Annotated in this window: 100 protein-coding genes (2 of these 100 running past the window's edge); 35 read left to right on the top strand and 65 right to left on the bottom strand. The window is 67.4% G+C overall.

What is annotated here, in order from left to right; all coding sequences use genetic code 11:
* Positions 1 to 476: the start of a type II secretion system minor pseudopilin GspK gene (gspK, locus tag DN824_RS00975; protein ID WP_138406563.1), read on the bottom strand. Its footprint begins 535 nt before the window's first position; 476 of the gene's 1,011 nt are visible here — the first part of the coding sequence; it begins with the start codon at positions 474 to 476; its stop codon lies off the left edge, out of view.
* Between the two features lie 145 nt (positions 477 to 621).
* Here gspK and tatA point away from each other — a divergent pair, with 145 nt between their 5' ends.
* The 3 genes from tatA to DN824_RS00960 all read left to right on the top strand — a co-directional run bounded on the left by tatA (position 622) and on the right by DN824_RS00960 (position 1,758).
* Positions 622 to 840, top strand: a complete 219-nt coding sequence (gene tatA, locus DN824_RS00970) for a twin-arginine translocase TatA/TatE family subunit (protein ID WP_138406521.1) — start codon at positions 622 to 624, stop codon at positions 838 to 840.
* Positions 841 to 920: 80 nt separating this feature from the next.
* A complete protein-coding gene (locus DN824_RS00965; protein ID WP_138406520.1) occupies positions 921 to 1,349 on the top strand; it encodes a UPF0158 family protein in 429 nt (142 codons plus the stop codon).
* Between the two features lie 61 nt (positions 1,350 to 1,410).
* Positions 1,411 to 1,758 (top strand): MmcQ/YjbR family DNA-binding protein, encoded by a 348-nt coding sequence (locus DN824_RS00960; RefSeq protein ID WP_138406519.1) that lies wholly within the window; start codon positions 1,411 to 1,413, stop codon positions 1,756 to 1,758.
* Positions 1,759 to 1,761: 3 nt separating this feature from the next.
* Here DN824_RS00960 and dtd read toward each other — a convergent pair whose 3' ends face one another.
* Positions 1,762 to 2,199 carry a D-aminoacyl-tRNA deacylase gene (dtd, locus tag DN824_RS00955; RefSeq protein ID WP_138406518.1) on the bottom strand — a complete coding sequence of 146 codons (438 nt, stop codon included), beginning with the start codon at positions 2,197 to 2,199 and terminating at the stop codon, positions 1,762 to 1,764.
* Entirely contained in the window at positions 2,199 to 3,170 is a 972-nt protein-coding gene (pip, locus tag DN824_RS00950) for a prolyl aminopeptidase (RefSeq protein ID WP_138406517.1), read from the bottom strand. Before pip ends, dtd begins: the two co-directional genes overlap by 1 nt.
* Before the next feature lie 133 nt (positions 3,171 to 3,303).
* Here pip and DN824_RS00945 point away from each other — a divergent pair, with 133 nt between their 5' ends.
* Positions 3,304 to 3,735 carry a hypothetical protein gene (locus DN824_RS00945; protein ID WP_138406516.1) on the top strand — a complete coding sequence of 144 codons (432 nt, stop codon included), beginning with the start codon at positions 3,304 to 3,306 and terminating at the stop codon, positions 3,733 to 3,735.
* 7 nt (positions 3,736 to 3,742) lie between these two features.
* Here DN824_RS00945 and DN824_RS00940 read toward each other — a convergent pair whose 3' ends face one another.
* From DN824_RS00940 to DN824_RS00920, 5 genes are all read right to left on the bottom strand, one after another.
* Positions 3,743 to 4,306 carry a lipocalin family protein gene (locus DN824_RS00940; protein ID WP_138406515.1) on the bottom strand — a complete coding sequence of 188 codons (564 nt, stop codon included), beginning with the start codon at positions 4,304 to 4,306 and terminating at the stop codon, positions 3,743 to 3,745.
* Between the two features lie 39 nt (positions 4,307 to 4,345).
* Positions 4,346 to 4,600: an outer membrane protein assembly factor BamE domain-containing protein gene (locus DN824_RS00935; RefSeq protein WP_138406514.1), complete on the bottom strand. Its 255-nt coding sequence runs from the start codon at positions 4,598 to 4,600 to the stop codon at positions 4,346 to 4,348.
* Positions 4,601 to 4,738: 138 nt separating this feature from the next.
* Positions 4,739 to 5,344 (bottom strand): DUF924 family protein, encoded by a 606-nt coding sequence (locus tag DN824_RS00930; RefSeq protein ID WP_138406513.1) that lies wholly within the window; start codon positions 5,342 to 5,344, stop codon positions 4,739 to 4,741.
* Entirely contained in the window at positions 5,344 to 6,354 is a 1,011-nt protein-coding gene (locus tag DN824_RS00925; protein WP_138406512.1) for a class 1 fructose-bisphosphatase, read from the bottom strand. The genes DN824_RS00930 and DN824_RS00925 overlap by 1 nt, the downstream gene beginning before the upstream one ends.
* A gap of 163 nt (positions 6,355 to 6,517) precedes the next feature.
* Entirely contained in the window at positions 6,518 to 8,971 is a 2,454-nt protein-coding gene (locus DN824_RS00920; protein WP_138406511.1) for a glycogen/starch/alpha-glucan phosphorylase, read from the bottom strand.
* Between the two features lie 201 nt (positions 8,972 to 9,172).
* Between DN824_RS00920 and DN824_RS00915 the strand changes: the two genes are divergently transcribed.
* Positions 9,173 to 9,574 (top strand): YkgJ family cysteine cluster protein, encoded by a 402-nt coding sequence (locus tag DN824_RS00915; RefSeq protein ID WP_138406510.1) that lies wholly within the window; start codon positions 9,173 to 9,175, stop codon positions 9,572 to 9,574.
* Positions 9,575 to 9,756: 182 nt separating this feature from the next.
* Positions 9,757 to 10,209, top strand: a complete 453-nt coding sequence (locus DN824_RS00910) for a thioesterase domain-containing protein (RefSeq protein WP_138406509.1) — start codon at positions 9,757 to 9,759, stop codon at positions 10,207 to 10,209.
* Between the two features lie 20 nt (positions 10,210 to 10,229).
* On the opposite strand, the gene cysQ is transcribed toward DN824_RS00910, so the two are convergent.
* Positions 10,230 to 11,048 (bottom strand): 3'(2'),5'-bisphosphate nucleotidase CysQ, encoded by an 819-nt coding sequence (cysQ, locus tag DN824_RS00905; protein WP_138406508.1) that lies wholly within the window; start codon positions 11,046 to 11,048, stop codon positions 10,230 to 10,232.
* The gene (gene nudE, locus DN824_RS00900; RefSeq protein WP_138406507.1) at positions 11,045 to 11,611 is read right to left on the bottom strand and encodes an ADP compounds hydrolase NudE; all 567 of its coding nucleotides are present in this window, start codon (positions 11,609 to 11,611) and stop codon (positions 11,045 to 11,047) included. The genes cysQ and nudE overlap by 4 nt, the downstream gene beginning before the upstream one ends.
* Positions 11,612 to 11,712: 101 nt before the next feature.
* On the opposite strand from nudE, the gene yrfG reads away from it, so the two are divergent.
* The 4 genes from yrfG to DN824_RS00880 all read left to right on the top strand — a co-directional run bounded on the left by yrfG (position 11,713) and on the right by DN824_RS00880 (position 17,007).
* Entirely contained in the window at positions 11,713 to 12,393 is a 681-nt protein-coding gene (gene yrfG, locus DN824_RS00895) for a GMP/IMP nucleotidase (RefSeq protein ID WP_138406506.1), read from the top strand.
* Between the two features lie 88 nt (positions 12,394 to 12,481).
* Positions 12,482 to 15,412 (top strand): PAS domain-containing protein, encoded by a 2,931-nt coding sequence (locus DN824_RS00890; protein WP_241666476.1) that lies wholly within the window; start codon positions 12,482 to 12,484, stop codon positions 15,410 to 15,412.
* Between the two features lie 109 nt (positions 15,413 to 15,521).
* Complete coding sequence (fdhD, locus tag DN824_RS00885; RefSeq protein ID WP_138406505.1) at positions 15,522 to 16,358, top strand: formate dehydrogenase accessory sulfurtransferase FdhD; 837 nt, start codon at positions 15,522 to 15,524, stop codon at positions 16,356 to 16,358.
* Positions 16,359 to 16,545: 187 nt separating this feature from the next.
* Positions 16,546 to 17,007, top strand: a complete 462-nt coding sequence (locus DN824_RS00880) for a hypothetical protein (RefSeq protein WP_138406504.1) — start codon at positions 16,546 to 16,548, stop codon at positions 17,005 to 17,007.
* Positions 17,008 to 17,078: 71 nt separating this feature from the next.
* Here DN824_RS00880 and DN824_RS00875 read toward each other — a convergent pair whose 3' ends face one another.
* From DN824_RS00875 to DN824_RS00850, 6 genes are all read right to left on the bottom strand, one after another.
* Positions 17,079 to 17,570: a GNAT family N-acetyltransferase gene (locus DN824_RS00875; RefSeq protein WP_138406503.1), complete on the bottom strand. Its 492-nt coding sequence runs from the start codon at positions 17,568 to 17,570 to the stop codon at positions 17,079 to 17,081.
* A 70-nt stretch (positions 17,571 to 17,640) separates the two neighbouring features.
* Complete coding sequence (gene cls, locus DN824_RS00870; protein ID WP_138406502.1) at positions 17,641 to 19,080, bottom strand: cardiolipin synthase; 1,440 nt, start codon at positions 19,078 to 19,080, stop codon at positions 17,641 to 17,643.
* A 55-nt stretch (positions 19,081 to 19,135) separates the two neighbouring features.
* A complete protein-coding gene (locus tag DN824_RS00865) occupies positions 19,136 to 19,567 on the bottom strand; it encodes an acyl-CoA thioesterase (protein ID WP_138406501.1) in 432 nt (143 codons plus the stop codon).
* A 56-nt stretch (positions 19,568 to 19,623) separates the two neighbouring features.
* Positions 19,624 to 20,787 carry an iron-containing alcohol dehydrogenase gene (locus tag DN824_RS00860; RefSeq protein ID WP_138406500.1) on the bottom strand — a complete coding sequence of 388 codons (1,164 nt, stop codon included), beginning with the start codon at positions 20,785 to 20,787 and terminating at the stop codon, positions 19,624 to 19,626.
* 60 nt (positions 20,788 to 20,847) lie between these two features.
* Positions 20,848 to 22,638: an acyl-CoA dehydrogenase C-terminal domain-containing protein gene (locus DN824_RS00855; RefSeq protein ID WP_138406499.1), complete on the bottom strand. Its 1,791-nt coding sequence runs from the start codon at positions 22,636 to 22,638 to the stop codon at positions 20,848 to 20,850.
* Positions 22,639 to 22,640: 2 nt separating this feature from the next.
* The gene (locus tag DN824_RS00850; RefSeq protein ID WP_138406498.1) at positions 22,641 to 23,882 is read right to left on the bottom strand and encodes a 3-hydroxyacyl-CoA dehydrogenase; all 1,242 of its coding nucleotides are present in this window, start codon (positions 23,880 to 23,882) and stop codon (positions 22,641 to 22,643) included.
* A gap of 102 nt (positions 23,883 to 23,984) precedes the next feature.
* On the opposite strand from DN824_RS00850, the gene DN824_RS00845 reads away from it, so the two are divergent.
* The gene (locus DN824_RS00845; RefSeq protein ID WP_138406497.1) at positions 23,985 to 24,893 is read left to right on the top strand and encodes a LysR family transcriptional regulator; all 909 of its coding nucleotides are present in this window, start codon (positions 23,985 to 23,987) and stop codon (positions 24,891 to 24,893) included.
* 61 nt (positions 24,894 to 24,954) lie between these two features.
* Here DN824_RS00845 and DN824_RS22445 read toward each other — a convergent pair whose 3' ends face one another.
* Both DN824_RS22445 and DN824_RS00840 read right to left on the bottom strand, forming a co-directional pair.
* Positions 24,955 to 25,116, bottom strand: coding sequence for a hypothetical protein (locus DN824_RS22445; protein WP_158295324.1), 162 nt, complete (start codon positions 25,114 to 25,116; stop codon positions 24,955 to 24,957).
* Positions 25,117 to 25,245: 129 nt separating this feature from the next.
* Complete coding sequence (locus DN824_RS00840) at positions 25,246 to 25,803, bottom strand: TetR/AcrR family transcriptional regulator (protein ID WP_138406496.1); 558 nt, start codon at positions 25,801 to 25,803, stop codon at positions 25,246 to 25,248.
* A gap of 47 nt (positions 25,804 to 25,850) precedes the next feature.
* Here DN824_RS00840 and DN824_RS00835 point away from each other — a divergent pair, with 47 nt between their 5' ends.
* Positions 25,851 to 27,326: an MFS transporter gene (locus tag DN824_RS00835; RefSeq protein WP_138406495.1), complete on the top strand. Its 1,476-nt coding sequence runs from the start codon at positions 25,851 to 25,853 to the stop codon at positions 27,324 to 27,326.
* A gap of 322 nt (positions 27,327 to 27,648) precedes the next feature.
* Positions 27,649 to 27,954 (top strand): DUF2845 domain-containing protein, encoded by a 306-nt coding sequence (locus DN824_RS00830; RefSeq protein ID WP_138406494.1) that lies wholly within the window; start codon positions 27,649 to 27,651, stop codon positions 27,952 to 27,954.
* 243 nt (positions 27,955 to 28,197) lie between these two features.
* Here the strand turns inward: DN824_RS00830 and DN824_RS00825 are convergent, their stop codons facing one another.
* The 8 genes from DN824_RS00825 to hslO all read right to left on the bottom strand — a co-directional run bounded on the left by DN824_RS00825 (position 28,198) and on the right by hslO (position 37,978).
* A complete protein-coding gene (locus tag DN824_RS00825; protein ID WP_241666475.1) occupies positions 28,198 to 29,547 on the bottom strand; it encodes an NTP/NDP exchange transporter in 1,350 nt (449 codons plus the stop codon).
* Positions 29,548 to 29,599: 52 nt separating this feature from the next.
* Positions 29,600 to 30,511, bottom strand: a complete 912-nt coding sequence (locus tag DN824_RS00820; protein WP_138406493.1) for an aldo/keto reductase — start codon at positions 30,509 to 30,511, stop codon at positions 29,600 to 29,602.
* A 253-nt stretch (positions 30,512 to 30,764) separates the two neighbouring features.
* Positions 30,765 to 31,895, bottom strand: coding sequence for a M14 family metallopeptidase (locus DN824_RS00815; RefSeq protein ID WP_138406492.1), 1,131 nt, complete (start codon positions 31,893 to 31,895; stop codon positions 30,765 to 30,767).
* An 82-nt stretch (positions 31,896 to 31,977) separates the two neighbouring features.
* On the bottom strand, positions 31,978 to 32,655 hold the full coding sequence (locus DN824_RS00810; protein ID WP_138406491.1) for a DUF1028 domain-containing protein: 678 nt from the start codon (positions 32,653 to 32,655) through the stop codon (positions 31,978 to 31,980).
* A 179-nt stretch (positions 32,656 to 32,834) separates the two neighbouring features.
* Positions 32,835 to 33,260, bottom strand: coding sequence for an HPF/RaiA family ribosome-associated protein (locus DN824_RS00805; protein ID WP_138406490.1), 426 nt, complete (start codon positions 33,258 to 33,260; stop codon positions 32,835 to 32,837).
* A 93-nt stretch (positions 33,261 to 33,353) separates the two neighbouring features.
* Positions 33,354 to 35,273, bottom strand: coding sequence for a RecQ family ATP-dependent DNA helicase (locus DN824_RS00800; RefSeq protein ID WP_138406489.1), 1,920 nt, complete (start codon positions 35,271 to 35,273; stop codon positions 33,354 to 33,356).
* Between the two features lie 117 nt (positions 35,274 to 35,390).
* Entirely contained in the window at positions 35,391 to 36,932 is a 1,542-nt protein-coding gene (locus DN824_RS00795; RefSeq protein WP_138406488.1) for a phosphoenolpyruvate carboxykinase, read from the bottom strand.
* Between the two features lie 158 nt (positions 36,933 to 37,090).
* On the bottom strand, positions 37,091 to 37,978 hold the full coding sequence (hslO, locus tag DN824_RS00790) for an Hsp33 family molecular chaperone HslO (protein ID WP_138406487.1): 888 nt from the start codon (positions 37,976 to 37,978) through the stop codon (positions 37,091 to 37,093).
* Positions 37,979 to 38,171: 193 nt separating this feature from the next.
* Here hslO and DN824_RS00785 point away from each other — a divergent pair, with 193 nt between their 5' ends.
* Positions 38,172 to 38,969, top strand: a complete 798-nt coding sequence (locus DN824_RS00785) for a phosphatase PAP2 family protein (protein ID WP_138406486.1) — start codon at positions 38,172 to 38,174, stop codon at positions 38,967 to 38,969.
* On the opposite strand, the gene DN824_RS00780 is transcribed toward DN824_RS00785, so the two are convergent.
* Positions 38,970 to 39,365: an RNA-binding S4 domain-containing protein gene (locus DN824_RS00780; protein ID WP_138406485.1), complete on the bottom strand. Its 396-nt coding sequence runs from the start codon at positions 39,363 to 39,365 to the stop codon at positions 38,970 to 38,972.
* 101 nt (positions 39,366 to 39,466) lie between these two features.
* On the opposite strand from DN824_RS00780, the gene rimB reads away from it, so the two are divergent.
* Positions 39,467 to 39,934, top strand: a complete 468-nt coding sequence (gene rimB / locus DN824_RS00775) for a retropepsin-like aspartic endopeptidase RimB (RefSeq protein WP_282096985.1) — start codon at positions 39,467 to 39,469, stop codon at positions 39,932 to 39,934.
* Positions 39,931 to 40,836, top strand: coding sequence for a 30S ribosomal protein S6--L-glutamate ligase (gene rimK / locus DN824_RS00770; protein ID WP_138406483.1), 906 nt, complete (start codon positions 39,931 to 39,933; stop codon positions 40,834 to 40,836). Before rimB ends, rimK begins: the two co-directional genes overlap by 4 nt.
* Positions 40,837 to 40,881: 45 nt before the next feature.
* Here the strand turns inward: rimK and DN824_RS00765 are convergent, their stop codons facing one another.
* Together DN824_RS00765 and ompR are read right to left on the bottom strand one after the other, a co-directional pair.
* Positions 40,882 to 42,201, bottom strand: coding sequence for an ATP-binding protein (locus tag DN824_RS00765; protein WP_138406482.1), 1,320 nt, complete (start codon positions 42,199 to 42,201; stop codon positions 40,882 to 40,884).
* A 104-nt stretch (positions 42,202 to 42,305) separates the two neighbouring features.
* Positions 42,306 to 43,037 carry an osmolarity response regulator transcription factor OmpR gene (gene ompR / locus DN824_RS00760; RefSeq protein WP_138406481.1) on the bottom strand — a complete coding sequence of 244 codons (732 nt, stop codon included), beginning with the start codon at positions 43,035 to 43,037 and terminating at the stop codon, positions 42,306 to 42,308.
* Between the two features lie 225 nt (positions 43,038 to 43,262).
* Here ompR and DN824_RS00755 point away from each other — a divergent pair, with 225 nt between their 5' ends.
* The 3 genes from DN824_RS00755 to gshA all read left to right on the top strand — a co-directional run bounded on the left by DN824_RS00755 (position 43,263) and on the right by gshA (position 47,747).
* Positions 43,263 to 45,590, top strand: a complete 2,328-nt coding sequence (locus DN824_RS00755; protein ID WP_138406480.1) for a Tex family protein — start codon at positions 43,263 to 43,265, stop codon at positions 45,588 to 45,590.
* A 76-nt stretch (positions 45,591 to 45,666) separates the two neighbouring features.
* Entirely contained in the window at positions 45,667 to 46,050 is a 384-nt protein-coding gene (locus tag DN824_RS00750) for a PaaI family thioesterase (protein ID WP_138406479.1), read from the top strand.
* Positions 46,051 to 46,160: 110 nt separating this feature from the next.
* Positions 46,161 to 47,747 (top strand): glutamate--cysteine ligase, encoded by a 1,587-nt coding sequence (gene gshA, locus DN824_RS00745; RefSeq protein ID WP_138406478.1) that lies wholly within the window; start codon positions 46,161 to 46,163, stop codon positions 47,745 to 47,747.
* 17 nt (positions 47,748 to 47,764) lie between these two features.
* Here gshA and argA read toward each other — a convergent pair whose 3' ends face one another.
* From argA to DN824_RS00725, 4 genes are all read right to left on the bottom strand, one after another.
* Complete coding sequence (gene argA, locus DN824_RS00740) at positions 47,765 to 49,063, bottom strand: amino-acid N-acetyltransferase (RefSeq protein ID WP_138406477.1); 1,299 nt, start codon at positions 49,061 to 49,063, stop codon at positions 47,765 to 47,767.
* Positions 49,064 to 49,110: 47 nt separating this feature from the next.
* Positions 49,111 to 50,262 (bottom strand): acetylornithine deacetylase, encoded by a 1,152-nt coding sequence (gene argE / locus DN824_RS00735; RefSeq protein WP_138406476.1) that lies wholly within the window; start codon positions 50,260 to 50,262, stop codon positions 49,111 to 49,113.
* 146 nt (positions 50,263 to 50,408) lie between these two features.
* Positions 50,409 to 51,668: an inorganic phosphate transporter gene (locus tag DN824_RS00730; RefSeq protein WP_138406475.1), complete on the bottom strand. Its 1,260-nt coding sequence runs from the start codon at positions 51,666 to 51,668 to the stop codon at positions 50,409 to 50,411.
* A 35-nt stretch (positions 51,669 to 51,703) separates the two neighbouring features.
* Positions 51,704 to 52,381 (bottom strand): TIGR00153 family protein, encoded by a 678-nt coding sequence (locus tag DN824_RS00725; RefSeq protein ID WP_138406474.1) that lies wholly within the window; start codon positions 52,379 to 52,381, stop codon positions 51,704 to 51,706.
* Between the two features lie 109 nt (positions 52,382 to 52,490).
* On the opposite strand from DN824_RS00725, the gene DN824_RS00720 reads away from it, so the two are divergent.
* Together DN824_RS00720 and tfpB are read left to right on the top strand one after the other, a co-directional pair.
* Positions 52,491 to 53,855, top strand: coding sequence for a CYTH domain-containing protein (locus tag DN824_RS00720; protein ID WP_138406473.1), 1,365 nt, complete (start codon positions 52,491 to 52,493; stop codon positions 53,853 to 53,855).
* 66 nt (positions 53,856 to 53,921) lie between these two features.
* Positions 53,922 to 55,706, top strand: coding sequence for a type IV pilus assembly ATPase TfpB (gene tfpB / locus DN824_RS00715; RefSeq protein ID WP_138406472.1), 1,785 nt, complete (start codon positions 53,922 to 53,924; stop codon positions 55,704 to 55,706).
* A gap of 3 nt (positions 55,707 to 55,709) precedes the next feature.
* On the opposite strand, the gene DN824_RS00710 is transcribed toward tfpB, so the two are convergent.
* From DN824_RS00710 to DN824_RS00690, 5 genes are all read right to left on the bottom strand, one after another.
* A complete protein-coding gene (locus DN824_RS00710; protein WP_138406471.1) occupies positions 55,710 to 56,327 on the bottom strand; it encodes a TPM domain-containing protein in 618 nt (205 codons plus the stop codon).
* A gap of 16 nt (positions 56,328 to 56,343) precedes the next feature.
* Positions 56,344 to 57,105: a TPM domain-containing protein gene (locus tag DN824_RS00705; protein WP_138406470.1), complete on the bottom strand. Its 762-nt coding sequence runs from the start codon at positions 57,103 to 57,105 to the stop codon at positions 56,344 to 56,346.
* Positions 57,105 to 57,710 (bottom strand): LemA family protein, encoded by a 606-nt coding sequence (locus tag DN824_RS00700; RefSeq protein WP_138406469.1) that lies wholly within the window; start codon positions 57,708 to 57,710, stop codon positions 57,105 to 57,107. Before DN824_RS00700 ends, DN824_RS00705 begins: the two co-directional genes overlap by 1 nt.
* Positions 57,711 to 57,830: 120 nt before the next feature.
* Positions 57,831 to 59,054, bottom strand: coding sequence for a CaiB/BaiF CoA transferase family protein (locus DN824_RS00695; RefSeq protein ID WP_138406468.1), 1,224 nt, complete (start codon positions 59,052 to 59,054; stop codon positions 57,831 to 57,833).
* 128 nt (positions 59,055 to 59,182) lie between these two features.
* A complete protein-coding gene (locus DN824_RS00690; RefSeq protein WP_138406467.1) occupies positions 59,183 to 60,364 on the bottom strand; it encodes an acyl-CoA dehydrogenase in 1,182 nt (393 codons plus the stop codon).
* Positions 60,365 to 60,517: 153 nt separating this feature from the next.
* On the opposite strand from DN824_RS00690, the gene DN824_RS00685 reads away from it, so the two are divergent.
* Positions 60,518 to 61,444 (top strand): LysR family transcriptional regulator, encoded by a 927-nt coding sequence (locus DN824_RS00685; RefSeq protein WP_138406466.1) that lies wholly within the window; start codon positions 60,518 to 60,520, stop codon positions 61,442 to 61,444.
* 139 nt (positions 61,445 to 61,583) lie between these two features.
* On the opposite strand, the gene DN824_RS00680 is transcribed toward DN824_RS00685, so the two are convergent.
* The 10 genes from DN824_RS00680 to glcD all read right to left on the bottom strand — a co-directional run bounded on the left by DN824_RS00680 (position 61,584) and on the right by glcD (position 72,442).
* On the bottom strand, positions 61,584 to 61,982 hold the full coding sequence (locus DN824_RS00680) for an SCP2 sterol-binding domain-containing protein (RefSeq protein WP_138406465.1): 399 nt from the start codon (positions 61,980 to 61,982) through the stop codon (positions 61,584 to 61,586).
* 118 nt (positions 61,983 to 62,100) lie between these two features.
* Positions 62,101 to 62,373, bottom strand: a complete 273-nt coding sequence (locus DN824_RS00675) for an HU family DNA-binding protein (RefSeq protein ID WP_138406464.1) — start codon at positions 62,371 to 62,373, stop codon at positions 62,101 to 62,103.
* 144 nt (positions 62,374 to 62,517) lie between these two features.
* Entirely contained in the window at positions 62,518 to 63,702 is a 1,185-nt protein-coding gene (locus tag DN824_RS00670; RefSeq protein ID WP_138406463.1) for an FAD-dependent oxidoreductase, read from the bottom strand.
* 28 nt (positions 63,703 to 63,730) lie between these two features.
* Positions 63,731 to 63,898 (bottom strand): rubredoxin, encoded by a 168-nt coding sequence (locus DN824_RS00665; protein WP_138406462.1) that lies wholly within the window; start codon positions 63,896 to 63,898, stop codon positions 63,731 to 63,733.
* Positions 63,899 to 64,014: 116 nt separating this feature from the next.
* Entirely contained in the window at positions 64,015 to 65,718 is a 1,704-nt protein-coding gene (locus DN824_RS00660; RefSeq protein ID WP_138406461.1) for an L-lactate permease, read from the bottom strand.
* A gap of 197 nt (positions 65,719 to 65,915) precedes the next feature.
* On the bottom strand, positions 65,916 to 68,090 hold the full coding sequence (locus tag DN824_RS00655) for a malate synthase G (RefSeq protein ID WP_138406460.1): 2,175 nt from the start codon (positions 68,088 to 68,090) through the stop codon (positions 65,916 to 65,918).
* 82 nt (positions 68,091 to 68,172) lie between these two features.
* Positions 68,173 to 68,571, bottom strand: a complete 399-nt coding sequence (locus DN824_RS00650; RefSeq protein WP_138406459.1) for a heme-binding protein — start codon at positions 68,569 to 68,571, stop codon at positions 68,173 to 68,175.
* A 92-nt stretch (positions 68,572 to 68,663) separates the two neighbouring features.
* A complete protein-coding gene (glcF, locus tag DN824_RS00645) occupies positions 68,664 to 69,881 on the bottom strand; it encodes a glycolate oxidase subunit GlcF (RefSeq protein ID WP_138406458.1) in 1,218 nt (405 codons plus the stop codon).
* 3 nt (positions 69,882 to 69,884) lie between these two features.
* Entirely contained in the window at positions 69,885 to 70,943 is a 1,059-nt protein-coding gene (gene glcE / locus DN824_RS00640) for a glycolate oxidase subunit GlcE (protein ID WP_138406457.1), read from the bottom strand.
* Complete coding sequence (glcD, locus tag DN824_RS00635; RefSeq protein WP_138406456.1) at positions 70,943 to 72,442, bottom strand: glycolate oxidase subunit GlcD; 1,500 nt, start codon at positions 72,440 to 72,442, stop codon at positions 70,943 to 70,945. The genes glcE and glcD overlap by 1 nt, the downstream gene beginning before the upstream one ends.
* A 239-nt stretch (positions 72,443 to 72,681) precedes the next feature.
* Between glcD and glcC the strand changes: the two genes are divergently transcribed.
* From glcC to DN824_RS00605, 6 genes are all read left to right on the top strand, one after another.
* Complete coding sequence (glcC, locus tag DN824_RS00630) at positions 72,682 to 73,458, top strand: transcriptional regulator GlcC (protein ID WP_138406455.1); 777 nt, start codon at positions 72,682 to 72,684, stop codon at positions 73,456 to 73,458.
* Positions 73,459 to 73,528: 70 nt separating this feature from the next.
* On the top strand, positions 73,529 to 74,065 hold the full coding sequence (locus tag DN824_RS00625) for a chorismate--pyruvate lyase family protein (RefSeq protein WP_414718390.1): 537 nt from the start codon (positions 73,529 to 73,531) through the stop codon (positions 74,063 to 74,065).
* A gap of 74 nt (positions 74,066 to 74,139) precedes the next feature.
* The gene (gene ubiA, locus DN824_RS00620; RefSeq protein ID WP_138406453.1) at positions 74,140 to 75,033 is read left to right on the top strand and encodes a 4-hydroxybenzoate octaprenyltransferase; all 894 of its coding nucleotides are present in this window, start codon (positions 74,140 to 74,142) and stop codon (positions 75,031 to 75,033) included.
* 158 nt (positions 75,034 to 75,191) lie between these two features.
* Positions 75,192 to 75,881: a phosphate regulon transcriptional regulator PhoB gene (gene phoB, locus DN824_RS00615; RefSeq protein WP_138406452.1), complete on the top strand. Its 690-nt coding sequence runs from the start codon at positions 75,192 to 75,194 to the stop codon at positions 75,879 to 75,881.
* A gap of 129 nt (positions 75,882 to 76,010) precedes the next feature.
* The gene (gene phoR, locus DN824_RS00610) at positions 76,011 to 77,267 is read left to right on the top strand and encodes a phosphate regulon sensor histidine kinase PhoR (RefSeq protein WP_414718333.1); all 1,257 of its coding nucleotides are present in this window, start codon (positions 76,011 to 76,013) and stop codon (positions 77,265 to 77,267) included.
* A 77-nt stretch (positions 77,268 to 77,344) separates the two neighbouring features.
* A complete protein-coding gene (locus DN824_RS00605; RefSeq protein WP_138406450.1) occupies positions 77,345 to 78,685 on the top strand; it encodes a hemolysin family protein in 1,341 nt (446 codons plus the stop codon).
* Between the two features lie 51 nt (positions 78,686 to 78,736).
* On the opposite strand, the gene DN824_RS00600 is transcribed toward DN824_RS00605, so the two are convergent.
* The 8 genes from DN824_RS00600 to DN824_RS00565 form a co-directional block, all read right to left on the bottom strand.
* Positions 78,737 to 80,569 (bottom strand): sensor domain-containing diguanylate cyclase, encoded by a 1,833-nt coding sequence (locus DN824_RS00600; RefSeq protein ID WP_138406449.1) that lies wholly within the window; start codon positions 80,567 to 80,569, stop codon positions 78,737 to 78,739.
* A gap of 68 nt (positions 80,570 to 80,637) precedes the next feature.
* Positions 80,638 to 81,534: a peptidoglycan DD-metalloendopeptidase family protein gene (locus DN824_RS00595; RefSeq protein ID WP_138406448.1), complete on the bottom strand. Its 897-nt coding sequence runs from the start codon at positions 81,532 to 81,534 to the stop codon at positions 80,638 to 80,640.
* Between the two features lie 150 nt (positions 81,535 to 81,684).
* Positions 81,685 to 82,587 carry a response regulator gene (locus DN824_RS00590; protein WP_138406447.1) on the bottom strand — a complete coding sequence of 301 codons (903 nt, stop codon included), beginning with the start codon at positions 82,585 to 82,587 and terminating at the stop codon, positions 81,685 to 81,687.
* A 125-nt stretch (positions 82,588 to 82,712) separates the two neighbouring features.
* On the bottom strand, positions 82,713 to 83,441 hold the full coding sequence (phoU, locus tag DN824_RS00585; protein ID WP_138406446.1) for a phosphate signaling complex protein PhoU: 729 nt from the start codon (positions 83,439 to 83,441) through the stop codon (positions 82,713 to 82,715).
* A gap of 113 nt (positions 83,442 to 83,554) precedes the next feature.
* Complete coding sequence (gene pstB, locus DN824_RS00580) at positions 83,555 to 84,385, bottom strand: phosphate ABC transporter ATP-binding protein PstB (RefSeq protein ID WP_138406445.1); 831 nt, start codon at positions 84,383 to 84,385, stop codon at positions 83,555 to 83,557.
* A 97-nt stretch (positions 84,386 to 84,482) separates the two neighbouring features.
* Positions 84,483 to 86,153 (bottom strand): phosphate ABC transporter permease PstA, encoded by a 1,671-nt coding sequence (pstA, locus tag DN824_RS00575; RefSeq protein WP_138406444.1) that lies wholly within the window; start codon positions 86,151 to 86,153, stop codon positions 84,483 to 84,485.
* Between the two features lie 82 nt (positions 86,154 to 86,235).
* Positions 86,236 to 88,512, bottom strand: coding sequence for an ABC transporter permease subunit (locus DN824_RS00570; protein WP_138406443.1), 2,277 nt, complete (start codon positions 88,510 to 88,512; stop codon positions 86,236 to 86,238).
* 163 nt (positions 88,513 to 88,675) lie between these two features.
* Positions 88,676 to 89,644 (bottom strand): PstS family phosphate ABC transporter substrate-binding protein, encoded by a 969-nt coding sequence (locus DN824_RS00565; protein ID WP_138406442.1) that lies wholly within the window; start codon positions 89,642 to 89,644, stop codon positions 88,676 to 88,678.
* Between the two features lie 218 nt (positions 89,645 to 89,862).
* On the opposite strand from DN824_RS00565, the gene DN824_RS00560 reads away from it, so the two are divergent.
* On the top strand, positions 89,863 to 90,264 hold the full coding sequence (locus DN824_RS00560) for an acyl-CoA thioesterase (RefSeq protein WP_138406441.1): 402 nt from the start codon (positions 89,863 to 89,865) through the stop codon (positions 90,262 to 90,264).
* A 10-nt stretch (positions 90,265 to 90,274) separates the two neighbouring features.
* Here the strand turns inward: DN824_RS00560 and DN824_RS00555 are convergent, their stop codons facing one another.
* Complete coding sequence (locus tag DN824_RS00555) at positions 90,275 to 91,477, bottom strand: GGDEF domain-containing protein (protein WP_138406440.1); 1,203 nt, start codon at positions 91,475 to 91,477, stop codon at positions 90,275 to 90,277.
* 166 nt (positions 91,478 to 91,643) lie between these two features.
* On the opposite strand from DN824_RS00555, the gene DN824_RS00550 reads away from it, so the two are divergent.
* Complete coding sequence (locus DN824_RS00550) at positions 91,644 to 92,552, top strand: AEC family transporter (protein ID WP_138406439.1); 909 nt, start codon at positions 91,644 to 91,646, stop codon at positions 92,550 to 92,552.
* 22 nt (positions 92,553 to 92,574) lie between these two features.
* Here the strand turns inward: DN824_RS00550 and recD are convergent, their stop codons facing one another.
* The 3 genes from recD to recC all read right to left on the bottom strand — a co-directional run bounded on the left by recD (position 92,575) and on the right by recC (position 101,355).
* The gene (gene recD / locus DN824_RS00545) at positions 92,575 to 94,422 is read right to left on the bottom strand and encodes an exodeoxyribonuclease V subunit alpha (RefSeq protein ID WP_138406438.1); all 1,848 of its coding nucleotides are present in this window, start codon (positions 94,420 to 94,422) and stop codon (positions 92,575 to 92,577) included.
* Between the two features lie 118 nt (positions 94,423 to 94,540).
* The gene (recB, locus tag DN824_RS00540; RefSeq protein WP_138406437.1) at positions 94,541 to 98,089 is read right to left on the bottom strand and encodes an exodeoxyribonuclease V subunit beta; all 3,549 of its coding nucleotides are present in this window, start codon (positions 98,087 to 98,089) and stop codon (positions 94,541 to 94,543) included.
* Complete coding sequence (gene recC / locus DN824_RS00535) at positions 98,086 to 101,355, bottom strand: exodeoxyribonuclease V subunit gamma (protein ID WP_138406436.1); 3,270 nt, start codon at positions 101,353 to 101,355, stop codon at positions 98,086 to 98,088. Before recC ends, recB begins: the two co-directional genes overlap by 4 nt.
* Positions 101,356 to 101,570: 215 nt before the next feature.
* On the opposite strand from recC, the gene DN824_RS00530 reads away from it, so the two are divergent.
* Positions 101,571 to 103,283, top strand: coding sequence for a Na/Pi cotransporter family protein (locus tag DN824_RS00530; RefSeq protein WP_138406435.1), 1,713 nt, complete (start codon positions 101,571 to 101,573; stop codon positions 103,281 to 103,283).
* Here DN824_RS00530 and DN824_RS00525 read toward each other — a convergent pair.
* The 4 genes from DN824_RS00525 to DN824_RS00510 form a co-directional block, all read right to left on the bottom strand.
* A complete protein-coding gene (locus DN824_RS00525) occupies positions 103,231 to 105,783 on the bottom strand; it encodes a TRAP transporter permease (RefSeq protein WP_138406434.1) in 2,553 nt (850 codons plus the stop codon). The two genes, DN824_RS00530 and DN824_RS00525, sit on opposite strands and share 53 nt — an antisense overlap.
* Positions 105,784 to 105,955: 172 nt before the next feature.
* A complete protein-coding gene (locus tag DN824_RS00520) occupies positions 105,956 to 106,921 on the bottom strand; it encodes a TAXI family TRAP transporter solute-binding subunit (RefSeq protein ID WP_138406433.1) in 966 nt (321 codons plus the stop codon).
* 160 nt (positions 106,922 to 107,081) lie between these two features.
* Positions 107,082 to 108,479 (bottom strand): sensor histidine kinase, encoded by a 1,398-nt coding sequence (locus tag DN824_RS00515; RefSeq protein WP_138406432.1) that lies wholly within the window; start codon positions 108,477 to 108,479, stop codon positions 107,082 to 107,084.
* Positions 108,472 to 109,143: a response regulator gene (locus DN824_RS00510; RefSeq protein WP_138406431.1), complete on the bottom strand. Its 672-nt coding sequence runs from the start codon at positions 109,141 to 109,143 to the stop codon at positions 108,472 to 108,474. The genes DN824_RS00515 and DN824_RS00510 overlap by 8 nt, the downstream gene beginning before the upstream one ends.
* A 407-nt stretch (positions 109,144 to 109,550) precedes the next feature.
* On the opposite strand from DN824_RS00510, the gene DN824_RS00505 reads away from it, so the two are divergent.
* From DN824_RS00505 to DN824_RS00490, 4 genes are all read left to right on the top strand, one after another.
* Complete coding sequence (locus DN824_RS00505; protein WP_138406430.1) at positions 109,551 to 110,525, top strand: Bug family tripartite tricarboxylate transporter substrate binding protein; 975 nt, start codon at positions 109,551 to 109,553, stop codon at positions 110,523 to 110,525.
* Between the two features lie 90 nt (positions 110,526 to 110,615).
* Positions 110,616 to 111,059 (top strand): tripartite tricarboxylate transporter TctB family protein, encoded by a 444-nt coding sequence (locus DN824_RS00500; RefSeq protein WP_138406429.1) that lies wholly within the window; start codon positions 110,616 to 110,618, stop codon positions 111,057 to 111,059.
* Position 111,060: 1 nt separating this feature from the next.
* Positions 111,061 to 112,572 carry a tripartite tricarboxylate transporter permease gene (locus DN824_RS00495; protein WP_138406428.1) on the top strand — a complete coding sequence of 504 codons (1,512 nt, stop codon included), beginning with the start codon at positions 111,061 to 111,063 and terminating at the stop codon, positions 112,570 to 112,572.
* A 1-nt stretch (position 112,573) separates the two neighbouring features.
* On the top strand, positions 112,574 to 113,596 hold the full coding sequence (locus DN824_RS00490) for an AbrB family transcriptional regulator (protein ID WP_138406427.1): 1,023 nt from the start codon (positions 112,574 to 112,576) through the stop codon (positions 113,594 to 113,596).
* 37 nt (positions 113,597 to 113,633) lie between these two features.
* Here the strand turns inward: DN824_RS00490 and DN824_RS00485 are convergent, their stop codons facing one another.
* On the bottom strand, positions 113,634 to 113,820 hold the 3' end of the coding sequence (locus DN824_RS00485) for a nucleoside recognition domain-containing protein (RefSeq protein ID WP_138406426.1). Its footprint extends 1,043 nt past the window's final position; only the last 187 of its 1,230 coding nucleotides appear in the window; the start codon falls outside the window, past its right edge; the stop codon is at positions 113,634 to 113,636.

Raw genomic sequence — 113,820 nt, 5'->3', positions numbered from 1 at the left:
TGGTCGGTTTCCGCGCCCAGCACCTGCGCCTGGTGATCGGCGTCCATCCAGTCGATCAGCCCATCGATCAGGCGGTCGTCGTCGAACGAGGGCCGTCCGCCGCCGAGCAGATGGGCCAGTTGCCGCCGTGCACGGGCCTGATCCTCGCCAACCAGCGCATTGAGGTTGAAGCAGGTACGCAGGTCGCGCAGCAGCAGGCGCGCCTGGCCGCCCTCGAAACGGTACGGCAGCGGCATGCCGCGCAGTGCCTGCCAGAACAGGGGGCTCTCGCGCCAGGCCGGATCGCGCATCGCCTGCACGGCGAAGGCCCGCGCCGCGGTGTCGACCGCCCGTGCCTGGATCCGCGTCTGCAGTTGCCGCGTGCGCTCGATCTCCTCACGGCCCTGCTGGACCAGCCAGGTCAGCCCGCCCGCCAGCATCGCCAGCGCCATCAACACCATGAGCAGGGCCACGCCCCGCTGCCGCCCGTAATTCATCACTGCCATCCACCAATCCTGGCGCCCTAGTAAACGCGGGCAAGGTTGCAGAAGCGTGGCAGGCCGGCCTCGGCGTCATCGCCCGGTCACACCCGTGCGGCAGGCTATGCCGAACCCATTTTTTCGACAGACAGGGAGACACCTCATGGGCTTCGGCGGTATCAGCATCTGGCAACTGGTCATCATCCTGCTCATCGTCCTCATGCTCTTCGGCAGCCGGCGCCTGCGCAGCCTGGGCAGCGACCTGGGCGAAGCGGTGGGCGGCTTCCGCCGCACCATGGCCGGCGGCGAGGCGCCGTCACCACAGCTGGAGCAAACCACCCAGCCAAGCCGGACCACCCAGGAGTCCGTCGAGCGGGCCTGAACCACGGCCCGATGAACGTCGCGCACCCCTTCGGGACGCCAGGGTCAGAAATGCTGAACCCCTTTTTTCGAAAGGCTCTCATGCGCCCCCTGACCATCGATCTCGACCGCCTCGAATACGCGCTCGACAGCCGCGACGCCGCCGAGTACTACCTCGACCAGGAAACCGGGGAGATTCGCGCGGTGTTCCCCGGCGACCCCGCGCCCGGAGCCGAGGAGAAGTACGACGTCCAGCACGACCGTTACCTGCACATCGAGCGCCTGGACCTGGCCCAGTCGCTGGCGATGCGCGAGGCCTTCCTCTTCACCATCCACGATCCGGACGCGCACGTGGCCCACGCCGTGCTGAGCGATGCACTGTCCGGGCGCCGGCCGCTGCGCACCTTCGATTTCAAGCTGGAAGACTTCCCGCGTATCCGCGAACGCTGGCTGCACTACCAGGCCACCCAACTGCGCGAATACGCCATCACCTGGCTGCACGACAAGGGCCTCGAACCGTCGCGCCGCTGAGCGGCAAACGGCGTCGCGAAGCGGCTAGACTGCCGGCTCTCAGGGCTACGGAAATACAGCGATGAGCATCGACGACATCGAACGTTTCTGCCTGCAGCTGCCCGGCACGCACAAGCGCGTGCAATGGGGCGGCGTGCATGTCTTCTCGGTGGGCGAGCGCAAGATGTTCGCCACCCTGCACCTGTCCGGCGCTGGCGCGCTGGCGTTCAAGGTCGACGACGACCATTTTCTCGGCTTCTGCGATCGCCCCGGCTTTCGTCCGGCGCCCTATCTCGCGCGGGCCCGCTGGGTCAGCCTGGACCGTCCCGGCGTCGTCGCTGCGGCGGAGCTGAAGGACCTGCTGACGCGCTCGCACCAGCTGGTGGTGGCCCGCCTGCCGAAGCGGCAACGGGTCGGGTTGCTGCTCTGAGCCTCAGGTTTCCAGCAGAAGGGTCACCGGCCCGTCGTTGACGAGATGGACCTGCATGTCGGCGCCGAAACGCCCGCAGGCCACCTGCGGGTGGCTGGCGCGTGCCCGCTCGAGCAGGTAGTCGTACAGGCGCTCGCCCTCGTCCGGCGGCGCGGCGGAGGAAAAGCTCGGGCGCATGCCGCTGCGGGTATCGGCCGCCAGGGTGAACTGGGACACCAGTAACAGCCCGCCCTCGACGTCCCTGAGCGAGCGATTCATCCTGCCCGCCTCGTCGCTGAAGACGCGGTAGTTGAGCAACCGGTGCAACAGCTTGTCGGCTCGCGCCGGATCATCGCCCCGCTCCACGCCGATCAGGACCAGCAGGCCCTGGTCGATCGAGCCGACCACCTCGCCCGCGACCTCCACCCGCGCCTGGCGGACCCGTTGCAGCAGGCCTTTCATCAGGCGTCCGCGGGCGGCAGGTCGAGCAGCCGGTGGGCGATGTCCGCCGCGGCGCGCACCAGTGCATCGGTGATGCAGGGTTCGGATGCCGAGTGACCGGCTTCGCGGATGATATGCAGCTTGCTGTTGGGCCAGGCCTTGTGCAGCGCCCAGGCATTGTCCAGCGGGCAGATCAGGTCATAGCGGCCATGCACGATGATCCCCGGCAGGTGGGCGATCTTCGGCATGTCGCGCAGCAGCTGGTCAGGCTCGAGAAACGCCTGGTTGACGAAGTAATGGCACTCGATACGCGCCAGCGAAAGGGCCCGGTGGGCATCGGTGAAACGCTCCACCACTTGGTGGTTGGGACGCAGCGTGGCGGTCCGACCCTCCCAGCAGGACCAGGCCTTGGCGGCATGCATCTGGGCGATCTGGTCGTTGCCGGTCAGGCGCCGGTAGAACGCCTGCATCAGGTCGCCACGTTCCTCCAGGGGAATCGGCGCGAGGAAGTCTTCCCAGTAATCGGGGAACAGCCGGCTCGCGCCCTCCTGGTAGAACCAGTGCAGATCCTGCGGACGGCAGAGAAAGATGCCGCGCAGGATCAGCGCCTGCACCCGCTCCGGATGCGCCTGGGCATAGGCCAGCGCCAGCGTCGAGCCCCAGGAGCCGCCGAACAGCACCCAGCCGTCGATGCCGAGAAATTCACGGATGCGCTCGATATCGGCGATCAGGTGTCCGGTGGTGTTGTTCTCGAGGCTGGCGTGGGGCGTCGAGCGACCGCTGCCGCGCTGATCGAAGGTGACGATGCGGTACAGCGTGGGATCGAAGAAGCGTCTGCTCAACCCATCGCAGCCGGCACCCGGGCCACCGTGTATAAAGAGCACCGGCAGGCCGTCGGGAGTGCCGCTTTCATCCAGATAAAGCACATGACCATCACCGACCGGCAGCTCGTGCCGGGCGTAGGGTTTGATTTCTGGAAACAGGTTCTGCATGAAGCTCTCCCGAGTCTGCGGCGCGCTGCGCCGGTTAGGTCATCCTATGGCCGGCGCCGCTGCGACTGCCCTCCCGCCCTTCTATAGCCAGGCTTGGCCTGTGGGCATCATAACCACGAATCAGGAGTAGAGCATGCCCCCGCGAAAGCTCATGTTGCCGCTGTTCTTCATTATGGCACTGCTGCACGGCTGCGCCCGCGAGGACGCGCTGGCCGAACTGGAAGCCGCCACCCGCAGGCTGCAGGAAAACATCGAGGCGCACCGTACCTCGGCGGTGATGGAACAGCTGGCAGACGATTTTCACGCGGGGGACGACCGCGACCGCGCCTGGGCGCAGCGCACGATGACGCTGCTGTTCATGCGCCACCGGTCGATCAACGTCATAGCCCTGAGCCAGTCGAGCCGACTCGACCCGACCTACAGCAACAAGGGCTACACCGACGCCCAGGTCACCCTGACCGGTGCCGAAGGCCTGATCCCCGACAGCGTCCGTCACTACAGCGTTCGGCTCGAATGGTGGCGCGAGGACGGGGACTGGCGCCTGGCGCGGCTGCACTGGGACTGAAGCGGTCTCAGGGCAGCGGCCGCTCGAGGGTCTCGTCGTCCAGCCGCCAGATCAGCTGGCTGGTGTCGTAGCCACGCCTGTGCGCCTCGGCCAGCAGGTGCGCCTGGGTCTGCGTCGAGACGGTCGGCGTACGCGACAGCAACCACAGGTATTTGCGATCGGGGTGCCCGACCACTGCCGTGTTGTACCCCTCGTCGAGGTAGAGGACCCAGTAGTCGCCTTTGGTGAACCAGGGCAGCAGCTTGCTGGCCCAGTTGTCGAAGCGCACCCACAGCTTGTCGGTCTCGCCCTCGACCTGCGGCCAGGCCTCGCCCGTGGCCTGCTGCCAGTCGCCGTTCAGCGTGCGGCAGCGATTGGTCACCGCGAGACGACCGTCGTCCCGGCGCTGGTAGTGCGCCTCGGACTGCACGCACTTGCGCTGGAAGAACATCGGCAGCCTGGCCAGCTCGTACCAGGTGCCCTGGTAACGGTCCAGGTCGACGTTGCCGACGGTGAGTGGAGGCGTCTGTGACGTGGAACTGGCGCAGCCGGCGACCAGGGCGGCGAACAGCACGGCGAACAGATAACGCATGGCGGCTCCCTGCAGGAACCGCCCAGGGTCGGTCCCGCTTTACTTCAGTCCCTTGCCGGAAAACATCATCACGTCGTCGCCGGCATACTGGATGCTGATGAATCGATTCTTGTCGCCCCAGGTGCAGCTGGACACGCCCAGCGCACCGGCGCATTCGGAGGGTTTGCCGAGCAGCGCCTCGACCTCGGAGCGATGCATGCCGGCATGGAGCTTGGCGTAGTTGTCCTGGGTGATCGGGTTGCAGGCCCCGAGAAACAACGCGCAGCCCAGCAGGGCGAGATGACGCAGCGACATGAACACCATCCTCTGATTCGCAAAGCGTCTAGCTTCTCACAGCCGTACGGCCATCTCACGCCTCTGGTTAGGAGGCCGGCGCGGCCTGGAGGTTCCGCGGGCTGTGCCACTCGAGGGGGAAGGAGCGTGCCGCCGCGTTCAGAAGCGCGAGCCGGGCTCGCGCAGAAACTGCGCTTCGGCCTCGCTGGAGACGCGGCCCAGCACCTCGTTTCGATGGGGGAAGCGGCCGAAGCGTGCGATCACGTCGCGATGGCGCACGGCAAAGATCAGGAAGTCGTCGAACAGCGGGCGCTCTTCGGGCGCGGCGATGTCGCGCAGGAGGGTGAACTGGGTGACGGCGATGTCCTGCACCGCGAGGTTTTCGGCGTGTTCGCAGACCAGGTAGATGAAGACCCGCTGGATCGGCGACAGCAGCACGTCGCCGCCCTGGGCCATGCCGTCGTGGACCAGATGCTGGGCGCGTTCGTCGCCGGCGAAGGCACGGGGCGTGCCACGGTGGATCATGCGGGGCAGCTGGTCGAGCAGCAGGATCAGCGCCAGCCAACCCTGCGGCGTGCTCGCCCAGCCATCCAGCTCACCGGCCAGCGCCTGCTCGACCTGGAGGCCGAAACGCTGGCGGGCGTCGTCGTCCTGAATCGCCTTGTAGCCGAACCAGAGGCCCTGCTTCTCGGCGGCGATCTCGATCGACGTGGTGCCCTGGCCGAACCACCAGTCCAGCAAGTCCTGCCAGGGCGCGGCCTGCATCAGGCCTGGTGGTAGCCGGTGATGCGCTCGACTTCCTCCTTGGAGCCCAGGAACACCGCGACACGCTCGTGCAGCGACTTGGGTTCCACCTCGAGGATGCGTTGCTGGCCATTGGTCGCCATGCCACCGGCCTGCTCGATGATGAAGGACATCGGGTTGGCCTCGTACATCAGGCGCAGCTTGCCGGGCTTGTCCGGCTCACGCGCATCGCGCGGGTACATGAAGATGCCGCCGCGGGTCAGGATGCGGTGCACGTCGGCCACCATCGAGGCGATCCAGCGCATGTTGTAGTTCTTGCCCAGCGGGCCTTCCTCGCCGGCCTGGAGCTCGGCGACGTAGCGCTGCACCGGCGGTTCCCAGTGGCGCTGGTTGGACATGTTGATGGCGAATTCGGCGGTGCTCTGCGGCACCTGCATGTTCTCGTGGGTGAGCACGAAGCTGCCCAGCTCGCGGTCGAGGGTGAAGCCCTTGACGCCGTCGCCCAGGGTCAGGATGAGCATGGTCTGCGGGCCGTACACCGCGTAGCCGGCGGCCACCTGCTTGGTGCCCGGCTGGAGGAAGGCTTCTTCGCCGAGTACGTCGTTCTGGCTGAAGCAGTCGCCCGGGCAGCGCAGCACCGAGAAGATGGTGCCGACCGAGACGTTGACGTCGATGTTGGAGGAGCCGTCGAGCGGATCGAACAGCAGCAGGTAGGCGCCTTTGGGGTAGCGGCCGGGAATCTGGTACGGCTTGTCCATTTCCTCGGACGCCATGCCGGCCAGCGTGCCGCCCCACTCGTTGGCTTCGAGCAGGATCTCGTTGGACATCACGTCCAGCTTCTTCTGCACCTCGCCCTGGACGTTCTCGGTGTCCATGCTGCCGAGTACGCCACCCAACGCGCCTTTGGACACGGCATGGCTGATCGCCTTGCATGCGCGCGCCACCACCTCGACGAGGAAGCGCAGATCCGCCGGTGTGTTGTGACTTCGGGTCTGCTCGATCAGGTAGCGGCTGAGGGTCGTACGTGACATGGAAGGCTCCAGGGTGAGGGATCGGCGCAGTTTAGCGCGGCGGCAGTGCGGTGGCACGGCAATATCTCCCCTGAGACCGGAGCCGCCCGCGCGAGTTCAGCGCGGCGTGCGCCGCGCTGATCGCCCGGCACCGCCTTCCCCTTCACCCTCCAGACGGCGCGCCCTACATCACCTTCCAGATCTCCGTGGCGTACTCGCGGATCGTCCGGTCCGAGGAGAACCAGCCCATCCGCGCGGAGTTGAGCACGGCCGACCGCCACCACAGGTTGGAATCGCGCCAGCGCTCCTCGACCTGGAGCTGCGCCTGCCAGTAGGCCTCGAAGTCGGCGCAGACGTGGAAGGTGTCGTGCCAGGTGATGCCATCGATCAGGCCGGTGTAGCGCGCCAGGTCGTCCGGCGAGAAGGCGCCGTTGCGGATCGCCATCATCACCTCCCGCAGGCGCGGCGATTCGGCGAGCGTGGCCTCGGCGCTGAACTCCCCGGCCTGCTTGCGTGCCGCCACCTGCTGGGCGGTAAGGCCGAAGATGAACATGTGCTCGCCGCCGATCTGCTCGCACATCTCCACGTTGGCGCCGTCCAGCGTACCGATGGTGAGCGCGCCGTTGAGGGCGAACTTCATGTTGCTGGTGCCCGAGGCTTCCAGCCCGGCGGTGGAAATCTGCTCCGACAGGTCGGCCGCCGGGATGATGTCCTCGGCCAGGCTGACGTTGTAGTTGGGCAGGAACACCACCTTGAGCAGGCCGCGCACGGTGGGATCGTCGTTGATGGTGCGCGCGATGTCGTTGGCCAGCTTGATGATCAGCTTGGCCTGGTGATAGCTGGCGGCGGCCTTGCCGGCGAAGATCTTCACCCGCGGCACCCAGGGATACCCCGGATCGGAGCGGATCGCCTGGTACAGCGCCACGGTGTGCAACAGGTTGAGCAGCTGGCGCTTGTATTCGTGGATGCGCTTGACCTGCACGTCGAACATGGCCGTCGGGTCGAGGCTGATGCCCAGCCGCCGATGGATCAGCGCCGCCAGGTCGCGCTTGTTCTCCAGCCGCTGCTCGGCGAAGCGACGGCGGAACTCCGCGTTGTCGGCGAAGGGTTCGAGCCCGCGCAGCGCGGTCTCCGGCGAGTCGAGGATGGACTCGCCCACCGCCTCGACCATCAGCGCGGTGAGCCGCGGGTTGGACTGGTAGAGCCAGCGGCGGAAAGTGATGCCGTTGGTCTTGTTGGTGATGCGCTGCGGGTAGAGCCCATGCAGGTCGGTGAAGACCGTCTTGCGCATCAGCTGGGTATGCAGGGCCGACACCCCGTTGACCCGGTGCGAGCCGAGGAAGGCGAGGTTGCCCATGCGCACGCGGCGACCGTGCTCCTCCTCGATCAGCGAGACCGAGCGCAGCAGCTCGAAATCATGGATCTCCTTGGCCCGCAGCGAATCGATGTGGTACGCGTTGATCAGGTAGATGATCTGCATGTGGCGCGGCAGCAACCGCTCCATCAGCCCGACCGGCCAGGTCTCCAGCGCCTCGGGCAACAAGGTGTGGTTGGTGTAGGACAGGGTCCCCACGGTGATCTTCCAGGCCTTGTCCCAGGGCATGGCATGCACGTCGACCAGCAGGCGCATCAGCTCGGCCACGGCGATCGCCGGGTGAGTGTCGTTGAGCTGGATCGCGGCGAACTCCGGCAGGCTGTCGAGCGAATCGCGCTGCTTGAGGTGCCGACGCAACAGGTCCTGCAGCGAGGCGGCGACGAAGAAGTATTCCTGGCGCAGGCGTAGCTCCTGGCCGGCCTCGGTGCTGTCGGCCGGATAGAGCACCCGCGAGATGGCCTCGGCACGCGCCTCCTCGGCGACCGCACCGATGTGGTCGCCGGCATTGAAGCGCTCGAGATGGAAGTCCGCCTCGGCCCGGGCGCGCCAGAGGCGCAGGGTGTTCACGCCGCCGCCCTTCCAGCCGACGATGGGTGTGTCGTAGGCGATCGCCCGTACCCCCTCGGCCCAGTGCCAGAAGTGCTTGGGCTCGCCGCCGTTCTCGCTGGGCATGGCCGATACGCTGCCGCCGAAGCCGATCAGGTAGCTGGTTTCCGGCCGTTCGAATTCCCAGGGGTTGCCGAAGTCGAGCCAGGTTTCGGTCTGCTCGTGCTGCCAGCCGTCGACGATCGCCTGGCGAAACAGGCCGTGGTCGTAGCGGATGCCGTAGCCATGGGCGGCGATGCCCAGGGTCGACATGCTCTCCATGAAGCACGCCGCCAACCGGCCGAGGCCGCCGTTGCCGAGCGCCGCGTCCGGCTCGAGCAGGCGAATCCGCTCGATGTCGACGTCAAGACCGGCCAGCGCCTCGCGCGCGGTGTCGAGGATGCCGAGGTTGCTCAGGCTGTCGATCAAAAGCCGTCCGATGAGGAATTCCAGCGAGAGGTAGTAGACCCGCTTCTTGCCTTCGCTATAGGCCTTGCGCGTGTGGTTCATCCACTGGTCGACGATCTGGTCGCGAGCGGCCAGGGCGATCGCCTCGAACCAGTCATGGTCGAAGGCGTGCTCCGGGTCCTTGCCGACCGAATAGGTCAGTTTGGACAGAACCGCTTCTCGGAAGGCGGCGACTTCGTCGGATTTCGGGACGTTGGGCTCCTGCGTCATGGGCTGACCTCGGGACATTGGAAAACACATGAGGGGTGGCCACGGCGGCTGCGCGGCCACTCTTGCGATAGATTCCCCAAAGGGTTGCAGGTTTCATGCGGCTCTGCGTGACCGTCCGTCAGGGTTTCGCCTCGTCGGACGGAGTGGATATTTTTCCCGCGCCGGCTATGATCGCGCGCCTCCCTGCCCTGGCCATGCCCCGTGAAGCCCAAAGTCATCCCCGCCGCCGACCTCGATCGCCTGGAAACCTGGCCGCGCTACAGCAACGGCATGTGCCGCAGCTGCGACGCCACCTGCTGCACCCTGCCGGTGGAAACGCGCATCGACGACCTGATCCGCATCGGCGTGGTCGATGCCTTCGAGCGCGACGAGCCGGGCAAGTCGATCGCCAAGCGATTGATCAAGATGGGCGTGGTCGAGCGCTTCAACCAGAAGACCGAGGTCTACACCCTGGTGCGCCTGGCCAACAACGACTGCCTCTATCTGGATCGCGTCAGTCGCCTGTGCACCATCTACGACAAGCGTCCCGAGACCTGTCGCAACCACCCGCGCATCGGCCCGCGCCCCGGCCACTGCGCGTACCGGCCCAAAGCCGCGCGCTGAGATCGGGTGGCGACCAGGCCGCCTTGTTCTCCTGCTATCACACCCGCGAACATGCCGCGCCGGCCCCTGGCGCCAGGGGTCGATGAGCGCAACTGAATGGGCGCCGAGGGTGGCAAAAGCGTGACTCAGCAGTCATGCTTGGCGTCTGCCTTGTCTTCGAAACATTTAGGAACCTCCTCGGCATGAGCCGCGATAGTCGCTACCTGGAAGCCATCCTCCATCACGACATTCCGCTGACGCGCGCCATGGGGCTGCGTGTACTGCAATGGGAAGGTCACGAGCTTCGCCTCAACGTCCCGTTGGAGGCCAACGTCAACCACAAGAGCAGCATGTTCGGCGGCAGCCTCTACTGCGCCTCGGTGCTGGCCGGCTGGGGCTGGCTGCACCTGCGGCTGCGCGAGGCGGGCATCGAGGATGGGCATATCGTCATCCACGAAGGCAAGATCGAATACCCGCTGCCGGTGGTCGACGACGCCGTGGCGATCTGCTCGGCGCCGGCCGACGACGCCTGGGAGCGCTTCGAGACCATCTACCGCCGCCGAGGACGTTCGCGCCTGACCCTGCAGAGCCGCATCCTCGCGGCCGATGGCCGTGACGCGGTGCGTTTCACCGGCCAGTTCGTCCTGCACAAGTAACTGCCGCGCGCGCGGCAGGCTCAGCCGCGATTGGCCAGTTCGACCAGCCGATCGCGCCAGGGCGCGCCCTGCGGCAGGGCGAGAAACGACGGGTTGAGGAAGTCGTGTCGCGCGGCGTAATCGAGTGGCGCGCCCGTCACGTCCAGTACCTGCCCCCCGGCACCTTCGAGCACGCCCTGGGCCGCCGCCGTGTCCCACTGCGAGGTCGGCGCCAGCCGCGGATAGCAGTCGGCTTCGCCCTCGGCCAGCAGGCAGAACTTGAGCGAACTGCCGACGTTGACCAGCTCCAGCGCACCGAACGCCTGCTTCAGCCCGTCGATCAGCTGCTCCTGGGCGGCGCTGGAGTGGCGCCGGCTGGCCACCACGCGAAAGGCGCCCGACTGCTCGGTGCTCACCCGCAGCGGCCGGGCGTCGCCGCTGCTCTCCGAGGCCCAGGCGCCGATGTCGCTGCCGCCGTAGTAGCAGCGGCCCGTGGCGGGAATGCCGACCACGCCGAAGACCACGCGCCCCTCTTCGATCAGCGCCACGTTGACGGTGAACTCTTCGGTGCCGGCGATGAACTCCTTGGTGCCGTCCAGCGGGTCGACCAGCCACCAGCGCGTCCAGCGCGAACGCGTGTCGAACGGCAGGTCGCAGGCCTCCTCCGAGAGCACCGGAATCGACGCATCCAGCGCCGAGAGCTTGTCGCTGAGCAGATGGTGCGCCGCCAGGTCGGCCGCGGTGACCGGCGAGGCGTCGGCCTTTTCCTCGACGGAGAGTTCGCTGCGCCAGTAAGGCAGGATCACCTCGCCGGCCTCGCGGACCAGGTCGATCACCGTCGGCAGATACGGATGGCTCATAGGGTCAGCTCCCCTCGTTGCTGAAGCAGATCGCGCGCCAGGTAGAGTGCGGCCAGCGCGCGCCCTTCGCTGAACTGCGGATGCTGGATGAGACTCGACAGCTCGCGCAGGTTGACCCGATCCACCCGCAGGGGTTCGGGTTCGTCACCGGGCAGCTGCTCCGGATAGAGGTCCTGGGCGAGCACGACCTGGATCTTCTGACTCATGTAGCCGGGCGAAAGTGACAGCTCGGTCAGATGTTCCAGACGGCGGGCACCGAAGCCGGCCTCCTCCTTGAGTTCACGATTGGCGGCATCCAGGACATCCTCGCCGGGCTCGATCAGCCCCTTGGGCAGCGACAGCTCGTATTCGTCGGTGCCTGCGCAGTATTCCTCCACCAGCAGCACGTGCTCGGCGTCCTCCATCGCCACGATCATCACCGCGCCGTAGCCGCTCCCCTTGCCGACCAGCCGTTCGTAGGTTCGCTCCACGCCGTTGGCGAAGCGCAGCTGCAACTCCTCGACGCGGAACAGCCGGCTGGTGGCGACGATCTCGCGGGCGAGCACGGTGGGTTTCTGGCGCATGGCATCACTCCTGGAAACGCGAGGGGCTATCATACCCCGGCTAATGACAACGACCGCGACCGGTTTACGACCGAGGCCTTCCTTCCCGCTACGAGCCCGCCATGACCGCATCCCTGCCCTGGTCCGAGATCGACACCGTCCTGCTCGACATGGACGGCACCCTGCTGGATCTGCACTTCGACAACCATTTCTGGCTCCAGTACCTGCCGCAACGCTACGCCGAACGCCACGGCATCAGCCCGGCCATGGCCGAACTGGAACTGGCGCCGCTGTTCAAGGAGCATCAGGGCCGGTTGACCTGGTACTGCATCGACTTCTGGACCCGCGAACTCGACCTGCCGATCCGCCAGATGAAGCGCGAGATCGCCGACCTGATCGCCCTGCGCCCGGCCGCCGACCTCTTCCTCGGCGCCCTGCGCCAGGCCGGCAAGCACGTCGCCCTGATCACCAACGCCCACCGCGACTCGCTGTCGCTCAAGCTCGAGCGCATCGAGCTGGCGCCCTGGTTCGACCGCATGATCAGCTCCCACGACTACGGGTTTCCCAAGGAAGACCAGCAGTTCTGGTTCGCCCTGCGGCAGGACTTCCCCTTCGACCCCTCCCGCACGCTGTTCATCGACGACAGCCTGGCGGTGCTGCGCAGCGCCGCGCGCTTCGGTGTCGCCCACCTGCTGGCGGTGCGTGAACCCGACAGCCGGGGCGGCCCTCGCGATACCGAGGAATTCGCCGCCGTGGAGGACTACCTCGCGCTGGTACGCAACCTGGCCGGTCTCGTCAATTGATCGTCTGGCGGCTTTACCGAAGCCATTTGACCAACCACACTCAGAGAAAGGTGAAGATCCCTCCACCACGTGTTCAATCGGACGATTTATGACCTCCAAAGGAGCCGCGCCCTGGCCGCGCAGCACGAGCAAGATGGGCGAACGGATTCGCCGTCATGACTGGGCAGCAACACCACTCGGCGCACCGGCCAACTGGCCGCCCTCGCTACGCATCCTGCTCGACACCATCCTCGATGCACCCCTGCCGATGTGCATCCTCTGGGGTGCCGACGGCATCCAGCTCTACAACGACGCCCACGCCCGGCTCATCGGCAACCGCGACCGGCAGGACCTGGGCACGCCCGCCTGCCAGGGCTGGGGCGATACCTGGTCAGTGCTGGAGCCTGCCTGCGACAGGGCCCGTCGCGGCGAGCCGCGGCTGATCAGGAACCAGTACCTGCAGATCGAGCGCGGCGAAGACAGGCACGACGCCTGGTTCGACCTGTCGCTGAGCCCGATCCGCGGCGAGCCCGACGACGCCGTCGACGGCCTGCTGCTGTGCATCATCGAAACGACCGACCAGATGCGCACCGAAGCCCGCCTGGCGGAAGCCGCGTTCGGCTACAAGCTCAGCGCCGAAGCGCACCGCCAGAACGAGCAGCGCCTGCAGACCGCCCTCGAGGCGAGCGACCTGGTCGGCATCTGGGACTGGACCCTCGGGGCCGATGCGTCCGTCGCCGACATGACGCTGTCGCGCTTCCTGCCGCCGCACATGAGCGACGCCGAGCGCAACCTGCCGCTCGAGGACTTCTTCCTGCACGTCCATCCCGAGGAGCGCGCCCGCGTCCAGGCGGCGCTGGAGCAGAGCATCCGCGAGACCGGCAGTTTCGCCGAGTACTACCGGCTCGCCGCCGACGGCGGAAAGACGCGCTGGGCCTTCGCCCGCGGGCGCGTCCACTATGACGAGCAGAACCGCCCGGTACGCTTCCCCGGCGCGGTGATGGACATCACCCGCCAGCAGGCCAGCGAAGAGGCGCTGCGCAAGAGCGAGGCGGAGCTGAAGCTGATCACCGACGCGCTGCCGATCCTGATCGGCTACATCGACGAGAACGAGCGCTACCGCTTCAACAACCGCGCCTACCAGGAGTGGTACGGCCACACCCCCGAATGGCTGGCCGGCAAGACCGTGCGCCAGGTGCTCGGAGACCGCGACTACGAAAGTCGCCGCCAGCACATCCGCACCGCGCTGTCCGGCTCGCCGGTCACCTTCGAGGCCTACACCCCGCACCAGGACGGCCAGCAGCGTCGCGCGCTGGTGCAGTACCTGCCCCGTCGCGATGCCGGCGGCGCGGTGCACGGTTTCTACGTGCTGGCGCTGGACGTCACCGAACGCTGGAACACCGAGCGGGCGCTGCGCGAGAGCGAACAGCACCTGCGCGCCACCATCGACCTGTCGCCGGCGATGCACTGGAGCCTGGATGCCGAGGGCCGCTTCATCTTCCTCTCCGAGCGCTGGCTGCAGCAGCTCAGCGTCCCCGAGGACGAGGCGCTCGGGCGGTTCTGGGTCGACCTGGTCCGCGCGCGGCACCCGCAGGCGCTGCGCAACATCTGGCAGGACGCCCAGCGCAGCGGGCTGCCGTTCGACATCGAGCACTGCCTGCAGGTGGTCGGCGGCGACTTCCACTGGATGCGCCTGCGCGCGCTGCCGCTGCACGATGCCGACGGCCAGGTGATCCGCTGGCACGGCACCGCCGAGGACATCCACGACCGGCGCACCGCCGAGCAGTCGCTGCGCGAGCTGAACGAGAACCTGGAAAGCCGCATCCAGGAGCGCACCCGCGCACTGGCGGAGGTCTACGAGCGCCTGCTGGCCGAAATGTCCAAGCGCGAGCAGGCCCAGGAAGCGCTGCGCCAGGCGCAGAAGATGGAGGCGGTCGGCCAGCTCACCGGCGGCATCGCCCACGACTTCAACAACATGCTCACCGGCATCATCGGCGGGCTGGACCTGGTGCAGCACTACATCGCGACCGGCCGCCATGGCGAAACCCGCCGTTTCATCGACGCGGCGATCACCTCGGCCAACCGCGCCTCGGCGCTGACCCACCGCCTGCTGGCGTTTTCCCGTCGCCAACCACTGAACCTCAAGCAGGTCGAGCTCAACGGCCTGATCCTCTCGATCCGCGACTTGCTCAGCCGCACCCTCGGCGCGCACATCCAGATCGTCAGCGACCTGCAGGAAGGGCTGTGGCGGGTCGACAGCGACGAGAACCAGCTGGAAAGCGCGCTGCTGAACCTGGTCATCAACGCCCGCGACGCGATGCCCGACGGCGGCATCCTGCGCATCGCCACGCGCAACGTCGAGGTCACCGAAGACAGGCCGCTGGCCGAACTGCTGCCCGGCCAGTACGTGACCCTGACCGTCAGCGACACCGGCTGCGGCATGCCGCCCAAGGTACTGGCCAGCGCCTTCGAGCCCTTCTTCACCACCAAGCCCATCGGCCAGGGGACCGGCCTCGGCCTGTCGATGATCTACGGTTTCGTCCGCCAGTCCGGCGGCAGCGTCCAGCTGACCAGCGAGGTCGGCTCGGGCACCCAGGTATGCATCTATCTGCCGGCCAGCCTGAAGCCGGACGAGGCCGTCGAGCCGGAGCGCTCCTGGCAGGACGCCCTGCCGGCCAGCGAAGGCGAGACCGTGCTGGTCGTCGAAGACGACGCCGCGGTGCGGATGCTGGTCATCGATGCGCTCGGCGAAATGGGCTACGCCACCCTCGAGGCGGCCGAAGGCAACACCGCGATCGAGCTGCTGAGCTCCCCGGCGCGCATCGACCTTTTGCTCACCGACGTCGGCCTGCCGGGCATGAACGGTCGCCAGCTCGCCGACATCGCCCGCCAGCACCGGCCTCAGTTGCGCGTGCTGTTCATGACCGGCTACGCCGAGCAGGCGGCCAGCAGCGGCTTCCTCGAACCGGGCATGGACCTGATCACCAAGCCCTTCACCATCGACAAGCTGATCCTGCGGATCCAGGAGGCGCTGCATTAGGGCGCGCTTGCCGGGCGACCGCTCGGCAAGCGGGGTTTACCGGCAAGGCTATTGGTCATACCCTCGCGCTCCTGACCCCGCACCACCGCCCAGCGGTAACGAGACGCCGATGACCCGCACCAGCGCCGATACCCCGATTCCCGCCGCCATCGCCCACGCCCAGGACCAGGCCCGCTACAGCAGCCTGGAAAACCCCGGGCAGAGCGTCGGCATCAGCGCGCTGGCGGCGGAAGTCGCGCTGTCGATCGCCTACAACGGGCTCAGCCACAGCGTGATGATGGTCTCGCCGCTGGACCTGGAAGACTTCGTGGTCGGGTTCACCCTGACCGCGGGGCTGGCCGAGTCGCCGGACGATCTCTACGACGTGCAGATCGAAGGCGAAGGCGAGGCCCGCCGGGCCGAGGTGAACCTGAGCAACCGCGCTTTCTGGCAGCTCAAGCAGCAACGCCGGCAGCTGGCGGGCAACAGCGGCTGCGGGCTGTGCGGCGTCGAGGCGCTGGAGCAGGCGTTGCCGGAGCTCGAGTCCCTGCCGGCCGGCAGCCTGCCGCGCGCCGAGTGGTTCGAGGGGCTGCGGCAGAAGATCGGTGATTTCCAGGTCCTGGGGCGCCACTGCGGTGCGGTCCATGCCGCGCTGTTCATGGATGGCGACGGCACGCTGCGGCTGGGGCGCGAGGACATCGGTCGGCATAACGCGCTGGACAAGCTGATCGGTGCGCTGGTGCGGCAGAAGATCGACGCCAGCGCCGGTGTCGCCATCGTCACCAGCCGGTGCAGCCTGGAGCTGATCCACAAGGTGGTCCGCGCCGGGATTCCCACCCTGGCGTCGCTGTCGGCACCCACGGCCCTGGCGGTACAGTGGGCCCAGCGCCACGCGCTGAACCTGATCCACCTGCCCCAGCATTCGCCGCCGCGGGTCTACAGCGCCGCCGGACTGGCGCGCCGCTAGAACCTCGCAGCCAGCAGCTTTCGCCCTCCGAAGCGGCATCGGACCCGCCGTTTCGCTGCTGGTTCCCCCTGAAAAAACAAAAACTTAGCGAACGTGCGGTGATTCACACCGCCCCGCCGAAATCGCTTGCGCCGGCCCTGCAAGCGAAGCGAGGATCGCGCCGTCATCCCGTGGAGGCGCAGCCCCTATGAAGTATTCCTCGATGCTCCTGTTGTCCCTTGGCCTTTGCGCCAGCAGCGCCATGGCCGGCAGCTCGGTCGAAGCCGGCGTGGGCGGCGCCCTCGGTGGCGCCCTGGGCACAGTGGTAGGCGAACACCTGGGCGGATCGACCGGCGCGGCGATCGGTGCGGGCCTCGGCGGCGCCGCCGGCAGCGCCGTCGGTGCCGACAAGCGCAGCCGTACGGAAGCGGCGATCGGCGGCGGTCTCGGCGCGGCGGGCGGCAACGTGATCGGCCAGCAGGTCGGCGGCAGCACCGGCGGGCTGATCGGCGCCGCGGTGGGTGGCGGCGCCGGCGGCGCGCTCGGCAATGCCTACGGCGCCGACGACGACAGCGACAGGCACCGTCACGACAAGCGATACGCCAAGCATCACCGCAAGCACCCGGGCAAGGGCCACCACAAGCACGAGTGGCACAAGAAACATCGTTGAACAGAAGGCCTGCGAAACCCGCAGGCCTTTTTCTTTGGCCACGCAACGGGAGCTTGCGCGGCGTCCGCGGTTCAGGACGGTTCGAGCAGGGCCGTGGCGTCGCGATCCGCCTCGCGCTGCGCCTGGTCACTGAGTTCCCGCATGTGCAGCATCACCAGCTCGACGTGGCCGGAGCGCATGTCGGTGCGCAGGTCGATCTGCACGAAGCCATGGCGCTGATAGAAGGCGACGGCGTCGCTGTTGCGCTCGTAGACACAGACTTCGAGCCTGCCACCGGAGCATTCCATGGCCTTGTCCAGCAGTGCCGAGCCCACGCCCTGGTTGTGGTTTTCCGGATCGACGAACAGGGCGGCGAGAATATCCCCCTGCAACGCGCAGAAGCCTTCGATCGCGCCGGATTGCTCGTAAACCCAGATCTCCGCGCTGGGCAGGTAGCGATTGCGCATGTCCTCCATCTTGCTCTGCCAGAAGGTCGGCTCGATGAAGTCATGCGCCTGCAGCGAAGCGGCCAGCCAGATCGCCAGCAGGGCTTCCAGATCCTCGGGATTGCCTTTCCTGATCATGCCCGACTCCGTTGGGATTCCTCGTCCATTGGAGTCGTCCGGCGCGGCCGTCGTTCCTTCAGCCCCCGTGTTAGAGCACCGGAGAGACCAGGCGGGCGATGCGCATGCCGAATCGCCGCAAGCGGTGAGTGCTGCGCTGGCTCTGCCGGCTGAGCTCGATCGAGCGGTCAAAATCATCCATCAGCATGGCCTCGACCTCGCTGGCGAACACCTCGTCGACGGTGAACACGGTGAGCTCGAAATTCAGCCGGAACGACCGGTTGTCGAGGTTCGCGCTGCCCACCGCCGCGCAGATGTCATCGATCAGCAGGACCTTCTGGTGCATGAACCCCGGCTGGTAGCGGAACACCCGGATGCCTATCTTCAACGCCTCGCCCGCATACAGGCTCGAGGCGGCATAGACTACCCGGTGATCGGGACGGGACGGCAGCAGCAGGCGCACCTCGACACCCCGCAGCACCGCCAGGCGCAACGCCCCGAGCACGGACTCGTCGGGCACGAAATACGGGCTGGTCAGCCAGATTCGCTGGCGCGCCGCGTTGATCGCCGCGACGAACTGCAGCGACCCGGTTTCCTGGCTGTCGGCCGGGCCGGCGGCGACCATCTGGCAGATCACCCCGTTCTCCGGATACGTCTCGGGCAGCAGCAGCGGCGGCAGCTTGTGGGTGACCCAGTACCAGTCCTGGGCGAAGGACTCCTGCAGGCAGGCCAGCACCGGTCCTTCGAGCTCCAGGTGGGTGTCGCGCCAGGGCGCCAGCGGCGGCTTGAGGCCGAGGTACTCGTCGCCCACGTTGAGCCCGCCGATGAAGCCGACCCGGCCATCGACCACCACCACTTTGCGGTGGTTGCGGAAATTGAGCTGGAAGCGGGTGATCATGCCGCGCCGCGCGGAAAAGCCCTTCACCTTCACACCGCCCTCGCGCAGGGCCCTCACGTAACCCTGCGACAGCGCATGGCTGCCGATGCTGTCGAACAGCAGGTAGACCTTCACGCCCTCGGCGGCCTTGCGCAGCAGCAAGGCCTGCAGACGGCGGCCGAGCCTGTCGTCGCGCACGATGAAGAACTGGACGAGCACCACCTTTCGGGCCGTCTCGATGGCCTCGAAGATCGCCTCGAAGGCCGCCTCGCCGTCGATCAGCAGGCGCACCCGGTTGTTGGCCAGCACCGGCTGCCCGGCGAGCCCGGCCAGCACCTTCAGCTCGCCATAGGCGGGCGACTCGCGCGCCGCCTGCGCCTCCTCGACCCAGGGCCGCCAGTCCAGGTCGCGTATCGCCTCGCGCATTTCGTCGTCGGCGGCGCGTCGGGCGCGGATGTAGGCATCGAAACGGCTGCGGCCGAAGACCAGGTAAGGCAGCAGCGTGAGGTAGGGCATGAACACCAGCGAGATCGCCCAGGCGATCGCCCCCTGCGCCGTGCGCACGGTGTACACGGCATGCAGGGCCGCGGCGATGCCCAGCATCTGGATCAGGCCGAGCAGGAAGCCCAGCAGATAGAAATCATCGGTCGTCATGATCGCCGAGCATAACGGAACCCTTGCCGCTGCGTTGGGTGGCCGGTACGGACGGTCAGCCCAGCGCTACCAGCGCCTCGCGCAACCTGGCGGGAATCGGCACCGGCCGGTTGCTGGCGCGGTCGACGAAGACGTGGACGAAACGCCCCGCCGCGCACGCCTGCTCTTCGCCCGCCTTGAAGATCGCCAGCTCGTACTGCACCGAGCTGTTGCCCAGCTTGCCGACCCGCAGGCCGACGTCCAGGGCGTCCGGAAAGGCGATGGAGGCGAAGTAGTCGCAGGACGAACTCACCACGAATCCGACCACCTCGCCCTCATGGATATCCAGCCCGCCGCGCTCGATCAGGTAGGCGTTCACCGCGCTGTCGAAATAGCTGTAGTAGACGACGTTGTTCACGTGGCCGTAGAGGTCGTTGTCGTGCCAGCGCGTGGTGATCGGTCGGAAGTGGCGGTAGTCGGCGCGCAGATGCTGCGGTTGTTCGGCCATTCGAAAATTCCTTGAAGGCGGGCCGGCGCGCGACGGAGGCCGCGCGCCGCAGAGGATCAATAAGCGGCGCGGTAGATCGCCAGCGCGTCGGCCTCGGTGACCTCTCGCGGGTTGTTGACCAGCAAACGCTGTTGCAGCATCGCCTCTTTGGCCAGTTGCGGCAGCATGTCTTCCGGTACGCCGGCGTCGCGCAGGCGGGTCGGCAGCCCGACGCGGGCGCTCATCCGCTCGAATTCCTCGATCAATTGCTCGGCATAGGTGGATGGATCGCCCGAGCGCAGCCGGTCACCGAGGACGATCGGCGCCAGTTCACCGTAATGGGTAGTCGCCGCGCTGACGTTGAAGCGCAGCACCTGCGGCAGCACCAGCGCATTCGACAGCCCGTGCGGAATATGGAAGTTGCCACCCAGCGGATAGGCCAGCGCATGCACCGCCGCCACTGGCGCATTGGCGAACGCCTGGCCGGCCAGGCAGGCGCCGAGCAGCATGGCCTGGCGCGCCTCGCGGTTCTGCCCGTTGTGCACCGCCTCGTCGAGGTTGGCCGCCAGCAGGCGCAGCGCCTCCCGCGCCAGCAGGTCGGACATGGGATTCTTCTTCAACGCGCTGGTATAGGCCTCGATGGCATGCACCATGGCGTCGATCCCCGTCGCCGCGGTGACCGCCGGAGGCAGGCCGAGGGTGAGATCGGCATCGAGGAGCGCCAGGTCCGGCAACAGCATCGGCGAGACCACGCCCATCTTCGTCGTCTCTCCGGTGGTGATGATGGCGATCTGCGTGACTTCCGAGCCGGTGCCGGCGGTGGTCGGCACCTGAATCAGCGGCAGGCGCTTGCCCTTGGCGTTGCCGACGCCGTAGATGTCCTGCAGCGACTGGGTGTTGTCAGGATGCGCCAGCAACGCGACCAGCTTGGCAACGTCCATCGAGCTGCCGCCGCCGAAGCCGACGATCAGGTCGGCCTTGCTCGCCTTCGCCTGCTCCACCGCAGCGAGCACGATCGCCTCCGGCGGGTCGGCGATCACCTGGTCGTAGATGCCCACCTCCAGCCCTTCGCTCTGGAAGCCAGGCATAACCTCGCTCAACAGCCCAAGGCGGGTGATGCCCGGATCGGTGACGATCAGCACCGAGCGCGCCTCGCGGTCGCGGCACAGGCTGGCAAGACGCTTGGCTGAGCCCGGCTCGCAAATCAGCTGGGCGGTGGTGGCAAAACTGAACGGGTGCATGGTGCCTCCTGATTTTTATTGGATTGGGCTTCGGCGAACACCGCCCAAAGCGCTCGGCGCTCAAAACGCGAACTGCGCCTCCGGCATCGCCATGAGGCATTCGGCACCCCCGAGCAAGGCCTCGCGGTGGCCGCTGGCGCGCGGCAGTACGCGTCGCATGTAGAAGCGGGCGCTATGCAGCTTGGCCTCATAGAAGGCCGCCTCGCCGCTGCCAGCATCCAGCGCCTGCTGTGCAGTGCCGGCCGCCTTCAGCCAGAGCCCGGCCAGCAGGGCGTACGATGAGTAGTGCAGGAAATCCACCGACACCGCACCGATTTCCTGCGGGTCCTGGACGACACGGGTCAGCACTTCGTCGGTGAGTTCACGCCACTGGATCAGGCGCGCGCGCACCGGTCCGATGAGGTCGGCTAGCGCCTTGAGGGTTTCCAGCTCGTCGCACAGTGACAGGAATTCGGCCTGAATCGCCTGCAGCTCGGCACCACCGTCCCCCATCAGCTTGCGGCGGATGTAATCCAGCGCCTGGATGCCGTTAGTACCTTCGTACAGCTGGGTGATGCGGCTGTCGCGCATCAACTGCTCCATGCCCCATTCGCGGATGTAGCCATGGCCGCCATAGACCTGCACGCCCAGGCTCGCCACTTCCTGGCCCATGTCGGTGAAGAACGCCTTGACGATCGGGATCAACAACGCCGCGCGCTTGCCGGCGGCCTTGCGCGCGGCGGTATCCGGATGGCCGTGCTCCAGGTCCAGCTCACGGGCGCAGTAGGCTGCCAGCATGCGGCAGCCCTCGACCAAGGTCTTCTGGATCAGCAGCATGCGGCGCACATCCGGATGAACGATGATCGGGTCGGCGGGCTTGTCCGGGTGCGCCACGCCCGACAGCGCACGCGACTGCAACCGCTCGCGGGCATAGGCGAGCGAACCCTGGTAGGCCTGCTCGGCGATCCCGAGGCCCTGCAACCCGACCTGGAAGCGCGCATCGTTCATCATGGTGAACATGCAGGCCAGGCCCTGGTTCGGCTCACCGACGACCCAGCCCGTGGCGCCGTCGAAATTCATCACGCAGGTGGCCGCGCCCTTGATACCCATCTTGTGCTCGATGGCGCCACAGGACAGCGCATTGCGCTCGCCGGGCGTGCCGTCGACGTTGGCGAGAAACTTGGGCACCAGCAGCAGGCTGATGCCCTTCACCCCGGCCGGCGCATCGGGCAGGCGCGCCAGCACCAGATGAACGATGTTCTCGCTCATGTCGTGCTCGCCGCCGGAGATGAAGATCTTGCTGCCGGTGACCCGGTAGCTGCCGTCGGCCTGCGGTTCGGCGCGGGTGCGCAGCAGCGCGAGATCGGTACCGGCCTGGGGCTCGGTCAGGCACATGGTGCCGCTCCAGCTACCGCTGACCAGTTTGGCCAGGTAGGCATTCTTCAGCGCCTCGCTGCCGTGCTTGTACAGCGCCAGCACCGCGCCTTCGGTCAGCCCCGAATAGATGCGAAAGGACAGCGACGCCGCCATCAGCATCTCGTGGAAGTTGCAGGCCACCAGTTGGGGAAATCCCTGGCCGCCGTACTCGGTCGGGCCGGTCATGCTCGCCCAGCCGTTATCGACATACTGCTTGTAAGCCTCGACGAAGCCCTTGGGCGTCCTCACCTCACCGTTCTCAAGGGTCACGCCTTCCTCATCGCTGTTGCGATTGAGCGGCGCGATCTCGCCGCCGGTGTAGCGCGCGGCTTCCTCCAGCACGCCATCGATCAGCTCGCGGTCCAGGCCGTTACCCAGCTGCTCGCAGTGCGCGGTGGCGTCGAACAACTCGTGCAGGACGAAGCGCATGTCGCGCAGCGGTGCCTTGTAGTCCATGGTCAGGCCTCCTTCTTCTTGTAGTCGACGAAGCGGCCGCCGAGGGTGGCCAGGCTGTCGATCAGTTCGGCTGGTTGCCAATGCGGTCCGTGGCGCTCGGCCAGTGCGCTGAGCCGGTCGCGAATGGCCGGCAGGCCCTGGCGGTCCGCCCAGGTCATCGGCCCGCCGACCTCGGCCGGGAAGCCGTAGCCGTAGAGGTAAACGGTGTCGATGTCGGTGCTGGACTCGGCCATGCCTTCCTCGAGGATCTTGGCGCCTTCGTTGACCAGGGCCAGCAGGCAGCGCTCGCGAATTTCCTCTTCGCCGATCTCGCGGCGCTGGAAGCCCAACCGTTCGGATTCGCGCTGCACCAGCGCATCCACGTCCGGGTCGTGCTCGGCCTGGCGGCTGCCCTCGGCGTAGCGGTAGTACCCCATGCGCGACTTCTGGCCGAAGCGGCCCAGTTCGCAGAGGCGGTTGTCGACCTGTACCTCGGCTTCGTCCTGCCCCTTGCCGGCCAGCTCGCGGGCGCGCCACTCCAGGTCGATGCCGACCACGTCGTACATGCGGAACGGCCCCATGGCGAAGCCGAAGCCCTGCAGCGCGGCGTCCACCTGATGTGGGTAGGCGCCTTCGAGCAGCATCATCCGCGCCTCGCGCACGTAGGTCTTGAGCATGCGGTTGCCAATGAAACCCGGGCAGTTGCCGGCGATCACGCTGACCTTGCCCATGCGCTTGCCGAGTTCGCTGGAGGCGTCGAGCACCGCTTGCGAGGTTTTCGCACCACGGACGATTTCAAGCAGCTTCATGATGTGCGCCGGGCTGAAGAAGTGCAGGCCCACCACCTGTTCCGGGCGCCTGGTGACCGCCGCGATGGCGTCGATGTCCAGCGCCGAGGTGTTGCTGGCGAGGATCGCCTCGGGCTTAAGGATGCCGTCCAGCTCGCGGAAGAGGGTCTGCTTGAGTTCGAGGTTCTCGTAGACCGCCTCGATCACCAGGTCCACGTCCGCCAATGCCCGATAATCTGCCGCCTGGCTGATGCAGGCGCGACGGGCCTGGGCCTGGGCGTCGTCGATCCGCCCCTGGCGCACGTTGTGCGCATAGGTATCGGCCACCACGCCCAGTGCCTGTTCGAGCATCTGCGGGTTGTTGTCCAGCCAGCGCACCTGCACCCCGGCATTGGCCAGGCTCATGACGATACCGCGGCCCATGGTGCCCGCCCCGATCACGGCGGCGGTCTGGATATCGAAGCGGGTTTGGCTCATTGCAGCTGTCCTCGTCGCAAGGCGGAAAAATCAGAAGACCTACCTTAGATGAAACGAGTACTATTTTTGAAATTTAGTCTTGTGATGTTTGCAATTCATTAGATGAATATCTACAACTTCGACCTCAACCTGCTGCGCGTGCTGGACGCCCTGCTGCGCGAACGCAACGTCTCCCGTGCGGCCGAGCGCCTGTCGCTCAGCCAGCCGGCCGTCAGCAATGCGCTCAACCGCCTGCGTGAACTGCTCGACGATCCGCTGCTGGTGCGCGTCGGCCGCGTGATGCAGCCCACCCCACGGGCGCTGGGCCTGGAGGCGCCGATCCGCGACGCCTTGCAGCAGATCGAACACACGCTCAATGCCGGCGACTTCTTCGACCCGGCCACCAGCCGCCAGCGCTTCGTCATCGCGGTGACCGACTACGTCGAGCTGATCTGCATGCCCGCGCTGATGGCGCACCTGGCCCAGGCCGCGCCGGGCATCCAGCTGGCGATCGAGCATCTCACCCCGAGCCTGCCCGCCGACGCGCTGGACGACGGCGAGCTGGACCTCGTCCTCGGGCGCTTCGTCGACGTGCCGGCGCGTTTTCATACGCGCCACTGGGCCAGCGAAACCCTGCGGGTCGCGGTGCGTCGCGGGCATCCGCTGATCGGCGAGCGGCTGGACCTGCCCGGCTTCCTGCGCCTGCGCCATCTCTGGGTCCACGGCGGCCAGACGCGGGGCATGGTCGACCAGTGGCTGGAAGATCAGGGCCTCGAACGCGACGTCGTCTACACCACACCCAACTACCTTCAGGCCGCCCACATCGTGGCCAGCAGCGACCTGGCGGCGGTGCTGCCGACCCAGCTCGCACGGCATTTCGCGAAGCTGCTTCCGCTGCAACTGCTGGAGTTGCCGTTCGATCTCGGCACGTTTCGCCTGGACATCGTGAGCATTGCGCAGCGCGAACGGGACGCGGCCCTGCAGTGGCTGATCGAGCAGATCGTCGCGGTGGGCGGCGTCACGAAGCCGTAGCCGCCGGGGGAAAGGGCCATGCCGCCCCGGCAGGGGGCCGGGGCGACATGGCGACGGACGCTCACTCCGTTGGAATGTTCGGGTCGTCCTCGAACATGTCGATGTCTTCGTCGGTCACGCCCGACTCATCGTTCGGATCGGAAATCGGTGCATCGTCGATGCCCGTATCGTCCGACTCGCCGGGCGCCTGCGCGACGCTTTGCCAGATGCTGTCTTCGCTCATGATTTCACCTCTCACCAGGGCCACCGGTGACCCTCTTCCATAAGAAAATCCCGGCGCGGGAAGGTGCGCGACCGTCGATCCGACAGGGGCGCCAGAGGATGAACGGGCAGCGCCAGGCGCTCCAGGCGCCTAGCCCCGCGAGGGTGCCTGATCGGTGAGCGAACCCTCGATGTCGTCGAAGATGCCCTGCCACTGGTCCTCGCCAAGCTCCAGCAGACCGAAGCAGCGCAGCAGGAACACCCCCTCGGTGGCCAGCAGCGCCAGCCGCGCACGACGCCCGGCGGCGTCCAGCGGCGCGTCCATTTCCAGCAGGCTTCGATAGAACGCCTGGGCCTCGCGGCGAACCTGCGGGGCATCCAGCGTGGCCGCCATCAGCCCGGCCGCGCGATCGGCCTCCTGGTTGTCCAGCTCGCGGGTCAGCGCGATGTGCGCCTGCACCGCCTCTTCGCGTGTCGGCGCCGGGCCGACACGCTGACGGACCGCGTCCAGGTATTCGTTGGCCCAGCGGTCATAGAGGGCCTGGAGCAACTGCTCCCGGGTGCCGAAGGCCGACTGCACCCCACCCTTGCTGATCCCGGCGGCCTTGGCGACGGCACCGATGCTGAGCCCGGCGACGCCGGAGGCGCGAAGGATCTGCTCGGCACACCCGAGTACCCGATCGCGATCGATGATCGATGGCCTACCCATCCTGCGCTCCAATACAATACGATCGTATTTTAATCTCGAGAAAGCTCATGCCTAACTCCAAAACGGGACGCTGGCTGGTTCTGGCCATCGTTTCCAGCGCCCTGTTGATGATCGTCATCGACATGACCGTACTGTACACGGCGCTGCCCTCCCTGACCCACGACCTGCAGGCCAACGCCAGCGAAAAGCTGTGGATCGTGAACAGCTATGCGCTGGTCGTCTCCGGGTTGCTGCTGGGCATGGGCACGCTCGGCGACCGCCTCGGCCATCGGCGGCTCTTCATCGCAGGCCTGTGGGTGTTCGGCGTCGCGTCGCTGGCGGCCGCCTTTTCACCGAGCCCCGGCTGGCTGATCGCCGCCCGTGCCCTGCTCGGCGTAGGCGCCGCGATGATGATGCCCGCCACGCTCTCGATCATCCGCCTGACCTTCGAAGACGAACGCGAGCGCTCCCTGGCGATCGGCATCTGGGCGGCCATCGCCTCGGGAGGCGCGGCATTCGGGCCGGTCATCGGCGGAGCCCTGCTGGAGCATTTCTGGTGGGGCTCGGTGTTCCTGATCAACGTGCCCATCGTCGTGCTGGCGCTGGTGCTGGCTTTGCGGCTGATTCCGGCCCGGCCGGGCAACCCCGAACGCGCCTGGGATCTGCTCGGCTCGATCCAGGCGATGGTCGGGCTGGTGGCGCTGGCCTATGCGATCAAGGGGTCGAGCATGCGCGAGCCATCGATCGGGGCGGTGCTGGCCGCGGCCGTCGTCGGCACGCTGGCCCTGGCGCTGTTCGTCCGGCGCCAGCGTCGGAGCCCGCAGCCGATGGTCGACTTTTCCATCTTCCGCAACCGGGTCGTCAGCGCGGGTGTGGCCGCGGCGCTCGTGGCCGCAGCCGCGTTGATGGGTATGGAGCTGGTGTTGAGCCAGCGCCTGCAACTGGTGCTGGGCCTTTCGCCGCTGGAGGCCGGGCTGGCGATACTGCCGCTACCGCTGGCCGCATTCGTCTCGGGGCCGCTGACCGGTCTCATGCTGCCCCGTATCGGCAATGCCCGCGTGCTGTTCGGTGCCCTGGCGGTCTCCGCCGTCGGCATGGCCGCGTACCTGCTGGTACGCGACGGCGGCCTCGTGTCCCAGATCGCCAGCCTGGCCATCCTGGGGGCCGGGCTTGGCGCGACGATGACCGCGGCCTCGAGCAGCATCATGCTGGGCGCTCCGGCGGAACAGGCCGGCATGGCTGCCTCGATCGAAGAGGTGTCCTATGAGCTGGGCGGTGCGCTGGGTATCACCCTGATGGGCAGCCTGGCGTCCGTGCTGTACAGCCGAGCGCTGACCCTGGCCGACCCGAGGCTGCCGGCCAAGGCCTACGGCAGCCTCGATGAGGCCTATCTGCTGGCCGAGGGGATGTCGCCACCCGCTGCAGCGGCGCTGCACGGGCTGGCAAAGGGCGCGTTCGATGCGGGCTTCGATGGGGTCGTCATGGTCTGCGCGGCCCTGCTGGGGCTCACGGCCGTGATCATCTGGCTGCGCCAACGCCCCTGAGGCGGGCTTTTTCGGCCTCGGGGTACCGGAAGCGCCGAGCGTGCCCAGAAAGCAAAAAACCCGCCGAAGCGGGTTTTTCCTGACCATCCAAATCCTTTTGGAACGCCGTCCTGGCCATGGTCGATCATCCTTGATCCTGAGCGCATCCGTGCGCTGCAGAGATGGCGCTATCCTAGGGGCGAGCCCGCCGCGACAAAAGCGCAGAACGCCGCGGCGGCGTGTAAGCCTTTTGCCATTCGCCCATGGAGACGCTGCCCGCCCGACGGTTCACCCAGCCCTGCCGTCGGGCTAGGATGCGGGAGCGATCATTCGGGAGTTCTGTATGTTCAAGCCGATCTGCCAAGGCCTGCTGACCGTTCTGCTGCTGGCAACGAGCAGCACCGCGCTCGCGTCGATGCGTTGCAACGGGGGCCTGATCAACGAGGGCGACAACAGCCTGGAGGTGCTGCGCAAATGCGGGGAGCCGGATGCGCGCGAACGAAGCGTGCCCACCCTGCAGGAAAACGGCCTGCCGCCTGAAGGTTCGGTCACGGTGGAGCGCTGGGCCTACGGCCCGCGCAACGGCATGACGCGCTACCTGCGCTTCATCGACGGCACCCTGGTGCAGATCACCGGCACCCGCGACTGAGGGCCCGATGGCGCCGGTTCGTCCGGGGCCGGAAAGCAAAAAACCCGCCGAAGCGGGTTTTTCCTGACCATGTCCAAATCATTGGAGCGCCATCCTGGCGGTGGTCGATCATCCATGATCCCGAGCACGTCCTGTGCGTCAGAGATGGGCCTATCTTAGGGAGCCGCACGGGTCCGAAAAAGCGCAGAACGTCGCGACGGCGTGTAAGCCTTTTGCCATAGTCACGCGTAACCGCGCGCAGGCTCAGTGGACGCCGGCCTTCTCGGAGCCGTCCCGATCGTCCGGCACTGTGGCCGACGCGTCGGGCCGGCCGCGATCCGCGCGCCCGCCCAGGTACCAGCCCAGCGCGCCCCAGACGGCGGCGCAGACCGCGCCCACCAGCGCCACCAGCACGGCGCCCTGGCCAAGCATGTCGATGAAGGCCTTGGCCCAGCCGCTGATGGCATCGCCGCCGCGATAGACCACCGTGTCGATGAAATTCTTCGCCTTGTACTTGCTCTGGGCATCGAGCGGGGCGAAGAGCATTTCGCGCCCGGGCCGGACGAAGGCGTATTCGCCGATCCGCCGCACGATCATCAGCGCCGCCAGCACGGCGAAGGTCGGCGCCATCGCCAGGCCGATGAACCCCAGGCAGACCAGCGCCGGGACGATCGCCAGCAGCACGCGCACGCCCAGGCGCTGCGCGATGCGGCCGGTGATGAACAGCTGCGACAGCAACGCACCGGCCTGCACCACGAAGTCGATGATGCCGAACACCCGCACCTGCTCGGCACGGTCGGGAAAGAGTTCGGACACCAGCCGCGCCTGCTCGAAATAGAGAAAGGTGCTGACCGTGGCCAGGAGGATGACGAAGGCGCTGATGCCCAGCAGGTAGGTCGAGCCCAGCACCCGCGTCAGTCCGCTGAACGGGTTGCCCGGCACCGGTCGGCGCGTGTGTTCCGTCGGCACCGCGCCCGGCCGCCCGGCACCGCCGACCTCGCGCCAGCGCATCAGGTAATGCTTGAGCACCACCGCGGCGGCGAGCAGCAGCGCCGCCAGCAGCATCAGCCCGGCTTCGCCCAGCACGCCGATCAGCAGGGCGCTCAAGGCCGGCCCGCTGAGCCCGCCGACGCTCGCGCCGGCGGCGATGAAGGCGAACAGGCGCTTGGCCTGCGGCGAATCGAAGACATCGGCCATCAGGCTCCAGGCCACCGACACCACGAACAGGTTGTAGACCGAGATCCAGACGTAGAACACCCGCGCCAGCCAGACGTCCTCGCCCCTGCCCAGGAACAGCCCGGCGAACAGCAGCAGGTTCAGGCAGAAGAAGCCGTACACCCAGTCGATGTAGTGGATGCGCGCCACGTGGGAGTTGAGCCAGGCGAACAGCGGCACCGCCAGCAGCATGGCGAAGAAGGTCGCGGTGAACAGCCATTGCAGGTTTTCCACGCCGGCCATGATGCCCATGGACTCCCGAATCGGGCGCAGCATGAAGTAACCGCAGAACAGGCAGAAGAACAGCCCGAAGCCAGCCAGCACCGCCAGCAGTTCACCCGGCTCGGCGTTGATCGAACGGGCCAGCCGGCGGGTCGCCGAAGAGGCAGCGGTGCTCATGGAAAACTCCTGCGAAAGCGCGGCACGTGGATCGATGCGCCGCGCAGTGGGGTCACGAGAAGGCCTGGACGATGCGCTCGCGCTGCCTGGCGTCGGGCAGGCGGCCCTGCCCGGCCCTGAGGTTGTCGGCCATGTAGCGTGGGTTGGAGGTGGCCGGGATCACCGCGGTGACCGCCTCGTTGGCCAGGATGAACTTGAGCAGCAGCTGCGCCCAGGACGTCGCGTCGACCTCCACGGCCCAGTCCGGCAACGGCTGGTCGCGGACCTTCGACAGCAATCCCCCACGGGTGAAGGGACGGTTGATCAGGGTGGCGATGCCGTTGTCGGCGCAATAGGGCAACAGGCGCTTCTCGGCGTTGCGTTCGGCCACCGAGTAGTTGAACTGGACGAAGTCGAGCTTTTCCTTCTGCAGCACGGCGAGCAGGTCGTCATGGGCCGAGTCGACGTAATGGGTCACGCCTATGTAGCGCACCTTGCCCTGCTCGCGCAGGTCGCGCAGCAGGTTGAGCTGGGTGGTGGTGTCCTGCAGGTTGTGCACCTGCATCAGGTCGATGGTGTCGGTCTGGAGCGCCTCGAAGCTGGCCTGGTTCTGCCGCTGGCCCGCCTCGCGGCCGGTGCTCGATACCTTGCTGGCGAGGAACACCTTGTCGCGCACGTCCAGCCGGCTCACCAGTTCGCCCGTCACCTGCTCGGCGGCCCGGTAGCTGGGCGCGGTGTCGATCAACCGGGCGCCGCCGTTGACGAAGGTACGCACCACTTCGAGCAGCGGCTCGAGCGCCTCGTCGTCGATCTCCACGTTGAAGGTCTGCGAGGTGCCGAGGCCGATGACCGGAAGCGCTTCGCCACTGGAAGGAATCCTGCGCTTGAGCACGCCGTCGGCAGCCAGGGCCAGGGAAGGCAGCGGCCCGAGGGCAGCCAGGGCGGCGGCGGCCGCGGCGCTGTGGACGAACTGACGACGCTTCATCGATGCTTCTCCTCTGTCTATTTCGGATCGGACCGTCGCCCTGGCGGACCGTCCCGGCAGCGGCCGCACGGGGCGACCACCGGGCTGCCGAACCCGCACGGCAGAGCCGCCGGGGCACGCGGCCGAAGCTGATCAGTATGGAAGAAGCTGACGCGGATGCCCGGACCAGGGCCCGGGCGTGCTTTTCGGAATGTTTCAGAAGGATGTCAGCGCGTCGAAACGGCGCCTGCTGGCAGGCGCCACCGATCTTGCCTTAGCGCAGGTGATCGACCATCTGCGCCATCACGCTCAGGACGTCCTTGCCCAGCTGCTTGGAGCGCGCACCGTTCCAGCCTGTCGCCGGGTTCGGCGTGTCGTCGTGGTCCTTGAACGGCATCTCGATGGTGAAGGCCAGGCAATCGAACTCCTGGCCGACCGAGTTGCAGGCCAGGGTCAGATTGGCTTTGCCCGGCGCGCTGCGCGGGTAGCCGTAACGGGTCTGGAATTCGGCGCCCATCTCCACCAGGCGACGGCGGAACTCCTCCTCCAGCCCGGCGATGCGCGGGGTATAGCCGGGGTTGCCCTCCCCGCCCGCGGTGAACACGTGGGGAATTTCCTCGTCGCCGTGGATATCCAGGAACAGGTCCACGCCGATGGCGCGCATCTGCTGCTGGACGAAGAACACCTCGGGCGTCTCGGCCTCGCTGGCATCCTGCCAGGCGCGGTTGAGATCGCGGCCGGCGGCGTTGGTCCGCAGGTGACCATGGAAGGCGCCATCGGGGTTCATGTTCGGCACCAGGTAGAGGTCGGCCTGGCTCAGCAGGGTTTCGAGTTCGGGATCGTCCCGGTTCTGCAGCCGCTCGATCACCCCTTCCATGTACCACTCGGCCATGTGCTCGCCCGGATGCTGCTGGGCGATGATCCACAGCTTGCGCGCCGCATCCGGCCGGCGGCTGATCCGCAGCAGCTGGATGTCGCGACCTTCCAGGCTCTTGCCGCAGGCGACCCGTTCGGCGCCGGCGCGGCTCAGCGCCTGCTCGATCAGCCAGTCGTGGCGGGCGCGGCTGTAGGGTTCGAAATAGGCGAACCAGATCTGTGCCTGTTCGGGTTCCAGGCCGAAGTGCAGTGCACCGTCTTCGAAGCGGCTCGGCACGCGGAACCAGTTGACCTGATCGTACGACGCGGCGGCGTGATATCCCGTCCAGGCGTGGCTGTAGGCCGAGTCGCCGGCATTGGTCAGGCTGAAATCGCAGCGCGCGCCCGGCGTCAGCCCCTCGACCTTGAAGTGGAACCACTGGAAGTGATGGCTGCGGGTATCGGGGCGGATCGCCAGGCGCACCTGCCGCGGGTCGCTGGCGTCCTGGACGATGATGTTGCCGCTGTCGAAATCGGAACTGATGCGCATGCTTGCCTCTGCTCGAAACGTTGCGCCGAGCATCGCAGGTCTTCACGCGCAGGGAAATGCCCGCGCGGCAAAGAGCGCCCGGCTAGATCGTCTCTTCCTTGGCCACCGCGCCGGCGGGGTTCTCCCGCGTCGGCATGGCCAGTATCTCGGGATACACCTGGGCCTCGAACACCTCATGCAGGCGCCGCAGCTCGGCGAACGGATCGCGGTGGTGGTCGACCCGGATGTCCCAGAGCGGGTACGCCTCGCGATCGACCACATAGATGGTCGCCGAGGATTCGCCGTGCCGATCGCCGCCCATCCGGTCGCCGGCCGCGATCGCCTCCATCAGCCGCTCCACCAGCGGCAGCGCCGGCTCGTGCATGAAGGCCCCCGCGATCGCGTCCAGCACTTGCGGCCCCGTGAGCCGGTTGCCCTGCACGGAAAACTGCTCGCCGGCCAGCGAGCCGGCCCAGGGGATGCATTTCTCGCCGGTCCAGCACGCGCTGCGCCCCTGGGGATCGATCACCGCGCACTGGCGCAAGGCCATGCAGGGGTCGGTGCGGTGCAGCTGTTCGATCACCTCGGCGGCCGAGCGGTTCTGGCGCAGCAGGTTCAGCCCGTCGATGCCCAGGTAAGGGTTGATCTGCGCCTGGGTCGCCACGGCGCCGACGCGGGCGGCGGCATGGGTCAGCAGTTTGCCCACCGCGGGCATGGCAGTGGCGGCCGCCACGCCGAACTGTCCGGTGCGCGGACAGCGGGCGATGATCGAAAAGGTCATGGGACGATGCTCCGAAGGCTTTCCCTCTTTGGCCTGCGTCGCGAGCCGATCGTTCCGCTTTGCCAGACAGCCATACCCGTTCCGAAAAAACGCCGGTGCAGCCGCAAAAAAAACGACGTGCTCGCAAGCACGCCGCCAAAGGAAGCATCGCCGGGCGGCGTCGCCCGACGCCTGTCCGGTCACTCCTTGCCCAGCGCCTCCTGGCGGGCCAGGAATTCTTCCTGCAGCAGGGCATCGGTCACCTGCGGCGGGTCTTCGCTCAGCAGCGGGTCGTCCAGATGTCCGGTGGATACGGTCTTGGCGTCCAGCTTGCCCGTCAGGTGCTCGAGGGCGTTGCGCATCTTCTCGGCGGCGCCATCGACCGCCAGCTGCAGGGATTCGGCCTTGTGCGTCACCGACAGGGACTGATGCCCCTTGGGCCGCGCTTCGATCTGGCAGCGCTTGTCGTCGGCACCGGCCTTCTGCGCGTTTTCGTCGCCGACGTGGATCTCCACCCGGGTCAACAGGTCATCGAACCGTTCCAGCCGCTCGGTGACGGCCGCTCCTACCCACTCCTGTAGCTCGGCACTGCCCTGGATGTGATTGGTGTTCACTTGAACTTGCATGGAGCCTACCTCGTTCTGACGTGCTTGTAGTTTCGAGGCGACTGACCGGCCGAGGTTCAGCTTTTTCTTCCGACCGGCCGGTCGACCCGTGCGCTACGCGCCTCGGACCCAGTCGCGCACCTGGGCGTAGGGATAGGCTTCCAGGCTGCCGAAGCCGGGCAGCGTTCGCGCTTTCAGGCGGGCGAACAGCGGCACGCCGATGCCGCAGAGAAAGCGGGTCAGCGTCTCGTTCGACGGCGCTTCGCCACGGGCTTCCCGGTGACGTGCGATGAAGCCCGCCGCGAGCTGGGACAGGTTCTTCTCCTCGAGCGGGGCGAGCGCCGGCGGCGCCGGCAGACGGGCGACCTGTCCACGGCAGACCGAGCAATGACCGCAACGGGCCGGCGCCTGCCGATCACCGAAATAGGCGGCCAGGCGCTGGCTCAGGCATTGCTCGGACTCGAACAGCGCCAGCATCGCCTGGATGCGCGCGATCTCGGCTGCCTCCTTGTCGAGGAAGTAGCGGTGCAGCCGTCCGGCCAGCGCCGGCGCGTCGAAGCCCGGCTGCAGCACGGCGTAGACCTCGGTCATCTGCTTGCTCTCGAGCTCGATCAGGCCCTGCTCGTTGAACCAGTCCAGGGCCTTGACCACCCGGCTGCGCTCGGCGCCGTGGTCGCGGTACAGCGCCTCGAAATCCACCGTGCACCAGGTCCGCGCGCGGGCCGAGGTCTGCACGATGGCTTCGACGAAACGCCGCCGCTCGCCCTCGAACCGCGCGACCAGCGCCTCGGGCTCGACCCCGTACTTGAAGCGGTATTCGGCGAAATAGGCATAGCGCGGGGCGATCACGCCGAGCAGTTCGAGCTGCACCAGCAGCGTCTTGAGCGGCAGCGGGCGGATGTTGCTCTGGTCGGACAGCGGATTGAGCAACAGCTCCCACTGCTCGCCCGCGGCGGCGATCTCGGCCAGCACCACGGCGATGCCGTCCTGCTCGGGGGTATCGCCATAGACGAAGTTCTGCAGCACGTTGAGGCTGTCGCGGTTGGCCAGCACCAGGCAGTCGGAAGCGTTGCCGTCGCGTCCGGCACGGCCGATTTCCTGGCTGTAGTTCTCCACCGACTTGGGCAGGTCGTAGTGCACCACGTTGCGGATGTCGGCCTTGTCGATGCCCATGCCGAAGGCGATGGTGGCGACGATGCAACCGATCTCCCCGGACATGAACCGTCGCTGGATCGCTTCGCGCTGCTCGAAGGCCATGCCGGCGTGGTAGGCGCTGGCCGGGAGACCGCCGCGGCTCAACTGGTCGGCCACCTGCTCGGCGGTCTTCTGCTGGGTCACGTAGACGATGCTCGGCTCGCCGGGCTTGGCCGCCAGCCATTCGAGCAATCGCTGCGGCTTGCGCAGGCTGGTGACCGGCTCGACCAGCAGGTTCAGGTTAGGCCGGTAGAAGCCGGTGGTGATCACGTCCTCTTCGGCAATGGCGAACTTGGCGCGCATGTCGTCGATCACCGCCGGCGTCGCGGTCGCGGTGAGCAGCAGCACCTGGGGGATGCCGAACTCGCGCTGGTAATCGGGCAGCTTCAGGTAGTCGGGGCGAAAATTGTGGCCCCATTCGGAGATGCAGTGCGCCTCGTCGATCACCAGCAGCGAGATCGGCACCTGGCCGATGAACTGCCGGAAGCGCTCGTTCTTCAGCCGCTCGACCGAGATCATCAGCACCTTGAGCTCGCCGGACTTGGCCTTGCCCATGACCTCGGCGGTCTGCTCGCGGCTCTGCGCCGAATCGATGCTCGCCGCCGCGATGCCGTGCCGATGGAGAAAGGCGAGCTGGTCCTGCATCAGCGCCAGCAGCGGCGAGACCACCAGGGTCAGGTTGGGCAGCAGCAGCGCCGGCAGCTGATAGCACAGCGACTTGCCCGAGCCGGTGGGAAAGATCGCCGCCGCCGAGCGGCCGGCCAGCACCGCGCCGACGGTCGCCTCCTGGCCGGGGCGAAACTGGCGGAAACCGAAGATGCGTTCGAGGGTGTCGTACATGGCTGTCACTCCGTTGACCGCCCGATGGCCCCTGACCATAGCGCGGCCGATGCTGGGTGAATAGTCGGCGCCAAATGAAAAAGCCGCCCGAAGGCGGCTTTTCGAACGGCGCGCGGCTTAGAGCTGCGGGCCGGCGTCGCGGATCGCGTCGGAGACGTCGAACTTCTTGAAGTTCTCGATGAACAGCTTGGCCAGGCCCTTGGCGGCCTCGTCGTAGGCGTTCTTGTCTTCCCAGGTGTTGCGCGGGTTCAGCAGGTTGGTTTCAACCCCCGGCACGGACTTGGGCACGCTCAGGTTGATGATCGGCAGCTGCTCGGTTTCGGTACCGATCAGCGCACCGCTCTGGATCGCCGCGATCACGCTGCGGGTGGTCGGGATGTTGAAGCGCTTGCCGATGCCGTAGCCACCGCCGGTCCAGCCGGTGTTGACCAGGTACACCTTGGAGCCGAACTCCTGGATGCGCTTGATCAGCAGCTCGGCGTACTCGCCCGCCGGACGGGGGAAGAACGGCGCGCCGAAGCAGGTGGAGAAGGTCGACTTGATGCCGGCGCCGCTGCCCATCTCGGTCGAACCGACCAGCGCGGTGTAGCCGGACAGGAAGTGGTAGGCCGCCTGCTCTTCGTTGAGGATCGACACGGGCGGCAGAACGCCGGTCAGGTCGCAGGTCAGGAAGATCACCGCGTTCGGCTCGCCGCCGAGGTTCTTCTCCGAGCGCTTCTCGACGTGCTCCAGCGGGTAGGCCGCGCGGCTGTTCTGGGTCAGGCTGTCGTCGGCGTAGTCGGGCACGCGGTTCTCGTCGAGCACGACGTTTTCCAGCACGGCGCCGAACTGGATGGCCTTCCAGATCACCGGCTCGTTCTTCTCGGACAGGTCGATGCACTTGGCATAGCAACCGCCTTCGATGTTGAACACCACGCCCTTGCCCCAGCCGTGCTCGTCGTCGCCGATCAGGTAGCGCGACTCGTCGGCCGACAGGGTGGTCTTGCCGGTGCCCGACAGACCGAAGAACAGGGTGACGTCGCCTTCCTCGCCGATGTTGGCCGCGCAGTGCATCGGCAGCACGTCGGCCTCGGGCAGCAGGAAGTTCTGCACGCTGAACATGGCCTTCTTCATCTCACCGGCGTAGCGCATGCCGGCGATCAGGACCTTCTTCCGGGCGAAGTTGATGATCACGCAGCCATCGGAATTGGTGCCGTCGCGCTCCGGTACGCACTCGAAGTTGGCGACGTTGAGGACCTGCCATTCCTCTTTCCCGGCCGGGTTGTACGGCTGCGGGTTGATGAACAGCTGGCGACCGAAGAGGTTCTGCCAGGCGGTGGCGGTGGTCATCTTGACCGGCAGGTAGTGGGCTTCGGAGGAGCCTACATGGACGTGGGAAACGAAGTGATCCTGAGCATCGTTGAACGCCTGGACGCGGTCCCACAGGGCATCGAACTTGTCGGCCGGGAACGGGCGGTTGATGGCGCCCCAGGCGATCTTCGAGTCGGTGGAAGGTTCCTGAACGATGAACCGATCCGCGGGCGAACGGCCCGTGCGGTGGCCTGTCTTCACAACGAGCGAGCCATTGGCGGCCAGTTCGCCTTCACCGCGGCGGAGGGCTTCTTCAACCAGTTGAGCGGTGCTGATGTCGCTGTAAACGGCGTGAGTGGCTTGCGTCATGATGATCCCCGTCGGCTTCTTAAGCCGAATCCTCCTTATATGTTGTAGCCGGCCATGCGACAGGCTACATCGAAAAAAGTGCCCGATTATGCCAAAAAGCCGAGCCGCTGGGTATGAGCGACAGGGCCTCGGAATGGTTCCGAAAAAATAATGGCTTTTTAGTGGCGGGTGGCCGAGGGCGCATCGCTGCCGCCACCGGCGAACAGCTGGGCGATATCGGCGGCATCGAAGACGTAGCGCTGGTTGCAGAACTGGCAGTCGATGGTGACCGACCCGCCCTGCTCCAGGACCAGCGCCTCGGCGTCCGCCTGGCCCAGGCTCACCAGCGCGTTGGCCGAGCGCTCGCGCGAGCAGCTGCAGTGGAACTGCAGGGGGCGGGGCTCGAACAGGCGCACCTGCTCCTCGTGGTAGAGACGGTGCAGCAGCGTCTGGTTGTCCAGCCCGAGCAGCTCTTCGGCGGTCAGGGTGTCGGCCAGGGTGGTGAGGTGCTGCCAGTTGGCCTGCCGCGCCTCGGCGTCCTTGATCCGATCGGCCGGAAGCTGCTGCAGCAGCATGCCGCAGGCGCGGCGGCCGTCGGCGTTCAGCCAGAAGCGCGTCGGCAGCTGTTCGGAAGTGGCGAAGTAGTCGGACAGGCAGGCCGCCAGGCTGACGCCCTCCAGCGCGACGATGCCCTGGTAGCGCTGCCCCCGCGCCGGGTCGACGGTGATCGCCAGCACCCCTTCGGGCATCAGCTCCGAGAGCGTGGCGCCAACGGCGATCTGATCGGCTTCGTAGCGGGCGATACCGCGCACGTCGCGCTCGCTGGAGCACTCGACCATCAGCAGCGGGATCGGGCCGGAGGAGCGGGCCTGCAGGACCAGCAGGCCATCGAACTTCAGCGTGCCGACCAGCAGCGCCGCGGCGGCCAGCAATTCGCCGAGCAGCTGGGCGACCGGCTCCGGATAGGGATGCTTGGCCAGCACGTGCTGGTAGCTCTCGCCAAGGCTGGCGATTTCACCACGCACGTCGGAATCGTCGAAAAGGAAACGCTGGGTATGATCGGACATGCCAAGGCTCGCAAGGACTGGAACAGCGAAAGGGCCGGCGATTTTAGGCGCAAAGGGCGACTCGACCAAGCACCGGGGCAAAACGCATCGCCGCAGGCAAACTGAACGGCAGCTGAACGAGTCGCACGTCGCCCGGACAGCGGCTCCCGCCACGCCTAAGATCGCGCGCCTTCATCCTCGAAGGGACGCGTCCATGACCTCCGCCTCCATGCCCCAGTCACGCTGGCGCCCGCTGCCGCTGATCGCCTGCCATGCCCTTGCCGCCCTGCTGCTGGCCAGCTGGCTGTGGCCCGCTACCCGCCAATATTGGGACCAGGCCGATGCGGCCGTGTTCCATCTGCTCAACGGCTCGCTCGGCGTCTCGCCGGTGTGGGACGGATTGTGGGCACTGGCCAGCATCCGCGTGTTCGACATCCTGGTCGGCGCCGTCCTGCTGACGTTGCTGATCCGCAAGGACTGGCTGTTCGGCCAGGCCCAGCTGCGCCCGGCGCTGTTCACCTTCGTCGGCCTGCTGCTGGTGCTTCTGGTGATTCGCGTGCTGGTCACCAAGATCGGCGCGCACCTCGGCTGGCAGCACGCCAGTCCGTCGATGCATTTCGCCACCGCCTATCACCTGAGCGACCATTTCCCGCTGCTCGAGCGGGTCTTCGAACTGAAGGATCGCTCCAGCAAGAGCTTTCCCGGCGACCATGCCTCGGTGCTGCTGATCTGGGGCCTGTTCATGGCGCTCTTCGCCCGGGGCGCCAAGCTGGCGGTGGTGCTCGGCGTCACCCTGGCGTTCATGCTGCCGCGCCTGGTGGCCGGCGCCCACTGGCTCAGCGACGACTTCGTCGGCGGGCTGCTGATCGCCCTGCTGGCGCTGGGCTGGGGCTACTGCACCCCGTTGGGCGCGCAGATCGCGGCGCTGCTGCAGTGGCTCGCGCGCCCGGCCTTCACCCTTGCGCGCGTACTTCCCGGGGTGCGCCAGCTGGCCGTGCTGCGCCAGGACTGATCAGCCCTCGAAATCGCGAAAGTGATGCAGCTGCCGGCGCTGCTTCTTGCTCGGCCGGCCGTCGGTCTGCAGGCCGAGCGTGCCGGCCTTGCGCATGGCCGCGGCCTGCTCGCGACGGGCCAGGCTGTCGGCGGTCTCCTCGTAGAGCAGCTGCGCCTCGGGCGCGCCACGGCGCACCGCCGACAGCCCCTTGACCACCACGGTGCGCTCGTCGAAACCGGCCCTGATGGTGAACGTCTCGCCCACCTTCGGCTCCTTGCCCGGCTTGCAGCGCTCGCCCCGGCAATGCACCTTGCCGCCTTCTATCGCGGCCTTGGCCAGCGCCCGCGTCTTGAAGAAACGCGCCGCCCACAGCCACTTGTCCAGACGCACCTTGCCATCGTCTTTTTCGCTCATCGCCCTACTCTTTCCAAACGCCGTTGTCCTAGGGTGCAGCAGACAGATGCAGTTGGCATACTGCCCCGTCTAGAATGCGCGCAAATCGCCCGGACACCACCTTGAAGCCAGACCAGACCCCTACCGTTATCGGCCTGCGTGAATGGATCGCCCTGCCTGACCTGGGCGTCGTCGGCCTGCGCGCGAAGATCGATACGGGGGCCAGCACCTCAGCGCTGCACGCCACCGACATTTCGGAATTCGAACGCGACGGCCAGCGCTGGGTTCGCTTCACCGCGCATCTGGGCACCCTGGTGCAGCGACGCCATCGCTGCGAAGCCCCGCTGCTGACACGCAAGACCATCAAGAGCTCCAACGGCCACGCGCAGACACGCTACGTGATCCGCACCCTGCTGGCCATGGGCGATTGCGCCTGGCCGGTCGAGTTCACCCTGACCTGCCGCAAGACCATGCGCTACCGCCTGCTGCTGGGCTCCAAGGCGCTGGTCGACGGCCGATGCCTGGTCGACCCGGCACGAACCTATATCCAAGACAAACCCCAGATCCTCACTGTCCCCGGTGCCCAATGAAAATCGCCGTGCTGTCGCGCAATCCGCGTCTGTATTCAACCCGCCGACTGGTGGAGGCCGGCCAGCAGCGTGGCCACGAGATGGTGGTGATCGACACCCTTCGCGCCTACATGAACATCGCCAGCCACAAGCCGCAGATCCATTACCGCGGCCGCCCGCTGGAGGGCTTCGACGCGGTCATCCCGCGCATCGGCGCCTCGGTGACCTTCTATGGCTGCGCGGTGCTGCGCCAGTTCGAGATGCAGGGCGTCTTCCCGCTCAACGAGTCGGTGGCCATCGCCCGCTCGCGTGACAAGCTGCGCTCGCTGCAACTGCTCTCGCGACGCGGCATCGGCCTGCCGGTGACCGGCTTCGCCCACTCGCCCGACGACATTCCCGACCTGATCCAGATGGTTGGCGGCGCGCCCCTGGTGATCAAGGTGCTCGAAGGCACCCAGGGCATCGGCGTGGTGCTCTGCGAAACCGAAAAGGCCGCCGAGTCGGTGATCGAGGCCTTCATGGGGCTGAAGCAGGACATCATGGTGCAGGAGTACATCAAGGAAGCCGGCGGCGCCGACATCCGCTGCTTCGTGGTGGGCGAGAAGGTCATCGCCGCGATGAAGCGCCAGGCCAAGCCCGGCGAATTCCGTTCCAACCTGCATCGCGGCGGCTCGGCCAGCCTGATCAAGATCACGCCGGAAGAACGCATGACCGCCATCCGCGCGGCCAAGGTGATGGGCCTGAACGTGGCCGGCGTGGACATCCTGCGTTCCAATCACGGGCCGCTGGTGATGGAGGTCAACTCGTCCCCTGGCCTGGAAGGCATCGAAGTCACCACCAGCAAGGATGTGGCCGGCATGATCATCCAGTACCTGGAAAAGAACGGCGGCCCGCACCTGACCCGCACCAAGGGCAAGGGGTAGCGAAGGGGGAAGCCATTGCAGCTGAGCGATCTCCCGGCGGGGCGCTCAGTTTTTCAACACATTCCGCGGCAGCAACAGCCCCAGCGGCAGGCTGACGCGGGCCTCCAGACCACCACCCGAACGGTTGCGCAGCTCGACCACGCCACCGTGCTGCGCGGCGATGCGCTTGACGATCGCGAGCCCCAGGCCGGCGCCCTTGCCGCCACGGGCGCGGTCCCCACGGATGAAGGGATTGAAGATTTCGGTCATTTCCCGTGGATCGATGCCCGTTCCGCGGTCCAGCACGCTGATCACCACGTAGGGTGCGTTCGGATCGCCCGAGCAGTGCGCCTCGAGTTCGACGCCGTGACCGCCGTAGCGCAGCGCGTTCTCGATCAGGTTCACCAGCAGACGCTTGATCGACACCCGGCGCAGCGCCAGCACCGGGATCGGCTCGACGCACAGGCGCACCGTCTCGGCATGCTGGTTGTACGGCTGCACGACCTCGCGGATCAGCTCGCCGAGATCGGTGGGCTCCACCGGCTCGTCCCGCCCGTCGCGGATGAACGCCAGGAACTGGTCGAGGATGGCGTCCATGTCCTCGATGTCGCGGACCATCTCCTCGGTCAGCTCGGCGTCGTTGGGCATCAGCTCCAGCGACAGGCGCAGACGGGTCAGCGGCGTGCGCAGGTCATGGGAAACGCCGGCCAGCATCAGCTCGCGTTCGCGCCCGGCCTGCTCGACATCCTCGGCCATCTGGTTGAAGGCGCGATACAGCTCGGTCATCTCGCTCGGCGTGTCGCTGACCGGCAGCCGCACGCTGCGCCCCTGGCCGATCTGCCGGGCGGCGTAGACCAGCCGCTTGAGCGGCAGGTTGAGCTGGCTGACGAAGATCCAGGCGGCCGCGGTCGACAGCAGGCCGATGCCGAGGAACCAGGCCAGCACGCTCCAGATGCGCTGCCCCTGCAGCGGATAGGGATACAGCGGCACCTCGATCCAGCCACGCCCCAGCCCCGGGGAACGGGCCCAGAGCGCCGGCGAGGGCTGGATGCGCACGTGGACCTCGGTCTCCGGACCCAGCTCGGCCTGCATCTGCCGCTTGAAGATTTCCGAGTACGGCCAGTGGTACTCGCTGGCCGGCACTTCCTGCTCCGGCACCCGCCGCAGGCCGACCGCCTTGGCGATGCGCTCGCGGTTCTCGTCGTCGGCGGCCCAGTAGGCGCGCAGGGTCAGGGCCGCGCCATGGCTGTACTGGCGGTCGACCAGCACGTCCTCGTTCATCATCAGGTAGAACAGCGTCAGCACCTTGGAAAAGAGCACGACGATGAGCACCAGCCACAGGGTGCGGGCGAAGAAGCTTTGCGGGAACCACAGGGGGGCTTTCATGGGGAAGGCGGCGTCACGCCATAAGTCTCAGGTTGCAGGAAGAAGAAGAGCGCCATGATGGCGCCCCGCTTTTCGTCACGGCTTGCAGTCTGCAGCTTGACTGCTCACTTGTTGCCGTCCGGCACGAACACGTAGCCCACGCCCCAGACGGTCTGGATGTAGCGCGGCTTGGACGGATCGGGCTCGATCAGCCGGCGCAGGCGCGAGATCTGCACGTCGATGGAGCGCTCCAGGGCATCCCACTCGCGGCCGCGGGCCAGGTTCATCAGCTTGTCGCGGGTCAGCGGCTCGCGCGCATGCTGCACCAGCGCCTTGAGCACGGCGAATTCGCCGGTGGTGAGCATGTGCACCTCGTCGCCCTTCTTCAGCTCGCGGGTGGCCAGGTACAGCTCATATTCGCCGAAGGTCACGACCTCGTCGTCGCTGGCCGGCGCGCCCGGCACCTGGGGCGCCTGGCGGCGCAGCACCGCCTTGATGCGCGCCAGCAGCTCGCGGGGGTTGAACGGCTTGGCGAGGTAATCGTCGGCGCCGACCTCCAGCCCCTGGATGCGGCTCGACTCGTCGCCCTTGGCGGTGAGCATGATGATCGGGATCTGGTTGCTGCCCTCGCGCAGCCGGCGGCAGGCGGACAGTCCGTCCTCGCCCGGCATCATCAGGTCGAGCACCACCAGGTGGAACAGCTCGCGGCTGAGCAGACGGTCCATCTGCTCGGTGTTCTCCACGGTCCGCACGCGGTAACCCTGCTCATCGAGAAAGCGTTCCAGCAGGCGCCGAAGTCGGGAATCGTCGTCGACGATGAGGATCTTTTCGCCTTCATTGGCAGATGCGGTACTCATGGAAACTCCCGGAACTGGTATCGGTGCATTATGGCGCAGCAGTCTGCGAACCATTGGCACCCATTGTTAGCAGATTTTTCGCCACGCGACCCAGCGTGACGACGCCCACAGCGCCCTGCGCGGCGCCGCGACAGCCGCCGGCCGCCCCACGGCTGTGCTTTCCCTTATAATCGCCGGCTTTCGCGCAGGCCAGGCCTGCATGGTTTGACTGACCCAGGTAGGTTCATGGACAGCATCAACTCCCGTATCGCCGAAGAACTGGGCGTGCGCCCGCAACAGGTCGCCGCCGCCGTGGCACTGCTCGACGAAGGTTCGACCGTGCCCTTCATCGCCCGTTACCGCAAGGAAGTGACCGGCAGCCTCGACGACACCCAGCTGCGTCACCTGGAGGAGCGCCTGCGCTACCTGCGCGAGCTGGACGACCGCCGCGCCGCGATCCTGTCGTCCATCGAGGAACAGGGCAAGCTGACCCCCGAGCTGGCCCGCGAGATCAACCTGGCCGACACCAAGACCCGCCTCGAAGACCTCTATCTGCCCTACAAGCAGAAGCGCCGCACCAAGGGCCAGATCGCCCTCGAAGCCGGCCTGGGCGAGCTGGCCGATGCCCTGTTCGGCAATCCGGCGCTGGACCCCGAGACCGAGGCCGCGCGCTTCGTCGATGCCGAGAAAGGCTTCGCCGACACCAAGGCGGTACTCGAAGGCGCCAAGTACATCCTCATGGAGCGCTTCGCCGAGGACGCCGACCTGCTGGCCAGGCTGCGCGGTTTCCTCAAGGACCACGCCACCCTCAGCGCCCGGCTGGTGCCGGGCAAGGACGCCGAAGGCGCCAAGTTCAGCGACTATTTCGAGCACGACGAGCCGCTCAAGGGCGTGCCTTCGCACCGCGCCCTGGCGATCTTCCGCGGCCGCAACGAGGGCGTGCTCAGTGCCAGCCTGAAGGTCGGCGACGAGGTTCCCGGTGCCATGCACCCCTGCGAGGCGATGATCGCCGAGCGTTTCGGCATCACCCAGGCCTCGCGCCCGGCGGACAGATGGCTCGCCGAAGTGGTGCGCTGGACCTGGAAGGTCAAGCTCTACACCTCGCTCGAGACCGACCTGTTCGGCGAACTGCGCGACAAGGCCGAGGACGAAGCCATCAGCGTCTTCGCCCGCAACCTGCACGACCTGCTGCTGGCCGCGCCGGCCGGCCCTCGCGCGACCCTGGCCCTCGACCCGGGCCTGCGCACCGGCTGCAAGGTGGCGGTGGTCGATGCCACCGGCAAGCTGCTCGACACCGCCACCGTCTACCCGCACGCGCCGCGCAACGACTGGGACGGCACCCTGGCGATCCTCGCCAAGCTGTGCGCCAAGCACGGCGTCGACCTGATCGCCATCGGCAACGGCACCGCCAGCCGCGAGACCGACAAGCTCGCCGGCGAGCTGATCCAGAAGGTGCCGGGCCTCAAGCTCACCAAGATCATGGTCAGCGAGGCCGGCGCCTCGGTGTACTCGGCCTCGGAACTGGCCGCACGCGAATTCCCCGACCTCGACGTGTCGCTGCGCGGCGCGGTGTCCATCGCCCGCCGCCTGCAGGACCCGCTGGCCGAGCTGGTGAAGATCGAGCCCAAGGCGATCGGCGTCGGCCAGTACCAGCACGACGTCTCCCAGCTCAAGCTGGCGCGCAGCCTGGATGCGGTGGTCGAGGACTGCGTGAACGCCGTCGGCGTCGACCTGAACATGGCCTCGGCCGCGTTGCTGGCACGCATCTCCGGGCTCAACGGCACCCTGGCGCAGAACATCGTCGCCTACCGCGACGCCAACGGCGCCTTCAAGAGCCGCGCCGAGCTGAAGAAGGTGCCACGCCTGGGCGAGAAGACCTTCGAGCAGGCCGCGGGCTTCCTGCGCGTCATGAACGGTGAGAACCCGCTCGACGCGTCCGCCGTGCACCCGGAGACCTACCCGCTGGTGCAGCGCATCGCCGCCGACACCGGCCGCGACATCCGTTCGCTGATCGGCGATTCGGCCTTCCTCAAGCGCCTGGACCCGAAGAAGTTCACCGACGAAACCTTTGGCCTGGTGACCGTCGGCGACATCCTCCAGGAGCTGGAGAAGCCGGGCCGCGACCCACGCCCGGAATTCAAGACCGCCGCCTTCCAGGAGGGCGTCGAAACCCTCAAGGACCTCAAGCCGGGCATGGTGCTCGAGGGCGTGATCACCAACGTCACCAACTTCGGCGCCTTCGTCGACATCGGCGTGCATCAGGACGGTCTGGTGCACATCAGCGCGCTGTCGGAAAAGTTCGTCAAGGACCCCTACGAAGTGGTCAAGGCCGGCGACATCGTCAAGGTCAAGGTGATGGAGGTCGACATTGCGCGCAACCGCGTCGGCCTGTCGATGCGCATGGGCGACACCCCCGGCGAGAAGACCGAGGGCACCCGCGGCGGGCAAGCGCGCGGCAACGGCAAGCGCGGCGGCGAGCCACGCAGCGAACGCCACAGCAGCCAGGACAAGCCGGCGCCGGCCAACGCCGCGATGGCCGCCTTGTTCGCCAACGCCAAGCAGCTGCGCAAGTAACGCCGCCGATCGCGGTCAGAAGTTGGACGGCGCGCCCATGGCGCGCCGTCATCACTCCCCAGTGGGCGGAACCTCCATGGAAATCACCGAAGACCTGCAGATAAGCGCCTTCAGCCAGCTGCTTGGCTGCCAACCGCTCCGCGTCGAGAACGGCGAGGCGCGGGTACGCCTGGAAATGGGCGAGCATCTGCGCAACCGACACAGCAAGCTGCACGGCGGCGCGCTGTTCAGCCTGATGGACATGAGCATGGGGCTGGCCTGCTCCAGCGCCCATGGCTTCGATCGACAGAGCGTCACGCTCGAATGCAAGATCAACTACCTGCGCTCCATCGACAGCGGCGAGGTGCTCTGCACCGCCCGCGTGCTGCATGCCGGACGGCGTACACTGGTGGTCGAAGCCGAGGTGACGCAGGGCGACAAGCTGATCGCCAAGGGACAAGGGACCTTTGCGCAACTCTAGGCACCCAAGCTGAGGACGGGTAAAACTCGTCACCGCCCTTGCAGACCGATCCGACCTCCCCCATATCGAGGCGGATATCAGACATGACCACCTTTTCGGGGACACCCATCTTGAGCGAGCTTCTTTCCCGCCGCCTGGCACTGCTGGCCGAGTCCTCCCACCTGCCACTGCTCACTCAATGCCTGCACGGGATCGAACGCGAATGCCTGCGCGTCGACACACAGGGCCTGCTGGCGCTCACCCCCCATCCCCGGCCCCTGGGTTCGGCGCTGACCCACCCGCAGATCACCACCGACTATTCCGAGGCGCTGCTGGAGTTCATCACCTCCACCGAGACCGACCCGGAAAAGACCCTGGCCGAGCTCGAGGCGATCCACCGATTCACCTACAACAAGCTCGCCGGTGAATACCTCTGGAGCGCCTCGATGCCCTGCCCGCTCCCCGAGGAGGCGCAGATCCCCATCGCCGAGTACGGCAGCTCCAACATCGGCCGGCTCAAGCACGTCTACCGCCGCGGCCTGGCCCTGCGCTACGGCAAGACCATGCAGTGCATCGCCGGCATCCATTACAACTTCTCGCTGCCCGAGGCGCTCTGGTCGGCACTGCGCCAGGCCGAAGGCGACACCCGGGAGCCGCAGCACTACCAGTCGCAGCGCTACATCGCGCTGATCCGCAACTTCCGCCGCTTCAGCTGGCTGCTGATGTACCTGTTCGGCGCCTCGCCGGCGCTGGACGCGGGCTTCCTGCGCGGCCGTGCGCACCAGCTCGAGCAGCTCGATGCTGACACCCTCTACCTGCCCTATGCGACCAGCCTGCGGATGAGCGACCTGGGCTACCAGAACAACGCCCAGGCAGGCCTCACCCCCTGCTACGACAACCTGGAGAGCTATACCGAGAGCCTGCACAAGGCCGTCTCGACGCCCTACCCGCCCTATGTCGCGCAAGGCACCAAGGATGCCCAGGGCAACTGGCAGCAGCTCAACACCAGCGTGCTGCAGATCGAGAACGAGTACTACTCCAACATCCGCCCCAAGCGGGTCACCGGCGTCGGCGAGCGGCCGATCCAGGCCCTGCGCGCGCGCGGCATCCAGTACGTCGAAGTGCGCTGCCTAGACATCAACCCCTTCCTGCCGCTGGGGATCGACATCACCGAGGCCCGCTTCCTCGACGCCTTCCTGCTCTACTGCGCGTTGGAGGACAGCCCCTTCCTGGTGGACGGGGAATGCGCCGCGGCGACCGACAACTTCCTCAGGGTGGTCAAGGAAGGCCGGCGTCCGGGGCTCGAACTGATGCGCGGCGGTGAGGCGGTAGGGCTCAAGGCCTGGGCGCAGGAACTGCTCGACGGCATCGGCCAGGTCGCCGAGCTGCTCGACCGCAGCCGCGGCGACGACCTGCACCGGCAGGCCGTGACCGTGCAGCAGACCAAGGTGGTCGACCCCAGCCTCACGCCCTCGGCGCAGGTGCTGGAACAGTTGCGCCAGCACGGCGAGAGCTTCCGCGCCTTCGCCCTGCGCCAGAGCGTGGCCCATACCGACTATTTCCGCCGGATGCCCATGCTGGGCGAGGAGCTCGCAGGCTTCGAGGCGACCGCGCAGCAGTCGCTGGAGCAGCAGGCCCGCATGGAGCAGGCCGAGACCCAGGATTTCGACAGCTTCGTCGAGGACTACCAGCGCAGCCTGACCACCCTGCCCGCCTGAGACAGGCGGGCCGCCCGTCACAGCGGCTTTTCGAAGATCTTCGAGTTACGCTGGAAGTTGTACAGCGAGGCACGAGCCGCGGGCAGGCTCTCCACCCCGCTGGGCTCGAAACCGCGTTCGCGGAACCAGTGCGCGGTGCGGGTGGTGAGGACGAACAGCTTCTTCAGACCCATCTGCCGGGCGCGGCTCTCGATGCGCTCGAGCAGCTCGTCGCCCCGCCCGCCGTGGCGGTACTCGGGGTTGACCGCCAGGCACGCCAGCTCCCCCGAGTCGGACCCCGCAATGGGATAGAGCGCCGCACAGGCGATGATCAGGCCGTCGCGCTCGACGATGCTGAACTGCTCGATCTCGCGCTCCAGCACCTCGCGGGAGCGACGCACCAGGATGCCCTGTTCCTCCAGCGGGGTGATCAGATCGATGAGCCCGCCGACGTCCTCGATGGTCGCCTCGCGCAGCTGCTCGAACTGCTCCTGCGACACCATGGTCCCGCCGCCGTCGCGGGTGAACAGCTCGGTCAGCAGCGAGCCGTCGTCGACATAGCTCACCACATGGCTGCGCGGTACCCCGCCGCGGCAGGCCTGCGCCGCCGCGTCGAGCAGTTCGCCCTGGTAGTTGCTGCCCAGTTTCTGGACATAGGCCGGGATCTGCTGCGGGCGCAGCTCGCGCACCAGCGTGCCGCTCTCGTCCAGCAGGCCGCGTTCCGCGCCGTAGAGCACCAGCTTGTCGGCCTTCAGGTCCACCGCCGCGCGGGTGGCCACGTCTTCGCAGGCGAGGTTGAAGATTTCACCGGTCGGCGAGTACCCCAGCGGCGACAGCAGCACGATGGTGCGCTCGTCGAGCAAGCGGCCGATGCCCTTGCGGTCGATCCGGCGGACCTCGCCGGTGTGGTGGTAGTCGATGCCGTCGACCACGCCGATCGGGCGGGCGGTGACGAAATTGCCACTGGCCACCCGCAGCCGCGCGCCCTGCATCGGCGAGGCGGCCATGTCCATCGACAGGCGCGCCTCGATGGCGATGCGCAGCTGTCCGACCGCATCGATCACGCATTCGAGGGTCGGCGCATCGGTGATCCGCAGGTCGCGATGAAAGCGCGGCGCCAGCCCGCGCGCGGCCAGCCGCGCCTCGATCTGCGGACGCGAGCCGAACACCAGCACCAGGCGCACCCCGAGGCTGTGCAGGAGCACCAGGTCATGGACGATGTTGGCGAAATTGGGATGCTCCACCCCGTCGCCCGGCAGCATGACGACGAAGGTGCGGTCGCGGTGCGAGTTGATGTAGGGCGAAGCGTGGCGGAGCCAGGTGACGTAGTCGTGCATGGATACCCTTGGATGTCAGGTCGGGCGAAGCGGCGGCCGGGCTCCGGTCAGCGGGCCGGCGCCAGGCAGTAATGGCCGATCAGCTCGCGCAGCAGACGCACGGTCGGCTCGATGCGCGACAGCTGCAGGTACTCGTCGGGCTGGTGGGCGCAGGCGATGTCACCGGGGCCCATGACCAGCGTTTCGCAGCCGAGCTGCTGAAGATAAGACGCTTCGGTACCGAACGCCACCGCCTCGGCCGCATGTCCGGTCAGACGCTCGGCCACCGTCACCAGTTCGCCACCGGCCGGTTGCTCGAATGCCGGGGCGTGGGGAAACAGCGGCGCCAGGTCGATCTTCACCTGGTGTCGCTCGGCCACCGGCACCAGCCGCTGGCGGATCAGCGCACGCAGCTGCTCGGGCTCCATGCCCGGCAGCGGCCGCAGGTCGAACTCCAGCGAACAGTGCCCGCAGATGCGATTGGGATTGTCGCCGCCATGGATGCAACCGAGGTTCAGCGTCGGCTGGGGCACGTCGAACATCGGGTTGCGGTACTCGAGCGCCCACTGGCCGCGCAGCGTCATCAGCTCGCCCATCACCGCGTGCATCGCGTCCAGCGCGCTGTGGCCGTAGGCCGGGTTGGAGGAATGGCCGCTCTGCCCGAGGATGTCGATGCGCTCCATCATCACGCCCTTGTGCAGACGCACCGGGCGCAGGCCGGTCGGCTCGCCGATCACCGCGGCGCGCCCCAGCGGCCGGCCCGCCTCGGCCAATGCCCGCGCGCCGGCCATCGAGCTTTCCTCGTCGCAGGTGGCGAGGATCAGCAGCGGCTGCCTGAACGGCTGATCCAGCAACGGCCGCACCGCCTCGATGATGAGCGCGAAAAAGCCCTTCATGTCGCAGGCGCCGAGGCCGTACCAGCGATCGTCGGCCTCGCGCAGCCGGAGCGGGTCGCCCGCCCAGAGTTCGGCGTCGAAGGGCACCGTGTCGCTGTGCCCGGCCAGCACCAGCCCGCCCGGGCCGCTGCCACGGCTGGCCAGCAGGTTGAATTTGCCGGGCGCGACCTCCTGCCGCTCGCAGGCGAAGCCCAGCTCATCGAGCCAGGTGGCGAGCAGATCGATGACCGGCTGGTTGGTCTGGTCCCAGTGCGGCTGGGTGCAGCTCACCGAAGGCGCGGCGATGAGCGCGGCGAACTGGTCTTTGAGCGAGGGTACGGACACCGGACAACCTCCGTGGAAAAGATGAGGTCTTCAGTGAAGCATGAAACGCGCCGCCGCAGACCGCGATCCGTCCGCGATGGGCAAGAGGATGGCAACAACGGATGTCCGGGTTGCCGCGCGTGGCGCGCGCGGCAACCGCCGGAGGATCAGGTGAAGATCGCGCGCAGGATCAGGAAGTAGAGGATCGACAGCCCGGCGCCGACCGGCAGGGTGATGATCCAGGACATGAAGATCGAGCCGATCACGCCCAGGTTCAGCGCACCGATACCGCGCGCGATGCCCACCCCGAGCACCGCGCCGACCAGGGTGTGGGTGGTGGAGACCGGCAGGCCGATGGCCGAGGCGCCGACCACCGTGCTCGCGGTGGCCAGTTCGGCGGCGAAGCCACGGCTCGGGGTGAGCTCGGTGATCTCGCGGCCGATGGTGGCGATCACCTTGTAGCCGTAGGTGGCCAGGCCGATGACGATGCCGGTCGCGCCGAGCAGCAGGACCCAGCCCGGGACCGCCGAACGCGCGCCGATCTCGCCACCGCCCTGGATCACGCCGACGATGGCGGCCAGCGGGCCGACGGCGTTGGCCACGTCGTTGGAGCCATGGGCGAAGGCCATGGAACAGGCGGTGAAAATCATCAGGACGGCGAAGACCTTTTCCACACTGGAGAAGTGGAAGGCCTTGTCCGCCTCGACGTCCACCTTGATGCGGCTGAGCAGGGCCACGCCGATCAGCATCACCAGCACGCCGATGCCCACCGAGAGCAGCAGGCTCTGCTGAGTGGAGAGGTCCAGCCCGATGTGCTTGAGGCCCTTGGAGAGGGTCATGATCGAGACCATAAAGCCGGTCAGGAACATGTACAACGGCACGAACCGCTTGGCGTTCTGGAACGGATTGTCGGTGTCGATGATCAGCTTCTGCACGCTGATGAACAGGCCGAAGGCCACGGCGCCGGACAGCACCGGGGAGACGACCCAACTGGCGACGATCGGCCCGACGCTGTTCCAGTGCACCGCATCGACCGAGATACCGACAGCGGCGAAGCCGATCACCGCGCCGACGATCGAATGGGTGGTGGAAACCGGCCAGCCGCGGGTGGAGGCGACCAGCAGCCAGGTGCCGGCGGCCAGCAACGCCGACATCATGCCCAGCACCATCAGTTCGGGGGGAATCACCGAGGCGTCGACGATGCCGCTCTTGACCGTCTCGGTGACTTCGCCACCGGCCAGATAGGCACCGCAGAACTCGAAGATCATCGCAACGATGATCGCCTGCTTGATGGTCAGTGCCCGCGACCCCACCGACGTACCCATCGCATTGGCCACGTCGTTGGCGCCCACACCCCAGGCCATGAACAAACCGAAGATGCAGGCGAGCATCAGGAGTACGAAACCGTAATCCGCAATAAGAGACATAAAGCTACCTGTAGACCCAGAAAGGAAGCTGGCGACTAGCGCGCCAGCAATTGTTCCAGTCGGTTGCCGACGCGCTCGGCGCGATCGGCGACGTCCCCGACCCATTCGATGATCTTGTAGAGAAACATCACATCGACTGGCGGAAGGTCCTTTTCCAGTTTGAACAGGGCTCGGCGGACCGTGACCTGCATGCGATCGGTGTCGCGCTCGATTTCCTCGAGCTCTTCCACCATCTGTTCGACGAGAATGACCTCGCGGCCGCTGAAACCGGTTTCCAGCAGCGAATCGAGCTCTTTCATGGCCTTGAGCGCCTGGGCGCTGGCCTCGACCGAACGCTGGACGAAAGCCAGCATCTCGGGCTGCAGCCCCTGCGGCACGGTCATGCAGCGGCCCAGCATCAGGCCGGCGATGTCCTTGGCGCGGTTGGCAATTTTGTCCTGTACACTGAGCAGATCCAGCAGATCGGAGCGCGGGACCGGCAGGAACAGGCTTTTGGGCAGATGCTGGCGTACGCTCTTCTTGAGCTTGTCGGCTTCGTTTTCAAGCCGCGCCATCTCTTTCTGAATCTGTTCGACGCGCTCCCAGTCCTCGTCCATCGCAGCCTGGAAGAACGGCACCAGATTCGCTGCACACTCGTGCGCCTTTGTCATGTGCTGTTGCATCGGCCCGATGGGCGAGCGTCCGAACAGGCTGACGAAGGGATTGATCGGCATAGGGAAACCCCGGTTTCAAAGAGGCGGCAAGTATACGGATGAGCTTGAACGCCCGCCACCACGCGTCATCAAGCTGTCACTTTCAAACTATAGGCACCCCCTGGGCACCATGCAGAAAGAAACCGAAATCAAGCTGCGCGTCAGCCGCGAAACCCTCCAGGCGCTGCGCGAGCATCCGCTGCTGAAGAAGCGCAACAAGAGCGGCTGGCAGCGCCACGAACTGTTCAACCAGTATTTCGACACGCCGCAACGCGATCTTGCTCAGGCCAGGGTCGCCCTGCGTCTGCGGCGCGACGGCGACACCCACATCCAGACCCTCAAGAGCCGTGGCCAGAGCGTGGCCGGCCTGTCCGAACGCAACGAATGGGACTGGTACCTGGACAAGCCCAAGCTCGATCCGAAGAAGCTCACCGATGACTGCTGGCCGGCGAGCCTGGCGACGCTGGACAAGAAGACCCTCAAGCCGATCTTCACCACCGACTTCGTCCGCGAGAAGGCCGAGATCGCCTGGGGGCGCGGCAAGTCCCGGGTCGTCGTGGAAGCGGCGCTGGACCTCGGCAAGGTGACGGCCGGCAAGCAGTCCGAGGAAATCTGCGAACTGGAGCTGGAGCTGCGCCAGGGCGAGCCCGAGGCCCTGCTGGAACTGGCGGCCGAGCTCGCCGCCGATCTTGCGCTGATGCCCTGCGACATCAGCAAGGCCGAGCGCGGCTACCGTCTGCACGACCCGCAGAGCTACGCCATCGCCCTGCCGGCGGCGCAACTGGACCCCGCGATGCCGCTGGACGACGCGGTCGCGGCGCTGGGCTGGCACCTGCTCGGCAACAGCCAGCGGCTCGCCGAACAGTACCGCTTCAATGGCCACTGGAGCCTGCTGGGCGACTGGCTGCAGCAGCTGGTCGACCTGCGCGCCCTGCTCGGCAGCCTCGGCCAGGCGGCGCCGCGGGCCAGCAGCCGGGAATTGCGTGAAGCCCTCGACGCGCTGATCGGCGACTGGCGCCCGCAGCTGGACGCCGGGCAGGACGACAGCACCGTACGCCAGGCGGCGCCGCAGCGCTTCGCCGACGAACTGGGCCAGATCCGCTGGGGGCTGTTCTCCCTCAACGCCTCGCGCTGGCTGTTGCAACGCGGCTGGACGCAAGGCCGCAACGAGCGTGGCAACCGCCAGGGCGCCGCGCAACTGGGCAAGTGGTTGCCGCGCCAGCTCGGCGAAGAAGCCGAGGCCCTGCAACTGCCGCGCTACAAGCAGCAACCCGAGGACCTCGACGAGCAGCTGCCGCGCATGGAGCGGCTGCTGGTCTGGCTGCGCCTGGCGCGGCCGGTGCTGGAGCTGCCCGAGGTCGACCGCCTGTATGGCGAGCTGGCCAAGCTGCATGCCCTGGCCGTCCTGCCGCGCAGCGAAGAGACCCTCGGTGCCCGCGCCGAGCAGGCCCATACTGTGTGGACGCTCAAGGCGTGGAAGGCGCTCACCCGTTAAGCTGATGGCCGGCGGCGCCGAACGCCAGGATGCACGGCAGCCGCCCTCGCCATCCAAGGAGTTTCGATGTCCGCCCTAGCCTCCCCCGCCGCCGACCGCTGGCTCGACCTCAACGACGTGCTGCGCGAACTGGTCAGCCAGGGCCACCTCGACCAGGACACCGCCGAGCAGTGCCTGGCCATCCGCCGCAGCAGCCTGAACACCCAGCAGCACCCGCTGGAGTTTCTCGCGGCGCAGCAGATCGGCGACCAGAAGCGCCCGGGCAAGCAGCTCGACCTGGAAACCCTGACCCAGTGGCTGGCCGACAAGGCCGGACAACCCTACCTGCGCATCGACCCGCTGAAGATCGACGTGGCCGCGGTCACGCCGCTGATGTCCTACGCCTTTGCCCAGCGGCACAAGATTCTCGCCGTGGCGGCGACAAACGAGGCGGTCACCATCGCCAGCGCCCAGCCCTACGTGCAGGCCTGGGAAGCCAACCTGGTCCATGTGCTCAAGCGGCCGATCAAGCGCGTGGTGGCCAACCCGGCGGACATCCAGCGCTTCACCGTGGAGTTCTATCGCCTGGCCAAGTCGGTCAGCGGCGCCACCGCCCATGACCAGAAGATCAGCGGCGTGGGCAACTTCGAGCAGCTGCTCAACCTCGGCGCCAGCGACCAGGAGCCGGACGCCAACGACTCGCATATCGTCAACATCGTCGACTGGCTGTTCCAGTACGCCTTCCAGCAGCGCGCCAGCGATATCCACATCGAGCCGCGCCGCGAGCAGGGTTCGGTACGCTTTCGCATCGACGGCGTGCTGCACAACGTCTACCAGTTCCCGCCCCAGGTCACCATGGCGGTGGTCAGCCGCCTCAAGTCGCTCGGGCGGATGAACGTCGCCGAGAAGCGCAAGCCGCAGGACGGCCGGGTCAAGACCAAGACCCCGGACGGCGGCGAGGTGGAGCTGCGCCTGTCGACGCTGCCCACCGCGTTCGGCGAGAAGATGGTGATGCGGATCTTCGACCCGGAGGTGCTGCTCAAGAGCTTCGACCAGTTGGGCTTCTCGGCCGACGACCTGCGCCGCTGGAAGAGCATGACCGGCCAGCCCAACGGCATCATCCTGGTAACCGGCCCGACCGGCTCGGGCAAGACCACCACGCTCTACACCACCCTCAAGCAGCTGGCCACGCCCGAGGTGAACGTCTGCACCATCGAGGACCCGATCGAGATGATCGAAGGGGCCTTCAACCAGATGCAGGTGCAGCACAACATCGACCTGACCTTCGCCAGCGGCGTGCGCGCCCTGATGCGCCAGGACCCGGACATCATCATGGTCGGCGAGATCCGCGACCTGGAGACCGCCGAGATGGCGATCCAGGCCGCGCTCACCGGCCACCTGGTGCTCTCGACGCTGCACACCAACGACGCCCCGAGCGCCATCACCCGCCTGCTGGAACTGGGCGTGCCGCACTACCTGCTCAAGGCCACCCTGCTGGGCGTGATGGCGCAGCGCCTGGTGCGCACCCTCTGCCCGCACTGCAAGGCGCCGGTCGAGATCGACGAGGACGACTGGCAGGCTCTGACCAAGCCTTGGAACGCGCCGCTGCCGACCACCGCGCAGCAGGCGGTCGGCTGCCTGGAATGCCGCGACACGGGCTATCGCGGGCGCGCCGGGGTGTACGAGATCATGCTGCTCAACGATGCGATCAAGCCGCTGATCAGCGCCGATACCGACATCGTCGCGTTGCGTCGACACGCCTTCAAGGACGGCATGCGCAGCCTGCGGCTGTCAGGCGCGCAGAAGATCGCCGCCGGGCTGACCACCGTCGAGGAAGTCCTGCGAGTCGCCCCGCAGAGCGAGCAGAAGTAACCCTCAGGGCAGCACCACCAGGCGGTTGGGCAGCTCGTTGCGGGTGTGGGTGGCCGGCACGTGCTCCTTGAGCAAGGCGCCGCAGGCCTCGATGCAGATGAGGAAGCCTTCCAGCGTCTGGCCCTGCCGGACGCGGTCAGTGAAGGCCTCGACGATGGACGCCCAAGCCTGGTTGTCGATACGGCTGGAAATGCCGCGATCGACGAGGATCTCCACGTAGCGTTCGGCTTCGCAGACGAAGATCAGCACACCGGTGTCGGCCTCGGTGTGGTGCAGGTTGAGTTCGATGAACTGCCGCCGCGCCAGGTTGCAGGCACGCCAGTGGCGCACCGGGCGCGGTATCAGCCGGGTGGTCAGGCCCGGCAGGCGAAACAGCAGCGCCAGCACGATGAAGCTCGCCCACTGCACCAGCAGCAGGTGCGGCGCCGTGACCCAGCCGGTGAAGAACAGCAGCGCACCGGGCACCACCAGCGCCAGCAGGCTGGCCCAGAGCAGCGGGATGTAACGATAGTCGTCGGCCTGGGCGGCCAGCACGGTGACCACCTCGGCGTCGGTGTCGAGCTCGATGCGGTCGATGGCCTCGGCCACCTGCCGCTGCTCGCTTTCTGTCAGTAGAGTCATGGCCTGTTCCTTGTCCTTACCATCCGCCCGAGGCGCCGCCGCCACCGAAGCCACCGCCTCCGCCGCCGAAACCGCCCCCACCGAAGCCACCGCCACCGCCCATTCCGGCGCCGCGACTCATGCCGCCGAGCAAGGCCCCGAGCAGCAGTGCCCGGCCACCACCGCCCCGGCCGCCACGCCCACCACGCCCGCCGCCGATGAGAAACGCCACCACCAGCAGCAGGAAGAAGAACAGCCCCGCCACCGGCGCTTCGGGCTCCTGGCGCACCGGCAGGTGCCCGGCGCGCTGCAGCGGGTTGCCGCCCAGCACCTGGATCATCGCCTCGGTGCCCTCGACGATGCCGCCGGCGAAGTCGGCCTGGCGAAAGGCCGGCGCCATGAGGGTGTTGATGATGATCGAGGCCTGGGCGTCGGTCAGCCGGTCTTCGAGGCCGTAGCCGACCTCGATGCGCATGCGTCGGTCATCGCGGGCGACGATAAGCAGCGCGCCGTTGTCTTCGCCGGCCTGGCCGATCCCCCACTTCCGCCCCAGCGCGACACCGAAGTCCTCGATGCTGCGCCCGCCCAGATCCGGCACGGTAACCACCACCACCTGTTCGGAGGTGGCCTGCTCGTGAGCGGCCAGCATCTGAGTCAGGCGCGCCTCGGTCTGGGCGTCGAGCAACTCGGCCTGGTCGACGACCCGACCGGTCAGCGCCGGCAGGCCGGTCTCCTGGGCCAGCGCGCTCGCCGCCCAGGCGACCAGCAGAACGATGCCGAGGGTGAGGGTTCGACGCATCAGAACTGCACTTGCGGCGCTTGCTCGGCGTTCTCGGCCGTCGCCTCGAAGTTCTCACGCAGCGGCATGTCGCTGTACATCAACGTGTGCCAGAGACGCCCCGGGAATGTGCGGATCTCGGTGTTGTAACGCTCCACCGCGGTGATGAAATCGCGCCGCGCCACGGCGATGCGGTTTTCGGTGCCCTCGAGCTGCGACTGCAGCGCCAGGAAGTTCTGGTTGGACTTGAGCTCCGGATAACGCTCGGAGACCGCCATCAGTCGGCTCAACGCGCCGGTCAGCTGGTTCTGCGCCTCCTGGAAGCGCTGCAGCTGCTGCGGATCGTCCAGCGTGGCGGCGTCGACCTGGATGGAGGTCGCCCGCGACCGCGCCTCGATCACCGCCGTGAGGGTTTCCTGCTCCTGCTGGGCGAAGCCCTTGACGGTTTCCACCAGGTTGGGGATCAGGTCGGCGCGGCGCTGGTACTGGTTTTCCACCTGCGACCAGGCTGACTTGACCTGCTCGTCGTAGCGCGGAATGTTGTTGATTCCGCAACCGCCGAGCATCAGGGCCAGGAGGATGAGGGCGACCAGCTGGCCGCCGAGTCGGTAGCGTTGCGTAGGCATGTGCAGTGTCCATCGAGATGACGATATGCACATGAGAATGGTCAACGGCCTCCAGAGTTCAGCCGTCGTAGCGACCACGCGGAAGTCGGAATCCGCAGCGAGCCGCCTCCTCCCGGCCCGCTACACCACCCCTTCGTCGCGCAACGCGCCGATCGTGGCCATGTCCAGGCCAAGCACCCGCTGCAGCACGCGCTCGGTGTGCTCGCCCAGCAGCGGCGGCGCCTGGCGGTACTGCACCGGCGTCTCGGACAGGCGGATCGGGCTGGCGACCTGCGGCACGCTCCCGGCCACGGGGTGGGGCATCTCGACCTTCAGGCCGCGCGCCAGCACCTGCGGGTCGGCGAACACCTGGGCCAGGTCGTTGATCGGCCCGCAGGGCACGCCGGCCGGCTCCAGTACCGAGACCCACTCGGCGGTGGTACGGAACACCGTGACCTGGCGGATCATCGGCACCAGCTCGGCACGATTCGCCACCCGCGCCTGGTTGGTGGCGAAACGCGGGTCGTCGGCCCATCCGGGCTTGCCGGCGACCTCGCAGAACTTGCGGAACTGGCCATCGTTGCCGATGGTGAGGATCAGGTCGCCGTCGGCGGTGGGAAAGTCCTGGTAGGGCACGATGTTCGGATGGGCGTTGCCCAGGCGCCTGGGCGCCACCCCGGTGGTCAGGTAGTTCATCGCCTGGTTGGCCAGGCAGGCGACCTGCACGTCGAGCAGGGCCATGTCGATGTGCTGGCCGATACCGCTCTGCTCGCGGTGGTTGAGGGCCGCCAGCACCGCCACGGTGGCGTACAGGCCGGTGAGGATGTCGGTCAGCGCCACGCCGACCTTCACCGGCCCGGCCCCCTCCTCGCCCTCGCCGCGCCCGGTCAGGCTCATCAGCCCGCCGAGCGCCTGGATCATGAAGTCGTAGCCGGCGCGCTGGGCGTAGGGCCCATGCTGGCCGAAACCGGTGATCGAGCAGTACACCAGCTTCGGATTGACCGCCTTCAGCGAGGCGTAGTCGAGGCCGTAGGCGGCCAGGCCACCGACCTTGAAGTTCTCCAGCACCACGTCGCTCTGGGCGGCGAGTTCGCGGACCAGGCGCTGGCCCTCGGGCCGGGTGAAGTCGATCGTGATCGACTGCTTGTTGCGGTTGGCCGAGAGGAAGTAGGCCGATTCGCGGGTCTCCTGCCCGTCGGCGCCCCGCAGGAACGGCGGCCCCCAATGACGGGTGTCGTCGCCGCTACCGGGCCGCTCGACCTTGATCACCTCGGCGCCGAGGTCGGCGAGGATCTGCCCGCACCAGGGCCCGGCGAGCACGCGGGAGAGGTCGAGGACGCGGATGTGGGAAAGGGCGCCGGGCATGATGAAGCCTCAGGATGTGAGTGCCGCCTACGGGGCGGCGACGAAAACGTAGGGTGGATGACGGTTCACCCATCCACCTTGCGTGGCCAACGGTGGATGAAAGCGTCATCCACCCTACGGACCGCCGCTTAGAAAAACGCCTGAATCCCCGTCTGCGCACGGCCGAGGATCAGCGCGTGCACGTCGTGGGTGCCCTCGTAGGTGTTCACCACCTCCAGGTTGACCAGGTGGCGGGCGACGCCGAATTCGTCGCTGATGCCGTTGCCGCCCATCATGTCGCGGGCCATGCGCGCGACGTCGAGCGCCTTGCCGCAGCTGTTGCGCTTCATGATCGAGGTGATTTCCACCGCCGCGCTGCCTTCGTCCTTCATCCGTCCCAGGCGCAGGCAACCCTGCAGGGCCAGAGTGATCTCGGTCTGCATGTCGGCGAGCTTCTTCTGGATCAGCTGGTTGGCCGCCAGCGGACGGCCGAACTGCTGGCGGTCGAGCACGTACTGGCGGGCGGTGTGCCAGCAGAACTCGGCCGCGCCCAGCGCGCCCCAGCTGATGCCGTAGCGGGCGGAGTTCAGGCAGGTGAACGGCCCCTTCAGGCCGCGCACGTCGGGGAAGGCGTTCTCCTCGGGGCAGAACACGTTGTCCATCACGATCTCGCCGGTGATCGAGGCGCGCAGGCCGACCTTGCCGTGGATCGCCGGGGCGGACAGGCCTTCCCAGCCCTTTTCCAGCACGAAGCCGCGAATCGCGCCCTCGTCGTCCTTGGCCCAGACCACGAAGACGTCGGCGATCGGGCTGTTGGTGATCCACATCTTGGCGCCGGACAGGCGATAGCCACCGTCGACCTTTTTCGCCCGGGTGACCATCGAGCCCGGGTCGGAGCCGTGGTCGGGCTCGGTCAGGCCGAAACAGCCGATGTACTCGCCGCTGGCCAGCTTGGGCAGGTACTTCTGCTTGGTCGCTTCGTTGCCGAACTCATGGATCGGCACCATCACCAGCGAGGACTGCACGCTCATCATCGAGCGGTAGCCGGAGTCGATGCGCTCGACCTCGCGGGCGATCAGGCCGTAGCACACGTAGTTCATCCCGCTGCCGCCGTACTCCACCGGAATGGTCGCGCCGAGCAGGCCGGTCTCGCCCATCTCGCGAAAGATCGCCGGGTCGGTCTTCTCGTGGCGGAAGGCTTCGAGCACCCGCGGCGCCAGCTTGTCGGCGCAGAACTGCGCGGCGCTGCGCTGCACCATGCGCTCTTCGTCGGTGAGCTGTTCGTCGAGCAGAAGCGGGTCGATCCAGTTGAAACGTGCGTTGCCGGCCATGGGGTCCCTCGAGTTCTTGTAGGTGGGCGTTACGTCGAGGCTAGGTCCATCGGCGCGGCGGAGCAAACGAGGATTTCGCAGCCTATTGTGCAATTTACTCACTCCGAGCAAGATCGGTCGCTTCTGCCGACCCTGAATCTGTGAGGCCTGCGCATGCGTCGCAAGATCCCCAGCACCGCCGCGCTGATCGCCTTCGAGGCCTCCGCTCGCCACCAGAGCTTCACCCGCGCCGCCGAGGAGCTGGCGCTGACCCAGGGCGCGGTGTGCCGCCAGATCGCCTCGCTGGAGGCCTTCCTCGGCACCGAGCTGTTTCGCCGCTCGCGGCGCGGCGTGAAGCTCACCGAGGCCGGCGAGTCTTACAGCCGCCGGGTCGCGGCACAGCTCGACGCGGTCGAGCGCGATACCCTGTCGGTGATGGCCCAGCAGGGCGCGACGGGCATCGAGTTGGCGGTCGTGCCCACGTTCGGCACCCAGTGGCTGCTGCCGCGCCTCAGGCACTTCCAGGCGCTGCACCCGCAGATCACCGTCAACCTGACCAACCGCACCCGGCCATTCCTGTTCGCCGACACCGACTTCGACGCCGCCGTGTATTTCGGCGACGGCGAGTGGTCGGGTACCGTCGCCCACCCGCTGATGCCGGAGCATTCACTGCCGGTGTGCAGCCCGGCCCTGCTCGCCGGGGCCGGCCAGCTGAGCCACCGGGCCATTGCCGAGATGCCACTTTTGCAGCAGACGACGCGTCCCTATGCCTGGCGGCACTGGTTCGATTCGCTGGGAATGAAGGTCGCCCGGGACATGACGGGCCCGCGCCTGGAGCTGTTTTCGATGCTGGCCCAGGCCGCCGAGCACGGCATGGGCGTGGCGCTGATCCCGCCATTCCTGATTCAGCGGGAACTCACCGAGGGTCGGCTGGTGATCGCGCACCCCCACGCCTGCCGTAGCGAGACCCAGGCGTACTACCTGATGATTCCGGAACGCAAGGTCGAATCGGCGGCGCTCAACGCCTTCCGCGACTGGCTCCTGCAAGAGGCACGCGCCTGGCGCGAGCGCGACGGGGCGGCCGCCGGTGATCCGGCCTGACGCGCCTGCTGCATGCGAGGCACCGGCCCGGCGCGCAGATGGGGTGGTTTCGAATGAATCGCGGTGCCCCCGACCGCGAAGGGCACGACTCCGATTCGGAGCTGTCCACCCGCGAGTCGCCGCTATAGGGCAATGGACGCTAGACCGACGACGCCGGCTGCGTTGGTTTCTTCTTCCTGGGTTTCAGGTACTTGGTCAGGCCCTGGAACCAGACCACCAGCGCCGGGTTGCCCTGGATCTGGATGTCCTTGTTCTGGATGCCCTGCATGAACGCCAGCTGCTTGTTCTTGGCGGTCAGGGTGGCGTAGCCGTAGGCACTGTCCTTGAAGCCGATGGCGAAAGCCGGCTCGGCGACGCTGCCGCCATGGCTGGAGATGCGCTGATCCTTGACCACGAAATAGCGCGAGACCTTGCCGTCGAGGCTATGCAGCTGAAAGGTCAGGTCCTTGCCGGCGAGTTGTTGCTGGAATTCGGGATTGGTGCGGCTGGCCTTGGCCATGAGGCGGCCCAGCATCCACAGGAGGAGGCGGAATTTCATGCGCGGTCTCGGTTGATGGGGAACGGCGCGCAGTGTATCGGGTTGCGCCAGGAACTACATCAGGCCGCGCATTCACCGAGTGACCATCCGGAGCCATTCGGTCCCGGATGGCTTCGAGTCAGTTGATGGCGTCCTTGAGGGACTTGCCCGGCTTGAACGCGACCGTGTTGCTCGCCTTGATCGTCACCGGCTCGCCCGTCTGCGGGTTCTTGCCGTTGCGCGCACCACGGTGGCGCTGCACGAAGGTGCCGAAACCGACCAGGGTGACACTGTCCTTGCGGTTCAGGGCATTGATGATTTCATCGAGAACGGCGTTGAGGACGCGATTGGCCTGATCCTTGGTGAGGTCAGCCTTTTCCGCGATGGCCGCGGCGAGTTCCGGTTTACGCATTGGAAGCCTCTTTAAGACGTTTTTGTTGTTGTGTCCCGCTGTTATCCAGAACAGCGAAGGCGCTGCGACAGCTCTAGCTGGGCAGACAGAAGGAGAATGGCATGCGCTCCGGAGCCGCGCCAGTGCCGCTCACGGGTTTTGCGATCAAGCCGACGGCGTGTGCGACAGAACGTGCGGCAGATCCGCCAGCACGGGCGGAAGCTGCTTGTTCAGGGCCAATCGCTCGGCCACCGTCGCCCCGGTCAGGGCATAGCCGAGCAGCCGTCCTTCGGCATCGCGGAACAGCGCGCGGATGTCCGCGCCCTCCCCTTCGACCTGCCATTGCCCCTGGCTGCCGGTCGCGGGCGGCGAGACCACCAGCGGGCAGGCCGGCGTCTTGACGGTGATCGGCATCGGGCCGTAGCTGACCATCGTCGGGGTGCCCGCCAGCGTCTGTGCCAACGCCCGCGCGCCGCTCATCAGCGGCATCACGTAGAGCAGGTTTAGCCCTTCGACCTCGGCGCAGTCGCCCAGGGCATAGACGTTGGGCTGCGACGTCTGCAGCAGCCTATCGACCACCACGCCGCGCGCGACCTCCAGACCCGCCTCGGCCGCCAGCTCGGTGCGCGGGCGCAGGCCCACCGCGCTGACCACCAGGTCGCAGGGCAGGCTGCTGCCGTCGGACAGCGTGGCCGTCAGGCCCTCCCCGGCCCGGTCCAGGCGGCTCAACACCGGCCCCAGGTGAAACCGTGCGCCCAGCGCCTCGAGACCGCCCTGCACGGCCCTGGCGGCCTCCACCGGCAGCAGGCCGGGCATGATCTGCTCGCAGGGCGCGACCAGCTCCACCGTGTAGCCGCCGAGCAAGAGGTCATTGGCGAATTCACAGCCGATCAGCCCGGCGCCGAGGATCAGCACCCGCCGCTTGCCCTCGGCGGCGACGCGGAACCGGCCGTAGTCGAGCAGATCATTGATCGGAAAGATCGCCTCCTGCGCATCGCCTTCCACCGGCACGCGCAGCGTCTGCGCGCCCCAGGCAAGCACCAGATCGCGATAGGGCACCGGCTCCTCGCCGATCCAGACCCGCCGCGCCGCCGGCTCGATGCGGGTGACACGGGTATGGGTGCGGATTTCCGCATTCAGTTGCTCGGCCATCGCACCGGCCGTCGCCATCCCCAGGCCGGCGGCATCCTTGTTCTTGCCGAAGCCGGTGGACAGCATCGGCTTGGAATAGGAGCGACCGTCGTCGGCGGTGATCAGCAGCAGCGGCGTGGTGCTGTCGAGCTTGCGCAGCTCACGGGCCAGGTTGTAGCCGGCCAGGCCGGTACCGATGATGACGACGGGGTCGGTCATGGTTTCGCTCCTTCAGGGTGGACGTGGATCAGCTGATTTCGATCATCTCGAAGTCGAGCTTGCCGACCCCGCAATCCGGGCAGAGCCAGTCCGCGGGCACGTCTTCCCAGCGGGTACCCGGCGCGATCCCGTCGTCCGGCCAGCCCAGGGCTTCGTCATAGATCAAACCGCATACCACGCATTGCCACTTTTTCATCGATGACCTCGGAGAATGTGTCGACTGCGCCGCAACCTATACCAAAAGCGGCGCGGCGCCAAACGCTGGAAAAGCAACGGGCGGCCAAGGCCGCCCGTCGTTTGGAACGCGCATCCTCAGCGGGCGACGCCCACCAACGGATCGCTGATGCCCATGACGTAGAACCCGATCAGGCCGATGGTGCCGGCCAGCACGAGGTAGTACAGCGTCGGCAGCATGGTCTTGCGCAGGGTCACCCCTTCACGACCGAGCAGGCCGACGGTCGCCGAAGCGGCTACCACGTTGTGGATCGCGATCATGTTGCCGGCTGCGGCGCCCACCGACTGCAGCGCCACCATCAGCGCACCGGACAACCCGAGCAGGCCGGCGGTGTTGAACTGGAACTGCGACAGCATCAGGTTGGCCACCGTGTTGGAACCGGCGATGAAGGCGCCCAGGGCACCGACCGCAGGCGCGAAGAACGGATAGACGTTGCCGACGCTGTTGGCCACCAGCTGCGCCATGGCCACCGGCATCGACACCAGGTCGGAGCCGTTGACGCCGGAGTTGATCAGAATCCGCACCATCGGGATGGTGAAGATCAGCACAAAGCCGGCGCCGAGCAGCGTCTTGCTCGATTCGGAGACCGCGGCCACCAGCTGCGCCGCCTTCATCCGGTGCAGGAAGAAGGTCACCAGCACGACCATGCAGAGGATGCCCCCCGGCAGGTACAGCGGCTCGAGGGTGCCCGAGACACCGGTCTCGCCGAGGATGTCGCGCCAGCCGAAGCTCAGCGACATGAGCGAGGCCTTGACCTGCGGGAAGGTACGCGAGATCACCAGGAACACCGCGAGCAGCAGGTAGGGCGCCCAGGCCAGGGGGACGGAGATCGGCGCACGACCGGCGACGTCCTCGATCTTCATTTCGATCTTGCCCATCCACTCGGCCGGCCACTCGCTCGGCGGCGCGAAGTCCCAGCTGTCCTTGGGCAGCATGAAGCCTGCCTTGGCTGCCGGTACCACGATCGCCAGGCCCACCAGCGCACCGATCATCGCCGGGAATTCAGGCCCGAGGAAGACGCCCGCCAGCGCATAGGGAATGACGAAGGCGAACCCGGTGAAGATGGCGAACGGCGCCATTTTCAGACCTTCGCTCCAGGAGTGGTTGCGACCGAAGTAGCGGGTCATGATGCTGAGCATGATCAGCGGCATGAGGATGCCGCACAGCGCATGGATGATCGCCACCCGCGAGAAGATCAGGTGGAAGAACACGTCCCAGTTGCTGCCCACCGTCGCCAGCTGCGCGCCGATGCCCGCCTGGTCGAGGCCGCCCCCGACGCCCACCAGGATCGGTGTGCCCACCGCGCCGAAGGACACCGGCGTGGATTGCACCATCATCCCCAGCACGACCGCGGCCAGGGCCGGGAAGCCGAGCGCCACCAGCAGCGGCGCGACGACCGCGGCGGGTGTACCGAAGCCCGAGGCCCCTTCGATGAAGCAGCCGAACAGCCAGGCGACGATCAGCACCTGTACCCGTTTATCCGGGCTGACGTTGGCGAAGCCCCGGCGGATCGAGGCGATGCCGCCCGAATGCTTGAGGGTGTTGAGAAGGAGGATGGCGCCAAAGATGATCCAGAGGATCGAGGCGGTGAGAATCAGGCCCTGCAGCGTCGAGGCGATGACGCGGTTGAGCGTCATGTCCCAGGCCAGCAGGCCGATCAGTGCGGTGAGGACGAAAACCAGCGGCATTGCGAACTTGGCCGGCCAGCGAAAGCCGATCAGTAGCACACCCGCCAGTACCAGTGGCACGAAGGCCAGAATGGACAGCAGCGTTTGACTCATGTTGGGTCCCTGTATTGTTTTTGTGAACCACTTCTTATTGTCCGGGCATGCCCGGTCCCCGCATGGGACGGCGCGTCTGCGGCACCGTTCCCGAAGACGCCGGCCCCGCGCGTCGAAAGGGCCTGCGCCAATGCTCGTAAGCCCCGGTGCCTGAGGCGACCGGGGCTTTTCATTTCACTGTCTACCGCTGCGGGCGCTTAGCCCTGCTTGAAGGTCAGCCTCCACTGATGCAGCAACGGCTCGGTGTAACCGCTCGGTTGTTCGCGCCCCTTGAAGACCAGATCGCAGGCCGCCTTGAAGGCGATCGACCGAGTGTAATCGGCCGCCATCGGACGATACAGCGGATCGCCCGCGTTCTGCCCGTCTACCACCTTGGCCATGCGCTCCAGGGTCTCCTGCACCCGCTCGCGGGTGACCACGCCATGGTGCAGCCAGTTGGCCAGGTGCTGGCTGGAAATACGCAGCGTGGCGCGGTCTTCCATCAGCCCGACGTTGTGGATGTCCGGCACCTTGGAGCAGCCGACGCCCTGCTCGACCCAGCGCACCACGTAGCCGAGGATGCCCTGGCAGTTGTTGTCCAGCTCCTGCTGGATGGCGTCGTCGCTCCAGTTGCGCTCGACGGCCACCGGCACGGTCAGCAGGGCGTCGAGCAGCTTGTCACGCTCGGCGGACAGGTCGACAGCCTCCAGCTCCTGCTGAATGGCCTGGACACTGACCTGGTGATAATGCAGCGCATGCAGGGTCGCCGCGGTGGGCGACGGAACCCAGGCGGTGTTGGCACCGGCCTTGGGATGGCCGATCTTCTGCTCGAGCATGGCCGCCATCAGGTCCGGCATGGCCCACATGCCCTTGCCGATCTGCGCCTTGCCACGCAGGCCGCAGGCCAGGCCGACCAGCACGTTGTTGCGCTCGTAGGCCTGAATCCACGGCGTGCTCTTCATGTCGCCCTTGCGCAGCATCGGGCCGGCTTCCATGGCGGTGTGCATCTCGTCGCCGGTGCGGTCGAGGAAGCCGGTGTTGATGAAGGCGACGCGGCTCTTCGCTGCGCCGATGCAGGCCTTGAGGTTGACGCTGGTGCGCCGCTCCTCGTCCATGATGCCCATCTTCAGGGTGTTGCGCGGCAGGCCGATGAGGTCCTCGACGCGGCCGAACAGTTCGTCGGCGAAGGCGACTTCCTTCGGCCCGTGCATCTTCGGCTTGACGATGTAGACGCTGCCGGTGCGCGAGTTGCCCTGGCGCTTGAGGTCGTGCTTGGCGATCAGGCTGGTGAACACGCCGTCGAGGATGCCTTCTGGCACTTCGCGGCCTTCGCCGTCGAGCACGGCCGGGTTGGTCATCAGGTGGCCGACGTTGCGGATGAACAGCAGCGAACGGCCGTGCAGCTTGAGGCTGCCGCCGGCGGCCGCGGTGTACTCGCGGTCCGGGTTGAGCCGGCGGGTGAAGCTGCCGCCGCCCTTGCTCACTTCCTCGGTTAGGTCGCCCTTCATCAGGCCGAGCCAGTTGCGGTAGACCACCACCTTGTCGTCGGCATCGACCGCGGCGACCGAGTCCTCGCAGTCGAGGATGGTCGACAGCGCCGCTTCCATCAGCAGGTCCTTGACGCCCGCCGGGTCGCTCTGCCCGATCGGGCTGTTCGGGTCGATCTGGATTTCGATGTGCAGGCCGTTGTTCTTCAGCAGCACGGCCTTGGGCTCCAGGGCCTCGCCCTGATAGCCGACGAACTTCTCCGGCTGCGCCAGGCCGGTGACGGTGCCGTTCTCCAGGGTGACCTGCAGCTGGCCGTCCTGGACGCGGTAGCTGACCGAGTCGACATGCGAGCCCTGCGCCAGCGGCGCGGCCTGATCGAGCACGTTGCGGGCGAAGGCGATGACCTTGGCGCCGCGTACTTCGTTGTAGCCCGGGCCCTTCTGCGCGCCGCCCTCTTCGCTGATGGCGTCGGTGCCGTACAGCGCGTCATACAGCGAGCCCCAGCGCGCGTTGGCGGCGTTGAGCGCATAGCGCGCGTTCATCACCGGCACCACCAGCTGCGGGCCGGCCTGCTGGGAGATCTCGCTGTCGACGTTAGCCGTATCGGCCTGCACGGTGCCCGGATCGGGCTGCAGGTAGCCGATCGACTCGAGGAACTGCCGATACGCCGGCATGTCGGCGATCGGGCCGGGATTGGCACGGTGCCAGTTGTCCAGTTCGGTCTGCAGGCGGTCACGCTCGGCCAGCAGGTCGCGGTTCTTCGGCGCCAGGTCGTGCACCAGGGTGTCCAGCCCGCTCCAGAAGGCGGCGCTGTCCAGGTCCAGGCCCGGCAGGACTTCCTGGTCGACGAACTGCTTGAGATTGGTCGCCACTTGCAGGCGGTTGCAGGTTACGCGCTCGGTCATTGTCATTGTCTCCGTCTGCCGCTCGGACAGGGGTTCAGCCGATGGGTTCGCATGCGGGCGCCTCGCGCCCGTGGTTTTCAGTTCAAAGCGCCTGGACGCCGGCCTTGGCGACCTGGGCATCCTGGTCGGCCTTGACGCCGGACACGCCGACCGCGCCGATCACCTGGCCGTCCACGATCACCGGCACGCCGCCTTCGAGCGAGCAGACCACGGGCGCCGACAGGAACGCGCTGCGCCCGCCGTTGACCATGTCCTCGTAGCCCTTGGTCTCACGACGACCGAGGGCCGCGGAGCGCGCCTTCTCGGTGGCGATGTAGGCACCGATCGGGGCGCAGCCGTCCAGACGTTCCAGCGCCAGCGGGTGGCCGCCATCGTCGACCACGGCGATGGTCACGGCCCACTGGTTGTTCTGCGCTTCCGCGCGCGCCGCGGCCAGGATCTGGCCAACTTCGGTCTGGGTCAGTACGGCTTTGCTCTGCATGTCTCTCTCCTTTTATTCGTTCTTCGATTCGGTCGGCGCCGAGTTCGCCGGCGACCGGGGTTGATCATCCTACCTGCTCGCCACGCCGTTGATTAGGCCATGGCTTCTTCGACCACCTCGATCCAGTGCCGGACCGGCGTGCGGCCGGCGCCGTCGAGGTGGGTCTGACAGCCGATGTTGGCGGTCACGATGACTTCGGGCTGGCCGCTTTCCAGGGCGTTGAGCTTGTTGTCGCGCAGCTCCTTGGACAGCGCCGGCTGGGTGATCGAGTAGGTACCGGCCGAGCCGCAGCACAGATGCGCGTCGGGCACCGCGGTGAGGTGGAAGCCGAGCCGGGTGAGCACGCTTTCGACCGCGCCGCCGAGCTTCTGGGCGTGCTGCAGGGTGCAGGGGCAGTGGAACGCCATGCGCAAGTCGCTGCGCACGTTCAGGTTCTCCAGCGGCGCCTCGCGCATGACCTCCACCAGGTCCTTGGCCAGGGCGCTGACCCGGCTCGCCTTGCTGGCATAGGCCGGATCGCCCGCCAGCAGGTGGCCGTATTCCTTGACGAAGGCACCGCAGCCGCTGGCGGTCTGCACGATCGCCTCGGCACCCGCCTCGATCTGCGGCCACCAGGCGTCGATGTTGCGCCGGGCGCGGTCCAGACCGGCTTCCTGGGCATTGAGGTGATAATCCACCGCGCCGCAGCAACCGGCCTCGCGCACCGGCGTGACGCTGATGCCGAGGCGATCGAGCACCCGCGCGGTCGCCGCGTTGGTGTTCGGCGACAGGCCCGGCTGCACGCAGCCTTCGAGAATCAGCACGCGCCGTGCGTGCTGCACCGGCGGACGCGCCTTGGCCGGCGTGATGTCGCGCGGCAGCTTGGCCTTGATCGTGGCAGGCAGGAACGGCCGGAACGCCTGGCCGGCGCCGAGCGCCACCTTGAACAGCGCCGGACGCGGCATCAGGGTGCGCAGGCCGGCGCGCAGGGCACGCTCGCCCAGCGGGCGCGGGATCTTGCGCTCGATGAAGTCGCGGCCGATGTCCAGCAGGTTGTGGTACTGCACGCCGGAGGGGCAGGTGGTTTCGCAGTTGCGGCAGGTCAGGCAGCGGTCCAGATGCTCTTGCGTCGCCGGCGATATCGGCGCGCCTTCGAGCGCCTGCTTCATCTGGTAGATGCGGCCGCGCGGGCCGTCGAGCTCGTCCCCGAGAATCTGGTAGGTCGGGCAGGTGGCATTGCAGAACCCGCAGTGCACGCAGGAGCGCAGGATCCGCTCGGCTTCCTCGGCGCGCGGCAGGCGCTTGGCCTCTTCACTCAAATTGGTTTGCACAGCTTAAACCTCGGCGTACATGCGGCCGGGGTTGAACACCCCGTTCGGATCGAGTTGCGACTTGAGCTGGCGGTGGTAGCGCAGCAGTCCGGCCTCCAGCGGCTGGAACGGACTGTCGGCCACCCCCGCGCTGAAGCAGGTGGCGTGGCCGCCCACCTCGCTGACGATGGCGCGGATGCTGGCGGCATCGGCGTCGGACTTGAGCCAGCGCTGGGCACCGGCCCAGTCCACCAGCTGCTCGCCCGGCAGCGCCAGCACCGATACGTTGTTGGGCAGCGACAGCCGCCACAGCGGCCGCCGATCCCTGAAGAAATCCAGCTGCTGGTCACGCAACGCGGCCCAGTAGCCCGGATCGAGCTCGTCGCCGCCGATGCGGTCACGCGCCGCCTTCACCGAGCCTTCCCCGCCTTCGAGCCGCAGGTAAAGGGCCTCGCCGTCGTGGCTCGCGCCGCTGATCGGCACCGGCTGCTGGCCCCATTCGGCCAGCTTGAGCAGGGCGCGATCCTGGCTCATCGGCACCCGCAGGCTCAGGCACTCGCGCGGCTTGGGCAGCACCTTGAGCGACACCTCGGTGATCAGCCCCAGGCAACCGAAACTGCCGGCCATCAGCCGCGACAGGTCGTAGCCGGCGACGTTCTTCATCACCTCGCCACCGAAGCGCAGGTGCTTGCCGTGGCCGGTGATGACCCGGCTGCCGAGCACGAAATCGCGTACCGAACCACACCAGGGCCGGCGCGGGCCGGAAAGCCCGGCGGCGATCATGCCACCGACGGTGGCGCCTTCGCCCAGGTGCGGCGGCTCGCAAGGCAGCATCTGCCCCGCTTCGTCCAGTGCCGCCTCGAGCTCGGCCAGCGGCGTGCCGGCACGGACGCTGACCACCAGCTCGGTGGGGTCGTAGCTGACGATACCGCGGTGGCCACGGGTATCGAGCAGCTCGCCCTCGACCGTGCGGCCGAGAAACGCCTTGCTGCCGCCGCCCTGGATGCGCAGCGCCGCCCCGCTGGCAAGCGCGTGATTGACCTGCTCGAGCAGGCGCGCGCTGTCGTCGAACGATACGGTCATCAGAAACGCTCCAGTTCAGGGAAGGGCAGCTGCCCACCATGCACGTGCATGCCGCCGAATTCGGCGCAGCGGTGCAGGGTCGGGATGTTCTTGCCGGGATTGAGCAGGCCGCTCGGATCGAAGGCGGCCTTGACCGCGTGGAACAGGGTCAGCTCGTCGCTGTTGAACTGGGCGCACATCTGGTTGATCTTCTCGCGCCCCACGCCGTGTTCGCCGGTAATCGAGCCGCCGACCTTGACGCAGAGTTCGAGGATCTTGCCGCCGAGCGCCTCGGCGCGCTCCAGCTCGCCGGGGGTGTTGGCATCGAAGAGGATCAGCGGGTGCATGTTGCCGTCGCCGGCGTGGAACACGTTGGCCACGCGCAGCCCGTATTCGTCGGACAGATCGGCGATGCCCTTGAGCACGCCGGGCAGCTCGCGGCGGGGAATGGTGCCGTCCATGCAGTAGTAATCCGGCGAGATGCGCCCCACCGCCGGGAAGGCGTTCTTGCGTCCGGCCCAGAACTTCACCCGCTCGGCCTCGTCGCGGGCCTGACGCACTTCGGTGGCACCGGCCAGCGTCAGGACCTCGCTGACCCGCGCGCAGTCGGCGTGCACGTCGGCTTCGACGCCGTCGAGCTCGCACAGCAGGATCGCTTCGGCGTCGACCGGATAGCCGGCCCGGATGAAATCCTCGGCGGCGCGGATCGACAGGTTGTCCATCATTTCCAGGCCGCCCGGGATGATGCCGGCGGCGATGATGTCGCCCACCGCGCGACCGGCCTTTTCCACCGAGTCGAAGCTGGCCAGCAGGACCTTGGCGACCTGCGGCTTGGGCAGCAGCTTGACGGTCACCTCGGTGACCACGCCGAGCATCCCTTCGGAACCGGTGAACAACGCCAGCAGATCGAATCCGGGGCTGTCCAGCGCATCGGACCCGAGCGTCAGTGGCTCGCCTTCGACGGTGAGGATCTCGACCTTGAGCAGGTTGTGCACGGTCAGCCCGTACTTCAGGCAATGCACGCCGCCGGCGTTCTCGGCCACGTTGCCGCCGATCGAGCAGGCGATCTGCGAAGACGGGTCCGGTGCGTAGTAGAGGTCATGGGGCGCCGCGGCCTGGGAAATCGCCAGGTTGCGCACACCGGGCTGGACCCGGGCGAAACGGGCCGCCGGATCGATCTCGAGGATCTTGTTGAAGCGCGCCATCACCAGCAGCACGCCCTGTTCCAGGGGCAGCGCCCCGCCGGACAGGCCGGTGCCGGCGCCGCGCGCCACGACCGGCACGCCACGCTGGTGGCAGATCTTGAGCAGAGTCCGGACCTGGTCGAGCCGCTCGGGCAGCGCGACCAGCAGCGGCCGGGTGCGGTAGGCCGAAAGCCCGTCGCATTCATAGGGCGTCAGCTCTTCGGCACGGTGCAACAGGTCGAGGTCGGGCAGCTGCGCTTGCAGCTCGGCCAGCAGGGCGGCCTTGTCAACCTTGGGCAGCGCACCGTCGACGCGTTCGTCGTACAGGATATTCATCAGTCAGGCGCTCGATTTCTTATCGTTATGGTGAATCGCAGGCTGGCTGCGATCCTATGTCGCATCAATACCGCCGCAAGGCCTCCTCCGTCCACGCAAAAATCCACTGGTCCTACCAGTTTTTTCTGCCTTACACTGCACCGAACGACCTGTCGGCCGCGTCAGCACTGGATGACCTGCGCGTCACATCCGGCTCGCTTGGCCATCCCCACGAACTGGTCCTACCAGCAGGAGAGCGCATGCTCAGCGAACCCGAAACGACCACCGAGCGCCGCCAGCTCGCCGATGTCGTCGCCGAACGCATCGAGCGCCTGATCGTCGACGGCGTGCTCAAGGTCGGCCAGGCGCTGCCCTCGGAGCGCCGGCTGTGCGAGAAGCTCGGCATCTCCCGCTCGGCGCTGCGTGAAGGGCTGCGCGTGCTGCGCGGGCGCGGAATCCTGGAGACGGCCCAGGGCCGTGGTTCCTTCGTCGCGCGGCTGTCGGGCGGCAACGACGCGAGCCCGCTGATGCACCTGTTCAACTCCCAACCGCGCACGCTCTACGACCTGCTCGAGGTGCGCGGCCTGCTGGAGGGCGAGTCCGCCCGGCTGGCGGCGTTGCGTGGCACCGAGGCGGATTTCATCCTGCTTCGCCGACGCTACGAGGAGATGCTCGCCGCCCATGCCGGCGAGGCGACCGACCCGCGCGAACACGCGCGCCTGGACCACGCCTTCCACCTGGCGGTCTGCGAGGCGTCGCACAACCCGGTGCTGGTGCACACGTTGCAGTCGCTCACCGACCTGATGCTGAGCACCGTGTTCGCCTCGGTGAACAACCTCTACCACCGGCCGGCCCAGAAGCGGCAGATCGATCGCCAGCACGCCCGGCTGTTCCACGCGGTGACCGGACGCCTGCCCGAGCAGGCGCAGCGGGCCGCCCGCGACCACATCAACAGCATTCGCGACAACCTCAAGGAAATCGAGCAGGAAGAGCAGCGCCTGGTGCGCGCCTCGATGCGCCTGGAAGGCTGGGCCTGACCGGACGCGGGTTGAAGCCGGCGAGCCGGGCCCCGTAGACTCGCGGCTCACCCGCCTGTTCAGATCCGCCGTGACCGATTCCCTCTGCTGGTTCCCCGCCGACACCCCGCCCTCCCCGCTGCGCGACGACGAGCACACCTGGCTGCTCGACGACGGCTCGCTGACCCGCCGTCTGACGGCGCTCGCCGACGGCCGTTTTCGCGTTCAACCCCTCGCCGAAGGCTGGCAGCCCTTGCGGGCCGACGAATGCACGGCCCTCGGCGTGCCGCCCGGCAGCGAGGGCTGGGTGCGGGAGGTCTATCTGCTGGGCGACGAACAGCCCTGGGTGTTCGCCCGCAGCGTCGCGGCCAAGGCGGCGTTGCTGGCCGGCGACATCCCGCTGCAGGAACTGGGTACACGGTCGCTCGGAGAACTGCTGTTCAGCGACCCGGCCTTCAGCCGTGGCGACATGCAGCTGTGCCGCTATCCGGCCGAGCGGATGCCCGAAGCGGTACGCGAACCAGGCTTGTGGGCGCGCCGCTCGGCCTTCGTCCGGGGGCCCCTGGCGGTGCTGGTGGCCGAGATCTTCCTGCCGGCCTTCTGGCGCAAGGTCGCCGGCCCGGCATGATCGGCGGACGGCACGCCGACAGCGCAGCGATCGAGACCGTATAATCCCGGCACAGCCTTCAACGAGCCGCCGCGATGTACAACAAAGTGCTGCTGCACGCCTGTAACCGTCTGCACCCGCGCGCCTGGGACTTCGTCCAGCTGATGCGCTTCGACCGCCCCATCGGCACCTACCTGCTGCTCTGGCCGACCCTCTGGGCGCTGTGGATCGCGGCCGAAGGCGTGCCGAGCGCCAAGAACCTGTTCATTTTCGTGCTGGGCGTGATCCTGATGCGCGCCGCCGGCTGCGTGATCAACGACTATGCCGACCGCAATTTCGACGGCCACGTCAAACGCACCAAGGGCCGCCCGCTGGCCACCGGCAAGGTCGCGCCGAAGGAAGCCCTGATCCTGTTCGCGGTACTGGTCGCGCTGAGCTTCGGGCTGGTCCTGCTGACCAACGCGGCCACCCTCTGGCTGTCGTTCGGCGCCCTGGGCGTCGCGGCGCTCTACCCCTTCATGAAGCGCTACACCTTCTATCCGCAGGTGGTGCTGGGCGCGGCCTTTTCCTGGGGCATGCCGATGGCCTTCACCGCCGAGACCGGCAGCCTGCCGCCCGAAGCCTGGCTGCTGTTCATCGCCAACCTGATCTGGACGGTCGGCTACGACACCTACTACGCCATGGCCGACCGCGAGGACGACCTGAAGATCGGCATCCGCTCCACCGCCATCCTCTTCGGCGAGGCCGACCGCATCATGATCCTCAGCCTGCAGGGGCTGGCACTGTTCTGCCTGATTCTCGCCGGGGTGCGCTTCGAACTCGGCCAGTGGTTCCACTTCGGCCTGCTGATCGCCGCCGGCTGCTTCGCCTGGGAGTTCTGGACCACCCAGTCGCGGCGGCCGGACAAATGCTTCAAGGCCTTCCTGCACAACCACTGGGCCGGCCTGGCGATCCTCGTCGGCATCGTGCTGGACTTCGCGACGCGCTAAGGCGTCGCGCCCAGCCAGCCGGGGGCGAGCGATCGGCAAGCATGCTGCGCCTGCGGCGACCACGTACCAAACCCTCGCCACCATCGCCTTCCTGTCACACCTCTGAAACATTTCCGTTATCTAATGCCCAACGAAAAGAAACGACCCGAGGCTCTAGCATGAGTGGCAAGAACATTCTGATCGTCGACGACGAGGCGCCGATTCGCGAGATGATCGTCGTCGCGCTGGAGATGGCCGGTTATGAATGCCTGGAAGCGGAAAACACCCAGCAGGCCCACGCCTTGATCATCGACCGCCAGCCGGACCTGATCCTGCTGGACTGGATGCTGCCCGGCACCTCGGGGATCGAACTGGCGCGGCGCCTCAAGCGCGACGAACTGACCGCCGGCATCCCCATCGTGATGCTCACGGCCAAGGATGAAGAGGACAACAAGATCCAGGGCCTGGAGGTCGGCGCCGACGACTACATCACCAAGCCCTTCTCGCCCCGCGAGCTGGTGGCGCGCCTGAAGGCGGTGCTGCGCCGCGCCGGCCCGGCCGACAGCGAAGCGCCGATCGAAGTGGGCGGCCTGCTGCTGGACCCGGTCAGCCACCGCGTCACCATCGACGGCCGCCCCGCCGAGATGGGGCCCACCGAATACCGTCTGCTGCAGTTCTTCATGACCCACCAGGAGCGCGCCTATACCCGTGGCCAGCTGCTCGATCAGGTCTGGGGCGGCAACGTCTATGTCGAAGAGCGCACGGTGGACGTGCACATCCGCCGGCTGCGCAAGGCACTGGGCGAGGTCTATGAAAATCTGGTGCAGACGGTGCGCGGAACCGGCTATCGTTTTTCCACCAAGAACTGAGCCAGGACCGGCAATGGCCGCTCTTCACGCTGACCGGCTTCACCCCACCTTCCGCCGTTTCCCCCACCCGCAGGAGCGCCACCGTTGAATCCGGACTGGCGCGGCGCGGTGGTGCGCCGCCTGCTGCTCATGGTGGTCGCCTCCCTGCTGCTCGGACTGCTGACCGACCAGTACGCCTGGTCGCTGGTGGTGGGCCTGGCGCTCTACCTGGGCTGGACGCTGGTGCAGCTGCTGCGCCTGCACAAGTGGCTCAAGGACCATCAGCCCGAAGAACCGCCGCCGGACGGCTACGGCATCTGGGGCGAGGTGTTCGACTGCCTGTACAAGCTGCAACGCGACGACCTGCGCGCCCGACGGCGCCTGCAGGCGATCATCGACCGCGTCCAGGAATCGACCGCGGCCCTCAAGGACGCGGTGATCATGCTCGACAGCGACGGCAACCTGGAATGGTGGAACAGCGCCGCCAACCGCTTGCTCGGACTGAAGGACCCGCAGGACAGCGGCCATCCGATCACCAACCTGGTCCGCCATCCGGCGTTCAAGGATTATTTCGAAAGCGGCAAGCATCAGGAGCCTCTGGAGCTGCCCTCGCCGGTCAACGACCGCATCCACCTGCAGATCCACCTGACCCGCTACGGCAACAGCGAGCACCTGATGGTGGTCCGTGACGTCACCCGCCTGCACCTGCTCGAACAGATGCGCAAGGATTTCGTCGCCAACGTCTCCCACGAGCTGCGCACACCGCTGACGGTGATCGCCGGCTACCTGGAAACGCTGCTGGAAAACGTCGACCAGGTGAACCCGCGCTGGCAACGGCCGCTGCTGCAGATGAACCAGCAGGCCGGGCGCATGCAGCACCTGCTGAACGACCTGCTGCTGCTGGCCAAGCTGGAGGCGACCACCTACCCGTCCAACAACCAGCCGGTGGCGGTCGAGCCACTGCTGCAATCGATCCGAAGCGACGCCCTGGCGCTCTCGGCGGACAAGAAGCACCGCATCACCCTCGAGGCGGACGCCGAGCTGCAGCTCAAGGGCAGCGAGACCGAACTGCGCAGCGCCTTTTCCAACCTGGTGTTCAACGCGGTCAAGTACACGCCGGCCGGCGGCGAGATCCACATCCAGTGGTGGGGCAACGAGCAGGGCGCGCACCTGAGCGTGCAGGACAACGGGCCGGGGATCGAAGCCAAGCACCTGCCCAGGCTCACCGAACGCTTCTACCGGGTCGATTCCAGCCGCGCCAGCAGCACGGGTGGCACCGGGCTCGGCCTGGCCATCGTCAAGCATGTGCTGCTACGCCACCAGGGCCGCCTGGACATCAACAGCACGCCGGGCAAGGGGAGCGTCTTCACCTGCCACTTCCAGCCGTCGCAGGTCACCAGGACCTGACGACACCCCGGCATCTACCCTTGCATTCCCGCCAGTTCGGCTCCATCTTCTAGGCGTCATAGACTTCCCCAACGCTCATGGACCCTTCCCCCGCGTATAGCGCAACCTCGTACTTCGCCGATTTCGGCCTGATTCTCTTTGCCCTGGTCCTGGTTCTGCTCAACGGCTTCTTCGTCGCGGCCGAGTTCGCCATGGTCAAGCTGCGCGCCACCAAGGTCGAGACCCTCGCGCGCGACCACGGCTGGCGCGGCCGTATCCTGCGCACCGTGCACAACCAGCTCGACGCCTACCTGTCGGCCTGCCAGCTGGGCATCACCCTCGCCTCGCTGGGTCTGGGCTGGGTCGGCGAGCCAGCCTTCGCCCACCTGCTCGAGCCCTTGCTGGGCTCGCTGGGCATCCAGTCCCCGGCGCTGGTTCACGCCATCGCCTTCTTCACCGCGTTCTTCATCATTTCCTACCTGCACATCGTGATCGGCGAGCTGGCGCCCAAGTCCTGGGCGATTCGCAAGCCGGAGCTGCTTTCGCTGTGGACGGCGGTGCCGCTGTATCTGTTCTACTGGCTCATGTACCCGGCCATCTACCTGCTCAATGCCAGCGCCAACGCGATCCTGCGGGTCGCCGGCCAGGGCGAGCCGGATTTCAGCCACGAGCACCACTACAGCCGCGAAGAGCTCAAGCTGATCCTCCATTCGAGCCGCGCGATCGACCCCAGCGACCAGGGCATCCGCGTGCTCGCCTCGGTGGTTCAGATGAGCGAGCTGGAGGTGGTGGACTGGGCCAGTTCGCGCGAGGACCTGGTGCAGCTCGAACACGACGCGAGCCTGCCTGACGTGCTCAGCCTGATCCGCCGCCACAAGTACAGCCGCTATCCGGTCTACGACAGCAGCCGTGGCGAGTACGTCGGCCTGCTCCACATCAAGGACCTGCTGCTGGCCCTGGCGGCCAACGACGGCCTGACCGACGCGCTCGACTTCAACGCCCTGCTGCGGCCGCTGGAGCGAGTCTCGAAGAACCTCCCGCTGGGCACGCTGCTCGAGCAGTTCCGCCAGGGCGGCGCGCACTTCGTGCTGGTCGAGGAAGGCGACCACAAGGTCATCGGCTTCCTGACCATGGAAGACGTGCTCGAAGTGCTGGTCGGCGACATCCAGGACGAACACCGCAAGACCGAGCGCGGCATCCTCGCCTACCAGCCGGGCAAGCTGCTGGTGCGCGGCGACACCCCGCTGTTCAAGGTGGAGCGGCTACTGGACGTCGACCTCGACCATGTCGAAGCCGAGACCCTCGCCGGCCTGGTCTATGACACGCTCAACCGGGTGCCGGAAGAGGACGAGGCGCTGGAAGTCGAAGGTCTGCGCATCATCATCAAGAAGATGCGCGGCCCGAAGATCGTACTGGCCAAGGTGCTCAAGCTGGAATAACCCTGCAGGCGCCGTGAACACGGCGCCGATCGCCGCCCGGACAAGGCTGGCTCAGGACGCGCAACAGACCCGGTTGCGCCCCGCGCCCTTGGCCGCATAGAGCGCACGGTCTGCCGCGCCGATCAGCTCGCTCATTTGCAGCGGCGTTCCTCCGTCGTGCACAGCCAGCCCGATGCTCACGCTGATCGGCACCTGTTCGCCGTTCTCAAGCAGGCTCAGCGATGCGACCTCGGCACGTATTTCCTCGGCGCGAACGGCGGCGCTGGCGGCATCGATATCGCTGAGCAGCACGAGGAACTCCTCACCGCCATAGCGCGCGGCCAGGTCGCCACGACGCTGCGCGTTGCGCCGCAGCACATCGGCCACCGCATTGATGCAGCGGTCGCCGGCCGGGTGGCCAAAGCGATCGTTGACGCTCTTGAAATGGTCGATGTCGATGACCATCACCGCCAGTGGCTTGTTGCTCTGCAGCTCCAGCTGCCGGTCGCAGTAACGCCGGTTGGCCAGCTGGGTCAAGGGGTCGATATTGCTCAGTCGGGTCAGCTCGGCATTGGCCTGAGCCAGCTCACGGGTGGACTGCTGCAGCTCGGTGGTTCGCTCGACAACCCGGCGCTCGAGCTCTTCGTTCGCACGGGCCTGCTCCGAAAGCAGCCGCTCCTGGGTTTCCAGGCGCGCCTCGCGCTCGCCGATCAGCGCGGTCTGCGCCGTGATCCTGGCCGCCCGCTCGTTATTGATGCGATGCGCCAGCGCCACGGACAGCAGAATGAATTCGGCGAAGAAACCGGCCGTCTGCATCCGCAACGTGAGCTGGTTGACGGGCAACACCCCCTGCAGCGCGGCGACATGCACCACCGTGCCGGCGATGAGGAAAAACCACGCCAGGCTGAACAGGGGCGCCGAGCGATCGCCCCGACGCCACAGGCTGAGCGCCGAGGCGAACGCCAGCAGGCAGCTCACCAACGCGACCAGAGGAATGCCCAGTGCGTGCAGGAACTGTGGACGCACGATCGCTAGCAGAAGCACCACCGTCCAGTAGCCGAGCAATGCGTTGTTGGCCCACAGCACCCAGCCCCCGTGGTGACGCATGTGGAGGAAAATCCGCGCGAACAGCGTCGCGGCGAAGAAGCTCCAGGCGGCGGACAACACGTAGATGAGTCCTGCAAGGCGCCCCAGTTCGGGCCAGAGGAACAGCACGCCGAAGCCGGTCAAGGCGAGCTCGTACACCACGACGCCGAGCAGATAGAGGGAATACCAGGCGTAACTGGAGTCCCGGGTGAAGGTATAGAGGCTGAGGTTGTACAGCAGCACCGCCAGCATCGCGCCAAAGAACAGCCCCAGCAGGGTCCTCTGGCTCATCTCGTACTGCAGGTAGGCAGGTTCGGTCAGCAGTTGCATGGGAGCGACCAGGTTCTCGCCGCTCTGCATCTGCAGATACACCCAGCGCGTCTCGGCCAACGGCAGGTGCAGTGGGAATGTCGGCTGCCGGGCGGGTTCGGGCCAGGCACTCAGAGGCAGACGGTCCCCGGCCACCCACGGAGCGCTCCACTGCCCAGTGCCAGGATTCAGCACCCGCAACTCGATGCGGTCGAGGATCGGCCACTCCACCAGAAGGCGCCAGTCAGGCTGCTGGGAGCGGTTATGGACCGCCATCCGCACCCATACGGCGCCAGGCTGGCGCCCGAGGCTGAGCGACGAACCGCTCACCGGCTGCCAGCCCTCGGCCCGGCTCGCCTCTGCGAAATCCAGCGGCTGCCCGGGCAGAAGGTATTCGAGCTGCTGCGCCAGGCGCACCGAAGGCTGCTGGTCGGAGAGTGACAAGGGGGCAGCGCCGAGGCCGGAAGCGACCAACAGACAGAGCAGCAAACCGATAATCTGAATTGGCACTACGAGCCCTCGATCCGATGAGCAACCTTCTCCGGAATCGGCCCGCTACGCAAGCCGAGCGAAGCGGATCACTCGCCGCCGACGGCGAAGTTCGGCAGGCTGTTGACCGGCTGTGCGAACTGGAAGGGAATCGACTCGACCGTCAGCCCGACGTTGCGCTGGACCACGAAGTGCAGGTGGGGGCCGGTGCTGTTGCCGGTGTTGCCGGAGCGCGCCAGCGCGCTGCCAACCTCGACGCGTTGCCCTTCGCGCACCTTCACCGAACCCTTCATCAGGTGCAGGTAGACGCCCATGGTGCCGTCGTCGTGGAGGATGCGCACGAAATTGCCGGCGGGGTTGGTGCCCCGCCCGCTCTGGCTGTTCTCGATCTTGACCACCATGCCGCCCCGCGCGGCGACGATGGGCGTGCCCTCCGGCATGGCGATGTCCATCGCGTAGCGCCCCTTGGGCGTGAAATGGCTGTACTTGCCGTTGGCGCCCTGGGTCAGGCGGAACGGGCCACCCAGCCAGGGCAGCGGATAATCGTAGGCCTTGGGCACCAACCGCGGGTCGCCCATCGCATAGCGCAATTTTGGGGTGTACCTGAGGGGTTCGTTCGGGTCACGTGGCGTCAGCGTGGCCAGGCGGATCTTGCTGCGCGGCGGCAGCACCCAGCGGATCGGCTTGTCCGGTGCGCCGACGGCGTTCCTCACGCCTTCGAGCTTGAGCTCGATGTCCACCGGGGCGAACAGGTCATTGCGCACCAGCAGGGTCTCGCCGCCCGCGTGCTTGCGGGTTTCGAGCTGCACCTGGTTGTCGAGCTGCTCGACCATGCGGTCACGGAACACGAACACCTGCGCGCCCGGCGCCGCCTGGTCACTGTAGGTCACCACGCCATTGGGGTCGGTGTACTTGTAGATGGTGAGGGCCATGGCAGGCACGGCCAGCCCACACAATCCAAGGAAAAGGAGGATGCGCCCTAGCATAACGACAGCGTTCTAATAGTTTTGTGTTGGTGCCTGGAGACTACCAGTGCCGCCGCCTCCAGGCGAGACGGCGACTGTCGAGGGTGTGATCCCGGTCCGCTTGCGAGCGGCCAGGGTGACGAACGGTGTGACCGGATGCCGTCGAGTGTCTCAGGCGCCGGGGATGAAGTGCTTCTGCGCCGAGCCGCGGGCGATCAGGCGCGACAGGTAGTCGAGCTTCTGCGGATCGCGGTCGACGAAGCGGAAGGTCAGCTGCAGCCATTCGCTGTCGGGCTTGGGCTCGAAGGCGGCGACCGCATGCAGGTAACCGTTGAGGCGCGCCACCTCGGCCGCTTCGCCCTGCTCCAGATCCAGCACCGCGCTTTCCAGCACCTGCGGCAGCAGCTCGCCGCGACGCACCACCAGCAGCGCGTCCTTGAGGCTGAGGGTCTTGATCACACAGGCGAGGTTGCCCGACGAGAGCCGCAACTGGCCCTGCCCACGACCGGCAGGCGCGGCACTCGGGGCGGCCGCCGCCGGTGCGGCACGCGGCGTGGCCGGTTGCGCGGGGCTGGCGGGAGCCGCGGGCTTGATCACCTCGGCCTTGCCGCCGGTGAGCGCGGCCAGCGAATCGTTGGCCACACCCGAGGACAGTGCCCGGGTCGGCGCACTGGCGGCCAGCGCATCGAGCTTGCCGGCACGGCCGAGGGCCTTGCGGACCTTGGTGGTCAGCTGGTCGTTGGAAAACGGCTTGCCGATGAAGTCGGAAACGCCGGCCTGGATCGCCTGGACGACGTTTTCCTTGTCGCCGCGGCTGGTGACCATGATGAAGGGCACCTGCTTGAGCGTGTCCTGGCTGCGGCACCAGTTGAGCAGCTCGAGCCCGGACATCTCCGGCATTTCCCAGTCGCACAGGATCAGGTCGAACGGGTCCCGGGCGAGCATCTGCTGGGCCTTGCGACCGTTGACGGCTTCATCGATGTGAATACCCGGAAAGTGGTTGCGCAACCCCTTCTTCACCAGATCGCGGATGAATGGCGCATCATCCACGACCAGCACACTGACCTTGCTCATCGACTACTCCTGCTCGAATGGCCGCAAGCATAGCCGTAACGCAAGGGGCCGAGAAAGGCGTGGTGCGCAGAATCGCGCGGGCAGCGGAACCGTCAATCGGACCGCCCCGCCCTGCCGCGCCGGACTCAGTTGCTTTCGCCGCCGGACACTTCTTCCTTCATCCGCGCCAGGCCCAGGTGGCGGACATCGGTACCGTGCACCAGGTAGATCACCAGTTCGGCGATGTTGCGCGCATGATCGCCGATGCGCTCGAGCGAACGCAGCGCCCAGATCACGCTCAGGACCCGGGAAATCGAACGCGGATCTTCCATCATGTAGGTGACCAGCTCGCGCAGCGCGGTCTTGTATTCGCGGTCGACGGTCTTGTCGTATTGCGCGACCGAGAGCGCGAGGTCCGCGTCGAAACGGGCGAAGGCATCCAGGGCTTCCTGGACCATCTTGCGCACCTGGTCGCCGATATGACGCACCTCGACGTAGCCACGCGGCGATTCGCCTTCTTCGCACAGCTGGATGGCGCGCCGGGCGATCTTGGTCGACTCGTCGCCGATCCGCTCCAGGTCGATCACCGACTTGGAGATGCTGATGATCAGTCGCAGGTCGGAGGCCGCCGGCTGACGCCGCGCGAGGATGCGCACGCACTCCTCGTCGATGTTGCGTTCCATCTGGTTGATCTGGTCGTCGAGCTCACGCACCTGCTGAGCCAGCCCGGAATCGGCATCGATCAGGGCGGTCACGGCGTCGTTGACCTGCTTCTCTACCAGCCCGCCCATTGCCAGCAGGTGGCTGCGAACCTCTTCCAGCTCGGCATTGAACTGCTGGGAAATATGATGGGTATGGCTGTCTTTATTGATCATCTGGATTCGCTCCGCGAAAGCTGGAAGCTTGAAGCCGAAAGCTTGAAGCTCGAATGTCTGCACCCTTCTTCCAGCTTCAAGCTTCTGGCTTCAAGCTGGCGCGCCCTGCGCGCTTAACCATAGCGTCCCGTGATGTAGTCTTCCGTCTGTTTCTTGGCCGGGTTGGTGAACAGCGTGTCGGTGTCGCCATACTCGATCAGCTTGCCCATGTACATGAACGCCGTGTAGTCCGAGACGCGCGCGGCCTGCTGCATGTTATGGGTCACGATGACGATGGTATAGCGGGCCTTGAGCTCGTAGATGAGCTCCTCGACCTTCAACGAAGAGATCGGGTCGAGGGCCGAGCTCGGCTCGTCGAGCAGCAGCACTTCGGGCTGCACGGCGATGGTCCGGGCAATCACCAGGCGCTGCTGCTGGCCACCGGAGAGTCCCAGTGCCGACTCGTGCAGACGGTCCTTGACCTCGTCCCACAAGGCGGCGCCCTTGAGCGCCCATTCGACGGCCTCGTCCAGCACCCGCTTCTGCTTGATGCCCTGGATGCGCAGTCCGTAGATCACGTTCTCGTAGATAGTCTTGGGGAACGGGTTGGGCTTCTGGAACACCATGCCGACGCGACGGCGCAGGTCGGCGACGTCCTCGCCCTTGCGGTAGATGTTGTGGCCGTCGAGGTTGATCGCCCCTTCGATGCGGCAGCCGTCGACCAGATCGTTCATCCGGTTGAAGCAGCGCAGCAAGGTCGACTTGCCGCAGCCGGACGGCCCGATGAAGGCGGTGACCCGCTGCTTGGGAATGTTCAGGCTGACGTTGTGCAGGGCCTGCTTCTCGCCGTAGAACAGGCTCAGGTCCGGCACCTCGATGGCGACGGTTTCCGATTGCAGGTTCAGCGTGCGCTTGTCGCGGCCCAGCGCCGAGATGTCGATACCATGGGTAGACGTGGTTTGCATGGGGATCACTCCGGGTAGAGCTTTGAGCTCAAAGCCGGAAGCTGGAAGTCGAAGCGCTCTTGCTTCCAGCTTCCGGCCTCTAGCTTCCAGCTAGCGTTTAATGGTCCAGCGCCTTGTACTTCTCGCGCAGGTGGTTGCGGATGTACACCGCCGTGAAGTTCAGGGTCGCGATCACCAGCACCAGCAACAGCGCGGTCGCGTAGACCAGCGGCCGTGCGGCCTCGACGTTGGGACTCTGGAAGCCGACGTCGAAAATGTGGAAGCCCAGGTGCATAATCTTCTGGTCGAGGTGCAGGTAAGGGTAGTTGCCGTTGAGCGGCAGGCTCGGCGCGAGCTTGACCACGCCGACCAGCATCAGCGGCGCCACCTCGCCGGCTGCCCGCGCCACCGCCAGGATCAGGCCGGTCATCATCGCCGGGCTGGCCATCGGCAGCACCACCTTCCAGAGCGTCTCGGACTTGGTCGCCCCGAGGGCCAGCGAGCCTTCGCGCAGGATTCGCGGAATACGGGCCAGACCTTCCTCGGTGGCCACGATCACCACCGGCAGGGTGAGGATCGCCAGGGTCAGCGAGGCCCACATCAGGCCCGGCGTGCCGAAGACCGGCGCCGGCGCGGCCTCGGGATAGAACAGCCGGTCGATCGAGCCGCCCAGCACGTAGACGAAAAAGCCCAGGCCGAACACGCCGTAGACGATCGAGGGCACGCCGGCGAGGTTGTTCACCGCGATCCGGATGATGCGGGTCAGCAGGCCCTGCTTGGCGTACTCGCGCAGGTAGACCGCCGCGATCACACCGAACGGGGTGACGATCACCGCCATGATCAGGGTCATCAGCACGGTGCCGAAGATGGCCGGGAAGATGCCGCCCTCGGTGTTGGCCTCACGCGGCTCGGCGCTGACGAATTCCCAGAGCTTCTTGAAATAGAAGCCCAGCTTCTCGAGGACCGACATGGCATTGGGCTGGTAGGCACGCACCACCTTGCCGAGGCTGAACTCCAGTTCGCGGCCATCGACCGTGCGCACCGTGACGGTGTCGCGGTTGAAGCCCTGGTGCAGCTCGGTCAGCTCGCGCTCGAGCACCACGTACTGGGCATCCCATTCGGCGCGCTCGGCGTCGAGGTCGGCCTGGGCCGTCGCGTCGAGCTGGCTGTCCAGCTCCAGGCGGCGGGTCTTCAGACGCAGGCGCTCCATGCCATGGTTGATGCGGCCGATGTCGACCTTCTCGAGGCGAGCGATCCGGGAATACAGCTCGTCGATGCGGTCGATGCGGCGCTGCAGCTCGCCCCAGGCGTTTTCGCCTTCGGCCACCAGCTGGCCGTTTTCCTTCACCGAAACCAGGTAGCCATAGAAGTTGCCCCACTCGCGACGCTCGATCGCGACCAGCTCCTGTGGCTTGCGCTCGTTCTGCAACCACTCCCCGATGACCCAGGAGAAATCGGCGCCGTAGACTTCACGGTTGCCCACCTTGAGCAGCTCGCGGGTCATGAACTCGCCGCCTTCGACATCCACCGGCAGGCCGGCGGCCGCCAGGCGGGCGCGCGGCACTTCCTCGCGCTGGGTCACCTCACCGGCGAGCACGCGCGGCTCGGCGCCGGGCATCACGTAGTCGGCGACGACCACGTCGGCCGGCCAGAAATGCGCCAGGCCGCGCACGGCGATCAGGGCCAGCAGGCCCAGGGTCATGATGACCGCGATGGACACCGCACCGGCGTTCATCCAGATCCAGGGCGAGCCGCTCTTGAACCAGGTTTTCACGGATTCCTTCTTCACCGACCTTCACCTTCTTGAGTCGCTTGCGCAGCACTTGCGAGGCTGCGACGCCCCGCCCTGCGGCGGGGAGTGTCTGGGTACATCACAGGCTGGCGTACTTGCCGCGCAGCCGCTGGCGGATCAGCTCGGCCAGGGTGTTCATCACGAAGGTGAACATCAGCAATACCAGGGCGGCCAGGAACAGCACGCGATAATGGGTGCTGCCGACTTCGGATTCGGGCATTTCCACCGCGACGTTCGCCGCCAGCGTGCGCATGCCTTCGAAGATGTTCGCCTCCATGATCGGCGTGTTGCCGGTGGCCATCAGCACGATCATGGTTTCGCCGACGGCACGCCCCATGCCGATCATCAGCGCCGAGAAGATGCCCGGGCTGGCGGTGAGGATCACCACCCGCACCAGCGTCTGCCAGGGCGTGGCGCCCAGCGCCAGGGAGCCCAGGGTGAGGCTGCGCGGCACGCTGAACACGGCGTCTTCGGCAATCGAGTAGATCGTCGGGATCACCGCGAAGCCCATCGCCAGGCCGATCACCAGCGCGTTGCGCTGATCGAACGGGATGCCCATCTCGTTGGAGAGCCACAGCCGCACGTTGCCACCGAAGAACCAGTTCTCCAGGTGCCCGCTGATCGACAGCGAGAACCAGGCGACACCGAGGATCACCGGGATCAGCAGCGCGGCTTCCCAGCCGTCCGGCACCAGCAGGCGGATGCGCTCGGGCAGGCGGCTCCAGAGGAAGGCGGCGAGGATGATGCCCACCGGCATCAGCAACAGCAGGCTGAAGATGCCCGGCAGGTGCAGCTCCAGGTAAGGCGCCAGGAACAGGCCGGCGAAGAAGCCGAGGATCACCGTTGGCAGCGCTTCCATCAGCTCGATGACCGGCTTGATCTTGCGGCGCAGCGGCGCGGCCATGAAGTAGGCGGTGTAGATCGCCGCGCAGATCGCCAGCGGGGCCGCCAGCAACATGGCATAGAACGCGGCCTTGAGGGTGCCGAACGCCAGCGGCGCCAGGCTCAGCTTGGGCTCGAAGTCGCTGTTGGCCGAGGTCGACTGCCAGACGTAGTCCGGCTTGGGATAGCTCTCGTACCAGACCTTGCCCCACAGCGCGCTCCAGGAGATTTCCGGGTGCGGGTTGTCGATCGACAACAGCTGCAGCTGGCCATCGGCCTCCACCAGCAAGCGGTTGGCCCGGGGCGACAGCGCGCCCTTGACCGGGCCGTCGCTGATCGACTGGTCGAGCAGCGTGCGGTGAGCGGTGCTGTGGAAAATGCCGAGGGTGCCTGCGTCGTCCAGCGCCAGGAAGCCCTTGCGGCGCTCCTCCGGCAGGATCTGGCGGATCGGGCTGTCGCCCAGACGGAAGTTGCGCACGTTGCGCAGCTCCGACTTGCCGTCGCCGTCGCGCACCATGAACCACTGGCTGATGCCGCCGCGCGAATCGCCGACCATCAGCGAGATGCCACCGAGCAGCGGGGTCACGTTGGTGATTTCGGCATTGCCCTGCAGCAGGCGATAGCGGCCGTTGAGGCTGCGCCGACGCAGGTCGAAGACGTCCGCGCTGTCCTGCCCGGTGAAGGCGTAGAGCCACATCTGGCGCGGGTCGATGATCAGCGACCTGATCGGCTCGGACAGCTGCGGCAGGTTCAGCCGATCCTCTTCGATCGTGCTTTCCCCGGTCAGCATGTTCTCCGTGCGTTCGAGGCTGACCACGTGCAGATCATTGCCGGTGACGCCCGCCACCATCAGCGTCGAGCCGTTGAGGCTCACCGCGACCTGCTCGATCGCCCGGCCCTGCGCGTCGAGCGTGACGGGCTCCTGGCCGAAGGGATACGTGAGTTCGGGGGTGATGGTCTTCTGATTGTTGGGATAGGTCACCCGATAGGCATCCTGGACCACCAGCGCCTGGCCATTGCTCAGGCCGACCACGAAACGGCGGCTGCCGGGGGTGTCGCGGCTGACCGACGCGATCTGGCTGCCTTCGGGCAGCGGCAGCGCCTGGCGGGCCAGCGCCGCGCCGCTGGCGATGTCGAAGAACTGCGCCTGCCCGGTGCCGTCCAGACGCATCGCCACCTGGTTCTGCTCCTCGATGGCCAGCAGCAGCGGCTCGCCGGACTCGGCCAGCCAGGTCGGACGCTGCGCCTCGTCGGCCTCGACGCTGGCGCCCTGGAACATCGGGAACACCACCTGGGCGAGGTAGAAGAAGATCAGCGTGATGGCACCCAGCACGGCCAGGCCGCCAATGGTGACGTACCAGCGCGCGAGGTGGTCCTTCAGCGCGCGGATGCGGCGCTTGCGCTGCAACGCGGGGGTATCGAAGTCCAGGCGTTGCAGTTTCGAATGTGTGGTCATGTGCTCGATGTCATTCATGCCAAGGGTTCCTGGACCATCGGTCCGTCGGGACGCCTAATTTAATAACGCCGTGTGACAGAATAATTACAGCCTGATGACGCAGCGAAGCCCGCCAACGCGCAATGCGTGGCGGGCTTCGCGTCAGGCCTGCTTCGACGCTGCAGGCCGGGCGCCGGGCGTCTTAGAGACCCAGGTCCTGCATGGCCTTGTCGACCACTTTCTTCGGCAGCGGGATGTAGCCGTCCTTGACCACGACGTCCTGACCCTGCTTGGAGAGCACCAGTTTGATGAACTCGGCATCGATCGGCGACAGCGGCTTGTTCGGCGCCTTGTTCACGTAGACGTAGAAGAAGCGAGCCAGCGGGAACTTGCCGGCCAGGGCGTTATCTTCGCTGGCTTCGAAGGCTTCGCCGCCCTTCTTCGACAGCGGCACGGCGCGGACGCTGGAGGTCTTGTAGCCGATGCCCGAGTAACCGATGGCGTTCAGGGTGCTGGAGATGGACTGCACCACCGAAGCCGAACCCGGCTGCTCGTTCACGTTGGACTTGAAGTCGCCCTTGCACAGCGCTTCTTCCTTGAAGTAACCGTAGGTGCCGGATACCGAGTTACGGCCGAACAGCTGGATCGGCTTGTTCGCCCACTCGCCGGTCAGACCCAGGTCACCCCAGGTACGGATGTCCTTCTCGCCACCGCACAGGCGGGTGCTGGAGAAGATGGCGTCGACCTGAGCGATGTCCAGGCTCTTGATCGGGTTGTCCTTGTGGACGAACACGGCCAGGGCGTCGATGGCGACCGGCACGGCGGTCGGCTTGTAGCCGTACTTCTCTTCGAAGGCCTGCAGCTCGTTGTCCTTCATGGGGCGGCTCATCGGGCCCATGTTGGCGGTGCCTTCGGTCAGGGCCGGCGGTGCGGTGGAGGAACCTGCTGCCTGGATCTGGATGTTGACGTTCGGGTAGCTGCGCTTGAACTCTTCCGCCCACAGGGTCATCAGGTTGGCGAGGGAGTCCGAACCGACACTGGACAGGTTGCCGGAAACACCGGAGGTCTTTTCATAGCTTGGCAGGGCCGGGTCGACCGCAGCGATCGCGCTGGCAGCGCCCACACCAGCGGCTACGAAAGTCAGGGCCGCCATCAAACGATTCAGTTTCATTCCATGCTCCTAGCAAGGTGTGTTCAGTGTTTGGAACGGGGGCCAGTATCAGCAGGCCGTGTGAACACTCTATGAACCGAATATGACAATTAGGTGACGCAACGGCGCTCGTGAACTTTTTCCGAGCGGTCGCCCCATTCATATGGCAGCCGCTATACTCGCCTGCCGCATTCCAGCGGCCTTCGCGCCAGAAACACAATCGCGCCGCGAGTCGAACGATGAACGAATACGAACAGGAAGATCCGATCCCCCAGGGCGACCTCGCCCTGCAGATCACCGCGCTGCCACGGGAAACCAACGGCTTCGGCGACATCTACGGCGGATGGCTGGTCTCGCAGATGGACCTGGCCGGCACCGCCATGGCCAGTCGTGTGGCCTCTGGCCGCGTGGCGACCGTGTCCATCGACCGGATGGCGTTCATGGTGCCGGTGGCCGTCGGCGCGCAGCTGTCCTTCTACACCCAGACGCTCGAGGTGGGTCGCAGCTCGATCCGCATGCTCGTCGAAGTCTGGAGCGACGACCCGCTTTCCAGCGAGTGGCGCAAGGTCACCGAGGCGGTGTTCGTCTTCGTCGCCATCGACGGCAGCGGCCGCACCCGCCCCCTGGCGCCACGCCGCTGAAACGGCAGCGCTAGGGCAGCATCGGCTCGGGGCCGTGCAGCACGAAGCGGTCCTTGCCGCCCTGCTTGGCCTGATACAGCGCGGTATCGGCACGCTTGTAGAGCGCTCCCTCCGACTGCTCCGGCGCGAGCACCGCGATGCCGATGCTCACCGTGATCGGCGTCCCCTTCGCCTCCGCTGGATGCTGCAGGCCGCTGTCCTTGAGGGCCTGGCGGATCTGATCGGCGAGCCGTGCGGCCGCTTCGCCATCGCAGTCGTATAGCAGCAGCGAGAATTCCTCCCCGCCCACCCGCGCCGCGACGTCCAGCGGACGGCGCGCGAAACCCGCCAGCAGGCCGGCGAAGCGCCTGAGCAGCTCATCGCCGGCCGGATGTCCGAGCAGGTCGTTGTAGGCCTTGAAGTTGTCCAGGTCGAGCAACATGAGGGTCAGCGCCCGACCCTCGCGATGCGCCAGCGCAGCCAGGCGCCGCAGCGAACCGTCGTAGCTGCGGCGGTTGGCCAGCCCGGTGAGCGCATCGTGCTCGGCCACCCAGCCGAGCAGTTTGCGCACCAGGAACTGCTCGCGCTGCGAATATTCGTGCCCGTAGCGGCCGATCGCGCCGATGAACAGCAGCAGCACGTAATAGCTGATGGCGATCCAGTGCTCCGGCATCTGCGCCGGCCGGAGGATGCTGAACGCCATCGCCAGGTCCACCAGCACGATCAGCGAGGCGCTGACCAATGATCGCCAGAACGTGATGCCGAGGAAGACGAACGCGCAGACGATCAGCAGGCCCGCGCCATACCGGAACGACAGCGCCTGCTCGACCGCCGTGTAATGGATGTCGATGCGCGCCGCGATCGCGCCCACCAGCAGCAGCGCCAGGGGATAGAACCACTGGGCCAGCGTACGCGCGTGCCTGCCGCTGAACGTCAGCCCCAGCACCATCAAGCCGACCAGCGCCTGGCAGCCTCGCAGCATGACGAGTTCGACGATCCATTCGGGATCGCCCATGACCAGAAAACTGACTTCGGCATACAGGTAGAGGCTGACCACCAGCAACAGCAGCAAGGCGCCCAGCCGCTGCGAAGCCAGGGCCTGGTCCTGCAGATAATGGCGAAACTCCTGCTCCAGCCCCTTGGCGAACAACAGCCGGCCAAACCCGGCATGCAGCTGGTGCCCATAGGGCGTATCGAGAAACTCGCCAGTCGACTGGCTTTCCTGGGCATCCATCGCGGGACTCGTTACCTGACGAGATGAGTATCGTCATGCCATCGTCACGTAGCAGTGCCGGCTGTCCGAAAGGCGAACCGGGGCGTCGCGCACCGTTGCGACGCTTCGCTTGCCAGCCGTCCCGCCAGCCAGCAAGATTCCTTGACCGTCATAGATGGATGTATCCGTGATTACCCTTCTCCAAGCGCTCTGGCCGCTGTTCGCATTGATCGTCGGCGGCTACGTGCTGCGCCTGCGCAACTTTCCGAGTGAAGCCTTCTGGCCAGGCGCCGAACGGCTCAACTATTACGTCCTGTTCCCGGCACTGTTGTTTAGCAGCCTGGCGACCGCGCCCCTGGACAACCCTTCGCTGCCGGGTCTGGCGATGGCGGTGATGCTCGGCCTCGGCCTGGCCTGGGTGGGCCTGCTCCTGGTCAAGCGCTGGCGCGGCTGGAGCGCGGCGCGCTTCGGTGCCATCGTCCAGGGCATCCTGCGCTTCAATACTTACCTGGGCCTGGCCGTTGTGGGCAGCGTCTTTGGCCAGACGGGTCTGGCACTGGCCGCCCTGATGCTGGCGTTGATGGTCCCGACGGTGAACGTCATGTCGGTCTGGGCGCTGACCGCCGAGCGCGGCATCACGGCGCGCCAGCTGCTGCTGCCGATCGTCAAGAACCCGCTGATCCTCGCCTGCCTGGGCGGCGCGCTGTTCAACTTCGCCGGGTTCGGGCTGATCGGCGGCACCGATCGCCTGCTCAGCCTGCTGGCCACCGCCAGCCTGCCGCTGGGCCTGCTGTGCGTGGGCGCTGCGCTCAAGCCCCAGGAACTCACCGGCGAAGTCCCTTCGCTCGGCTGGAACTGCGCCGTGCGCCTGCTCGCCATGCCGCTGCTCGCCTACGGCGTCGCACGGGTGACCGGGCTTCCGGCGATGGAAACCACCATCCTGGTGCTCTTCTTCGCTCTCCCCACCGCGCCCACCGCCTACGTGCTGACTCGCCAGCTCGGCGGTGACAGCCACCTGATGGCGGGCATCATCACCCTGCAAACCCTGCTCGCCGCGGCCAGCCTGCCGCTGGTGCTCGCCCTGCTGAACGGCTGATCGGGGCGAGCCGCCGCGCGGCTCAGAACAGGCTGAGCTGGTCGCCCTGCGTGACGGGAGCCGGTGTCCCGGCCACCGCCTCGGCGGATCGGGCCGTCACCTCCCGCAGCGCCAAGCGCTCGGCCAGCCCCGCGGCACGTTCGGCGCGGGTGGTCACCGCTTCGGCCAGACGTGCCGGCAGGGCCCAGATCTCGACCTTGCGCTTGGCGCGGGTGATGCCGGTGTAGAACAGCGAGCGCGTCAGCAGCGGGCTGGGCTGTTCCGGCAGGGCCAGCAGGACTTCGGCGAATTCCGAACCCTGGCTCTTGTGCACCGTCATGGCGAAGGCGCTGTCGTGGCTCGGCAGCCGTGCCGGGGCGAAACCGCGATAACCCTCGTCGCCCTCGAAGAACACCCGCAGGCCCTGCTCGGTCTTCAGGCACAGGCCGATGTCGCCGTTGAACAGGCCCAGCGCGTAGTCGTTCTGCCGCACCATCACCGCGCGGCCGGGATACCAGCGCTCGCGGGCCGGCACGCCGAGGCGCCGCTTGAAGCGCGCTTCCAGCGCCTCGTTGATGCCGGTCACGCCGAAGGCACCCTCGCGCTGGGCGGTCAGCGCGCGAAAACCATTGAAGGCCCCGAACGCCGCGGCCGGATCGCCCTGTCGCGTGGCCAGCAGGTAGGCACCGTAGCCCTGTTCCAGCCGCTCGATCAGTGCCGCCGGGCTGGGCGTCGCATTCCAGGCCAGATCCGCGCGGCCTTCCTGCAGCAGTGCGGCGGTGCCCTTGGCGTCGCCGCCGTTGATCCGCCGCGCCAGCTCGCCGATGCCGCTGTCGCCGGCGAAACGATGGCTGTGGGTGAGCAGCACCACGGCATCGCCGAGGCGCGAGCGCGGCGACTCGGCCGCCACCGGCTGGCCGGTGATGCGTTCGAGTTCGCTCGCCGCCCGGGCTTCGAAGCCGCGGCCTTCGCAGAGCTCGGCGAACACCGCACCGGCTTCCACCGCGGCCAGCTGGTCCTTGTCGCCGAGCAGGATCAGCCGCGCCTTGGGCGGCAGCGCGGCGACCAGCTTGGCCATCAGCGCCAGGTCGACCATCGACGCCTCATCCACCACCAGCACGTCCAGCGCCAGCGGATTGGCCGCATCGTGGCGCACCCTGGGGCTGTCGCCACGGCTGCCGAGCAGGCGATGCAGGGTGCGCGCCTCGTCGGGCAGGGCCGCCTTGATCGCGTCGCCGACCGGCAGATCGGCCTTGGCGTTGCGGATCGCTTCGGCCATGCGCGCCGCCGCCTTGCCGGTGGGCGCCGCAAGCCCGATGGCGAGGCGCTCCCCGCCCGGCTGTTCCAGCAGCGCCGCCAGCAGCCGCACCACGGTGGTGGTCTTGCCGGTACCGGGGCCGCCGGAGATCACCGCCAGCCGCCGGCGCACCGCCTGGGCCGCGGCCAGGCGCTGCCAGTCCGGGCGCTGCGTGTTGAAGGCGAACAGCCGCGCCAGGCTGTCGCCAAGCCGTTGTTCGTCCACTGCGGGAATATCGGCCGCGCGGGCGAGCAGCTGCTCGGCCAGTTGCTGTTCGTAAGCCTGGTAGCGGGCCAGATAGAGGCGCTCGCTGGCCAGGACCAGCGGTGCATAGCCGCCGGGCGCGCCCACCAGAGGCGAGGCTTCGAGCTGCGCGCGCCAGGCCGCGAGCGGCGGCAGCGCGAGGTCGACGTCGGGCCAGGGCCGCGTGCCGGCCAGGCGTTCGAGCGGCAGGCAGACGTCGCCCGACGACAGGGCTTCGCAGCACAGCGCGGCAGCGAGCAGCACCGGCTCAGGCGTATCGGGCTCCAGACGTTGCAGGCTGGCGACGAAGGCGCGCTCCAGCGGGCCGAAAGGCAGATCGGCGAAGGTCATCGGGCGCTCCTGAAGGTTGGGGCCTGGGGTGTCCGCGAGGCCGATTCGCGGTCAAGACCGCACCCACGACGGCAAGACCGCGTCCCGAGGGCTCGACCCCGAACACAACTGCACCGCATCACTGTCCCTCCTCGAACAGCCGATCCAGCGCATCGAGCAGCGCATCGTCCGGGCGGGCGAAGTAGACGCCGGCCTCGGGCATGCCGCGCAGGAACAGGTAGAAGGCGCCGCCCAGCTGTTCATCATGGAAATCGACCAGGCGCTGGCGCAGGAAGCGGCGCAGCGCCACCAGGTAGATCAGGTATTGCAGGTAGTAATGCTCGGCCGCGAGCGCCTGCAGCAGCCGCTCGCCGCCGTAGTAGCTGGCGTCCGGGCCGAGCCAGTTGGATTTGTAGTCGGCGATGTACCAGCGGCCGTCGTGCTCGAAGGTCAGGTCGATGAAGCCCTTGAGAAAGCCCTTGAGGCTGTCGAACTCCAATCGGGCCGCCGCCTCGCGCAGCGGCGCGGCCAGGCCGCTGGCCGGGTCGGTGAGCAGCGTGCGCAGCCGCGCCACGTCCAGCTCGCGGACCGGGAAGGTGAAGCCCAGCTCGGGCAGGCGCCTGGTCGATTGCAGCGCAGCGAGCGTCAGGCCCCCGCCGTCCAGATCGGTCTCCAGCACCTGCGTGAGCTGCGCCGTGGCGATCTCCTTCCACTCCAGCGGCAGGCCATAGGCTTGCAACGCCGGCTCGACCAGTTCGGCCAGCTCGCCCTTGCCACGCGCCCAGTCCTCAAGGATCGCGTGCAGGCAGGTACCGGCCCGCGCGCCGCGGGGGAAGGCGAAGAAGCCTGAACCTGGCTCGCCGGCATCGGGCAACGCCAGCGCATCGCGGTCCGGCGCCTCCATGTGCATGCCCGCCGCGAGGCCGGAGAAGCTGCCGATGCGCCAGGCGCTGTAGAGGCCGCGGTCGAGTTGCGACAGCCGACCGGGCGGCGCCGCGCGGCCGCTGCCCTGGGTGCTCGCCTCGCGCGACTCGAGCGGCAGGCAGGCCATGCGGCCCTTGCTCGCCCCGACCAGGCGCTCGATGGCCAGGCGCAGGCTGCCGCCGTCGAGGTCGGCCAGATGGTTGCCCAGTTCGGTCAACGGTTGGGCACCCTCCAGCTCGCGCCCGTGCAGCAGCCAGGCCAGGGCACTGCTGTGCAGGCCTTCGTCCGCCAGGCTGCCATCCTTCTTCGGCTTGCACAGGCACACCGGCCCCCAGTGCAGCCAGAGCCGATCACGGGCGCGGGTCAGCGCGACGTAGGCCAGGCGCAGCTGTTCGGCGAAGACTTCCTGGCGGGCGCGTTCGAGGTTGTCTTCCAGCTCGGTGCTGCCCAGGTCCAGCAGCGGCTGGCCGTCGGCGTCGTGGCAGCGGGCGCTGTCGCGGTTGTTGCCGAGCAGCTTGCCGTCCCAGAGAAAGGGGCAGAACACCAGCGGATACTCCAGGCCCTTGCTGGTGTGGATGGTGACGATCTGCACCCGCTCGGCATCGCTTTCCAGGCGCAGCAGCGCCTCCTCGCCGGCGCCTTCGCTGCCACGCTGGGCATTGAACCAGGCGAGCAACGGCTCCAGCCCCGGGCGCAGCAGGCTCTCGGCCTGCAGCAGTTCGCCCAGGTGCAGCAGGTTGGTCAGCCGGCGCTCGCCATCGACCCGCGCCAGCAGCCGTTCGGCCACCGCCTGTTCGTCGAGCCAGGCGCGGAACACGCGCATGAAGCCCTGCTGCTGCCAGAGCTGGTGATAGCGCTCGGCGGCCTCGCGCTCGGCGTCCCACTGCTGCTGGTCGTCCTGGCAGCGGGCGAGATCGGCGGCGGTGCGGCCCAGCAGACGCGTGGCCAGGGCATAGCGCAGCAGCCCTTCGCGGCCCGGCTCGGCATAGGCGGCGAGCACCGCGGCGAGTTCGCCGGCTTCTTCGCTGCGCCAGACGCTGTCGCGTCCGCGGCGTACGCTGGGCACGCCACGCGCGGCCAGCTCGTCGGCGATCATCCCGGCCTGGCGATGGTTGGCCACCAGCACAGCGATGTCGCCGCCCTTGAGCGGGGCGAAGCCGCCATCCTTGTCGAAGCCTGCGCGTCCCTCGGCGGCCGCGGCCAGCTGCACGGCGATCCGTCGCGCGGTGTCACTGGCCGCCAGCTGCGCGGCGTCACCCTTGCCCAGCGGATCGTCGCCGAGCCAGACCAGCGACAGCGGCGCGGCGTCGTCCTCTTCCACCAGGCGCAGGCGGGCGCGCGGCTTGTCGGCGGCGCCCACCGACGGGTAGCGCAGATCGTGCTGGGCGAACGGCTGCGGATGGTCGAACAGCTGGTTGAGCGCCGCGATCAGGTCGGGGGTGGAGCGATAGTTGGTCGGCAGGTTGAAGGGCTCGCGGTCGGCCTGCTGCTTGGCCGTCATGTAGGTCGCCAGGTCCGCGCCGCGGAAGGCGTAGATCGCCTGCTTGGGGTCGCCGACGAAGCACAGCGAGGCCTCGCTGGCCTTGGCATAGATGCGGTCGAAGATGGCGTACTGGATCGGGTCGGTGTCCTGGAATTCGTCGATCAGCGCCAGTGGATAGGTGGCGCGCAGCGAGGCGGCCAGGTCCTCGCCCACCGGCCCCCGCAGCGCCTGGTCCAGGCGATTGAGCAGATCGTCGAAGGCCAGCAGGCGCTGCGCCGCCTTGCGCTCGGGCAGTTCGCGGTTGAGCCGCGCGAGCAGCGCCACCTGCAGGGCGATCAGCCGCTGCTTGCCGGCCGGCAGCGCCTCGGCCACGCGGTCGGCCAGCTCATCGAGCGCATGGGCCAGTTCGCAGACCGGCGCATCGAAGCCCTTCTTGCAGGCCTTGCTCAAGGCGCGCACGCCGAACTTGGCGGCACCTTCTGGCAGGTCGAACATCACCGCCGGATCGGCGAAATAGGCCTCCAGCTCGCTGCGCCAGGGCTCGAACTTGATGCGCTTGTGGGTGCTCTGGCTGAGCCCGTCATGGGCCATGAGTTCGGCGACCCAGGCCGTGCCGGCCTCCCGCCAGAGCGCCGCGGCCCGCTGCCAGGCCGCCTCGACCGGACGCAGATCGGTGGCGACCACCTCACCCTGCGGCTCGACGCGCAGATAGGGCTTGCCCAGATGGCTGCGCAGCCGCTGGCGCAACCACTGCGGGGTGATCCGGCTCTTGGCGAGAAAGCGCGCCCAGGCCGGGTCGGCGTCGGCCAGTTCGCTGCGCCAGGCATCGGCGAGCAGCGCATCGATGAGCTCGCGGTCATCGGCGGTCAGCTCGGCGTCGAAATCGCCACCGGCCTCGAAGGCCGCATCCTGCAGGGCGCGCTGGCAGAAGCCGTGGATGGTGAAGATCGCCGCCTCGTCGAAGCCATGTACGGCCAGCAGCAGGCGCCGGCGCGAGGCTTCGTCCGGGTAGCGGGCATGCAGGCGATTGAGGAAGTCGTCATCGCTGGGCGTGCCTTCATAGACCGCCAGCAGCTCGGCCAATCGCGCGCGGATGCGTTCGCGCAGTTCGGCGGTGGCCGCCGTGGTGTAGGTCACCACGAGGATCTGCCCCACCGAGAGCTGCCGCTCCAGCAGCAGACGGGCGTAGAGCGCGGTCAGCGTCCAGGTCTTGCCGGTGCCGGCGCTGGCCTCGATCAGCGAGCGGCCCTCGAAGGGCGAGTCGAGCAGGTCGAGTTTCATTGTTCTTCCTCCTCGTCGGCCAGGGCATCCAGCGCCGGGCCGATCAGCTGTTCGGCGAGCGCCTCGAAACGCGCATCCAGCGGGTCGCGGTCGCGAAACGCCAGGGCGTTCCACGGGTCCTCCGACTCGGCGGCGACGGGGCTGAATTCGGCGCCCAGCCAGGCCTCACGGGCGCGCTTGCGGGCGCTGTCGAGCGGTTCGCTGCCGCGGCTCGGCTTGCGGTAACCGCGGGCGAAGGCATGGCTGCTGCGTGGCAGCAGCGGCAACGGCTCGCGGATCGCGCTGCGATAGGCGACGAGCCAGGGTTCGAGCAGCTCGGCCGCGTTGGCCAGCGGACCCAGCTGCCAGTCGCCGGCCGGCGACAGCATCAGGCTGTGGCGCTCGATGCCCGGCGTGGCGGACAGGTTGAGCAACAGGTGACGCAGCCAGAACGGCGGCAGGTCCCATTCGCCGAGGCGGCCGAGCTTCCAGCCGAACAGCCCGCCCGGGGTCACGCCATCGAGCCAGCCGTGCACCCTCACGCCGGCCAGGGTGATGTCCACCGGCAGCGGCTCGGGCACCGCCTCGGGGCGCAGCTCGAACAGCCGCGGCGCAAAGGCGCGCACCGGGCCGCGCAACTTGCCCCACAGCGCCTGGCCCAGCTCGCCGGTGGGCAACCAGCCGGCCGCACAGGCCATGCGGCGCTCCTCCTCGTCGCTCCAGCCGTGCTCCATGGCCTGCAGCGACAGCCGCCGCAAGCCGTTCCAGGCAGGCATTTCCAGGTCGAACGGCTCGTCGCTGGCGAGCGTTTCCTGGTCATCGGCCAGGCGCAGGCCGAGGCGCTGCTCGAGCAGGAAGCGCGCCGGGTGGCGGAAGCACTGCAAGAGCTGCGACGGCTCGATCGTCAGCCAGGCCTCATCGGGTTCGGCGAGCAGGCTGGCGAAGGGTTGCGCCTGCGCTTGCGGCGGCTCGGCCAGGCGCTGGGCGGCGCGGAACCAGGGCAGCGAGTAGCCGGCGCAAGGCGCGCTTGCGAAGTTGCGCGGCGAGAACGGCTGCAGCGGATGGGCGATGAGGATCTTCTGGCTGACCGGCCGCGACGCGTCGGCCAGCACGGCGGTCATGTCCACCGCTTCCAGCACCTCGCTCAGCAGCACCGAGGGCGGCAGCACGGCATTGTCGCGCGGGTCGCGGCCGACATAGGACAGGTACAGCGCCTGGCGCGCCGAGAGCAGCGTTTCGAGCAGCAGGTAGCGATCGTCGAGGCGCCGCGCGCGATCGCCGCGCCGGGGATGGCGGCCGATCAGGTCGAAGCCCGAAGGCGGCGTGCGACGCGGGAAGGCGCCGTCGTCCAGGCCGAGCAGGCAGACCAGGCGAAACGGCAGGCTGCGCATCGGCACCATGGTGCAGAAGGTCACCGCGCCGGTGAGAAAGCCCGAGGCGCCGCCGCCCTGCTGCAGCGCGGCGCTGAGCTGCTGATGCACCAGCTCCAGCTCGATGGGGCGGTCGAGGTCAGCGGCCTGGGCCTGTTCGCGAAGCGCGGCGCAGGCCTGGGACAGCAGCAACAGGGTCTCGCCGGCCTCGCGCTCGTCGAACAGCGTGTCGATCAGCAGCTGCAAGTCATCCGCCCACTCGGCCAGCGGGCGCGGTCGGGCCAGCTGATCGGCCAGCGAGCCGAGCCGTTCGACGAACTCCACCAGCCTTCCGAGCAGCTGCCCGCGCGCGCCTTCCAGGGCGTCCAGCGGCCAGTGCTCGCCGAGCAGCGGCGCACGTTCGCCGGCCAGCTGCGGCGGTGCGGCGAAGCCCAGCAGCAGGCGGTCCAGCCCCTGGCGCCAGGTGAAGGCCGACTCGGCCGGCAGGCCCAGGCGTGCACGCTGGCTGCCGTCGCGGCCCCAGCGCACCCCGGCTTCGCGCAGCCAGTCGCGCACCAGCGGCAGGTCTTCGTTTTCGATGCCGGCGCGCCGCGCGATGGCCGGCCGCTCCAGCCAGGCGAGGATTTCCTCGGCGGCGAAACGGCTCTGCGCCAGCAGCAGGAGTTCGAGGAAGGCCTCGATCAGCGGCACCTCGGCGCGCAGGCTGCGGTCGGCGAGGCTGTAGGGAATCCGCGGGCTGCCCTCGCGCGGCGCGAAGACCGCCTCGATGAAGGGCGCGTAGCGCTCGATGTCGGGCGTCAGCACCACCACCTGGTCGGGGGTGAGCGCCGGATCGGCGGCAAAACGCGCCAAGAGCTGATCGTGGAGGATTTCCACCTCGCGCAGCGGCGAATGGGCGATGTGCACTTCCAGCGAGCGGTCGGCCTCGGCGAGCCGCAGGCGCTCCTCGGGCAGTCGCGTGCGCAGGCGCAGGATGTCGTTCTGCAGCGCATGCAGCAGGCTGTCGTCGCGCAGGTCCTCGTCCTCGGAATACAGGCCGACCTCCTGGCTGCCTTCGCTCGCCGCCAGGCTGAACAGCGAGTCGAAGAAGTCGCGGCCCTGCTTGCCGAGACTGGCCAGGAGCGGATGGCCCACGTCCAGGTACCAGTCTTCGGCACCGCTCTCCGGCTGCCTGGCCAGCTCGCGAATATCACGGATCTCGCCCCAGGCCTCGCGGCTCGGGTTGAGCGCGCAGACCACCACCTCGATATGCCGCGCCAGGCCGTCGAGCACGCGCAGGTGATGCGGCGGCAGGCTGCTGATGCCGAACACCAGCAGCCGTTCGGGCAGGCCCGGCAAGGGCTCGTCGCGGTACAGGCGCTGCAGCAGGTCGCCCAGCAGCCGGGCGCGGTGCGGATGGCCGTCCCGGGTCAGTTCGCGCCAGAGCAACGCCTGCCAGGCTTCGTCGGGACCGAGATCGAGGGTCTCGCCGCGCTCCCAGGCCGCCAGCCAGTCGTCGCGGTACAGCAGGTACTGGTCGAAAACGTCGGCGATCTTCGCCGCCAGGGACAGGCGCCGACGCTCGTCGCCGCCGTCCAGGTATTGCGCCAGGCGCGGCGCGAGTTCGAGGTTGGACGGTTCGCACAACCAGCCGTACAGGCGCCAGGTCAGGGTGGTCGGCGAGAACGCCGACTGCTCCGGCAGGCTGCCCAGCACCGTGCGGCTCAGGTCCCAGACGAAGGCGGCCGGCAGCTGCAGCTCCAGCTGCATGGCGATGCCCTGCTTGCGCGCCAGCTCCAGGGTCAGCCAGCGGCCCATGCCCTGGCTCGGCACCACCACCCGCGCCGGGGCGAACGGGTCGCTCAGGGGCTGGGCGAGCAAGGTGGTCGCCAGTTCGCCGAGGGTTTCAAGGTCAGGCGCGTGGTACAGGGTCAGCATGGGTGGGCAGGCTCGAAAACAGGTGCGCTACAGGTTAACAGTTCGCATCAGCCTGACAGCCTCCCGCGACAGATTGTGTCGTATCGGTCGCGGGCTGCCGCCGCCCGGCGGTCGAAGAAGATGAACGCCGCGCAGGCGGGCGAGTCCACCGTTCATGTTTCTGAAATATTCGGTCTTCGGCCGCCCGCGTGCCGGCGGCCTTCGAGAGCTGTCGTATGTTCACCCTGCTCAATCTTCTCTCCGCCATCGCCCTGCTGATCTGGGGTACGCACATCGTGCGCACTGGCATCATGCGGGTGTACGGCTCGCACCTGCGCCGCCTGCTCGGCCACAGCATGGCGAACGCCCCCATCGCCTTCACCGCCGGGATCGGGGTCACCGCGCTGGTGCAGAGCAGCAACGCCACGGCGCTGCTGGCCATCTCGTTCGTTTCCCAGGGCCTGATGGCACTGCCCACCGCATTGGCGGTCATGCTCGGCGCGGACGTCGGCACGGCGCTGATGGCGCGCGTGCTGACCCTCGACCTGAGCTGGCTGTCTCCGGTACTGACCCTGGTCGGCGTGACCCTCTTCCTCTCGCGCAAGCAGACGCGCAGCGGCCAGCTCGGGCGCGTGCTGCTGGGGCTCGGCCTGATCATGCTGGCGCTGCAGCTGATCGTGGCGGCCGCCGAACCGATCACCGAGGCGCGCGGCATGCGGGTGCTGTTCTCCTCACTGGCGGGCGACACCCTGCTGGCCGTGGTCGTCGGTGCCGTGTTCGCGCTGCTGTCGTACTCGAGCCTGGCCGCGGTATTGCTGACCGCGACACTGGCGAGCGCCGGGCTGATCGGCCTGCCGGTGGCGATCGGCGTGGTGGTGGGCGCCACGGTCGGCAGCGGCGTGCTGGCGTGGATCAACGCCAGCGTGCAATCGCCCGCCGGACGCCGCGTGGCGCTCGGCAATCTGATCTACAAGCTCGTCGGCGTACTGCTGGTGGTGCCCTTCATCGCGCCGCTGGTGGCCTGGATGAACGCCCTCGAGCTCAGCCCGCAGACCCAGGTGATCGGTTTCCACCTGGCCTACAACTGTGCGCGCTGTCTCCTGCTGCTGCCGACCGTCCGACCCGTGGCGGCGCTCTGCGAACGGCTGCTACCGGATCGTCCCGACCACAGCGGCGTGGCCAAGCCGCGCCACCTCGACCCCTCCGACCTGGAGACGCCGAGCCTGGCGCTGGCCAACGCGGTGCGCGAAACCCTGCGCATCGGCGACCTGATCGAAGCCATGCTGCTGCGCCTGCGCGACGTGCTGCATGACGAGGACCGCGAAGCGGCGGCCGAGATCCAGCGCCTGGACGACGACGTCGACGCGCTCTATTGCGGGGTCAAGCTCTACCTGGCGCAGATTCCCCGCGAGGACCTGGCCGAGCAGGAGAGTCGACGCTGGGCGGAAATCATCGAACTGAGCATCAACCTCGAACATGCCGGCGACATCATCGAACGCATGCTGAGCAAGGTGCGCAACCTGAAGACCGCCAAACGCCATTCGTTTTCCGACAGCGGCCTGCAGGAACTCACCAGCCTGCACGGGCTGCTGCTGGACAACCTGCGTCTGGGCCTGAGCGTGTTTCTTTCCGGGGACGAGCAAGGGGCCCGGCGGTTGATCGAGCACAAGCGCGAATTTCGTCGCAGCGAGCGCCAGCTGGCGCACGCCCACGTGGCGCGCCTGCATCAGCGCGTGGTGGAGAGCATCGAGACCAGCTCGGCGCACCTGGAGCTGATCGCGGACATGAAGCGGCTGAACTCGTTGTTCTGCAGCACCGCTTACGCCGCGCTGGAAGGTAGCGGTATCCCGGCTGCGGCGTCGCGCAGCCGGGATACACGAGGCGAGGATGCGCCGGTCAGGCCTTCGCTCGGCGGCGCTGCATCACCACCACCAGGCCGAACAGCATGAGCGAAGGCAGCCAGATCCACTCCTTCGGCCAACGGTCGGTCGGTGCCCGCACGCTGAGGATTTCCTGATCGAACTCCAGGCCGGCCTGGGCGGCCGGGCTGCCGAAGGTCACGTTGTCGACCAGCACCTTGCCGTCTTCCTCCATGAGCATCAGGCCGAGCTTCTCCAGCCGCTCCTCGCCTGTCTCGCCATCGGGGATCGGTAGCAGCAGGACGAACTCGCGCTCATCGCCCACCGCATCCTCGCCCCGCACGCGAAGGCGCAGCTGGCTGTCCTCCTCGACCTCGCCCAGCGCCTGCGCCAGCCCGGCCGGCGGCACGTCGAGATAGGGGTCGTGGATCATGTCCATCCAGAACGCCGGGCGGAACAGCGAGAACGCGATCAGCAGCAGCAACGCGCTTTCGTACCAGCGACTGCGCACCAGGAAGTAGCCCTGGGTGCCGGCCGCGAAGATCAGCATCGCAATGGTGGCGATGATGAAGATCAGCACGCCGTGCCAGAAGTCCACGCCGATCAGCAGCAGATCGGTGTTGAAGATGAACAGGAACGGCAGCGCCGCGGTGCGCAGGCTGTAGTAGAACGCCGTGACGCCGGTGCGGATCGGGTCGCCCTTGGACACCGCGGCGGCGGCGAACGAGGCCAGGCCCACTGGAGGCGTGACGTCGGCCATGATGCCGAAGTAGAAGACGAACAGGTGCACCGCGATCAGCGGCACGATCAGCCCGTTCTGCTGGCCCAGCGCGACCACCACGGGCGCCAGCAGGCTGGACACCACGATGTAGTTGGCGGTGGTCGGCAGGCCCATGCCCAGGATCAGGCTGAGGAAGGCGGTGAGCAGCAGCATCAGCAGCAGGTTGCCCATCGACAGCAGCTCGACCAGGTCGGCCAGCACCAGGCCGACCCCCGTCTGCGACACCGCGCCGACGATGATCCCGGCCGCCGCGGTGGCGATGCCGATGCCGATCATGTTGCGCGCGCCGGTGATCAGGCCTTCGCGCAGGTCGACCACGCCGTCCATGAAGGTCCCGTGCTGGTGGCTGCCATCGGTGCGCAGCAGGCTCAGCAACGGACGCTGGGTGAGCAGGATCACCACCAGCACCATGCTTCCCCAGAACGCCGACAGGCCGGGCGACAGGCGCTCGACCATCAGGCACCAGACCAGCACCACCACCGGCAGCAGGAAATGCAAGCCCGACAGCAGCACCGGACGGGTCTCCGGCAATTGCTCGAGCGGCGCGTTGGGGTCCTCGGCCGGCAGCGGCGGATTGCTCGCCGCGACCTTCAGCAGGCCGATGTAGATGACCACCAGCAGCGCACCGATGACCCAGATCGCCGCGTCGCCCAGGGCCGGCTTGAGCCAGCCGAGCCCGTAGTACACCGCCAGCGACAGGCCGCTGATCAGCGCCGCGCCGAAGGCGAAGCCGATCAGGCGCTGCATCCAGGGCTTGGCCACGTTGCGGCGCGGCAGCGCCTGCAGGCCGAGCTTGAGCGATTCCAGATGGACGATGTAGACCAGCGCGATATAGGAGATCAACGCCGGCAGGAAGGCGTGCTTGATCACCTCGATGTAGGGAATGCCGACGTACTCGACCATCAGGAACGCCGCCGCGCCCATCACCGGCGGCATGATCTGGCCGTTGACCGACGAGGCCACTTCGACCGCGCCGGCCTTTTCGGAGGAGAACCCGGTGCGCTTCATCATCGGAATGGTGAAGGTGCCGGTGGTCACCACGTTGGCGATCGACGAACCGGAGATCAGGCCGGTCATGCCCGAGGCGACGACCGCCGCCTTGGCCGGCCCGCCACGCAGGTGGCCGAGCAGGCTGAACGCCAGCTGGATGAAGTAGTGGCCCGCACCGGCGCGCTCGAGCAGCGCGCCGAACAGCACGAAGAGGAACACGAAGCTGGTGGAGACCCCCAGGGCGATGCCGAACACGCCTTCGGTGGTGATCCACTGGTGGTTGGCCAGCGCGGTCAGGCTGACGCCGCGATGCGCCATCAGGCCGGGCATGTAGGGTCCGGCCAGACTGTAGACGAGGAACAGCAGGGCAATCACCGCCAGGGCCGGGCCGAGCGCGCGACGCGTGGCTTCGAGCAGCAGCGGGATACCGATGCACGCGGCGACCAGATCCGTCGTGGTCAGGTTGCCCGGGCGCTGGGACAGCTGCGCATAGAACAGGAACAGGTACATCGCACTGCCGGCGGCGACGAGCGCCAGGACGATATCCTGCAGCGGGACGTAGTCACGCGGCGAGCGCCTGGTGGCCGGGTAGGCCAGAAAGGCCAGCAGCAGGGCGAACGCGAGGTGGATGGAACGTGTTTCGGTGTCGTTGAATACGCCAAAACCGAGCACGAACGGCAACGGCGAGGCGATCCACAACTGGAACAGCGACCAGGCCAGGGCCAGGCCGGCAATCACCTTGGCCATCATGCCCAGGGGGCTTCTTGCACCCACTTCCTGGGCGATCAGTTCCTCGGTGGACAGTTGCTTGTCTTGCATGGAATGGGACCTGCATTCGGCTAATCGGAGCAAGGCAAAACCCGCGGCCTGCCGGCTCGCGGGTTTTCAGAATGAAGCAAGATCGGGCGTTGCGGACGGGAGCGCCCCACTACGTCGCCACAGCGGTTATGGCAACGATAGCGGATGCCGGCGCGAACGCCCGCTCAGGTCCTTACAGCCAGCCACGTTCCTTGTAGTAACGCTCGGCACCTTCGTGCAGCGGCGCGGACAGACCTACCTTGATCATGTCCTCGGCCTTGAGGTCGGCGAACGCCGGGTGCAGGCGCTGGAAGCGCTCGAGGTTCTCGAACACCGCCTTGACCAGCTGGTAGACGGTTTCGGCGTCGGTACCGGTGGTGGTCGACAGCACGGCCTTGCCGCCGATCGACGGGGTGGCGGCGTCGTTGCCCTTGTACAGGCCGCCCGGGATGTCGGCCTTGGTGTAGTAGCTCTTCTCGGACAGCAGCTTGTCGATTTCCGGCCCGGTGATCGGTACCAGTACCGCGTCGACGGTGGTGGTCGCTTCCTGGATCGCGCCGTTCGGATGACCGACGAAGTAGGTCATGGCGTCGATGTTGTTGTCGCCCAGGGCGCTGGCCTGCTCGGCCGGCTTGAGCTCGGAAGCCAGGGAGAACACCGAACGGTTCCAGCCCTTGACCTGCATGATCTCTTCCAGGGTGTCGCGCTGACCGGAACCCGGGTTGCCGATGTTCACGCGCTTGCCCTTGAGGTCGTCCAGGCCCTTGATGTTGGCGTCACGACGCGCCAGCACGGTGAACACTTCACTCTGCAAGGAGAACACGGCGCGGATGTCTTCCATCTTGCCTTCGTTCTTGAAGGGCTCGACACCTTCCATCGCCTTGTACTGGTGGTCGGACTGCATGATGCCGAAGTTGAATTCGCCACTGCGCAGGCCGTTGACGTTGGCCACGCCGCCGCCGCTGGCCGGGGCGTTGCACTTGACGTTCTCGGCGTTACGGTTGACGAAACGGCAGATCGACTGGCCGGCCACGTAGTAAACGCCGGTCTGACCGCCGGTGCCGATGGTGACGAACTTGCTCTCGGCCTGTGCTACGCCAGTCAGGGTGGTACCCGCCAATGCCGCAGACAGGACCCATGCGAAGGATTTGCCTTTCATGGGAGATCTCCTTTTGAGTTGTTGTTGATTCCGGCCGAACCTTTTGGGCCGTTTCGATCGGAAGGCGGAGTTTAACCGGTCCGGGACGGCTGCACGAATGAAAAGCCGTGAGCGGACACGTCACAGCCGTGCAGCGTTGCGAATTCGGCGAGCGGCGCCGTCAGGCCGGGCCGCCGTCGGGGAACTCCACCCGCACCCGAAGCCCGCCGAGCCCGCCCTGGTCCAGATGGATTCCGGCCCGGTGGGCGCGGCAGATCTCGCCGACGATGGCCAGCCCGAGGCCGGCCCCCATGCCCTCGGCACGACGACGATAGAAGCGTGCGAAGACCTTTTCCCGCTCGTCGGGCGGAATGCCCGGGCCGTCGTCCTCCACCTCCAGCACGCAGGGCTCGAGGACCCTCAGCACCACGTTGCCGCCGGGCGGCGTATGCGCCAGGGCATTGTCCAGCAGGTTGCTGAGCAGCTCGTTGAGCAAGGTCGGCTCGCCCAGTACCCACACCGGCCGCTCGGCCTCCAGCGCCAGGGCGACGCCGCGCTTGTGCGCCAGCGCCGCCATCGCCAGCCCCAGCTCGCGGGCCAGCTGGCTGAGGTCCAGGCGCTGCGCCCCGCCCTCGGCGACCGCCTGGGCACCGCTTTCGATGCGCGCCAGCGACAGCAGCTGGTTGGCCAGGTGGGTCAGCCGGTCGGTGTTCTGCGCCGCGTCTTCCAGGGTTTCGCGCCAGGCCGCCGGTTCCTGCTGGCGCAACCCCAGCTCGATGCGTGCCTTGAGCGCCGCCAGCGGCGTGCGCAGCTCGTGGGACGCATCGGCGATGAACTGCGCCTGGCGTTCGAACTGGCCACGCAGGCGCTCGGTGAAGTGGTTGATCGCGACCACCAGCGGCTTGAGTTCGCGCTGCACCCTGACCAGGCGCAGCGGACGCAGGTCGTCGGGCTGGCGCTCTTCCACCGCCTCGCTGATCTTGCCCAGCGGACGCAACGCCGCGCCGACCGCCAGCCACACCAGCACCAGCGCCGCCACCGCCAGCACGCCGACGCGCCAGAGGGTGTCGGTCAGCAGGCTGCGCGCCATCCGTTCGCGGGCGCCCTGGGTTTCGGCGACACGAATCTCGACGATGCCTTGCAGCTCCGGCTCGCTCAGCGGCTGCAACAGGCTCACCACGCGCACCCCGTGCCCACGGTAGGTGCCGTCGTAGAAGCGCGCCAGCGCGGGATAGTCATCGGTGCGCGGCGTGTCCGCGGGCGGCGCCGGCAGGTCGTCGTAGCCCGAGACCAGCTCCCCTGCGTCGTCCAGCACCTGGTAATAGATGCGCCCGGCGAGGTCGTAGGCGAAGGTGTCGAGCGCCACGTAGGGCACGTTGGCGCTGAGCCGGCCGCTGCTGGTGGTGCCAAGCCCCTCGGCGATGGCCCGGGCCGAGGCCAGCAGCGTACGGTCATAGGCGGTATCGGCCGCGGCGCGGCCGTTCCAGTAGGCGCTCCAGCCACTGAACAGCAGCAGCAGCGCGAGCAGAACCGCCAGACGGCGCAGCAGGCTCCAGCGCAGGCTGCGGGCTTCAGCCATCCATGGGCTCCAGCAGATAACCCAGGCCGCGGAAGGTGACGATCCGCACCTGGCTGCCTTCGAGCTTCTTGCGCAGCCGGTGGATGTAGATTTCGATGGCGTCGGGGCTGGCCTCCTGGTCGAGGCCGAAGACCTGGGCGGCCAGCTGATCCTTGCTCATGACCCGCCCGGGCCGGGCGATCAGCGCCTCGAGCACCGACTGCTCGCGGGAGGTAAGGCTCATGGGATCCTCGTCGAGGCTGAAACGGCGGGTGCCGAGGTCATAGACCAGCCCGCCGCAGCGCTGCAGCTGCTCGCCCCCCAGCACGCTGCGGCGCAGCAGCGCCTTGACCCGCGCCTCCAGTTCGGACAGCTCGAACGGCTTGGCCAGGTAATCGTCGGCGCCGAGGTTCAGGCCATGCACGCGATCCTTCACTTCGCTGCGGGCCGTCAGCATCAGCACCGGCAGCGTCTTGCCGCGCTCGCGCAGGCGCGCCAGCACCTCGAAACCGTCCAGCCGCGGCAGCCCGACGTCGAGGATCGCCAGCGCATACTCCTCGCTGGCCAGCGCCAGGTCGGCGGCAACGCCGTCGTGCAGCAGGTCCACCGTCCAGCCGGCACCGCGCAGCGCCTGGGAGACGCTGTCGGCCAGCTGGGGATGATCCTCGACGAGCAGAATCCGCATGGAACCTCCTGGCCGCGCGAATAGGGAGGCGCAGTGTACTGCAAGGGGCTACCGCCGGTCCGCTGCCCGGCAGTTTTGTAACTGAAAGCTTGGCGAAAGCTTGACTGTCTAGGATCCGGAACGGATGGCTCGATCCATCCGCCACGGCAGCCCGCTGCCGCTAAAAGAAAAACAAGACTGGAGAAACACCCATGCTGACTGCCGTCAGAACGTCCTGCCCGCACCCTGCCGTCGAGCGAACCGCTCCGCCCGGTGCCCCGCATTCCGCCCCCTGCGCCAGCGCGCAACCGGCCCTGTCCGGTGCGTCGACCTAACGTCGCCGCGCCCTTCGCATGGTGCGTGGCCGCCCAAGTTCGCCACCACCTCGTACCGCTTGAACCAAAACAACACTCCAACGGAGATCCTCGATGAAGACCGCTCTCAGCCGTTTCGCCCTGCTCAGCTCGTGCCTGCTGCTTTCCAGCCAGTTGATGGCCGAACCCAAACGCCCCGAATGCATCGCCCCGGCCAAGCCCGGCGGCGGTTTCGACCTGACCTGCAAGCTCGCCCAGAGCGGCCTCAAGGACGCCGGCCTGCTCAAGTCGCCGATGCGCGTGACCTACATGCCCGGCGGCGTCGGCGCGGTCGCGTACAACTCGGTGGTCGCCCAGCGCGCCGGTGAACCAGGCACCGTGGTGGCCTTCTCCAGCGGCTCGCTGCTGAACCTGGCCCAGGGCAAGTTCGGCCGCTACGACGAAACCGCCGTGCGCTGGCTGGCCGCGGTCGGCACCGACTACGGCGCCATCTCGGTTCGAGCCGACTCGCCCTACCAGGACCTCGACGACCTGATCGCGGCGGTCAAGAAAGACCCGGGCAGCGTCGTCTTCGGCGCCGGCGCCACCATCGGCGGCCAGGACTGGATGCAGACCGCGCTGATCGCCCGCGCCGCCGGCGTCGATCCGCAGAAGCTGCGCTACGTCGCCTTCGAAGGCGGCGGCGAAACCCTCACCGCCATGCTCGGTGGCCACGTTCAGGTGACCAGCAGCGGCCTGGGCGAAGTGACCCCGCAACTGGACGCCGGCAAGGTGCGCATCCTCGCCGTCCTCTCGGACGAGCGCCTGCCAGGCAAGCTCGCCGGCATCCCCACCGCCAAGGAGCAGGGCTTCGACATCACCTGGCCGGTGATCCGCGGCTTCTACATGGGGCCTGAGGTGAGCGACGAGGACTTCAACTGGTGGAAGACCCAGTTCGACACCCTGCTCGCCGACGAGGATTTCGCCACCCTGCGCGAACAGCGCGACCTGTTCCCGCTCTCGATGACCGGCGAAGAGCTCGACGCGTTCGTCAAGAAACAGGTCGAGCAGTACAAGGCGCTGGCCGGCGAATTCGGCCTCGTCAAGTAACCGGACGGCCCCTCGCGGCCTGCGAGGGGCCTCGACCGTGCGCCCTTTCCCAGGGACAGGGCCCTGTTCCGCCCTCCGAGGTACCCCTTCATGTACGTAAGAGTCTTCGCCGCGCTGTGGCTGCTGGCCTGTGTCGGGCTGGGGCTGATCGCCTGGGGATTCCAGGCGCCCTTCGCCTATGACCCGGTGGGCCCGCGCGCTTATCCGCTGCTGCTGATCATCCTCATGGCCTGCGGCTCGCTCTGGCTGCTGCTCAAGCCCAAGGGCGAAGCGACGCCCGCCTTCGACTGGGCGATGGCACGCCGCGTGGGCCTCTGCATCGCCGCACTGCTTGCCTACGCCCTGCTGTTCGAGCCCCTGGGCTTCATCGTCAGCACCGCGCTGGCCGGTTTCTGCATCGGCCTGCTGTTCAACGGCCGGCTCTGGGCTTGCGCTCTGAGCGGCGTACTGCTCGGCGTGCTGCTGTACGCCTTGTTCGACTATGCGCTGGACGTGCCGCTGCCGCTCGGCGTGCTGCGCTTCCTGGAGAGCTGATATGGAAACCCTGAATTTCCTGATGCAGGGATTTGACGTCGCCACCCGGCCGACCAACCTGCTGGTGGCGCTGTTCGGCGCATTCGTCGGCACCGTCGTGGGCCTGCTGCCCGGCCTCGGCCCGATCAACGGCGTGGCGCTGCTGCTGCCGCTGGCCTTCGCCCTCGGCCTGCCGCCGGAAACCGCGCTGATCCTCCTCGCCGCGGTGTACCTGGGCTGCGAGTACGGCGGCCGCATCTCGGCGATCCTGCTCAACGTCCCGGGCGATGCCGCCGCGGTGATGACCACCCTCGACGGCTACCCGCTGGCCCGCCAGGGCAAGGCAGGCATCGCCCTGTCGCTGTCGGCGGTCAGCTCCTTCATCGGCAGCATCATCGCCACCTGCGGCGTGGTGCTGTTCGCCCCGCTGCTGGCGAAATGGGCGGTGGCCTTCGGTCCGGCCGAATACTTCGTGCTGATGATCTTCGCCATCGCCTGCCTCGGCGGGATGGTGGGCGACAAACCGGTGAAGACCCTGATGTCGGCCCTGATCGGCCTGGCGCTGGCCACGGTCGGCGTGGATTCGACCACCGGCGTCTACCGCTTCACCTTCGACAGCGTGAGCCTGTCCGACGGCATCCAGTTCGTCATCGTGGTGATCGGCTTCTTCAGCGTCAGCGAGATCCTGCTGATGCTGGAAAAGACCCACAGCGGCCAGCAGGTGGTCAAGGCCAGCGGGCGCATGCTGTTCAACCTCAAGGAGTTCGGCCTGACCTTCTGGACCATGATCCGCAGCGCCACGGCGGGCTTCGTGATCGGCACCCTGCCCGGCGCCGGCGCGACCATCGCCAGCGCCATGACCTACATGACCGAGAAGCGCATGGCCGGCGACAAGGGCCGCTTCGGCGACGGCGACCTGCGCGGCCTGGCCGCGCCGGAAGCGGCGAACAACGCCTCGGCATGCGGCTCGCTGATCCCGATGCTGACCCTGGGCGTTCCCGGCTCCGGCACCACCGCGGTGATGATCGGCGCGCTGACGCTCTACAACATCACCCCCGGCCCGCTGCTGTTCGAACAGCAGCCCGACGTGGTCTGGGGCCTGATCGCCTCGCTGTTCATCGGCAACGTGATCCTGCTGGTGATGAACATCCCGCTGGTGGGCCTGTTCTCGCGCATGCTCAGCGTGCCGAACTGGGTGCTGGTGCCGGTGATCACCGCGATCAGCCTGGTCGGCGTCTACTCGGTGCACAGCACCACCTTCGACCTGGTGCTGATGATCGGCCTCGGGGTGTTCGGCTACCTGCTGCGCAAGCTCGACTTCCCGCTGTCCTCGCTGATCCTGGGCTTCGTGCTCGGCGAGATGATGGAAGACAACCTGCGCCGCGCCCTGTCGATCTCCAACGGCGAGCTGGGCATTCTCTGGGGCAGCCCGATCACCCTGACCCTCTGGGCGCTGGCGATCTTCATGCTGGCGATGCCCGGCATTCGCTGGACGCTCAAGCGTCGCCGCGCGGCCGCACAGGCCAATGCCTGACATGCGGGGTCGACTGCCCAGCTGGTGGGCGACTCCGCTGATCGGCGCCGTTGGCGGCTGGCTGGCGAGCCTCGCCGGCTGGCCGCTGCCCTGGATGGTCGGCTCGCTGCTGGCGGTCATCGCGATCCGCTGCAGCGGCTGGCTGGTCGACGAGGTCCCCCATGGCCGCCAGGTCGGGCAATGGATCATCGCCAGCGCCATCGGCCTGCACTTCACCAGCGAGGTGATGGAGCAGGTCCTGAGCCACTTCGGGGTGATTTTCGCCGGTGCCGTCGGGACGCTGCTGCTCGGCCTGATCGGCATCCTCGTCCTGATGCGCGGTGGCGTCGATCGCGCCACCGCGTTCTTCTCCAGCATGCCGGGGGGCGCCAGCGAAATGGTCAACCTGGCCGCGCGCCACGATGCGCAGCCGGCACGGGTGGCCGCCTCGCACAGCTTGCGCCTGCTGCTGGTGGTGCTGGTGGTGCCGGCGCTGTTCACCTGGAGCCTGCCGCCGGTGGAGCCGCCCGCGCCCTATCCCGTCAGCTGGCCCTGGCTGGCCTTGCTGATGCCGGCCGGCGCCCTGCTGGCGCTGCTGTGGAAGCGCCTGGGCCAGCCCAATCCCTGGATGCTCGGCCCGCTGACGGCCTGCGCGATCGCGGCGGTCGCCTTCGACCTGCATGTCGGCCTGCCGCCTGAAGCCGGGAAGTTCGGCCAGTGGCTGATCGGCTGCTCGCTGGGCTGCCACTTCGACCGACCGTTCTTCCGCAGCGCGCCGGGTTTTCTGATGCGGGTGCTGGTGTTCACCCTGCTGGCGATGCTCGCCGCCGCGGGGATGGCCGAAGGGCTGGGCTGGCTGGCGACGCTGAATCAGACCTCGCTGATGCTGGGCATGATGCCCGGCGGCATCACCGAGCTGTGCCTGACCGCCGAGGCGCTGCAACTGTCGGTGGCGCTGGTCACCGCGCTGCAGGTGCTGCGGCTGTTCCTGGTGATGTTCCTCGCCGAGCCGCTGTTCCGTCTCTGGCTGCGCGCCCGCCCCTGAACGCCCGCGGGCGCCTGCTCCGGGCGCCCGCGCGGTGTCAGCCGAAGAACCAGTAGCAAACCCCGATCGCCGCCACCACGCCGGCGAAGTCCGCCGCCAGCGCACAGCCCAGCGCGTGCCGGGCGCGCTGGATGCCCACCGCACCGAAATACACCGCCAGCACGTAGAACGTGGTCTCGGTGCTGCCCTGCACCGTCGCGGCCAGCAACGCCGGGAAGCTGTCC

This window comes from Stutzerimonas nosocomialis (genome assembly GCF_005876855.1).
Lineage (GTDB): Bacteria > Pseudomonadota > Gammaproteobacteria > Pseudomonadales > Pseudomonadaceae > Stutzerimonas > Stutzerimonas nosocomialis.
This window is presented reverse-complemented; position numbering and strand designations above follow the sequence as displayed.

Bases quoted from the DNA above. Each gene is read 5' to 3' on its own strand.
- DN824_RS00705 (WP_138406470.1), bottom strand. From the start codon at position 57,105: ATGCGTCGAACCCTCACCCTCGGCATCGTTCTGCTGGTCGCCTGGGCG.
- DN824_RS22445 (WP_158295324.1), bottom strand. From the start codon at position 25,116: ATGAGCGAAGACAGCATCTGGCAAAGCGTCGCGCAGGCGCCCGGCGAG.
- DN824_RS00555 (WP_138406440.1), bottom strand. From the start codon at position 91,477: ATGGATGCCCAGGAAAGCCAGTCGACTGGCGAGTTTCTCGATACGCCC.
- cls (WP_138406502.1), bottom strand. From the start codon at position 19,080: ATGACGACCGATGATTTCTATCTGCTGGGCTTCCTGCTCGGCCTGATC.
- DN824_RS00500 (WP_138406429.1), top strand. From the start codon at position 110,616: ATGTACGTAAGAGTCTTCGCCGCGCTGTGGCTGCTGGCCTGTGTCGGG.
- glcD (WP_138406456.1), bottom strand. From the start codon at position 72,442: ATGAATATCCTGTACGACGAACGCGTCGACGGTGCGCTGCCCAAGGTT.
- DN824_RS00810 (WP_138406491.1), bottom strand. From the start codon at position 32,655: ATGACCTTTTCGATCATCGCCCGCTGTCCGCGCACCGGACAGTTCGGC.
- DN824_RS00685 (WP_138406466.1), top strand. From the start codon at position 60,518: ATGCGTCGCAAGATCCCCAGCACCGCCGCGCTGATCGCCTTCGAGGCC.
- pstB (WP_138406445.1), bottom strand. From the start codon at position 84,385: ATGCAAACCACGTCTACCCATGGTATCGACATCTCGGCGCTGGGCCGC.
- DN824_RS00850 (WP_138406498.1), bottom strand. From the start codon at position 23,882: ATGAGCCAAACCCGCTTCGATATCCAGACCGCCGCCGTGATCGGGGCG.
- DN824_RS00835 (WP_138406495.1), top strand. From the start codon at position 25,851: ATGCCTAACTCCAAAACGGGACGCTGGCTGGTTCTGGCCATCGTTTCC.
- DN824_RS00925 (WP_138406512.1), bottom strand. From the start codon at position 6,354: ATGTCACGTACGACCCTCAGCCGCTACCTGATCGAGCAGACCCGAAGT.
- DN824_RS00800 (WP_138406489.1), bottom strand. From the start codon at position 35,273: ATGTACGACACCCTCGAACGCATCTTCGGTTTCCGCCAGTTTCGCCCC.
- DN824_RS00690 (WP_138406467.1), bottom strand. From the start codon at position 60,364: ATGGCCGGCAACGCACGTTTCAACTGGATCGACCCGCTTCTGCTCGAC.
- DN824_RS00710 (WP_138406471.1), bottom strand. From the start codon at position 56,327: ATGACTCTACTGACAGAAAGCGAGCAGCGGCAGGTGGCCGAGGCCATC.
- ubiA (WP_138406453.1), top strand. From the start codon at position 74,140: ATGTACAACAAAGTGCTGCTGCACGCCTGTAACCGTCTGCACCCGCGC.
- DN824_RS00665 (WP_138406462.1), bottom strand. From the start codon at position 63,898: ATGAAAAAGTGGCAATGCGTGGTATGCGGTTTGATCTATGACGAAGCC.
- DN824_RS00860 (WP_138406500.1), bottom strand. From the start codon at position 20,787: ATGCACCCGTTCAGTTTTGCCACCACCGCCCAGCTGATTTGCGAGCCG.
- DN824_RS00765 (WP_138406482.1), bottom strand. From the start codon at position 42,201: ATGAAAGCCCCCCTGTGGTTCCCGCAAAGCTTCTTCGCCCGCACCCTG.
- glcC (WP_138406455.1), top strand. From the start codon at position 72,682: ATGCTCAGCGAACCCGAAACGACCACCGAGCGCCGCCAGCTCGCCGAT.
- tatA (WP_138406521.1), top strand. From the start codon at position 622: ATGGGCTTCGGCGGTATCAGCATCTGGCAACTGGTCATCATCCTGCTC.
- yrfG (WP_138406506.1), top strand. From the start codon at position 11,713: ATGACCGCATCCCTGCCCTGGTCCGAGATCGACACCGTCCTGCTCGAC.
- DN824_RS00785 (WP_138406486.1), top strand. From the start codon at position 38,172: ATGACCTCCGCCTCCATGCCCCAGTCACGCTGGCGCCCGCTGCCGCTG.
- DN824_RS00650 (WP_138406459.1), bottom strand. From the start codon at position 68,571: ATGCAGAGCAAAGCCGTACTGACCCAGACCGAAGTTGGCCAGATCCTG.
- DN824_RS00780 (WP_138406485.1), bottom strand. From the start codon at position 39,365: ATGAGCGAAAAAGACGATGGCAAGGTGCGTCTGGACAAGTGGCTGTGG.
- DN824_RS00945 (WP_138406516.1), top strand. From the start codon at position 3,304: ATGCCCCCGCGAAAGCTCATGTTGCCGCTGTTCTTCATTATGGCACTG.
- pip (WP_138406517.1), bottom strand. From the start codon at position 3,170: ATGCAGAACCTGTTTCCAGAAATCAAACCCTACGCCCGGCACGAGCTG.
- recD (WP_138406438.1), bottom strand. From the start codon at position 94,422: ATGACCTTCGCCGATCTGCCTTTCGGCCCGCTGGAGCGCGCCTTCGTC.
- nudE (WP_138406507.1), bottom strand. From the start codon at position 11,611: ATGCGCCAGAAACCCACCGTGCTCGCCCGCGAGATCGTCGCCACCAGC.
- cysQ (WP_138406508.1), bottom strand. From the start codon at position 11,048: ATGAGCCATCCGTATCTGCCGACGGTGATCGACCTGGTCCGCGAGGCC.
- DN824_RS00845 (WP_138406497.1), top strand. From the start codon at position 23,985: ATGAATATCTACAACTTCGACCTCAACCTGCTGCGCGTGCTGGACGCC.
- DN824_RS00560 (WP_138406441.1), top strand. From the start codon at position 89,863: ATGAACGAATACGAACAGGAAGATCCGATCCCCCAGGGCGACCTCGCC.
- DN824_RS00565 (WP_138406442.1), bottom strand. From the start codon at position 89,644: ATGAAACTGAATCGTTTGATGGCGGCCCTGACTTTCGTAGCCGCTGGT.
- hslO (WP_138406487.1), bottom strand. From the start codon at position 37,978: ATGTCCGATCATACCCAGCGTTTCCTTTTCGACGATTCCGACGTGCGT.
- DN824_RS00525 (WP_138406434.1), bottom strand. From the start codon at position 105,783: ATGCAAGACAAGCAACTGTCCACCGAGGAACTGATCGCCCAGGAAGTG.
- DN824_RS00490 (WP_138406427.1), top strand. From the start codon at position 112,574: ATGCGGGGTCGACTGCCCAGCTGGTGGGCGACTCCGCTGATCGGCGCC.
- recC (WP_138406436.1), bottom strand. From the start codon at position 101,355: ATGCTGACCCTGTACCACGCGCCTGACCTTGAAACCCTCGGCGAACTG.
- DN824_RS00820 (WP_138406493.1), bottom strand. From the start codon at position 30,511: ATGAAGCGTCGTCAGTTCGTCCACAGCGCCGCGGCCGCCGCCGCCCTG.
- DN824_RS00510 (WP_138406431.1), bottom strand. From the start codon at position 109,143: ATGCGGATTCTGCTCGTCGAGGATCATCCCCAGCTGGCCGACAGCGTC.
- glcE (WP_138406457.1), bottom strand. From the start codon at position 70,943: ATGACCGTATCGTTCGACGACAGCGCGCGCCTGCTCGAGCAGGTCAAT.
- DN824_RS00880 (WP_138406504.1), top strand. From the start codon at position 16,546: ATGAAGTATTCCTCGATGCTCCTGTTGTCCCTTGGCCTTTGCGCCAGC.
- DN824_RS00670 (WP_138406463.1), bottom strand. From the start codon at position 63,702: ATGACCGACCCCGTCGTCATCATCGGTACCGGCCTGGCCGGCTACAAC.
- DN824_RS00595 (WP_138406448.1), bottom strand. From the start codon at position 81,534: ATGCTAGGGCGCATCCTCCTTTTCCTTGGATTGTGTGGGCTGGCCGTG.
- argA (WP_138406477.1), bottom strand. From the start codon at position 49,063: ATGCACGACTACGTCACCTGGCTCCGCCACGCTTCGCCCTACATCAAC.
- ompR (WP_138406481.1), bottom strand. From the start codon at position 43,037: ATGAGTACCGCATCTGCCAATGAAGGCGAAAAGATCCTCATCGTCGAC.
- DN824_RS00865 (WP_138406501.1), bottom strand. From the start codon at position 19,567: ATGGCCGAACAACCGCAGCATCTGCGCGCCGACTACCGCCACTTCCGA.
- recB (WP_138406437.1), bottom strand. From the start codon at position 98,089: ATGAAACTCGACCTGCTCGACTCGCCCTTCGAGGGCCGCTCGCTGATC.
- DN824_RS00530 (WP_138406435.1), top strand. From the start codon at position 101,571: ATGTTCACCCTGCTCAATCTTCTCTCCGCCATCGCCCTGCTGATCTGG.
- phoB (WP_138406452.1), top strand. From the start codon at position 75,192: ATGAGTGGCAAGAACATTCTGATCGTCGACGACGAGGCGCCGATTCGC.
- DN824_RS00680 (WP_138406465.1), bottom strand. From the start codon at position 61,982: ATGAAATTCCGCCTCCTCCTGTGGATGCTGGGCCGCCTCATGGCCAAG.
- DN824_RS00910 (WP_138406509.1), top strand. From the start codon at position 9,757: ATGAGCCGCGATAGTCGCTACCTGGAAGCCATCCTCCATCACGACATT.
- tfpB (WP_138406472.1), top strand. From the start codon at position 53,922: ATGTCCGCCCTAGCCTCCCCCGCCGCCGACCGCTGGCTCGACCTCAAC.
- DN824_RS00590 (WP_138406447.1), bottom strand. From the start codon at position 82,587: ATGAGCAAGGTCAGTGTGCTGGTCGTGGATGATGCGCCATTCATCCGC.
- DN824_RS00875 (WP_138406503.1), bottom strand. From the start codon at position 17,570: ATGATCAGGAAAGGCAATCCCGAGGATCTGGAAGCCCTGCTGGCGATC.
- DN824_RS00520 (WP_138406433.1), bottom strand. From the start codon at position 106,921: ATGAAAGGCAAATCCTTCGCATGGGTCCTGTCTGCGGCATTGGCGGGT.
- DN824_RS00830 (WP_138406494.1), top strand. From the start codon at position 27,649: ATGTTCAAGCCGATCTGCCAAGGCCTGCTGACCGTTCTGCTGCTGGCA.
- DN824_RS00855 (WP_138406499.1), bottom strand. From the start codon at position 22,638: ATGGACTACAAGGCACCGCTGCGCGACATGCGCTTCGTCCTGCACGAG.
- DN824_RS00720 (WP_138406473.1), top strand. From the start codon at position 52,491: ATGCAGAAAGAAACCGAAATCAAGCTGCGCGTCAGCCGCGAAACCCTC.
- DN824_RS00920 (WP_138406511.1), bottom strand. From the start codon at position 8,971: ATGACGCAGGAGCCCAACGTCCCGAAATCCGACGAAGTCGCCGCCTTC.
- DN824_RS00495 (WP_138406428.1), top strand. From the start codon at position 111,061: ATGGAAACCCTGAATTTCCTGATGCAGGGATTTGACGTCGCCACCCGG.
- DN824_RS00940 (WP_138406515.1), bottom strand. From the start codon at position 4,306: ATGCGTTATCTGTTCGCCGTGCTGTTCGCCGCCCTGGTCGCCGGCTGC.
- DN824_RS00675 (WP_138406464.1), bottom strand. From the start codon at position 62,373: ATGCGTAAACCGGAACTCGCCGCGGCCATCGCGGAAAAGGCTGACCTC.
- phoR (WP_414718333.1), top strand. From the start codon at position 76,011: ATGGTGGTCGCCTCCCTGCTGCTCGGACTGCTGACCGACCAGTACGCC.
- DN824_RS00795 (WP_138406488.1), bottom strand. From the start codon at position 36,932: ATGACGCAAGCCACTCACGCCGTTTACAGCGACATCAGCACCGCTCAA.
- rimK (WP_138406483.1), top strand. From the start codon at position 39,931: ATGAAAATCGCCGTGCTGTCGCGCAATCCGCGTCTGTATTCAACCCGC.
- fdhD (WP_138406505.1), top strand. From the start codon at position 15,522: ATGACCCGCACCAGCGCCGATACCCCGATTCCCGCCGCCATCGCCCAC.
- DN824_RS00725 (WP_138406474.1), bottom strand. From the start codon at position 52,381: ATGCCGATCAATCCCTTCGTCAGCCTGTTCGGACGCTCGCCCATCGGG.
- DN824_RS00750 (WP_138406479.1), top strand. From the start codon at position 45,667: ATGGAAATCACCGAAGACCTGCAGATAAGCGCCTTCAGCCAGCTGCTT.
- DN824_RS00660 (WP_138406461.1), bottom strand. From the start codon at position 65,718: ATGAGTCAAACGCTGCTGTCCATTCTGGCCTTCGTGCCACTGGTACTG.
- DN824_RS00930 (WP_138406513.1), bottom strand. From the start codon at position 5,344: ATGCAGGCCGCGCCCTGGCAGGACTTGCTGGACTGGTGGTTCGGCCAG.
- DN824_RS00700 (WP_138406469.1), bottom strand. From the start codon at position 57,710: ATGCCTACGCAACGCTACCGACTCGGCGGCCAGCTGGTCGCCCTCATC.
- DN824_RS00655 (WP_138406460.1), bottom strand. From the start codon at position 68,090: ATGACCGAGCGCGTAACCTGCAACCGCCTGCAAGTGGCGACCAATCTC.
- DN824_RS00960 (WP_138406519.1), top strand. From the start codon at position 1,411: ATGAGCATCGACGACATCGAACGTTTCTGCCTGCAGCTGCCCGGCACG.
- DN824_RS00515 (WP_138406432.1), bottom strand. From the start codon at position 108,479: ATGGCTGAAGCCCGCAGCCTGCGCTGGAGCCTGCTGCGCCGTCTGGCG.
- DN824_RS00505 (WP_138406430.1), top strand. From the start codon at position 109,551: ATGAAGACCGCTCTCAGCCGTTTCGCCCTGCTCAGCTCGTGCCTGCTG.
- DN824_RS00605 (WP_138406450.1), top strand. From the start codon at position 77,345: ATGGACCCTTCCCCCGCGTATAGCGCAACCTCGTACTTCGCCGATTTC.
- DN824_RS00825 (WP_241666475.1), bottom strand. From the start codon at position 29,547: ATGAGCACCGCTGCCTCTTCGGCGACCCGCCGGCTGGCCCGTTCGATC.
- DN824_RS00840 (WP_138406496.1), bottom strand. From the start codon at position 25,803: ATGGGTAGGCCATCGATCATCGATCGCGATCGGGTACTCGGGTGTGCC.
- phoU (WP_138406446.1), bottom strand. From the start codon at position 83,441: ATGATCAATAAAGACAGCCATACCCATCATATTTCCCAGCAGTTCAAT.
- DN824_RS00755 (WP_138406480.1), top strand. From the start codon at position 43,263: ATGGACAGCATCAACTCCCGTATCGCCGAAGAACTGGGCGTGCGCCCG.
- DN824_RS00965 (WP_138406520.1), top strand. From the start codon at position 921: ATGCGCCCCCTGACCATCGATCTCGACCGCCTCGAATACGCGCTCGAC.
- DN824_RS00935 (WP_138406514.1), bottom strand. From the start codon at position 4,600: ATGTCGCTGCGTCATCTCGCCCTGCTGGGCTGCGCGTTGTTTCTCGGG.
- DN824_RS00890 (WP_241666476.1), top strand. From the start codon at position 12,482: ATGACCTCCAAAGGAGCCGCGCCCTGGCCGCGCAGCACGAGCAAGATG.
- DN824_RS00570 (WP_138406443.1), bottom strand. From the start codon at position 88,512: ATGAATGACATCGAGCACATGACCACACATTCGAAACTGCAACGCCTG.
- dtd (WP_138406518.1), bottom strand. From the start codon at position 2,199: ATGAAAGGCCTGCTGCAACGGGTCCGCCAGGCGCGGGTGGAGGTCGCG.
- DN824_RS00695 (WP_138406468.1), bottom strand. From the start codon at position 59,054: ATGCCCGGCGCCCTTTCCCACATCCGCGTCCTCGACCTCTCCCGCGTG.
- DN824_RS00730 (WP_138406475.1), bottom strand. From the start codon at position 51,668: ATGTCTCTTATTGCGGATTACGGTTTCGTACTCCTGATGCTCGCCTGC.
- DN824_RS00815 (WP_138406492.1), bottom strand. From the start codon at position 31,895: ATGCGCATCAGTTCCGATTTCGACAGCGGCAACATCATCGTCCAGGAC.
- DN824_RS00805 (WP_138406490.1), bottom strand. From the start codon at position 33,260: ATGCAAGTTCAAGTGAACACCAATCACATCCAGGGCAGTGCCGAGCTA.